This window comes from Nocardia sp. NPDC003999 (assembly GCF_053604885.1).
On the sequence record NZ_JBSGIB010000005.1, the window covers coordinates 226,209 to 341,551 of the forward strand.

Annotated in this window: 102 protein-coding genes and 1 pseudogene (2 of these 103 cut by a window edge); 42 read left to right on the forward strand and 61 right to left on the reverse strand. The window is 68.0% G+C overall.

Going from position 1 to position 115,343, the window contains the following annotated elements; translation table 11 throughout:
* The 3 genes from ACWESM_RS13990 to ACWESM_RS14000 form a co-directional block, all read left to right on the forward strand.
* Window positions 1-289, forward strand: the 3' portion of a protein-coding gene (locus ACWESM_RS13990) for a cytochrome P450 (RefSeq protein WP_452492006.1). The gene continues 935 nt to the left of window position 1, outside the view; only the last 289 of its 1,224 coding nucleotides appear in the window; its start codon lies beyond the left edge, outside the window; its stop codon occupies window positions 287-289.
* Window positions 286-1,686, forward strand: coding sequence for an NAD(P)/FAD-dependent oxidoreductase (locus ACWESM_RS13995; protein WP_452492008.1), 1,401 nt, complete (start codon window positions 286-288; stop codon window positions 1,684-1,686). Before ACWESM_RS13990 ends, ACWESM_RS13995 begins: the two co-directional genes overlap by 4 nt.
* Before the next feature lie 63 nt (window positions 1,687-1,749).
* Window positions 1,750-3,018, forward strand: coding sequence for a cytochrome P450 (locus tag ACWESM_RS14000; protein ID WP_452492010.1), 1,269 nt, complete (start codon window positions 1,750-1,752; stop codon window positions 3,016-3,018).
* A 42-nt stretch (window positions 3,019-3,060) separates the two neighbouring features.
* Here the strand turns inward: ACWESM_RS14000 and ACWESM_RS14005 are convergent, their stop codons facing one another.
* Window positions 3,061-3,582: an OmpA family protein gene (locus tag ACWESM_RS14005; protein WP_355076512.1), complete on the reverse strand. Its 522-nt coding sequence runs from the start codon at window positions 3,580-3,582 to the stop codon at window positions 3,061-3,063.
* A gap of 380 nt (window positions 3,583-3,962) precedes the next feature.
* Between ACWESM_RS14005 and ACWESM_RS14010 the strand changes: the two genes are divergently transcribed.
* Complete coding sequence (locus tag ACWESM_RS14010) at window positions 3,963-4,817, forward strand: hypothetical protein (RefSeq protein WP_452492185.1); 855 nt, start codon at window positions 3,963-3,965, stop codon at window positions 4,815-4,817.
* 57 nt (window positions 4,818-4,874) lie between these two features.
* Here ACWESM_RS14010 and ACWESM_RS14015 read toward each other — a convergent pair whose 3' ends face one another.
* The gene (locus ACWESM_RS14015) at window positions 4,875-5,273 is read right to left on the reverse strand and encodes an NUDIX hydrolase (protein ID WP_364435586.1); all 399 of its coding nucleotides are present in this window, start codon (window positions 5,271-5,273) and stop codon (window positions 4,875-4,877) included.
* A gap of 62 nt (window positions 5,274-5,335) precedes the next feature.
* A complete protein-coding gene (locus ACWESM_RS14020; protein ID WP_364435583.1) occupies window positions 5,336-5,932 on the reverse strand; it encodes a TetR/AcrR family transcriptional regulator in 597 nt (198 codons plus the stop codon).
* 230 nt (window positions 5,933-6,162) lie between these two features.
* On the opposite strand from ACWESM_RS14020, the gene ACWESM_RS14025 reads away from it, so the two are divergent.
* Window positions 6,163-7,155, forward strand: a complete 993-nt coding sequence (locus ACWESM_RS14025; RefSeq protein WP_412806318.1) for an NAD-dependent epimerase/dehydratase family protein — start codon at window positions 6,163-6,165, stop codon at window positions 7,153-7,155.
* 57 nt (window positions 7,156-7,212) lie between these two features.
* Here ACWESM_RS14025 and ACWESM_RS14030 read toward each other — a convergent pair whose 3' ends face one another.
* Entirely contained in the window at window positions 7,213-7,566 is a 354-nt protein-coding gene (locus ACWESM_RS14030; protein ID WP_452492186.1) for a RidA family protein, read from the reverse strand.
* A gap of 176 nt (window positions 7,567-7,742) precedes the next feature.
* Between ACWESM_RS14030 and ACWESM_RS14035 the strand changes: the two genes are divergently transcribed.
* A complete protein-coding gene (locus ACWESM_RS14035; protein ID WP_452492013.1) occupies window positions 7,743-8,717 on the forward strand; it encodes a helix-turn-helix transcriptional regulator in 975 nt (324 codons plus the stop codon).
* Window positions 8,718-8,833: 116 nt separating this feature from the next.
* On the opposite strand, the gene ACWESM_RS14040 is transcribed toward ACWESM_RS14035, so the two are convergent.
* Both ACWESM_RS14040 and ACWESM_RS14045 read right to left on the reverse strand, forming a co-directional pair.
* On the reverse strand, window positions 8,834-8,959 hold the full coding sequence (locus ACWESM_RS14040) for a hypothetical protein (protein WP_364435574.1): 126 nt from the start codon (window positions 8,957-8,959) through the stop codon (window positions 8,834-8,836).
* A 112-nt stretch (window positions 8,960-9,071) separates the two neighbouring features.
* Window positions 9,072-9,545 carry a hypothetical protein gene (locus ACWESM_RS14045; protein ID WP_364435571.1) on the reverse strand — a complete coding sequence of 158 codons (474 nt, stop codon included), beginning with the start codon at window positions 9,543-9,545 and terminating at the stop codon, window positions 9,072-9,074.
* Between the two features lie 891 nt (window positions 9,546-10,436).
* Between ACWESM_RS14045 and ACWESM_RS14050 the strand changes: the two genes are divergently transcribed.
* Window positions 10,437-10,892: a hypothetical protein gene (locus tag ACWESM_RS14050; protein ID WP_452492016.1), complete on the forward strand. Its 456-nt coding sequence runs from the start codon at window positions 10,437-10,439 to the stop codon at window positions 10,890-10,892.
* Complete coding sequence (locus tag ACWESM_RS14055; RefSeq protein WP_280475415.1) at window positions 10,885-11,238, forward strand: hypothetical protein; 354 nt, start codon at window positions 10,885-10,887, stop codon at window positions 11,236-11,238. Before ACWESM_RS14050 ends, ACWESM_RS14055 begins: the two co-directional genes overlap by 8 nt.
* A 503-nt stretch (window positions 11,239-11,741) precedes the next feature.
* On the opposite strand, the gene ACWESM_RS14060 is transcribed toward ACWESM_RS14055, so the two are convergent.
* The 7 genes from ACWESM_RS14060 to ACWESM_RS14090 form a co-directional block, all read right to left on the reverse strand.
* Window positions 11,742-12,977 (reverse strand): cytochrome P450 family protein, encoded by a 1,236-nt coding sequence (locus tag ACWESM_RS14060; RefSeq protein ID WP_364433652.1) that lies wholly within the window; start codon window positions 12,975-12,977, stop codon window positions 11,742-11,744.
* Complete coding sequence (locus tag ACWESM_RS14065) at window positions 12,974-14,245, reverse strand: cytochrome P450 (RefSeq protein ID WP_452492019.1); 1,272 nt, start codon at window positions 14,243-14,245, stop codon at window positions 12,974-12,976. Before ACWESM_RS14065 ends, ACWESM_RS14060 begins: the two co-directional genes overlap by 4 nt.
* Window positions 14,242-14,886: a GTP-binding protein gene (locus ACWESM_RS14070; RefSeq protein WP_412806326.1), complete on the reverse strand. Its 645-nt coding sequence runs from the start codon at window positions 14,884-14,886 to the stop codon at window positions 14,242-14,244. The genes ACWESM_RS14065 and ACWESM_RS14070 overlap by 4 nt, the downstream gene beginning before the upstream one ends.
* Complete coding sequence (locus ACWESM_RS14075; protein WP_355076479.1) at window positions 14,867-15,232, reverse strand: DUF742 domain-containing protein; 366 nt, start codon at window positions 15,230-15,232, stop codon at window positions 14,867-14,869. Before ACWESM_RS14075 ends, ACWESM_RS14070 begins: the two co-directional genes overlap by 20 nt.
* Window positions 15,229-15,645, reverse strand: a complete 417-nt coding sequence (locus ACWESM_RS14080; protein ID WP_355076477.1) for a roadblock/LC7 domain-containing protein — start codon at window positions 15,643-15,645, stop codon at window positions 15,229-15,231. Before ACWESM_RS14080 ends, ACWESM_RS14075 begins: the two co-directional genes overlap by 4 nt.
* Complete coding sequence (locus tag ACWESM_RS14085; protein ID WP_452492021.1) at window positions 15,642-17,024, reverse strand: sensor histidine kinase; 1,383 nt, start codon at window positions 17,022-17,024, stop codon at window positions 15,642-15,644. Before ACWESM_RS14085 ends, ACWESM_RS14080 begins: the two co-directional genes overlap by 4 nt.
* A gap of 469 nt (window positions 17,025-17,493) precedes the next feature.
* On the reverse strand, window positions 17,494-17,910 hold the full coding sequence (locus ACWESM_RS14090) for a hypothetical protein (protein WP_355076474.1): 417 nt from the start codon (window positions 17,908-17,910) through the stop codon (window positions 17,494-17,496).
* A gap of 175 nt (window positions 17,911-18,085) precedes the next feature.
* On the opposite strand from ACWESM_RS14090, the gene ACWESM_RS14095 reads away from it, so the two are divergent.
* Window positions 18,086-18,493 carry a TIGR03668 family PPOX class F420-dependent oxidoreductase gene (locus ACWESM_RS14095; RefSeq protein WP_355076705.1) on the forward strand — a complete coding sequence of 136 codons (408 nt, stop codon included), beginning with the start codon at window positions 18,086-18,088 and terminating at the stop codon, window positions 18,491-18,493.
* Window positions 18,494-18,588: 95 nt separating this feature from the next.
* Complete coding sequence (locus tag ACWESM_RS14100; protein ID WP_452492022.1) at window positions 18,589-19,020, forward strand: nitroreductase/quinone reductase family protein; 432 nt, start codon at window positions 18,589-18,591, stop codon at window positions 19,018-19,020.
* Window positions 19,021-19,045: 25 nt separating this feature from the next.
* Here the strand turns inward: ACWESM_RS14100 and ACWESM_RS14105 are convergent, their stop codons facing one another.
* The 6 genes from ACWESM_RS14105 to pruA form a co-directional block, all read right to left on the reverse strand.
* Complete coding sequence (locus tag ACWESM_RS14105; RefSeq protein WP_452492024.1) at window positions 19,046-20,263, reverse strand: MFS transporter; 1,218 nt, start codon at window positions 20,261-20,263, stop codon at window positions 19,046-19,048.
* Window positions 20,263-20,904, reverse strand: coding sequence for a GntR family transcriptional regulator (locus ACWESM_RS14110; RefSeq protein ID WP_397279912.1), 642 nt, complete (start codon window positions 20,902-20,904; stop codon window positions 20,263-20,265). The genes ACWESM_RS14105 and ACWESM_RS14110 overlap by 1 nt, the downstream gene beginning before the upstream one ends.
* A 281-nt stretch (window positions 20,905-21,185) precedes the next feature.
* On the reverse strand, window positions 21,186-22,595 hold the full coding sequence (locus tag ACWESM_RS14115) for an amidase (RefSeq protein WP_397279910.1): 1,410 nt from the start codon (window positions 22,593-22,595) through the stop codon (window positions 21,186-21,188).
* A 117-nt stretch (window positions 22,596-22,712) separates the two neighbouring features.
* The gene (locus tag ACWESM_RS14120) at window positions 22,713-24,158 is read right to left on the reverse strand and encodes an amino acid permease (RefSeq protein ID WP_355076466.1); all 1,446 of its coding nucleotides are present in this window, start codon (window positions 24,156-24,158) and stop codon (window positions 22,713-22,715) included.
* Window positions 24,159-24,321: 163 nt separating this feature from the next.
* A complete protein-coding gene (locus tag ACWESM_RS14125; protein ID WP_364433635.1) occupies window positions 24,322-25,278 on the reverse strand; it encodes a proline dehydrogenase family protein in 957 nt (318 codons plus the stop codon).
* Complete coding sequence (pruA, locus tag ACWESM_RS14130; RefSeq protein ID WP_364433659.1) at window positions 25,278-26,915, reverse strand: L-glutamate gamma-semialdehyde dehydrogenase; 1,638 nt, start codon at window positions 26,913-26,915, stop codon at window positions 25,278-25,280. Before pruA ends, ACWESM_RS14125 begins: the two co-directional genes overlap by 1 nt.
* Window positions 26,916-27,040: 125 nt before the next feature.
* Between pruA and ACWESM_RS14135 the strand changes: the two genes are divergently transcribed.
* The 13 genes from ACWESM_RS14135 (at window position 27,041) to ACWESM_RS14195 (ending at window position 49,958) form a co-directional block, all read left to right on the forward strand.
* The gene (locus ACWESM_RS14135; RefSeq protein WP_452492028.1) at window positions 27,041-28,288 is read left to right on the forward strand and encodes a PucR family transcriptional regulator; all 1,248 of its coding nucleotides are present in this window, start codon (window positions 27,041-27,043) and stop codon (window positions 28,286-28,288) included.
* Window positions 28,289-28,538: 250 nt separating this feature from the next.
* Window positions 28,539-30,536, forward strand: coding sequence for a serine/threonine-protein kinase (locus ACWESM_RS14140; protein ID WP_452492030.1), 1,998 nt, complete (start codon window positions 28,539-28,541; stop codon window positions 30,534-30,536).
* Window positions 30,537-30,780: 244 nt separating this feature from the next.
* Window positions 30,781-31,713: a LysR family transcriptional regulator gene (locus ACWESM_RS14145; RefSeq protein ID WP_452492032.1), complete on the forward strand. Its 933-nt coding sequence runs from the start codon at window positions 30,781-30,783 to the stop codon at window positions 31,711-31,713.
* A gap of 97 nt (window positions 31,714-31,810) precedes the next feature.
* Complete coding sequence (locus tag ACWESM_RS14150) at window positions 31,811-33,493, forward strand: AMP-dependent synthetase/ligase (protein WP_452492033.1); 1,683 nt, start codon at window positions 31,811-31,813, stop codon at window positions 33,491-33,493.
* Between the two features lie 95 nt (window positions 33,494-33,588).
* A complete protein-coding gene (locus tag ACWESM_RS14155) occupies window positions 33,589-34,848 on the forward strand; it encodes an NAD(P)/FAD-dependent oxidoreductase (RefSeq protein ID WP_452492035.1) in 1,260 nt (419 codons plus the stop codon).
* Window positions 34,845-35,450, forward strand: coding sequence for an SGNH/GDSL hydrolase family protein (locus tag ACWESM_RS14160; protein WP_412806334.1), 606 nt, complete (start codon window positions 34,845-34,847; stop codon window positions 35,448-35,450). Before ACWESM_RS14155 ends, ACWESM_RS14160 begins: the two co-directional genes overlap by 4 nt.
* 28 nt (window positions 35,451-35,478) lie before the next feature.
* Window positions 35,479-42,039: an SDR family NAD(P)-dependent oxidoreductase gene (locus tag ACWESM_RS14165; RefSeq protein ID WP_452492037.1), complete on the forward strand. Its 6,561-nt coding sequence runs from the start codon at window positions 35,479-35,481 to the stop codon at window positions 42,037-42,039.
* Window positions 42,036-44,084: a beta-hydroxydecanoyl-ACP dehydratase gene (locus ACWESM_RS14170; protein WP_452492039.1), complete on the forward strand. Its 2,049-nt coding sequence runs from the start codon at window positions 42,036-42,038 to the stop codon at window positions 44,082-44,084. The genes ACWESM_RS14165 and ACWESM_RS14170 overlap by 4 nt, the downstream gene beginning before the upstream one ends.
* On the forward strand, window positions 44,084-45,652 hold the full coding sequence (locus ACWESM_RS14175; RefSeq protein ID WP_452492041.1) for a PfaD family polyunsaturated fatty acid/polyketide biosynthesis protein: 1,569 nt from the start codon (window positions 44,084-44,086) through the stop codon (window positions 45,650-45,652). The genes ACWESM_RS14170 and ACWESM_RS14175 overlap by 1 nt, the downstream gene beginning before the upstream one ends.
* Window positions 45,649-47,331: an acetyl-CoA carboxylase, carboxyltransferase subunit beta gene (gene accD / locus ACWESM_RS14180; RefSeq protein ID WP_452492043.1), complete on the forward strand. Its 1,683-nt coding sequence runs from the start codon at window positions 45,649-45,651 to the stop codon at window positions 47,329-47,331. The genes ACWESM_RS14175 and accD overlap by 4 nt, the downstream gene beginning before the upstream one ends.
* Window positions 47,331-47,849: an acetyl-CoA carboxylase biotin carboxyl carrier protein gene (locus ACWESM_RS14185; RefSeq protein ID WP_355076446.1), complete on the forward strand. Its 519-nt coding sequence runs from the start codon at window positions 47,331-47,333 to the stop codon at window positions 47,847-47,849. Before accD ends, ACWESM_RS14185 begins: the two co-directional genes overlap by 1 nt.
* Window positions 47,846-49,222 carry an acetyl-CoA carboxylase biotin carboxylase subunit gene (locus tag ACWESM_RS14190; protein WP_452492044.1) on the forward strand — a complete coding sequence of 459 codons (1,377 nt, stop codon included), beginning with the start codon at window positions 47,846-47,848 and terminating at the stop codon, window positions 49,220-49,222. The genes ACWESM_RS14185 and ACWESM_RS14190 overlap by 4 nt, the downstream gene beginning before the upstream one ends.
* 133 nt (window positions 49,223-49,355) lie before the next feature.
* The gene (locus ACWESM_RS14195; RefSeq protein WP_355076442.1) at window positions 49,356-49,958 is read left to right on the forward strand and encodes a hypothetical protein; all 603 of its coding nucleotides are present in this window, start codon (window positions 49,356-49,358) and stop codon (window positions 49,956-49,958) included.
* 112 nt (window positions 49,959-50,070) lie between these two features.
* Here the strand turns inward: ACWESM_RS14195 and ACWESM_RS14200 are convergent, their stop codons facing one another.
* From ACWESM_RS14200 to ACWESM_RS14235, 8 genes are read right to left on the reverse strand one after another with little or no spacing between them, the layout of a single operon-like run.
* On the reverse strand, window positions 50,071-50,883 hold the full coding sequence (locus ACWESM_RS14200; RefSeq protein WP_364433598.1) for a carbohydrate ABC transporter permease: 813 nt from the start codon (window positions 50,881-50,883) through the stop codon (window positions 50,071-50,073).
* Window positions 50,873-51,823 carry a carbohydrate ABC transporter permease gene (locus ACWESM_RS14205; RefSeq protein WP_452492047.1) on the reverse strand — a complete coding sequence of 317 codons (951 nt, stop codon included), beginning with the start codon at window positions 51,821-51,823 and terminating at the stop codon, window positions 50,873-50,875. Before ACWESM_RS14205 ends, ACWESM_RS14200 begins: the two co-directional genes overlap by 11 nt.
* A 4-nt stretch (window positions 51,824-51,827) precedes the next feature.
* Window positions 51,828-52,685 carry a metallophosphoesterase gene (locus ACWESM_RS14210; protein ID WP_364433592.1) on the reverse strand — a complete coding sequence of 286 codons (858 nt, stop codon included), beginning with the start codon at window positions 52,683-52,685 and terminating at the stop codon, window positions 51,828-51,830.
* Window positions 52,682-54,055 (reverse strand): ABC transporter substrate-binding protein, encoded by a 1,374-nt coding sequence (locus ACWESM_RS14215; RefSeq protein WP_397279883.1) that lies wholly within the window; start codon window positions 54,053-54,055, stop codon window positions 52,682-52,684. The genes ACWESM_RS14210 and ACWESM_RS14215 overlap by 4 nt, the downstream gene beginning before the upstream one ends.
* A gap of 34 nt (window positions 54,056-54,089) precedes the next feature.
* On the reverse strand, window positions 54,090-55,223 hold the full coding sequence (locus ACWESM_RS14220) for an ABC transporter ATP-binding protein (protein ID WP_397279881.1): 1,134 nt from the start codon (window positions 55,221-55,223) through the stop codon (window positions 54,090-54,092).
* Window positions 55,224-55,232: 9 nt separating this feature from the next.
* Window positions 55,233-56,126, reverse strand: coding sequence for an alpha/beta hydrolase family protein (locus ACWESM_RS14225; protein ID WP_364433583.1), 894 nt, complete (start codon window positions 56,124-56,126; stop codon window positions 55,233-55,235).
* Window positions 56,123-56,647 carry a YiiD C-terminal domain-containing protein gene (locus tag ACWESM_RS14230; protein ID WP_364433580.1) on the reverse strand — a complete coding sequence of 175 codons (525 nt, stop codon included), beginning with the start codon at window positions 56,645-56,647 and terminating at the stop codon, window positions 56,123-56,125. Before ACWESM_RS14230 ends, ACWESM_RS14225 begins: the two co-directional genes overlap by 4 nt.
* A 10-nt stretch (window positions 56,648-56,657) precedes the next feature.
* Complete coding sequence (locus ACWESM_RS14235; protein WP_355076427.1) at window positions 56,658-57,818, reverse strand: acyl-CoA dehydrogenase family protein; 1,161 nt, start codon at window positions 57,816-57,818, stop codon at window positions 56,658-56,660.
* A gap of 146 nt (window positions 57,819-57,964) precedes the next feature.
* Here ACWESM_RS14235 and ACWESM_RS14240 point away from each other — a divergent pair, with 146 nt between their 5' ends.
* On the forward strand, window positions 57,965-58,897 hold the full coding sequence (locus tag ACWESM_RS14240; protein WP_452492050.1) for a PDR/VanB family oxidoreductase: 933 nt from the start codon (window positions 57,965-57,967) through the stop codon (window positions 58,895-58,897).
* A gap of 82 nt (window positions 58,898-58,979) precedes the next feature.
* Window positions 58,980-59,675, forward strand: a complete 696-nt coding sequence (locus ACWESM_RS14245) for a hypothetical protein (protein ID WP_364433571.1) — start codon at window positions 58,980-58,982, stop codon at window positions 59,673-59,675.
* 154 nt (window positions 59,676-59,829) lie between these two features.
* On the opposite strand, the gene ACWESM_RS14250 is transcribed toward ACWESM_RS14245, so the two are convergent.
* Entirely contained in the window at window positions 59,830-60,138 is a 309-nt protein-coding gene (locus tag ACWESM_RS14250; RefSeq protein WP_397077594.1) for a hypothetical protein, read from the reverse strand.
* Window positions 60,139-60,562: 424 nt separating this feature from the next.
* Here ACWESM_RS14250 and ACWESM_RS14255 point away from each other — a divergent pair, with 424 nt between their 5' ends.
* Window positions 60,563-61,522: an isochorismatase family protein gene (locus tag ACWESM_RS14255; RefSeq protein WP_452492053.1), complete on the forward strand. Its 960-nt coding sequence runs from the start codon at window positions 60,563-60,565 to the stop codon at window positions 61,520-61,522.
* Window positions 61,523-61,664: 142 nt separating this feature from the next.
* Here ACWESM_RS14255 and ACWESM_RS14260 read toward each other — a convergent pair whose 3' ends face one another.
* The 3 genes from ACWESM_RS14260 to ACWESM_RS14270 all read right to left on the reverse strand — a co-directional run bounded on the left by ACWESM_RS14260 (window position 61,665) and on the right by ACWESM_RS14270 (window position 64,279).
* Entirely contained in the window at window positions 61,665-63,053 is a 1,389-nt protein-coding gene (locus ACWESM_RS14260; protein WP_452492055.1) for an MFS transporter, read from the reverse strand.
* An 80-nt stretch (window positions 63,054-63,133) separates the two neighbouring features.
* A complete protein-coding gene (locus ACWESM_RS14265) occupies window positions 63,134-63,805 on the reverse strand; it encodes an SGNH/GDSL hydrolase family protein (protein WP_452492057.1) in 672 nt (223 codons plus the stop codon).
* 159 nt (window positions 63,806-63,964) lie between these two features.
* Entirely contained in the window at window positions 63,965-64,279 is a 315-nt protein-coding gene (locus ACWESM_RS14270; RefSeq protein WP_355076414.1) for a hypothetical protein, read from the reverse strand.
* Between the two features lie 936 nt (window positions 64,280-65,215).
* Here ACWESM_RS14270 and ACWESM_RS14275 point away from each other — a divergent pair.
* From ACWESM_RS14275 to ACWESM_RS14285, 3 genes are all read left to right on the forward strand, one after another.
* A complete protein-coding gene (locus tag ACWESM_RS14275; RefSeq protein ID WP_452492060.1) occupies window positions 65,216-66,244 on the forward strand; it encodes a hypothetical protein in 1,029 nt (342 codons plus the stop codon).
* 10 nt (window positions 66,245-66,254) lie between these two features.
* Window positions 66,255-66,974: a 5-formyltetrahydrofolate cyclo-ligase gene (locus ACWESM_RS14280; RefSeq protein ID WP_452492062.1), complete on the forward strand. Its 720-nt coding sequence runs from the start codon at window positions 66,255-66,257 to the stop codon at window positions 66,972-66,974.
* Window positions 66,975-67,086: 112 nt separating this feature from the next.
* Window positions 67,087-68,217 (forward strand): helix-turn-helix domain-containing protein, encoded by a 1,131-nt coding sequence (locus tag ACWESM_RS14285; RefSeq protein WP_452492064.1) that lies wholly within the window; start codon window positions 67,087-67,089, stop codon window positions 68,215-68,217.
* Between the two features lie 129 nt (window positions 68,218-68,346).
* Here the strand turns inward: ACWESM_RS14285 and ACWESM_RS14290 are convergent, their stop codons facing one another.
* The 5 genes and pseudogenes from ACWESM_RS14290 to ACWESM_RS14310 form a co-directional block, all read right to left on the reverse strand.
* The gene (locus tag ACWESM_RS14290; protein ID WP_039804574.1) at window positions 68,347-68,568 is read right to left on the reverse strand and encodes a hypothetical protein; all 222 of its coding nucleotides are present in this window, start codon (window positions 68,566-68,568) and stop codon (window positions 68,347-68,349) included.
* 204 nt (window positions 68,569-68,772) lie between these two features.
* Entirely contained in the window at window positions 68,773-69,381 is a 609-nt protein-coding gene (locus tag ACWESM_RS14295; RefSeq protein ID WP_355076409.1) for a hypothetical protein, read from the reverse strand.
* A gap of 346 nt (window positions 69,382-69,727) precedes the next feature.
* Window positions 69,728-70,330 (reverse strand): hypothetical protein, encoded by a 603-nt coding sequence (locus tag ACWESM_RS14300; protein WP_355076408.1) that lies wholly within the window; start codon window positions 70,328-70,330, stop codon window positions 69,728-69,730.
* 184 nt (window positions 70,331-70,514) lie between these two features.
* Window positions 70,515-70,949 (reverse strand): VOC family protein, encoded by a 435-nt coding sequence (locus ACWESM_RS14305; protein WP_355076703.1) that lies wholly within the window; start codon window positions 70,947-70,949, stop codon window positions 70,515-70,517.
* Between the two features lie 161 nt (window positions 70,950-71,110).
* A pseudogene (locus ACWESM_RS14310) lies at window positions 71,111-71,551 on the reverse strand (2-phosphosulfolactate phosphatase); the annotation flags it as partial.
* A gap of 114 nt (window positions 71,552-71,665) precedes the next feature.
* Here ACWESM_RS14310 and ACWESM_RS14315 point away from each other — a divergent pair.
* Window positions 71,666-72,493, forward strand: coding sequence for a class I SAM-dependent methyltransferase (locus ACWESM_RS14315; RefSeq protein WP_452492066.1), 828 nt, complete (start codon window positions 71,666-71,668; stop codon window positions 72,491-72,493).
* Window positions 72,494-72,568: 75 nt separating this feature from the next.
* Here the strand turns inward: ACWESM_RS14315 and ACWESM_RS14320 are convergent, their stop codons facing one another.
* Both ACWESM_RS14320 and ACWESM_RS14325 read right to left on the reverse strand, forming a co-directional pair.
* Window positions 72,569-73,213, reverse strand: coding sequence for an alpha/beta fold hydrolase (locus ACWESM_RS14320; RefSeq protein WP_452492188.1), 645 nt, complete (start codon window positions 73,211-73,213; stop codon window positions 72,569-72,571).
* Window positions 73,119-74,381, reverse strand: a complete 1,263-nt coding sequence (locus ACWESM_RS14325) for a YbfB/YjiJ family MFS transporter (protein WP_452492067.1) — start codon at window positions 74,379-74,381, stop codon at window positions 73,119-73,121. The genes ACWESM_RS14320 and ACWESM_RS14325 overlap by 95 nt, the downstream gene beginning before the upstream one ends.
* An 83-nt stretch (window positions 74,382-74,464) precedes the next feature.
* Between ACWESM_RS14325 and ACWESM_RS14330 the strand changes: the two genes are divergently transcribed.
* Entirely contained in the window at window positions 74,465-75,046 is a 582-nt protein-coding gene (locus tag ACWESM_RS14330) for a TetR/AcrR family transcriptional regulator (RefSeq protein ID WP_452492069.1), read from the forward strand.
* A gap of 127 nt (window positions 75,047-75,173) precedes the next feature.
* Here ACWESM_RS14330 and ACWESM_RS14335 read toward each other — a convergent pair whose 3' ends face one another.
* The gene (locus ACWESM_RS14335) at window positions 75,174-76,133 is read right to left on the reverse strand and encodes a zinc-binding alcohol dehydrogenase family protein (protein WP_452492071.1); all 960 of its coding nucleotides are present in this window, start codon (window positions 76,131-76,133) and stop codon (window positions 75,174-75,176) included.
* A 70-nt stretch (window positions 76,134-76,203) separates the two neighbouring features.
* On the opposite strand from ACWESM_RS14335, the gene ACWESM_RS14340 reads away from it, so the two are divergent.
* A complete protein-coding gene (locus tag ACWESM_RS14340) occupies window positions 76,204-76,839 on the forward strand; it encodes a TetR/AcrR family transcriptional regulator C-terminal domain-containing protein (RefSeq protein ID WP_452492073.1) in 636 nt (211 codons plus the stop codon).
* Between the two features lie 79 nt (window positions 76,840-76,918).
* On the forward strand, window positions 76,919-78,478 hold the full coding sequence (locus ACWESM_RS14345; protein ID WP_452492075.1) for a phytoene desaturase family protein: 1,560 nt from the start codon (window positions 76,919-76,921) through the stop codon (window positions 78,476-78,478).
* Here the strand turns inward: ACWESM_RS14345 and ACWESM_RS14350 are convergent.
* From ACWESM_RS14350 to ACWESM_RS14370, 5 genes are all read right to left on the reverse strand, one after another.
* Window positions 78,466-79,452, reverse strand: coding sequence for a zinc-binding dehydrogenase (locus tag ACWESM_RS14350; RefSeq protein ID WP_355076395.1), 987 nt, complete (start codon window positions 79,450-79,452; stop codon window positions 78,466-78,468). The genes ACWESM_RS14345 and ACWESM_RS14350 overlap by 13 nt on opposite strands.
* A gap of 16 nt (window positions 79,453-79,468) precedes the next feature.
* Window positions 79,469-79,891, reverse strand: a complete 423-nt coding sequence (locus ACWESM_RS14355) for an organic hydroperoxide resistance protein (RefSeq protein WP_355076393.1) — start codon at window positions 79,889-79,891, stop codon at window positions 79,469-79,471.
* Window positions 79,892-79,893: 2 nt separating this feature from the next.
* Window positions 79,894-80,340 (reverse strand): MarR family winged helix-turn-helix transcriptional regulator, encoded by a 447-nt coding sequence (locus ACWESM_RS14360; RefSeq protein ID WP_355076391.1) that lies wholly within the window; start codon window positions 80,338-80,340, stop codon window positions 79,894-79,896.
* Between the two features lie 81 nt (window positions 80,341-80,421).
* Complete coding sequence (locus tag ACWESM_RS14365; RefSeq protein ID WP_452492078.1) at window positions 80,422-81,531, reverse strand: PQQ-dependent sugar dehydrogenase; 1,110 nt, start codon at window positions 81,529-81,531, stop codon at window positions 80,422-80,424.
* 113 nt (window positions 81,532-81,644) lie between these two features.
* On the reverse strand, window positions 81,645-82,541 hold the full coding sequence (locus ACWESM_RS14370; RefSeq protein ID WP_452492080.1) for a dienelactone hydrolase family protein: 897 nt from the start codon (window positions 82,539-82,541) through the stop codon (window positions 81,645-81,647).
* A 245-nt stretch (window positions 82,542-82,786) separates the two neighbouring features.
* On the opposite strand from ACWESM_RS14370, the gene ACWESM_RS14375 reads away from it, so the two are divergent.
* Window positions 82,787-84,760, forward strand: coding sequence for a CocE/NonD family hydrolase (locus ACWESM_RS14375; protein WP_397279931.1), 1,974 nt, complete (start codon window positions 82,787-82,789; stop codon window positions 84,758-84,760).
* A 3-nt stretch (window positions 84,761-84,763) separates the two neighbouring features.
* Here ACWESM_RS14375 and ACWESM_RS14380 read toward each other — a convergent pair whose 3' ends face one another.
* On the reverse strand, window positions 84,764-85,687 hold the full coding sequence (locus ACWESM_RS14380; RefSeq protein ID WP_452492082.1) for an LLM class F420-dependent oxidoreductase: 924 nt from the start codon (window positions 85,685-85,687) through the stop codon (window positions 84,764-84,766).
* An 82-nt stretch (window positions 85,688-85,769) separates the two neighbouring features.
* A complete protein-coding gene (locus ACWESM_RS14385; protein ID WP_397279839.1) occupies window positions 85,770-86,933 on the reverse strand; it encodes a PucR family transcriptional regulator in 1,164 nt (387 codons plus the stop codon).
* Between the two features lie 356 nt (window positions 86,934-87,289).
* Between ACWESM_RS14385 and ACWESM_RS14390 the strand changes: the two genes are divergently transcribed.
* The gene (locus tag ACWESM_RS14390) at window positions 87,290-87,763 is read left to right on the forward strand and encodes a gluconokinase (RefSeq protein ID WP_452492084.1); all 474 of its coding nucleotides are present in this window, start codon (window positions 87,290-87,292) and stop codon (window positions 87,761-87,763) included.
* On the opposite strand, the gene ACWESM_RS14395 is transcribed toward ACWESM_RS14390, so the two are convergent.
* The 4 genes from ACWESM_RS14395 to ACWESM_RS14410 all read right to left on the reverse strand — a co-directional run bounded on the left by ACWESM_RS14395 (window position 87,764) and on the right by ACWESM_RS14410 (window position 92,469).
* Complete coding sequence (locus ACWESM_RS14395; RefSeq protein ID WP_397279837.1) at window positions 87,764-88,687, reverse strand: DUF5995 family protein; 924 nt, start codon at window positions 88,685-88,687, stop codon at window positions 87,764-87,766.
* 146 nt (window positions 88,688-88,833) lie between these two features.
* Window positions 88,834-89,628: a M50 family metallopeptidase gene (locus ACWESM_RS14400; protein ID WP_355076378.1), complete on the reverse strand. Its 795-nt coding sequence runs from the start codon at window positions 89,626-89,628 to the stop codon at window positions 88,834-88,836.
* Between the two features lie 152 nt (window positions 89,629-89,780).
* Window positions 89,781-91,493, reverse strand: coding sequence for a protein kinase domain-containing protein (locus ACWESM_RS14405; RefSeq protein WP_452492086.1), 1,713 nt, complete (start codon window positions 91,491-91,493; stop codon window positions 89,781-89,783).
* An 85-nt stretch (window positions 91,494-91,578) separates the two neighbouring features.
* Window positions 91,579-92,469 carry a bile acid:sodium symporter family protein gene (locus tag ACWESM_RS14410; RefSeq protein ID WP_364433495.1) on the reverse strand — a complete coding sequence of 297 codons (891 nt, stop codon included), beginning with the start codon at window positions 92,467-92,469 and terminating at the stop codon, window positions 91,579-91,581.
* 688 nt (window positions 92,470-93,157) lie between these two features.
* On the opposite strand from ACWESM_RS14410, the gene ACWESM_RS14415 reads away from it, so the two are divergent.
* Complete coding sequence (locus ACWESM_RS14415; RefSeq protein WP_452492088.1) at window positions 93,158-93,622, forward strand: hypothetical protein; 465 nt, start codon at window positions 93,158-93,160, stop codon at window positions 93,620-93,622.
* 89 nt (window positions 93,623-93,711) lie between these two features.
* Window positions 93,712-96,015: an FxSxx-COOH system tetratricopeptide repeat protein gene (gene fxsT / locus ACWESM_RS14420; RefSeq protein ID WP_452492090.1), complete on the forward strand. Its 2,304-nt coding sequence runs from the start codon at window positions 93,712-93,714 to the stop codon at window positions 96,013-96,015.
* Between the two features lie 288 nt (window positions 96,016-96,303).
* Here fxsT and ACWESM_RS14425 read toward each other — a convergent pair whose 3' ends face one another.
* The 8 genes from ACWESM_RS14425 to ACWESM_RS14460 all read right to left on the reverse strand — a co-directional run bounded on the left by ACWESM_RS14425 (window position 96,304) and on the right by ACWESM_RS14460 (window position 105,820).
* Window positions 96,304-97,473, reverse strand: a complete 1,170-nt coding sequence (locus tag ACWESM_RS14425) for a glycosyltransferase family 4 protein (RefSeq protein ID WP_452492092.1) — start codon at window positions 97,471-97,473, stop codon at window positions 96,304-96,306.
* Window positions 97,474-98,127: 654 nt separating this feature from the next.
* Window positions 98,128-98,919 carry a phytanoyl-CoA dioxygenase family protein gene (locus ACWESM_RS14430; protein ID WP_452492093.1) on the reverse strand — a complete coding sequence of 264 codons (792 nt, stop codon included), beginning with the start codon at window positions 98,917-98,919 and terminating at the stop codon, window positions 98,128-98,130.
* A gap of 98 nt (window positions 98,920-99,017) precedes the next feature.
* Window positions 99,018-99,245, reverse strand: coding sequence for a hypothetical protein (locus ACWESM_RS14435; RefSeq protein WP_452492095.1), 228 nt, complete (start codon window positions 99,243-99,245; stop codon window positions 99,018-99,020).
* Window positions 99,242-100,762, reverse strand: coding sequence for an acyl-CoA synthetase (locus tag ACWESM_RS14440; RefSeq protein ID WP_452492097.1), 1,521 nt, complete (start codon window positions 100,760-100,762; stop codon window positions 99,242-99,244). The genes ACWESM_RS14435 and ACWESM_RS14440 overlap by 4 nt, the downstream gene beginning before the upstream one ends.
* Window positions 100,763-100,858: 96 nt before the next feature.
* Window positions 100,859-101,974, reverse strand: coding sequence for a cytochrome P450 family protein (locus tag ACWESM_RS14445; protein WP_452492099.1), 1,116 nt, complete (start codon window positions 101,972-101,974; stop codon window positions 100,859-100,861).
* Window positions 101,971-103,173: a cytochrome P450 family protein gene (locus ACWESM_RS14450; RefSeq protein ID WP_452492101.1), complete on the reverse strand. Its 1,203-nt coding sequence runs from the start codon at window positions 103,171-103,173 to the stop codon at window positions 101,971-101,973. The genes ACWESM_RS14445 and ACWESM_RS14450 overlap by 4 nt, the downstream gene beginning before the upstream one ends.
* Before the next feature lie 12 nt (window positions 103,174-103,185).
* On the reverse strand, window positions 103,186-104,160 hold the full coding sequence (locus ACWESM_RS14455; RefSeq protein ID WP_452492103.1) for an aldo/keto reductase: 975 nt from the start codon (window positions 104,158-104,160) through the stop codon (window positions 103,186-103,188).
* 82 nt (window positions 104,161-104,242) lie between these two features.
* Window positions 104,243-105,820 carry an HAL/PAL/TAL family ammonia-lyase gene (locus tag ACWESM_RS14460; protein ID WP_452492105.1) on the reverse strand — a complete coding sequence of 526 codons (1,578 nt, stop codon included), beginning with the start codon at window positions 105,818-105,820 and terminating at the stop codon, window positions 104,243-104,245.
* Between the two features lie 565 nt (window positions 105,821-106,385).
* Between ACWESM_RS14460 and ACWESM_RS14465 the strand changes: the two genes are divergently transcribed.
* Window positions 106,386-107,720, forward strand: a complete 1,335-nt coding sequence (locus ACWESM_RS14465; RefSeq protein WP_452492107.1) for a UDP-glucose dehydrogenase family protein — start codon at window positions 106,386-106,388, stop codon at window positions 107,718-107,720.
* A 363-nt stretch (window positions 107,721-108,083) separates the two neighbouring features.
* Here the strand turns inward: ACWESM_RS14465 and ACWESM_RS14470 are convergent, their stop codons facing one another.
* The 3 genes from ACWESM_RS14470 to ACWESM_RS14480 form a co-directional block, all read right to left on the reverse strand.
* Window positions 108,084-109,136: a Gfo/Idh/MocA family protein gene (locus ACWESM_RS14470; protein ID WP_452492108.1), complete on the reverse strand. Its 1,053-nt coding sequence runs from the start codon at window positions 109,134-109,136 to the stop codon at window positions 108,084-108,086.
* 365 nt (window positions 109,137-109,501) lie between these two features.
* A complete protein-coding gene (locus ACWESM_RS14475) occupies window positions 109,502-110,173 on the reverse strand; it encodes a response regulator transcription factor (RefSeq protein ID WP_452492110.1) in 672 nt (223 codons plus the stop codon).
* Window positions 110,155-111,837, reverse strand: a complete 1,683-nt coding sequence (locus ACWESM_RS14480; RefSeq protein WP_452492111.1) for an ATP-binding protein — start codon at window positions 111,835-111,837, stop codon at window positions 110,155-110,157. Before ACWESM_RS14480 ends, ACWESM_RS14475 begins: the two co-directional genes overlap by 19 nt.
* A 155-nt stretch (window positions 111,838-111,992) precedes the next feature.
* On the opposite strand from ACWESM_RS14480, the gene ACWESM_RS14485 reads away from it, so the two are divergent.
* From ACWESM_RS14485 to ACWESM_RS14500, 4 genes are all read left to right on the forward strand, one after another.
* Window positions 111,993-112,799 carry an ABC transporter ATP-binding protein gene (locus ACWESM_RS14485; protein WP_355076366.1) on the forward strand — a complete coding sequence of 269 codons (807 nt, stop codon included), beginning with the start codon at window positions 111,993-111,995 and terminating at the stop codon, window positions 112,797-112,799.
* Complete coding sequence (locus ACWESM_RS14490) at window positions 112,789-113,676, forward strand: ABC transporter permease (protein WP_356965336.1); 888 nt, start codon at window positions 112,789-112,791, stop codon at window positions 113,674-113,676. The genes ACWESM_RS14485 and ACWESM_RS14490 overlap by 11 nt, the downstream gene beginning before the upstream one ends.
* A gap of 2 nt (window positions 113,677-113,678) precedes the next feature.
* On the forward strand, window positions 113,679-114,728 hold the full coding sequence (locus ACWESM_RS14495) for an ABC transporter substrate-binding protein (RefSeq protein ID WP_356965335.1): 1,050 nt from the start codon (window positions 113,679-113,681) through the stop codon (window positions 114,726-114,728).
* A 166-nt stretch (window positions 114,729-114,894) separates the two neighbouring features.
* A protein-coding gene (locus tag ACWESM_RS14500; protein WP_364433478.1) for a NupC/NupG family nucleoside CNT transporter crosses the window boundary here: on the forward strand, window positions 114,895-115,343 show its start. 763 nt of this gene lie beyond the right edge of the window; only the first 449 of its 1,212 coding nucleotides appear in the window; its start codon is at window positions 114,895-114,897; the stop codon falls past the right edge of the window.

Sequence of the window (115,343 nt, forward strand, 5' to 3'; positions counted from 1 at the left end):
CGGAGTCGTGGTGCTCACGGCGTCGGCCAGCCGGGACGACCGGGTCTATCCGGACGCCGACCGCTTCGATGTCACCCGCTACGCCGGAAACCATCCCGCGCGCAAGCATCTCGGCTTCAGTCTCGGCATCCACTACTGCGTGGGCGCGCCGCTGGCGCGGATCGAGGCCGAAGCCGCGGTCGGCGCGCTGCTCGCGCGGGCTCCGAAACTGGCGCCCGCGACCGACGCGATCGAGTACCGGCCGAGCTTGATCCACCGCGGCATCGTGTCGCTGCCGGTGACGTTGTGAACGGGGCACGGCACGCCGTCGTGCTCGGCGCTGGCGTCGCCGGGCTGCTGGCGGCGCGGGTTCTGGCCGACCACTTCGCGCGGGTCACGGTGTTCGAGCGCGACGGCTTCGACGTCGAGGGCATGCGCAAAGGCGTTCCGCAGGCACGGCACCTGCACGGCCTGCTGGATGGCGGCCGCACCGTCATCGAGGAACTGCTGCCCGGATTCACCGACGAGATGACCGCGCGCGGCGCGACCCGCGCCGAGGCCCTGGTCGCGACCAGGTGGTACGTGGGCGGGCTGCGGGCCGCGCCGGCCGCCACCGGGCTCACCTCGCTGATCGCGACCCGGCCTCTGCTGGAATCGCTATTGCGGGAACGGATATCGCGGCTTTCTCAGGTGCGGCTCGTGGCGGGAACCGCGCGCGGCCTGATCGGTGACCGGCACGGCGTGCGCGCCGTGTCGGTGTCGGGTGATTCCGGCGTCGAGACGCATGCCACCGACCTCGTGGTCGACGCGACCGGACGCGGCACGCGAGCGCCGGTGTGGCTCACCGCGCTCGGCGCCGAGCCGCCCGCAGAGCAGCGGCTGGAGGTGGATCTGGGCTACTCCTCGCGGTTCTACCGCCGCCTCGAAGGCCAGCTCGACGGGCACGCCTCGGTGATCATCTCGACCGGGGCCAACGGCCGCGGCGGCGGCGCGGTGCGGGTGGAAGACGACCGCTGGCACGTCACGCTGGCCGGGATACTCGGTGACCACCCGCCCACCGACCCCGACGGCTTCACCCGGTTCGCCGCCTCCCTCGCCGCGCCGGACATCCTCGATCTGATCACCCGCTCCGAACCGGTCGGCGACGCGGTGCCGCACCGCTTCCGCGCTCCGGTGCGCAGGGCCTACCGGCGCCGTGCCGCGGTGCCCCATGGCTTCCTACTGCTCGGCGACGCGCTGTGCAGCTTCAACCCGCTCTACGCCCAGGGCATGGCGGTCGCCGCCCAGCAGGCCGCGGCACTGCGCGCGTGCCTGCGCTCCGGCGGACCCACGCCCGATCTCCCCGCGAGGTTCTACGCGGCGGCGGACAAGGCGCTCGACGTCGCCTGGCAACTGTCGGCCGGCGCGGATCTGGCGCATCCGGGGGTGGTGGGGCCGCGCACGGTGCGCACGCGGCTCACCAACGCCTATGTGGCCCGCGTGCATCGCGCAGCCCACGTCGACCCGCATGTGTCCAGGACCTTTCTGCGAGTGGCGAACCTGGTCGAACCGCCGACGGCACTGCTGCACCCCGCGATGGCGGGACGAGTACTGCTGCGCGGCGGCACCCGCGCGGCCGCACCGAACATCCGTCCCACCGGTCCCGGACCCCTTCGCGCATCGGGTCCGTCGCCGGACACGCGGCCGTCCATCCCTTCCGATCGCTGACCCATTTCGACTACCGGCAGCATCGACCGGCGTCGGTGCTCCGCACAGGAGGAACCACTCGACATGGACTCGTCAACCGCTGGTACGGCTGTCGCGGAACAGGATTCCGCCGTCCAGACCGCCCTGATCCAGCTCTTCGGCCCCGAAGGCAGACCGGATCCCTACCGCCCGGCCCGGGTGCTGCGCGAGGCGGGCCGCCTGCACCGGACCCCCGTGGGCCACTACGTGCTCACCCGCTACGAGGACTGCGCCGCCGTCCTGTCGACCACCGCGTGGAGCCACGCGGAGGAGGCGGCGATGATGCATCCGACGGTGTCGCCGGAGGACGCGCCCGAGGAGTTGCCCACCTCGTTCCTGTGGATGGAGCCGCCGGACCACACCCGGTTGCGCAACCTCGTGACCAAGGGCTTCACCCCGCGCATGGTGACCAGGCTGCGTCCGCGAATCCAGGAACTCACCGAGCAACTGGTCGACAAGGCCGTGGAGGCAGGCGAATTCGACCTCGTCGAGATGATCGCCTACCCGCTGCCGCTGATCATCGCGTGCGAGCTGATCGGGGTGCCGCCGGAGGCCTACGACCAGGTCCACCAGTGGTCGCAGGATTTGGCGCGTGGCTTCGACCACGATCACACGCTGCCGGAGGAGGCGCTGAAGGCCCGCAGCGCGGCCTCGCGCGGATTCATGGGCTACTTCCGCGAGTTGCTGAACCAGCGCCGCCGCGACCCGAAGGACGACCTGCTCAGCGCGCTGTCCCAGGTCGAGGATCGCGGGGACGTGCTCACCGAACAGGAGCTGCTCGCCACCTGCATCACCACGTTCGTGGCCGGGCACGAGACCACGGCCAACCTGATCGGCGCCGGTTCGTTGCAGCTGATGCGCAACCCAGAGGCGATCGATACGCTGCGCAAGCGACCGGAACTGGTCGCCTCGGCGCCCGACGAACTCTTGCGCCTGGAACCGTCGGTCCAGATCACGACGCGTGCCGCGACCCGCCCGATCACGCTGGCCGGGCACGACTTCGAGCCGGGCGAAGGCGTGGTGGTGCTGATCAATTCGGCCAATCGCGACGACGCGGCCTACGCCGACGCCGATCGCATCGACGTCGCCCGGTACGCGGACCCGATGAACCCGGCCAAGAAGCATCTCGGCTTCAGCCTGGGGATCCACTACTGCCTCGGCGCGCCACTGGCGCTGCTGGAGATGGAAGTGCTGCTGGAGGTGCTGTTGCGGAAGGTTCGCGACATCGAGGTGCTGTCGGACACGCCGCCGTACAAGCCGAATGTCGTGATACGCGGGTTGGCGGCGCTGCCGACTCGTTTCACCGCCGTGTGAGTCCGGCGCCATCGGGCCGGACCCGGCCCGATGGCAACACGGTCAGCTGCCGACCACCTCGATCTTCGCTTCGTCGACCTTGATGTTCTGGTCGGTCGGGTTGCCCTGGGGTTTCACGGTGATGCGCGACTTCTCGACGCCCGCGGACTCGAGTTCTGCCGCGATGTTGTCGCCCCTGGCCTTGGCGACGGATTTGGCGGTGGCGGGGTTCTCGTCCTCGGCGTAGGTCGTGATCTCCACCTTGGCGTCGTTGCCTTTCAACGGGACCGCCACCACTTTGATGGTGGCGACGTCCGTCCCGCTGAGGTCGGAGCTGCCGCTGTCGAAGGTGATCGGCGCGGCGGCCAGCGCCGCGTTGATCGCGTCCTGGATCACCTGCTGCGCGGTGTTCAGGCCCGAACGCACTGCCGAGGACGCGGTCGCGGCCAGGCTGCTGCGCAGGGGGTGGGTCTGCTCGGTCGTCGTCGCCGAAGAATTCGAGCCGTCGTCGGACCCGCACGCCGCGGTCACGAGCAGCGCGACGGCCACAGCGGCGATTCCACTGACGCTTTTCTTGGAAATCATCTGCCTACTCCTGTTTCGGTGGAGAAATCCCGTATGCGCCATTCGGTGCGATGCGTGGAATTGCCCGGGAACAGGCCCGCACGCATACGTCTGTCCGATGCTGTCGGTGCACTCGATCCTTGCACAGGCACGCGGCCACGGAGTGCCGTTTCGCGGGTCGCCGCATTTCCCGGTCACGAGCGGCGCAATTGTTGCCGGAATGTGCGCGAGTCGCCATGAGCACGGCGTAGCGTCGATTCGGCGAAATGCGGAAGTTCTCCTGGCCGGGCGACGACCGGTTCGGGAGGGACGTCGAGACGGAGCGGACCAGTCGCGCGAATCCGCCCTTCGCGGCCGGATGAGCAGAGGAAGTGAATCGCGGTGCGGTGGTGAAGTTGTCCGTGGCATTGGCCCGGGAAGTCTCGCTGGCACGGAGCCGGGCAGCGACCGGATGGCTGCGCGGAACGCCCCAGGGCCGCACCGTGCGCCGGGTGATCGATGGCTTGGCGGAGGTCCAGATCGTCGATCGGTCGATGGTGCTCGCCGCGCAGATCTTCACCTCGGTGCTGCCGGTGATCATCGCCGCGTCCGTCTTCAGCGGGTGGCATGCGGCGGCGGAGACGATCAACGACCAGTTCGGGTTCGATTCCGGCTCGCTGGGCGCCGAAACCGGCGCTAGTTCGGACGATCCGACGCTGGCGGCGTTCGGCGTGGTCGGACTGCTCATGGTCGTGCTCGGCGGGACCTCGTTCGCGCGCGCGCTCGCTCGCGTCTACGCGGCGGTATGGAAGGTGCCGACCCTTGGCCCCCGCGATGCGTGGCGCTGGCTCGCCGCGCTGCTCGCCGTCGCGATCGCGGTGGCGCTGGTGGGGCAGACCAGGGAGCTCACGCGAATCCGGTACGCGGGTGGACCGCTCGCCCTGGCTGGTGAGCTGGTCGTCTGGGCTTGCGTCTGGACGGTCGCGCCTTTCCTGCTCACGAAGGGAGCGCTGACCGGGCGGCCGTTGTGGGTGTCCGGAGTGCTCACTGCGGCCGGTCTGACCGCGATGCACGCGGTGGGGCGGGTGGTGCTGCCGCGAACCACGGCGAACGCCGAAGCGCACTTCGGTCCGCTCGGCCTGGCCTTCACCACGGTCAGTTGGCTTTTCGTCCTGTCGATGGTGATCGTGGGCGCGGCGGCGGTCGTCAAGGCGCTCGCTCTGGACGAGACCGCTGTCGGTCGTTTTCTGCGCGGTCCGCAGCAGAACGGCGCGTGATGCGGCAGGGAGCTCGCTCTTCTCGAAAACCTCTGTGTATCAGGCCTTCTCGGTGAGCTACCAGTCGACCTCGCCGAGTTCGTGCAGCCTGCGGAAGACCAGCATCGAGCCGGGCGCGACGTGGTCCATGGCGGCGTACTCGCGCACGGTGAAGTAGCGCAGCTCGGCGATCTCGCTGGTGGGTCGCGGCTCCCCGTCGAGTTCCGCGGTGAAACACGTCATGTGCAGCTGGGTGCCAGGGGAGTGCCCGTACGCCTCGGCCCGGAACACGCCGAGTTCGTCGTAGGCGACGACGCCGACGCCGAGTTCTTCGCGCACCTCGCGGTGCAATGCCGCCTCGGGCGTCTCGCCCGGGTCGATCTTGCCGCCGGCCATGTAGAAGACGTCCTTGCCGGCCGAGCGAGCCTGCAGCAGGCGGCGATCCCGGACATGGGCCAGCGCGGCGGTGCGAATCACCGGCCCACTGTACTGAGCGGACCGAACGCGACGTCAACCGGATTTCCGGCGGTTCGGGCCGCTCAGTGCTCGAGCACGGCGCGGTGCAGGAGCTCGCCGATGCGCCGGTGGATCAGCGCGGTGTCGTCACCGTCGGCGACGAACTCCAGGAACAGCGCCGCACCGGCCGCCAGCGCGATGACGGCCCTGGCATCCAGTTCGGATCGCGCACGCGATTCGGTGTCGCCCGCGGCGAACAGCGCGGCCGCGGGGGTGCTGAATCCGGCCCACAGCCGGTCGCGCAATTGCCGATCGCGATCGAGCGCGGTCAGCAGGCCGGGCACGGCCGCGCGAACATCGTCCCGCGCGAACAGTTCCCGGCTGCCGCGCAGCACCCACTCGATCCATCCCTTCCGATCGGTTCCCTCGAACGGGCCCAGATCCGGCGTCTCACCGAGGACGGCGTGCAGCACCAGTTCGGCCTTCGATTGCCAGCGGCGACCGATGGACGCCCGGCCGACCCCCGCGCGTGCCGCCACCGCCCGCACGCTCAACTCGTCCCAACCCACCTCGACCAGCATCTCCCGCACGGTCGCCAGCACGCGCTGCTCGACCGACTCGTCCCGGGGCCGGCCCGCGCTCCGGGTCGCCGACTGCGGGTCCTGCGCCGTTTCGCCCATGCCGCTCCCTGACCTCCATTACGATGCCGCTGGCATCGAATTTGTACCGATACTTCCGATGTGCGGCCATTGTCGCGTGCGCCGTGGGCGCGGCGGCGGTGGACCGGACGGCGGAACCCGTGGTGACGAAGGAATGAGATGGGCGGACCGAAAGACATACCGGCTGATACCGGCTCGGCGGCCCGAGCGGCGAGCGCGTGTACGACCGGAAGTGACGAGGGGTAGCCGGTATGCGAATCGCGGTCACCGGCGGCACCGGCTATCTCGGTGCGCACACCGTTTCCGCACTATTGCGGGACGGGCATCAGGTCGTTCTGCTGGTCCATCCGAGTGAGTCCCTCGCCGCGGTGGTCGGCATGTTCGACGCCAGGCCGGACATGCTCTCCGTGCTGCCCGGTGACATCAGGGACCCGCAGACCGTGGAGAAGTTGCTCGTCGGATGCGACGCCGTTCTGCACGCGGCAGGCGTGGTCGGCACCGACAACCGGCGCGAGCAGTTGATGTGGGAAGTCAACGCGGACGCCACTGCGATGGTGCTCGCCCGAGCGACGGCGCTCGGGCTGGACCCGATCGTGCACGTGGCCAGCTACAGCGCACTGTTTCCCAGCCCCGATCCGGTCATCACGCCGGACAGCCCCACCGCGCCGGGTCGCAGCGCCTACGGCCGTACCAAGTCGGCCGCCGATCGGATCGCGCGGGCGTTGCAGGCCACCGGCGCTCCGGTGGTGATCACCTATCCGTCCAGCGTCGTCGGCCCCGGTCTCGGGGCGCAGGCCGGGATCACCTCCGACGGTTGGGGCGCCATCCTGCGAGCCCGCGTCGCTCCGCGAATCCGGGGCGGGATGCAGATGATCGACGTCCGGGACGTAGCCGCCGTGCACGCCGCCGTCATGCGCCCCGGTCTCGGACCGAGGCGCTATCTGTGCGGCGGTCACCTGGTGGCCTTCGACGAGATCGTCGATATTTTGGAAAGCGCAGCCGGGCAACGGATCCGCCGGATACCGGTGCCGAAGGCCGCCCTGCTGGGAATCGGACGGCTCACCGACGCCGCCGCCCGATTCCTCCCGATCAGCGCGGGCCTCAGCTACGAGGCGGCGTGGTTGCTGACCACCGCCACGCCGACCGACGACTCCCGCACGCTGGCCGATCTCGACCTGCGCTGGCGGCCCATCCGGGACGCCATCATCGAATCCGTGCGCCGCGAAACCGATTCCCACACCTGATGCGGCACGGGCCGGTCGGACCAGTTCCCGGCGGTCAAGTGCACGCCGGAGGCGGCATCACGCGACGGCGGTTCCCTCGAACTCGACCAACTGGCCCGGTATCGCCAGCCGTGTGACCCCGAGCATCGTGGTGGTCGGTGCCACCCCGGAAGCACCCAATCTCGACGCCAGTACACCGTAGTGCTGGAAAAGCAGATCGACGTCGGTGGTGTAGACGTTGAGCCGGACGAGGTTCGCGAGAGACATGTCGGCCTCGCCCAGCACGACCTCCAGGTTGTCCAGGCTCAGCGCCAACTGCCCCGCCATGTCACCGTCATGCTGGGGCTTGCCGTCGCCGCTCATCGCGGTCTGCCCGGAGCAGTACAGGGTCCGGGTGTGGCCGCAGACGAGCTCGCCCTGGTTGAATCCCATCTCCACCGACCACGTCACCGGGTTGACTGCCGTTCGTTCGACTACCACATCAGCTCCCATTCGATTTCGAAGTACGTACGTCCTGTCGGCCCGGTAGCCGCTGTCCATGACGCCGTGGTGCTGAGCCTCCCAGCGAATCACGACATCCTGTGTCGTGTATTCGTTAGAGTTTTCGTATGCGCGCCGACCGGTTGGTCTCGCTGGTGCTACTGCTGCGCCAGCGCGGTCGGCTGACTGCGACCGAGCTGGCCGACGAGCTGGAGGTGTCGACCCGCACCGTGTTGCGCGACATCGAGGCGCTGTCCGCGGCCGGTGTCCCGGTCTACGCCGAACGCGGCCGACACGGCGGTTACGCTTTGTTACCCGGGTTTCGGACAGAGCTCACCGGGCTGAACCATGACGAGGCGCTTGCCCTGCTGATCGCCGGATCACGGCGCGGCGCGCAGGCATTCGGCCTCGGCTCGGCGCTTGCTTCGGCGATGCTCAAGGTGATCGACGCGCTACCCGAAAGCTATCGGGACACCGCGGCTGACGTGGCCGAGCGATTGCTCGTCGACCCGCAGACCGATCTGCTGTCGCGTCGGCTGATCGCTGAGGAAGTGCCCGACACCATATCGGCGGAGATCCGGCGCGCGGTGTTCGCCGGACACAAGCTGCGCATCCAGTACGCGGCCGTGGACCAAACCCCGAAGTGGCGCACGGTGGACCCGATCGGCCTGGTCATCGTTCGCGACCAGGGTTACCTGCTGGCCACGAGATCCGGCGCGGACCGCACCTACCGGCTGTCACGGGTGCTGGCTGCGAAGGAACTCTCCGAACCGGCACAGCGACCGGGCCGGGTCGATCTGGACCGGGCGTGGCAGGAACGCAGCACGCGGTTCCGGACCGGCGGCGACCGAATCGCCGTGCTGGTACGGGTGAACCCAGCCCGGCGAGAGGAACTCGTGAGCACCGCACTGGCCGTCCGCACCGAGGAAACCGACACCGACGGCTGGCTGCGGCTGGAGCTGATATTCCAAGACTCGCGACACGCCGAATGGGCGCTGTGGCAGCTCACCACAGACGTGGAAGCACTGGCCCCGCAGTCGTTGCGCACTTCCCTTCGCTACCGCGCCGCCGCGATCGCCACCTACTACGGGGAGTCATCCTGAGAGTCGTCGCCTGCTGACGTCACCCCGGTGAGTATCGCGACCTCCGCTCCCCGCAGGCCGGGCGACCGCCGCAGGCCCACTGTCGGCAGACCGGCGTCCTTCGGCGTGATCCGGCCCTACGGGTGCGGAGTCGCACAGCTGGGCGCGCCGGGACAGATGTGCGGGCCGTAGCTGAAAGCCAAGTGCCGGTTGGCCGTCGGGCGGGAGACGTCGAAGTCGTCGGCGTCCTCTTCCTTGGTCATCGGCGATGCCCAACCGCCGCTCGCCACTTCGGCGAGCGCGGCGGCGGCGCGTCGGGGCTGACGCTGTCGTGGTACATCAGGGTCTCGATGTACCCGGGACTCACCAACCGCTTCAGTATGGGACCTGCACGAAGTCCGCCAGTTCGCGGACCTCTGCCGTCAGCGTCCTCCGCTTCTCGATCATTCCTGCGAGGATGTCACGCGCAAACCGTTGTTTCACAAGCCATTCCGGCAGCTCCCGCCGGATCTGCTGAAGCACCGCGAGCGCTTCCGGGTACTGCCGCATAGCCGCGTGTGCTGCTGCAATGTCGAGCCGATGACGCTGCCACGGCCACGGCAGGGGGTACTTCGTCCCCGCCAGTTGCGCACCGATCGCCAGCGCCACTTGCGGTTTGTCGACGACCATCGCGTTCTCTGCCGCCAACATCTGCACGGTGACCGGGCCGAATGCGTGCAGCAGGCCGTCTTTGGAGTCGTGTTCACCGTGACGGATCGCCATCCCGGCTACGCGGGCGAACGCGAGCGCGTCTTCTGCCTCGCCAGGCCGGTTGTCACGTATCGCCGCTGTGGAGACACGTTGCAACATCAGTCCCCAACCGGCGAGGTCTTCCCGTGATGCCTTCGAGATCCGGCGCGGGTGTCAGTGCGACATTCGCTGAGGTCAAGCCGCTATTCCGTGGTGGTCGGTTCACAGAACTCGATTTCTATCGGCGAGTGTGCGACCTGCCTGCCGAAGTCCATCCGCCGCACCTGGGGCGCATCACGCTGCGAACGCGGATGCGTCATCACCGGCATGGGCCCGTGCGAACGGGTGTGTCAACCCCGTAGCGCCCCAGTCCACGTCGGGCGAAATCTCAAGCGCTGTCAATGCCGTTAGGGGCTGCTGTAGGGAGAGGTCACATCGTCGTCTCCCTCCCCATATGCGGGCATTTGAGGAGTGTGTAACCGACATGTCCCCCCCGCCGCCCACGCCAACTCCTCGCGCCGCAACCCCGGCACCCGTCGATGGGGCAGGCCGGGCCGCAACCCCGCCGCCTCCGGAGTGATGCGTTCGCGCCTGCTGTAGCGGGGATTCGGTGCTGGCAATGGAGAAACTCCCGATGGGTCGAGCCGCTGAAGACCGATCTGGATGAGATCACATCACTTGGGGCGCAGTTGAATACGAGGGCCGGTGAAATCGCGCAAATCAATAGCCTGCCCATATCTCACCGGCCCACTCGGACAACATTGACCTCTTCGGTGCGATCGAGGTCGATATCGACGCCGAACCAGCCCAGTGTGGACCCACCGGCTACGACCGTTGCTGGCCGCGACACCCTCTTCTGGCGACGCCACGGCCGATGGCATGTGATGTATATCCCATAATGGAACGGCGTCTGGAACGGCCACGTCCAAGTAGATGAATGAGAGGGCTTATCCCAGAAGGCAACTCAACAGTTGCTGATGTGCATGCATCGCAACACCCAAGGGGGAGACCATGAACCACACGAAACTCACCATCGTTGCCTTGATCGCAGCGACGATTCCCGCCGTCATCAGTTCCGCGCCAACAGCTTCCGCACAGCAAGTGTGGGGAGCGTGCGGTATCAAAACTCCCGAAGACAAAGTTGTCGCGAAGTACAGCAAAGCGCGGTTGACCTGCGGTAACACCGGCTATGGATTCCGGCACATCCAAACCAAGCACGGCGAGGAGTGGCAAGGGCTTGCAGCGATAGAAAACCGCAACTGGCGCGACATCGCCGACATGGCGATCAGTAAATCGTTGGATACCCCCGACCTCGCTGTCCCGCAGGGCGCCAGAACCTGTTACTCAGGGCAGATATACTTGGTCAACCACGTCAACGGGCAGATCGCGAAAACCGTCGAACCCACAGTCATCGTCGATAACGGCGTCATCGTCACTGCGTTCCCTGGAGGTAAATGTCGTGCCTAGCTCGCACCCCACCACAGCCGAACTGACGCAATCGGTGATCGCGGCAGGCCGCGAGTGGCAGGTGGAGATCTCGTCGTCGGATCAGGGCTTGCAGATCACCGGCCGTGGCGGTGAACGACTGGATGTGCCCATCGAGTTCGCGGTCACGGACGATGAACTGCGCGCCTACTACGTCGAGGTGAGCAAGTCCTCGCTCTATCCCGAAGACCAGAAATGGCAACAGTGGCAATCGCTGATGTCCACCCATTTGTTGGAAGCGCTGCACGAGCTCGACCGGCATGACGCGCACTGCGTCATCACCGTCGGCGAGACGGGGTTCACGGCGGTACCGCAACAGCTCAACTAACGCAACTACCCCGGTGCTCAACTAACGCGTCTGTCGGAAGTGGAAAACTCTTGTGGATAGGGCAGGCGAGGCACCCGCAAGCGGCGGTGATGACGCCGCCTGGTCGGGCACCCGGCGTTGTCCGTGGCGGCCCCGGACACGGACCGGAACGCACGCACGGAATAGCCGGCGACCGATAACCTTCCGTGTTCGACCGGGTCACAGCGTTGCCGGATCATCCTGGTTGAGGGTTGGCGATCGGGGTCGCACGCTGGGTTGCGCGGGCAGCAGTGCCCGCCCTTCACCTCCGCTCGTCCCAGTGTTGGGAGTGACTGCCCAAGGCGAGCATTAAGGAGTGCGTAGCAGAGATGTCACCCCGGTGAGTATTGCGACCTCTGCTCGCCGTAGGCCGGGCGACCGCCGCCGGCCCACTGTCGGCAGACCGACGTCCTTCGGCGTGATCCGGCCCTACGGGTGCGGAGTCGCACAGCTGGGCGCGCCGGTGCGAATTCGCCGGTCACGGATCAGTTCCCGAGATAGACCGGAAATGCTTCGAGGTCGTTCTGGGTGAGCACCGGCAGGTTGCGGATCTGTTCGACCGGCACGGCGAAGCGCAGGCCGGGGAAGCGGGCGAACAGGGCGGGCAGCGCGATGCCCGCTTCCATGCGGGCGAGCGCGGCGCCGGGGCAGATATGCGGGCCGTAGCCGAAAGCCAAGTGCCGGTTGGCCGTCGGGCGGGAGACGTCGAAGTCGTCGGCGTCGTCGCCGTGCACGGCGAAGTCCCGGCCGATCGCACGGTAGGACATGACCACACCCTCGCCCTTTTCGATGACGGTGTCGCCGACGGCGATGTCCTCGGTGGCGAAACGCATGAGCAGATGGGTCACCGGGCTGTCCCAGCGCAGGGTCTCCTCCACCGTGGCGTCCCAGGTGTGGTCACCGGCGTGGACGGCGCTCAACTGCTCCGGCCGCGCCAGCAGGGCGCGCACGGTGTTGAGGATGAGGCCGATCGTGGTCTCGTGCCCGGCGGCCACCAGCGCCTTCAGGTTGCCGACCACTTCCTCTTCGGTCAACGGCTCGGTGTCGTCGCCGCCGACGATGAAGGCGCTGGTCAGGTCGTCGGTCGGGTCGGCGGTCTTCTTGCGCACCAATTCGGTGAAATACAGGTCCAATTCGTCGATCACCCGCAGCCGCTCGTCCTGCGGCGTCAGCAGCGAGAAGAACGCTTTGTACCAGTCGAGCAGCATCGGATGGTCGGCGCGGTCCACGCCCATCAGCTCACTGATGACCCGCATCGGCAGCGGGTAGGCGAACACCGTCTTGAGGTCGACCGCCGCGCCGTCGCGTCCGGCCTCGGCCAGGTCGTCGAGCAGTTCGGCGGTCATCCGCTCGACCGCGGGACGCAGCGCGTCGAGCCTGCGCTTGGTCAGCGCCTGGGTGGTCTTGATCCGCAGCCTGCGGTGCTCGGGACCGTCGACGGTGAACATGGAACGGCCCGCGTCGACCATACCGATCAGCGGCCACTGCCTGGTCACCGCGCCGGACTGCCACAGCGACCAGGCGTTGATGTCCTTGACCAGCCTGGTGTCGACGAGCAGCTGCCTGGCCAGCGCGTGCCGGGTGACGGTCCAAGCGGGCACGCCGAGCAACTCGATCCGGGTGAGCGGACCCGCGGCGCGCAGCCTGCTGGTCTCTCCGCCCAGGTCGCCGACCATCGGATCGATGACAAGGGCTGCTGCGTGTGGGCATTCTCTGCTCACGGGGTACCTCCGACGGCGCGAACGGGTGTGAAGCGGACGGGCAGGGATGTCATGCCGCGCAGGAAGGCCGACGGTCGCCGGACCAGGTTCTGGGCGGGCACCGCGAGATCGAGGTCGGGCAGCCGGTCGAGCAGCACCTCGATGCCGGTGCGCGCGACGACCTCGGCGATCTCCTGCGCGGGAAACGGGCAGCGGTATTCGCCGTAGCTGAACGCGAAGTGCGCGCTGTTGCCCGAGTGCGCCGGCTCGGCGCCGTCGGAAACATGCTGGCGCACATGGGGATCGGCGTTGGCCGCGGCCAGGCCGAGCAGCAGCATGTCACCGGCCCGGATGACCTTGTCGCCGAGCCGCGTGTCGCGGGCTGCCCACCGTCCGGCGAGGATCTGGGTCGGCGTGTCCTCCCACAGCACTTCGTTCATCGCCTGTCCCACGCTGTGTCGCCCGCCGCCGAGCGCCGCGGCGAACCGGTCGTCGGTGAGCATCAGCCGCACCGAGTTCCCGATCCAGTCGGCCGTGGGCAGGTATCCGGCGGCGGTGACCGCCATCAGGTCCAGGACGTATTCCTCGTCGGAGAACGGACCGGGATGCGCCAGCATCCAGGACACCAAATCGGCGCCTCGCGCGACTTTCTTGGTCGCGAGCAACCGCCCCATGTGCTCGGCGAACTGCTGATGCGCGGCTTGGGCGTCGGCCCCGCCGTCGGCGAGCGTCTTCATCGTCCACGCCAGCCGCGGTCCGTCCGCGTCGGGGAAGCCGAGGATCCACGCCAGGGCCAGCACCGGCAGCGGTTCGGCGAAATCGGCGACCAGCTCCGCTTCGCCCCTGCCGCAGAACGCGTCGATCAGGCGGTCGGCCAGGTCCTCGCAGGTGCGGCGCAATTCGAAGGTGTCGACCGTCTCCAACGCCGGTTCCACCATCGCCACGTGCCTGCGGTGCTCCGCGCCCGCGGTGAAATAGATCGACGGCATCGGCTGCCCGACCATCGGCAGCAAGGGCCAGTCCGGCGGGATGTTCGGCCACTGGTTCCACCGCCCGACATCGCGGGGGAACAACTCGGGATCGTTGGTCACCTGATGCAATTCGCGGTAGCCGATGACCAGCCACGCGGGGACGCCGCCGGGCAGCTCCACGGCGACCACCGGTCCGTGCTCCCGGCGCATCTCGTGATAGAGCTGATGCGGGTCGGTATGGAAACGCGGTCCGCTCAACGTGACCGGTGCGGTGCGGACGGGGCAGCTGTCGGTGGAACTCGGCGCGGGCGTGGTCATGACGCGGCCTCCGGAGTCGGGAACAAGGGGCGCCGGGCCGCCGGGGACGGCGCGCGGGAATAGAGGTGCTCGACGAGGGTGATGAGGACGCCCTTGCCGGACTCGCGGGAGCGGGCGTCGCAGTCGATCACCGGCACGTACCGATCCAGGTCGAGCGCGTCGCGGACCTCGTCGGGGCGGTGGCCCTCGCCGAAGTCGTTGCAGGCGACGACGAACGGCGTCTTCTGGTGTTCCAGCCGGTCGACCGCGTACCAGGAATCCGCGATCCGGTGCGGGTCGACCAGCACGATCGCGCCGAGCGCGCCGGTGAACAGCCGATCCCAGAGGAACCGGAACCGCTGTTGTCCCGGTGCGCCGAACAGGTACAGCACGTGCTCGTCGTCGATGGTGATGCGCCCGAAGTCGAAGGCGACGGTCGTCGTCGATTTGCCCGGCGCGCCACTGGGATCGTCGATCTCCAGCCCCTCGTCGGTCATGATCGCCTCGGTATCGAGCGGCCGGATCTCGCTGACCGCGCGGACCATCGTCGTCTTGCCGACGCCGAAACCGCCGACGATGACGACCTTCAGTCCCCGCGTGGTCGCACGGTGCAGGGGCGCGTCCGCGCGGGCGGGACGCGGATCAGAGCTTGCGGAGTCCAACGAGCACCTTCTCGAGCGTCGTGGTGTCGGGCAGGCAGTGCCATGGCGAGTCGGACGGACCGGCCTGCGGAGGACGCACGGTGATCTTGCCCGCGTGCAGCAGGTCCGACAGCAGGATGGTCGCGATGCCGACCGGAATCCGCAGCTCGGCCGCGATTTCGACGACGGCGGTCGGAGCTCGGCACAGGTCGAGGATCGCCACGTGCTCGGACTGCATGCCCGGCGTCGGCGCGCACTCGCTGACCACCAGGGTGACCAGATCGAAGGTGTCGGAGTCCGGTTTGCTGCGCCCGCCGGTCAGCGTGTAGAGCCGATCGGGGTCGTCGTCGCGGCCTGGTCTGCTCACGACACGCCCGCTCCCGGGAAGCGCGGCGTGGCCGCCAAGTGTTCGCCGAGCTGTTCCACCAGCTCCCGCATATTGTGGCCGACCAGCCCGGCGTCCGCGTCCTCTGCGGCGACGACCGCGATGTGCGCGCCGAGCCCGGCTTCGACGATGAACAGGATGCCGCCGTAGAACTCCGTCATCGACTGGCGCACCCCGGGCCGGCCGTCGCCGAATTCCACCGACGCGCCGTGCGAGAGGCTCTGAATGCCCGCCGAGATGGCGGCGAGCTGGTCGGCTCCGTCCACGGTGAGTTCGGGCGTGTGGCAGATCTTCAACCCGTCGCTGGACAGCAGCAGAGCGTGCCTGGTGCGCGGTGTGCGGGTGAGCAGCTGTTCCAATAGCCAGCTCAGCTGGGCGGTCTCGGAGGTCGTCATCGTTCGTTCTCCATGGAGACGGAAGGGGCAGGGGGAGTGGTGGCGGCGCTGCCGGTCGTGGGCCCGGACACCGCGCGCTGGAACGCGCCGAGCGCGTCCGGTCGTGCCGGAGGAGGAGTCGGTGCGGCGGCCTCCGGCGCGCCGATGCCCTCGGGATGGACAGCGGCCAGGGTGCTGCCGCGACGCCGCTTGGGCAGCGCTCGGGGCGCGACGGCGGGAGCGTCCAGCGCGGGCGACGGACGCACGGCCTCCCGATCGGCGGATTCGTGGTCGAGCGGCGCGGCCGCGCGAGACCGCTCCCGCGCGACGGGCAGCGTGCCCGTGGTGGTGGACGGCTGCGGCCGTTCCGCGCGGGTGGTGAGGTCTCGCGGGATCACCACGACCACGGCGGTGCCGCCGATGGCGGAAGGCCGATAGGAGACGGTGAGCCCGTGCTTGCGCGCCAGATTGCCCACCACGGCGAGGCCGAGCCTGGTCCCGGTCAGCGAGGACAGGTCGGCTCCGGCCCCACGGGCGTCCGGCGTGCCTGCCGAGACCGCCGCCTCGGCCCGGCGCAGCGCCGACTCGCTCATGACCAATCCGCTGTCCTCGATGGTGATGATCACGCCCGCCGGAACCTCGGCGGCGTAGACGTGCACCTCGGTGGTTGGCGGGGAGAAGTTGCAGGCGTTGTCGAGCAGTTCCGCGAGCGCGTGCATGACGCCTTCCGCGGCGTGACCGGAGACCGCGATGTCGGCGATCGCGCGCAACCGGACTCGCTGATAGCCCGCCACACGTCCCATCGCGCCACGCAGAATCGATTCCATCGCAATGGGTTTGGCCCAGCGGCGGCCGGATCGCGCGCCGCTGAGCACGGCGATGCTGTCGGCGAGCCTGCCCGCCTGGGCGGTGCGGTGATCGAGCTGCAGCAGATCGGCGAGCACGGTGGGGTCGCCGTGGCGGTGCTCCATCTCGCGCAGCTCCGCGAGCATGCTGGTGGTCATCGCCTGCATGCGGCCCGCCGCGCCCGCGAAGGCCGCCATGGCCGCGGCGCGACGGCTGTCACTGCTCTTCGCGCGCGCTTCGTATTCGGCGACCGCCGCGCTCGCGGCGGTGACCTCGGCCTCCGCGCCGCTGGCGACGAGCGCTCGGTCGTCCCTGGCCCGGCCTGCGTCCCGCCGGGCGTGCCGGGCCTGCCGACGGAAGTGGACGGCCGCCGTGGTGGCGGCGCACAGGGCGACGGCGGCGGCGGTGGCGCCTGCCGCGAGTGGGATCCGGAATTCGGCGGGCGCGTAGTACACCGCCGCCGTGACGACGGCAGCGGTCGCGACAACGCAGGCCCACAATGTCGCGTACGGCGGTTTCGGATGCCGGACGGCGTCTTCGCCGGGCTCACTCACCGCCGGATTCAACAACTCTGACAAGTTCCGTACTTCCGCACTCGCGCTTGCCGCCGGGAAACGGCACAGCTGCCCCCTTCTGCGTGCCTCGGCACCCCAAATATGCAGACCGACAAGCAGTTTCGAAATATCGCGGCCCGAGCATAGCGGGGTGGGCGGTGCGGCGCCACTCGGGCGTATTTCACGGGAAAGCGGCGCGGGCGGATATTCCGCTGCCGTGTCGATGCTCGGATTACGCTGACGACGCGCCGAAAAGTGCTACACGGCGACGCGCTCGGTGCGAAATGGGGAAATTAACGTTTGCCTAGAATTCACTATCGGTATGCCGGGGCGTCCTGTGTGCGGCCGTATTACCGATGCGATATTGCAAGCTTGGATTATCGACGCGTCATGCGATCGTGTCCGCGAGTGGCGGTGTGGCCGGCCCGCCGGGCTTCCCGGGGGCCGTAGCCGAGCCGCTGTCGTTCGATCAGAGTTGTGCGGTTTGCTCGCACGGGGGCAGTCCGTCGGCCTGGCGGAGCACTTCGGCGACGGACTCCAGGTACAGCAGGGTGCGCAGCGATACGCCGTTCACGGCCTGTCCGAGGCGGCGCAGGGCCGAATTGTCCAGGTGTGCGATCACTTCGGCGTCGCAGGCCCGGTCGGGACCGGGATCGAACACGAAATAGTTGGGGTCGAGCCCGAACACGTGGGCCAGCCCGGCGCGGGTCTGCTCCGGGAGCGTGGCGACCTGACCGCGTCGAACTTTCGTCAGGTGACCTGGTTCCAGGTCGTACCCGGCTGCGGTCACCCATGTCTCGACCGTATCGTCGGCGAGCGGGCGCCCGTGCGCACGCTCCCACATCTCGAACGCTAGGTTCAGCCGGGCAGTGATATCGATTTCCACAACCGCCTCCACCTTCTGACGACATAGCCTCTTGACGGGTCACACATTGACTCGACCGTAGCGTGGTAGTAGTCGATCGCCGTGATTTCACGGCAAATGTCCGGTTGCATAGGGGGCGGAACATACTCGATCCCCGATTTCCGGGGACGGCGAGCTCGAGGAGGCGGGTGTGCGGCTGAGTTCCGAGGAGGCGCGCAAACGATTCGCGACCAGTCCGGTCGCACGGTTGGCAACGGTTTCGCCGCAACTGCGCCCGCATTTGGTGCCCATAGTCTTCGCAGTGGCGGGGGAGGTCGTCTACACCAGCGTCGACGCGAAACCGAAGACGACCACGGCGCTGCGCCGCCTGGACAATATCGCGGCCAACCCCGCGGTCGCCGTGCTCGTCGACCGGTACGGCGACGACTGGACCCAGCTGTGGTGGGCTCGCGCCGACGGTGCGGCCCGCATCGCGGACGGCGCCGAGGCGCAGGCGGCGATCGGTCACTTGACCGCGCGTTACTCCCAGTACGAACAGCAGCCGCCACCGGGCCCGGTGATAGCCATCGATGTGGCGCGGTGGTCGGGGTGGTCCGCCCGCTGAGCGAGCCGCGCCGATTCGGGTACAGTCCGATTCGTGATCTCCCGTTGCGGGGGTCGTCGAGCCGAACCACCCGTCGAGCCGATCGTGAGGATCGTATGCCCTCGAATTTCGCGCTGAAGGCCATGAATACGGCGCATCGCGTCCTACTGAAGATCAGCTTCGGGAAACTGGGCAACGACTTCTCCGGCATGCCGTCGCTCGAGCTCACCACCACCGGCCGCAAATCGGGCCGGCCGCACGCGGTGATGCTCACGGCGCCGATCGTCGACGGCGACACCTATGTCGTGGTCGCTTCGCGGGGCGGCGACCCCATCCACCCGGCGTGGTTCCTGAACCTGCGCGACAACCCGGACGTCGTCGTGTCGGTGCGCAACGGGCCGAAGGTGCCGATGACGGCACGGGTGGCCACCGGCGAGGAGCGGGCGGCGTTGTGGCCCCGGGTCACCTCCGCGCAGTCGGTCTACGCCGGTTATCAGACGAAGACCACGCGCGAGATTCCGCTCGTCCTGTTGACGCCGAAGGGTTGAGAGCGGCGCGGCGGATCGGTGACCGTCAGGCGCGATAGTCGCGCAGCACCGGGCCGAGGCATCCGGCCGCCGCGAGCGCGCCCGCACCGAACATCGCCGGATAGCCGAGACCGAACGTGTCGTGCAGGAACGAAAGCAGGGCCGGGGTGCCGAATCCCAGGTAGCTCGCGGAGTAGAACACGGCTGTCAGCCCGGCCAGATCGTCCGGGCGGGCGATGCGTTCGATCTCCTGCAGCCCGGCCACCAGACCGATGCCGTAACCGGCTCCCAGCACCACGGCGGCGGCCACCGTCGCCCACAGGGTCAACAGACCGGAAGCCGTCGCGGCGAGCGCCATCCCGATCGTGACCGCGATCAGTGCCACCGCCGCCGCCCGCGCGGTGCCGGGCCGGTCGATCCGGCGCGCGACGGACTGGACGGCGAACCCGCAGCCGAGGGCGATGACACAGATCATGGCGGAGAACGCGATCGGCGCCGCGCCGACCCGAGGCGCCATCAGCGCGGGCAGCACCGCGTAGGCCGCCGCGGCGGAGGTGAACAGCCACAACGCGGCAGGCAATGCCACCGTGCGGAAGCGCCGGTGCCCCGCCGCGGGAATGCGCAGGTCGTCGCGGAGGCTCCCCGGATTTCGCCGCCCGGAGACGGTTTCCGGGGTACGCCGGACCCACGCGGCGGCGATCAGGCACAGGCCTACGTTGATCAGATACGCCAAGGTGTTCGGCCACGGTGCCCATTGCGCGAGTACACCGGCGCAGCAAGCGCCGATGGCGAAGCCCGCGGTGAGGCTCATCGCGGAGCGGCGCGCGCCCGTGCCCGCGGGTAGCTGCGGACTATAGGGCGGTTGTGCCAGCTCTTTGAGCCAGCTGCCGCCGACCGCCATCGCCAGCCCGAGCGCGATGCCGCACAGCACCCGTCCCGCCGACAGGAGCGGCACCGAAGCGGACCCGAACGCGATCAGCAGTGAACCTGCCGCGGCGATCAGCGGCGCCGGCCGCAGCAGGGCCCGGCGGCCGTGGCGATCCGACAGCGGGCCGCCGATCAGCAACGCGGGCACGATGCCGAGCACGTAATAGAAAAGCAGCAGGTCGACGGTCGTGGCCGCCAGCCCGTCGCTCTTGTACATCACCAGCAGCGGTGTGAATTCATTTCCGCCCCAAGCGATCGCGAACATCGCGGCGGCGACGCCCGGCCATCGGCTCGAGACGACCCGGTCGCGGGGCGCGGTGACGGTGAGTGTCGCCATCACCGGCCTCGTAGTTCCAGTTGGTGCACGCCGGACAGGTGCTCGACCAGCGCGTCGGCGAACCCGTCGACGTCCGAGGACGCGACGAGGTCGGCCAGCCGCGCGTGCTGCTCGATGATCCGGGTGATGTCGACCGGGCCGCGGTGCAGGGCGACGCTGTTCATCCGGCGCTGGCGTTCCCGCAGCGAGTCGTAGAAACCCGACAGCAGCGGATTGCCACCGGCCAGGACGTAGGTGCGGTGGAAGTCGGTGTCGGCGACCGCGAATCCGTCGAGATCGCCCGCGGCGGCCAGCTCGCGCTGCCGCCGGATCGAGGAACGCAACGCCTCGACCAGCATGCCGGGGTCGTTCGCGGTGGCGCCGCGGACCGCGGCGGTCTCCACCACGTACCTGGCGTGCGCGACGTGCTCGGCCTCGTCGGGCGGGATCGGCGCCACCAGCGCGCCGCGCTTCGGGTACAGCTTCATCCACCCCTCGGTCTCCAGCCGCAGGAACGCCTCGCGCACCGGCGTGCGGGAGGTGCCCAGGTCGGCGGCGATCTCACCCTCGCTGATCAGCTCCCCGCCCGCGAGCGCGCCGGACAGGATGCGCTCCTTCACGGCGCGATAGGCCTGCTCAGCGGATGAATACGTCTTAGACACAAGTTGTATCTTATCCTCGCGTTCGCCAGGAGTTCGCGAGGGGTGGACCGACCGGCCGCGTCCTACCAAGCAGCGATCGCGGAAGGTCCGTGGCGAGCATTGGCATGGCGTACCCGGGCACTGACCGCCCGGCAGGACGCGGCGGCCCCCGCGACAGGTGGCTCCGCTCACCGACCGGGGTGGTGCGGCGGATGTCACGTTCGGACAGGACCGCGCATTCGGGCGCGCCGACGCCGCTGCCGGGAACGGTGGGCCTTCCGGCTCTGGCGACGCCGTGCAGGCTAGCGGTGCGAAAGGGCGACCGGGCGGGGATGCGGGCGTGCCTGCTCGAGTTGCGCGGCGACCGGAAGAATCGTCGTCTCGCCGTTCGTGGGGCCCACCAGCTGCACCGACAGCGGAAGCCCGTCGTCGCCTACGCCCGCGGGCAGCGAGGCGGCGGGGTGACCGGTGACGTTCCACAGCTCGGTGTAGGCGACCATCGGAATCGAGGCGAGCTGGGCTCGTACCGTGTTCGCCCCGTCGAGCACGCCGAGCCGCGGCGGGCGGATCGCGATGGTGGGAGTCAGCAGCAGATCACATTCGGTGAAGACGCGGTCCATCTTGCGCGTCAACGCCTCACCGCGCCGGATCGCCCATTCGACGACCGGCCTGCGTGCCCAGGCGCCGACTGCCATCGTCTGCTTGGTGCGGCGTTCGAGCAGTTCCGGATGATCGATCTCGGCCAGTTCCGCGCGCACGCCGCCGAAGAACTGCGGGAAGAACGCGTGCATGGATTCGGGATAGTGCGGGTCGACCTCGGCCACCGTGTGGCCCAGTTCGGTGAGCAATTTCGCGGTGTCGCGGACGGCGCGCACATACTGCGGATCGAGTTTCACCATCAGGGCGTGCGGTTTGGTGCTGTAGCCGATGCGCAACGGACGGGCCGGTTCGCGCGCCGCCGCCTCGAACGAGGTCGGCGGTTCCGGAGCCCGGAATCGGTCGGTGGGGGTGCTGCCGCGGATGACGTCGTAGACGACGGCGGAGTCCAGCACGCCGCGGGTCAGCGGCCCGGCGGCACCCAACGCCCACCACAGGTGCTTGTTCGGGGACATCGGCACACGCCCGCGTTGCGGCTTGAGACCGAATAATCCGCAGCATGCCGCCGGGATCCGGATCGACCCGCCGCCATCGCCTGCGAGTGCGACGGGCACCAGCCCGGCCGCCACCGCGGCGGCCGACCCGCCGCTCGATCCGCCTGGAGAGCGGCTCGGGTCCCACGGATTGCGGGTGACGCCGAACGTGCTGGACTCGGTGAACGGCCACTGCCCGAATTCCGGCATCGCGGTCTTGCCGACGATGATCGCCCCGGCCGCGCGCAGCCTGCGCACGGCTTCGGCGTCCGCCACGGCGGGCGTGGCATTCGCCCTGGTGCCGAAGGTGGTCACCACACCGGCGACATCGAACTCGTCTTTCACCGCGACCGGCACCCCGTGCAACGGGCCGACCGGCTCGCCCGCCGCGCGCTCGCGATCCCGCTCGACGGCCGCCGCCTTGGCCTCATCCCGCAGGACATGGGTGAACGCGCCGAGATCCGCCGCGGCATCGATTTCGTCGAGCGTCGCCTCGACCAGTTGCTCCGCCGAAAGAGCGCCCTGGGCCAGTAACTCGCGCTGTTCGAGCACACCCGCCGACACGGCCTCGCGCAGGTCCATCCGCCACCGCTCCTTCCGAGCCGCGCGACGTCGCGGCTGTCGCCGATGCCGACGTTTTCGACCGTAAGCAGTCGAGCGACCTTTCCGCAATGGTGTACCCGCCGACGGCCCGCGTGGTCAGGAAGTCGCCGGGCCTTCCGCCGCGGCGGGCCGGGGCCGCTCGAGCCTGGAATGGGTGCGCGAGTAGGTGAAGTAGACGATCAGGCCGACGACCAGCCAGATCACGAAACGCGCCCAGGTCTCCCACGGCAGCGACCAGATCAGATACACCGAGAACCCGATGCCGATCAGCGGCACGACCGGCATGAACGGCAGGCGGAACTCGCGCGGCTCGTCGGGGCGGGTGCGCCGCAGCACGATCACGGCTACGGACACCACGATGAACGCCATCAGGATGCCGATATTGGTCAGTTCGGCCACCACGGTGATGTCCAGCAGACCGGCCATCAGCGCGGCTCCGATGCCGACGATCCAGGTCACTCTGGTGGGCACCTTCCGGACCGGATGGGTCTTGGCGAACCATTCCGGCAGCAGGCCGTCGCGGCTCATGGCGAACCACACGCGGGTGACGCCGAGCATGAAGGTGAGCACCACGGTGACGATGCCGATGATGGCGCCGATCGCGATGATGTTCGCGACGCCCGGCTGCCCGACCGATTCGAACGCGGTGGAGAACCCGCTGGTCGGGCTGATCTCGGTGTACTTCTGCATGCCGGTGAGCACCAGGGTTGCCAGGACGTAGAGGACCATGGCGATGGCCAGTGAATAGATGATCGCCTTCGGCAGATGCTTCTTGCCCTCGGTGGACTCCTCGGCGGCGGTGCTCATCGCGTCGTAGCCGAACACGGCGAAGAAGACGGTGGCCGCGCCCGTCCACACCGCGCCCGTGCCGAACGGGAAGTAGGGGGTGTAGTTCGAGCTGTCGATGTGGAACACGCCGAGCGCGATGATCAGCACGACGAGGGCCACCTTGATGCCGACGGCGACGGTCTCGAACCGGCCGACGCTGCGGATGCCGCGCGAGAGCAGCCAGGCCGTACCGAGGCAGAACAGCATGGCGAACACGTCGACGACGTGGCCGTCACCCGTTCCCGCCGCGCCCAGCATCCAATCCGGCACTGCGATGTCGACCTGTTCCAGCAGGAATTTGAAGTAGCCGGAGACGCCGATGGCCACCACCGCCGCGACCGCGACGTACTCCAGCAGCAGATCCCAGCCGATGAACCAGCCCGCGATCTCGCCGAGCGACACGTATCCGTAGGTGTAGGCGGACCCGGCCTTGGGCACCATCCCGGCGAACTCGGCGTAACACAGCGCGGCGGCGGCGCTGGCCACACCCGCGATGAGGAACGAGATCAACACCGAAGGCCCGGTGACCGAGTGCGCCACCGCGCCCGCCAAGGTGAAGATGCCCGCGCCGATGATGCCGCCGACACCGATCGCGGTGAGCTGCCACAGGCCGAGCGACCGCGACAACTGCTCGTCGGCCGCGGCGGCTTCGTCGTCGACCTCGCCGAGCGGCTTTCGGCGCGTCATCTGGGCGCGTAGGTGAGCGAGGACCATGCTGTTCCTTAAAGCTGTGTTCGTTTTCTCCAGCGCCGACGGCACGTACTCGGTCGAAACCGTGTGGTCCGCCAGTATGGTCGCGTGGCGCCGCAAGTGGCGGCGAAAAGCGTGCCAGTGCTGGTGACTCGGTTCAGTGGGCTTCGTCCGTCCGTGCTCCCGCTCAGCGGTCGCGGAAGGAGCGCAAAAAGAACGCGATGTTGGCGGGGCGCTCGGCCAGCCTGCGCATGAAGTAGCCGTACCACTGGTCTCCGTAGGGCACGTAGACGCGCAGTGTGTGGCCCACTCCGGCCAGGCGCCGCTGTTCGGTGTCGCGGATGCCGTGCAACATCTGGAACTCGAAATCGCCTGATTTCCGGCCGCTTTCCCGCACGTGGCGCAGCGCGGCATCGATCAGCGCCGGGTCGTGCGTGGCGATCATCGGATAGCCCTTGCCTTCCATCAGAACCCGCAGGCACCGGAGATAGGACTCGTCCACGGCGGAACGGCTCTGATAGGCCACCGACGCGGGTTCGCGATAGGCGCCCTTGCACAAGCGGATCCGCGATCCCGGGCCCGCGAAGGTGCGGCAGTCCTCCTCGGTGCGTTTGAGATAGGCCTGCAAGACCGTGCCGAGCCATGGGAAGTCCAAACGCAGCTCGCGCACGATCGCCAGCGTCGCGTCGGTAGTGGTGTGGTCTTCGGCGTCGACGGTCACCCAGACCCCGGCGGACTTCGCCGCCGTGCAGATCTCGTAGGCGTGCTCCCGGGCGATCGCGTATCCGTTCTGCGGGAGCGACTGGCCCAGCGCGGAAAGCTTGAGCGATACCTCCAGCTGCGGCACCGGAGCATCGTTCACGGCCCGCAGTTCCGCCAGCGCCGACAGCAGCCGCAGGTAGTGCACGACGGTGCCGCGGGCGCTGTCGAGATCGGTGGTGTCCTCGCCGAGGTAGTCGATGGTGACCGAGCGGCCGGAGCCGAGCAGCGCCGAGGTCGCGGCGACCGCGTCGCCCTCGGTCTCGCCCGCGATGAAACGGTCGACCACCTTCTTGGTGGCCGGGATGCGGGTGATCGCGCGCTCCACGCGCGGGGAGCGGGAGGCCGCCAGCACGGCGGGCCGCAGCAGTCCGGAGAAGGCCATCACAACTCCTGGTGCGGGTAGCGGTGGTCGGTCGCGGGGACGAAGGTTTCCTTGATCGTGCGAGCGGAGGTCCAGCGCAGCAGGTTCTGTGCCGAGCCTGCCTTGTCGTTGGTGCCCGACGCGCGCGACCCGCCGAACGGCTGCTGGCCGACGACCGCGCCGGTGGGTTTGTCGTTGATGTAGAAGTTGCCTGCCGCGAAGCGCAACCGGTCGGCGGCCGTGGCGATCGCCGTGCGATCCCGGGCGATGACCGAGCCGGTCAGGCCGTAGGGCGAACCACGGTCGATCAGGTCGAGCACGGACTCGAACGAGCCACCGACCGAATCGTCGTACACGTGCACGGCCAGGATCGGGCCGAAGTACTCGGTGCGGAACGCCTCGTCGGCCGGGTCGTCGCCGAGCAGGACGGTCGGCTCGACGAAATAGCCGATGCTGTCGTCGGCGTGGCCGCCCGCGGCGATGGTCAGGCTCGGGGTCGCCTTGGCGCGCGCGAGGGCTTCGGTGTTCTTGTCGAAAGCCCGCCGATCGATGAGGGCGCCGCCGAAGTGACCGAAATCGGTGACGTCGCCGTAGCTGAGCCCGGCCACCCGGTCGATGAACTCGCGGCCCATCCGGTCCCACACCGATCGTGGCAGGAAAGCGCGCGAGGCGGCCGAGCACTTCTGGCCCTGGTAGTCGAACGCGCCGCGGATCAGGGCCGTACTCAGTACGTCCGGATCGGCGGAGCTGTGCGCGACGACGAAGTCTTTGCCGCCGGTCTCGCCGACCAGGCGCGGGTAGGAGTCGTAGCGGTCGAGATGCGCCGCGACGGTGCGCCAGAGGTGGCGGAAGGTCGCGGTGGATCCGGTGAAGTGGATGCCGGCGAGCCGGTGGTCGGCCAGTGCCACCTCCGACACTTCGGGGCCCGCGCCGTGCACCATGTTGATCACGCCTGGCGGCAGCCCCGCCGCCTCGAGCAGCTTCATCGTCCAGTACGCCGCCACCGATTGGGTGAGAGCCGGTTTCCACACCACGGTGTTGCCCATCAGCGCGGGTGCGGTGGGCAGGTTGCCCGCGATGGCGGAGAAGTTGAACGGCGTGATCGCGTAGACGAATCCCTCGAGCGGCCGGTAGTCCATCCGATTCCACACTCCGGGCGCCGAGATCGGCTGATCCGCCAGGATCCGTTGAGCGAAGTGCACATTGAAACGCCAGAAGTCCACCAGCTCGCAGGGGGTGTCGATCTCGGCCTGGTAGGCCGTCTTCGACTGGCCCAGCATCGTTGCGGCGGCGATGGTTTCGCGCCACGGCCCGGCCAGCAGGTCCGCGGCGCGCAGGAAGATCGCGGCGCGCTCGGCGAACGGCAGCGCACGCCACCCCGGTGCCGCGGCGGCGGCCGCCGCGATGGCGTCGCGAACCTCGCCGGGCCCGGCCGTGGTGAGCGTGCCGAGCACGGCGGCGTGCCGGTGCGGCTGCGTCACCGTGACGCGTTCGCCCGAGCCGTGCCGATGCACACCGCCGATGACGTGGGTGACCTCCGTCGGGGTCGCGGCCAGATCGGCCAGCTTCGTCCGCAGGCGCTCGCGTTCCGCCGTGCCCGGCGCGAAGCTGCCCACCGGCTCGTTGACCGGCGGGGGCGGGGACACGACGGCGTCCATGGAACCTCCAGTTGTCAGATGAATTTTTGGTACTGGGAAGTCAACACCGGAAAACTGTCCGGACAATGAGCCTATTGGACAAAGATGAGGCAAATGCGTTGTCGAGTTGGCCGAAGGACGGGAACGTGGGCGGGGATGGTGAGGAAGTCGCCGCGGACATCGACCTGTTCGCGCTGGCGCAGATGATCGCGGACCACGCGGGCGGGATGGTGTCGATCGAGGACCCGCGGTCGCATGTGCTCGCGTACTCGGCGTCCGACGAGACCGCCGACGAGTTGCGTGTGCGATCGATCCTCGGCCGGGAAGGACCGCCGGAGTACCTGAGCCTGCTGCGGCAGTGGGGCGTGCTCGATCGGCTGCGCGACACAGACGAGATCGTCGACGTGCCCGCCCACGACGAGTTGAACATCAAGCGCAGGCTGGCGATCGGGATACGCCGACCCGCCGACGCGCGGGCACGCGCTCCGCGCGTGCTCGGCGCGATCTGGCTGCAGCAGGGGGATCGGCCGTTCCACCCGGACGCGGCGGAGATCCTGCGCGGCGCGGCGGCCGTCGCGGGACGCCTGATCTCCCGGAGCCTGGACGCGCCCACCACCGAGGCGCTGCTGATCCGCCGGCTGTTCGGCGCGGGTGCGGCGGTCGACGCCGCGGCAGTGGCGAACGCGCTGCATCTGCCGTCGACCGGTCCGGCCGCGGTGATCGGCTTCGCGCTCGCGTCGGGCGAGCACGCGTCCGGCGCCGACCGGGCCGCGCTGGGTGGCGTACTCCGGTTGCGTGCCAGTTCCTTTCGCGGTGACTCGGTGACCACCGCGATCGGTGACCGCGTCTACGTGCTGCTGCCGGGCTACCGATCCGAGCAGGCGGTGACGGCCTGGACACGTCAGTTGATCGAGCACTTCGACGCGAAGGGGTCGCTGTCGCTGCGGGCCGCGATCGCTTGCCCGGTGCCCGATCTCGGCCGGGTGGCCGACGCGCGCGCCGAGGTCGATCGGGTCCTCGACCGCACCGCCGCGTCGCCCGCGAGCCGGGTGACCACCCTCGCCGAGGCGCGCACCGCGGTGCTGCTCGGCGAGGTGCTCGATCTGGTGGCAGCGCGGGCGGAACTGCGCGATCCGCGGCTCGGCGCACTGTTCGACTACGACCGCAAGCATTCCGCGAACCTGCGCGACAGCGTCGAGACCTATCTGCGCGAACACGGCGACGTGCGCGACGCCGCCGCGGCACTGTGCGTGCATCCGAACACGCTGCGCTACCGGCTGCGCCGGGTCGAGGACATCCTCGGCATGAATCTCGACGACCCCGCCGACCGCCTGCTGCTGGAGATCCAGCTCGCCCTGCACCGCCGCCCGCGTAAGCCAGAGGCATCCGGTTGACGACGGCTGCCGGTGGCGACCACCGCGACGGGTTCGCGTCGTCGCGATGATCGCCACGACCGTGGCGGCAACCGGCATCGGTTCGCGGCATTGGAGGCCCCACCGCGCTGGGACCTGCGCTGATGGCTTCCGGCCGCTGACCGGCCCGCTGTGCGATACGTCCGCCGAAGGGGTTCGCCGGGCTCTACAGTTGAGCGCGGGAAGCCGGGGCACGACCCCGGAAGTCCGGGTCCCCGTCACGGAGGACGAGATGACGACGCGACGTCAGACGCTCGAGGTGGGGTCGCGATTCGGGCCGTATCGCCTGGATCGCCTGATCGGTCGTGGCGGCATGGGGGAAGTGTTCGAGGCCTATGACACTGTCAAGGATCGCGTCATCGCGCTGAAGGTGTTGCCGGAGCGGTTGCACGACGACCCGGTGTTCCGGGAACGATTCCGGCGCGAATCGCACGTCGCGGCGCGGCTGCAGGAACCGCACATCATCCCGATCCACGACTACGGCGAGATCGACGGCCGGCTCTACATCGACATGCGCTTGGTCGGCGGCGACAGCTTGCGCGCGCTGTTGAAAGCGCAGGGGCCGCTGGAGCCGGAGCGGGCGGTCGCGATCATCCGGCAGATCGCCGCCGCGCTGGACGCCGCGCACGCCGACGGCCTGGTGCACCGCGACGTCAAACCGGACAACATCCTGCTCACCCCCGACGGCTTCGCCTATCTCGTGGACTTCGGGATCGCGCAGTCGGCGACCGGGGAAAGTCTCACCGGCACCGGCTCGGCGATCGGGTCGTTCCACTACATGGCGCCCGAGCGGTTCCACTCTCGCACGGTCACCCCCGCCGCCGATATCTATGCCCTGACCTGCGTGCTGTACGAGTGCCTGACCGGTTCGCGGCCGTACCCCCGCGACACCGAAGCGCAGATCATCTCCGCGCACCTGTTCGAGCCGCCGCCGCAGCCGCACTCGCACCGTCCCGGCCTGCCCCTCCGGCTGGACGACGTCGTCGCGCGCGGCATGGCCAAAGATCCGCAGGCGCGGTACGGCACCGCGGGTGATCTGGGGGCGGCGGCGCAGGCGGCGGTCGTGGTGGGCCCGGCTACGGGCCCGTCGGAGTCGCTGGAGACCGCGGACGCGCCTGCCGGTGCGGGTAGTCCGGAGGACCGGTCGGGGGCGGCGGGCCGCGGTCACCGCCCGAGGCGGCCACACCGCCGTCGGTTGTTGCGTGTGCTCGCCCTGCTGGGCGTCGTGCTGCTCGCCGCCACGCTCGGCTTCCTGGGCTGGGAGCTGGTCCGGCCTACCTCCGGCACCGCCGTGCCCGACGCGAGCGCGCCGAACGGCGCGGACGTCGAACTGCTCTCGCTGGTCGGCCCCTCCGGCTACAAACGCGCGAATTGTGTGCACGAGACTCCCGACGCTCCCACGGTCGCCGTCGTGTTCTGCGCCGCGAATCCGGCGGCGAGCGACCCCGTGGCGCGATTCCTGCGGTTTCGCACCGTCGACCAACTGCGCGGCTACACGTCGTCGTTGCTGACCGCGCTGCACGGACACAACTGCCCGGGAGATCCGCCGGGGCCGGACGGGCCGATGCTGCGCGACGGCGTGGAAGTCGGCCGCAAGTCGTGTTTCGAGAGCAAGATGGACGATCCCGCCGCGCCGCGGCCCGCGCTGCTGCTCACGGACGAGCGGGCTTCGGCGGCCGCGGTGTACATCTGGAACCCCGACGAGCAGCCGTACCGCGACTATGCCGCCGTGCGTAACCGCCTCGGGTTCCGCACCTCCGACGTCGCCCGCGATCCCGACTATTTCACGCAGGCCGATCATGCGGTGCTGAACCATCTGGCCGGTGATTTCGGGCCGGCCAACTGCCGCCACGCCGACCCGCCGCCCGGTCCGGTGGCCGCGGCGCTGGCCTGCGGGACGAAGGCCGGATTTCCGGCCGCGGAGTTCTTCGGCCTCTCGAACCCGGAGTCCGCGACGGCACTGTACGAGGCCGACCGCGCGCAGCTCTCCGGCCATGTCTGCGGTCGCGGCGACCAAGGTGACGATGTCTGGCGACAGGACGGCAAAGTCCTCGGCCGTTATTTCTGCTATCCGAACACCGACGCGGCGCTCGGCCCGAGCTGTCTGCTGGTGATCCATCAGAAGTACGCGGTCATCGGGAATTTCTGCACGCTGCGCGCCGATCACCCGGAACCGGGGCCGAAGAGCGAAGCCGACCTGACGGCGTGGTTCCACCAGTATTTCGGCTAGTGCCCCGGCCCGCGCCGCGGTGGCAGCGCGGTTGCCCCACACCGGGTTTCCGTCTTTCGAGTTGCCCCCCGGCGGGGTTTCGGGGAAGCTGGATGGTCACGGGCGCGAGTAGCACACCCTCTCCTCCCTTCGGCGGCAGTTCACCGATCGGCTACGGTTTCGGTGTCGTTCGTCCGATCTCGGTTCATCCTCGGTTACTTGGTGGCGCTACCGTTTCCGGTACGCGGAAAAAGGAGCCGGCGGCATGGAGTTCCGACATCTGGTTTCGTTCATCACGATTGCCGAAGAGCTGCATTTCGGCCGCGCAGCGCAGCGCTTGCATCTCACGCAGCCCAGTCTCAGTGCCCAGCTACAGAAGCTGGAGAAATCGCTCGGCGTGCAACTGGTCGCACGCAACTCGCACGAGGTCAAACTGACCCCGGCGGGCCGGGAGTTCGAGAGTCAGGCCCGGCTCATCGTGGCGCAGATGGACCGCGCGGCCCAGGCCGCGAAGGCGACCGCCGAAGGGCGGGCGGGCACCCTCAACATCGGGTACAACCTTCCGGCCAGCAGACACGTGCTGCCGGAGGCGCTCACCAGGATGACGGAGCGACATCCCGACATCGTGGTGTCGCTGTGGGAGAAGCGCACGGGCCCGCAGTTGGTGGCGCTCTCCGACGGGTCGCTGGACCTCGCCCTCGTGTACGGCCATCCCAGTACGACCGACTTCCGGTACCGGCGGCTGCTGCACCGGGTGCCACTGGTCGCCGTGGTCGGGCGCAGGCATCGGTGGGCCGACCGGCCCGGCGTTCCCTTCGCCGAACTGGAGGGCCAGGAATGTGTGCTCTTCGCCAGGGAACAGTGTCCGGCCATGTACGACTCGATCTTCCGGGCGGCGGCGGATTCCAGGATCTCCCTCGCCGTGGCGCAGACCGCCGACGACCCGGGTGCGACGGCGCACATGGTCTCGGTGCGCCCGCTGGTGGGGTTCGCCTCGCTGCCGCGGGCGATTTCGATGGGCATGGGCGGCCCTGGAACGGCTTCGGTCGCGGTGAAACTGTTCGATCCGGTGCCGACGCTCGATTTGTACGCGGTGTGGCGTGCGGACGAGCCGAATCCGGCGGTCGGCTTTTTCCTGGATTGCATCGATTCTCCGGAACCGGCGCAAATCGATATTGCCCGTGCGGTATCGGCCTGACCACGTCGATAGGTGATGACATTCGCGCGGTAGGAACCGCGATGTCGGCGGCGCGGTAATTCCGTGCCGCCGACCAGAATTCGACATTGTGAACACAGTGTCTGTCATCGCAGTGTCGGTCGGTGAGAATGGTTTCGATCTGCCGGACTCGGCGAGTTTGTACTCGGTGATTTCCGGCGCGGCTGCCGAGCACCCGGACCGGCTTTCGCTGTGCGACGCCGACGGAACGCGGCTCACCAGCGCCGAGGTGGACCGCAGGGCCCGTGCCCTGGCCTCGGCTCTGGCCGAGCGCGGCGTCGCGGCGGGTGATCGGGTCGCGGTGCTCGGCCGCACGAATCTGTCCTGGGTGCTGCTGGATTGCGCGCTGCTGGCCCTGGGCGCGGTGGTGGTGCCGGTCTACCCCACCTCGTCACCGAGCCAGATCGAGCACATCCTGAGCGACAGCGGAAGCGCGTATTTCGCCGCCGAGAGCGCCGAGGACGCCGAGCGGCTGCGCGCGGCCGGCGCGGGTGAGGTCTGGGCCTTCGAGCAGATCGCGGACTGGGCCACCGGCGCGGTCGATCCGGGGCTGGCCGCGCGCATCGCCGCGGTCCGGCCGGACGACCTGGCGATGATCGTCTACACCAGCGGCACCACCGGCGTGTCGAAGGGCTGCCTGATCACCCATCGCAACATGTTCGTGTCCTCGTCGAACACCGTGCGCCGCACCGGTGCCATGTTCGACGGGACCACCGTGCTGGCCCTGCCGCTGTCGCACGTCTTCGGCCAGACCATCCTGTTCGCCTGCCTGTTCGGCGGCAGCCGCACGCATCTGCTGCCCGGCATTCCGGAGCTGGTGCCCACGTTGCCCGCCGTGCGGCCGACCTTCCTCGCGATGATTCCCTACGGCTTGGAGAAGATTCGGAAGTATTGCCGCAGCCTGCTCACCGAAACCGAGGAGCGGGAGGCGGTGGAGCGCGGGCTCGACCTGATGCGGGCGCGAGCCACGCCGGAGCCGTCCACGCACCCGGTGGCGGCAGCGCTCGGCGGTGGGCTGCGCTACGTCATCTCCGGCGGCGCCTCGCTGGACGATTCGACGGTCGGGTTCTACGCGGCCTTCGGCGTGGAGCTGCTCAACTGCTACGGCCTCACCGAAGCCGCCACCGCCGTGACGGTGAGCGCCCCCGGGACCAACCGGCTCGGCACGGTCGGCAGGCCGATTCCGGGGACCTCGGTGGCCATCGCCGCGGACGACGGCGAGGTGCTGGTCGGCGGACCGCACGTGTCGCCGGGGTACTGGGGCGCGGCGGCGAGCCAGTCGCCGGTGGACCCGGAGGGCTGGCTGCACACCGGCGACCTCGGCGAAATCGACGACGACGGATTCCTGCGGATCACCGGGCGTAAGAAGGAGATCCTGGTGACCTCCGGCGGCAAGAACGTGGCGCCCACGCCGCTGGAAGACCGGATCCGGCTGCATCCGCTGGTGTCCAACTGCATGGTGCTCGGCGACGGCCGCGATTTCGTGACCGCCCTGGTGACTCTGGATCAGGCGCAGGTGCGGCGCTGGCGCGCCACCGAGCCGGACGGCGATCTCACCGCCTCCGTGCAATCGGCGGTCGACGACGCGAATTCGCTCGTCTCGCGCGCGGAATCGATTCGGGCATTTCGAATCGTGGACGGAGATTTCACCGTCGAGGACGGATTGTCGACTTCGTCACGAAAACTGCGCCGCGCCGCGATCGCCGAAGTCTACGCGGCGGATATCGAACTGCTGTATTCCGCGCCGCGGCCCGCACGATAGCCGCGGCCGATCGGCCGATGAATCAGGGCCCGGCGCGGTGGTCGAGCGCCAGGCACGGCCACAGACTCGAATCGGAATTCGACTACCGGAAAGTGATGCGAAACATGTACGACGTCATCGTTGTCGGAACCCGGGTCGCGGGCGCCCCGCTGGCCATGTTGCTGGCCAGGAAGGGCTACCGGGTGCTCGCCGTCGACCGCGCGAGTTTCCCCAGCGACACCCCCTCGACCCACTACATCCACCAGGCCGGGCTCGGCTTCCTGAAGTCGTGGGGCCTGCTGGACGAGGTCGTCGCCACCGGCGTTCCGGCGATCCGCCACCTGAACTTCTCCTACACCGACATCGTGATCAAGGGCTTCGCCGATACCGCCGCCGACGGCATCGACGCCGTCTACTGCCCGCGCCGCACGGTGCTGGACAAGATCCTGGTCGAGGCCGCGGGCAACTCCGGCGTCGAGGTGATCCAGGGCTTCACCGTCTCCGAACTGGTCTTCGACGGTGACCGCGTGGCCGGCATCCGCGGGGCGATCGGCGACGGCGCCGAGCAAGAGTTCCGCGCCACACTGGTGGTCGGCGCCGACGGCTCGAACTCGCTGGTGGCCAAGGCCGTCGGCGCACAGGAGTACGAGGGCTCGCCCGCGGCGTGCTTCGTCTACTACTCCTACTACGAGGGCGTCGACTGGGGCATGCAGCACCGCACCGGATTCGGCGAGCAGCAGTTCGCGTCCTGGCCGACCAACGACGATCTGGCCTTGGTCGCGGTCATGCGCAAGCGGGACCGGTTCCGCGAGTTCCGCGCCGACCCGGACGCCGCCGTGCAGGAGATCGTCGACCAGGTCGACCCGGAGATCGGCGCTCGCCTGCGCGACACCGGCAAGCGGGTGGAGCAGTTCCGCCCGATGCTGTACCCGGACAACTACCGCCGCGCGTCGCACGGCCCCGGCTGGGCGTTGGTCGGCGACGCCGCCTACCACAAGGATCCGTTCACCGGCTGGGGCATCACCGACGCGTTCAAGTACGCGCAGTTGCTCGCCGACCACGTGGACGAAGGCCTGTCCGGTGCGCGTCCGATGGACGAGGCGCTGGCGGAGTATCAGCGCGAGCGCGACGCGCAGAGCGCCAGCACCTACGAACTGACGCTGAGCATCTCGGAGCTGTCGCTGACCCCGTACTACGACTCGGTGTTCCGCGCGACGTCGCTGGACGCGGACTACACCAAGCACTTCTTCGGGCTGATCGCGGGAATCTACTCGCCGGACAGGTACTTCGGCGAGCAGGAGCTGGCCGCACTGTACGAGAAGGTGGACTTCCCGGCGGCGGCCAGGCACGTCAGCAAGGACGGAGTGACCGCATGAGCGCGCCCGTGCTGACCGCGCTGGGTGACAGCTTCGTCGAAGGGCGCGGCGACGCCGCGCCCGGGGGCGGCTACCGTGGCTGGGTTCCGCGTCTCGGCGGCCAGCTCGGGCTGCGGCCCGCGGCGGTGCGCAATCTCGGCGAGCACGGCGCGACGACCGCTGTCGTGCTGGAACGTCAACTGCGCGTGGCGCTTTCGGGCCGTTCCGGCCTGTTCGGCGTCGTGGTCGGCGTGAACGACCTGGTGAGCGATTTCGCCGAAGACCGCTTCGCCCGCAACCTCGCCGAGCTGTTCGGCGGCCTGCGGGCAGGCGGCGCGACCGTGTTCACGGCCAGCTACCCGGACATCCCGGCCCGGCTGCCCGTGCCCGACGGCTTCCGCGCGCTGCTGCGCGAGCGGTTCGCCTTCGCCAACGCGGTGCTCGCGGACGTCACCGCCGACACCGGCACGCTGCTGCTGGACATCGCCACCCAACCCGAATGGGAGCGGCCGGAGATGTGGACCGCCGACGGTCTGCACCCCAGTTCGCTGGGCCACCACCGGTTCGCCGCGAGCGTCGCCGAACTCGTCGCGTCGCGCACCGCGACGACCGTGGCCGCCTGACCATCCACCCGGTTCGAGAGGAATTTCCGTGACAGACGACAGACGCCTGGCGCGCAACCCGATCGCCATCGTCGGGATGTCCGGGCTGCTGCCCAACGCCCACAATCATCGAGAGTACTGGCAGAACATCGTCGACGGCGTCGACTGCACCACCGAGGTCCCCGGGTCGCGCTGGAGCCTCGACGACTACTTCGATCCCGACCCCGCGACGCCGGACAAGACCTACTCGCGCCGGGGCGCGTTCCTGCCCGACATCGAGTTCGACCCCTTGGAATTCGGGCTGCCGCCCAACCAGCTCGAAGTGACCAGCACGATGCAGACGCTCAGCCTCGGCGTCGCGCGTGACCTGCTGCGCGACGCGGGCGCGGTGGACTCCGCCTGGTACGACGCCGGCCGCACCGGCGTGGTCCTCGGCACCACCGGCCCGGTGCCGCTGATGCACCCGCTGGCCGCGCGGCTGTCCACGCCGGTGCTGAAGGAGGCGGCGCGCTCGGTCGGTCTGTCCGACGCGGACGCCGACGCCATCGCCGATCGGTTCGTCGCGGCTTTCGCGCCGTGGGAGGCGAATTCGTTCCCCGGCCTGCTGGCCAACATCACCGCGGGCCGGGTGGCCAACCGGCTCGGTCTCGGCGGCATCAACTGCACCGTGGACGCGGCGTGCGCGGCCTCGCTGGCCGCCTTGCGCACCGCCATCGCCGAACTGCAGGACGGCCGCGCGGACATGATGATCACCGGCGGCGTGGACACCGAGAACACCATCTTCATCTACCTGTGCTTCAGCAAGGTCGGGGCGCTGTCGTCCAGCGGGCAGATCAGTCCCTTCTCCGCCGACGCCAACGGCACGCTGCTCGGCGAGGGCATCACCATGCTCGCGCTGCGCAGACTGGAGGACGCGCGCCGCGACGGCAACCGGATCTACGCCGTCATCCGCGGACTCGGCTCCTCCAGCGACGGCCGCGCCAAGAGCATCTACGCCCCGCGCGCGGGCGGCCAGCGCGTCGCGCTGGACCGGGCCTACGCCGACGCCGAGATCTCGCCCGCCGATGTCGCGCTCATCGAAGCGCACGCCACCGGCACGCCCGTCGGCGACAAGACCGAGCTCACCGCGCTGAAGGAGCTGCTGACCGACGCGACGCCGGAGCGGGCCTTCGCCGCCCTCGGCAGCGTGAAGTCGCAGATCGGGCACACCAAGGGCGCCGCGGGCACCGCCAGCGTGATGAAACTGGCTCTGGCGCTGCACCAGAAGGTGCTGCCCGGCACCATCAACGTCTCGGCGCCCAACGCCGAGATCGCCGCCGTCGACGCGCCGTACTACGTGAACACCCGCACGCGTCCGTGGATCCGTGACCCGCAGCGCCCGGTGCGCCGCGCGGCTGCTTCGGCATTCGGCTTCGGCGGCACCAACTTCCACGTCGTGCTCGAGGAGGCGGACGCCGACCGCGCCGCGCACCCGGTGCTGCACCGCACCGCCCGCGCGCACCTGTGGCACGCGCCCGACGTGTCCGGACTGATCGATGCGGTGCGCAGCGTCGCGCCGTCCGACGGGGGCGAGATCCCGGAGGATCACGCGCGCATCGGGTTCGTCTCGGTGGACGAGGAGAACGCCGCGCATCTGCGTTCGCTCGCGGTGGACGAACTGGTCCGCAACCCCGACGCCGCCGACTGGGAGCACCCCGAGGGCGTGTACTTCCGCGCCGCCGCAGTGCCGGATCGCAAGGCGGGCGCGCTGTTCGCCGGGCAGGGCAGCCAGTACGTCGACATGGGGCTGGACGCGGCGGTGAACAATCCCGCGGTCGGCGCGGCGTTCGACGCGGCCAACGAGGCGTTCGCGGGCGCGCCGGTGCGGTTGTCGTCGGTGGTCTTCCCGCCGCCCGCGTTCGATGACGACGTGGCGGCGGAGCAGGAAAGCGTCTTGCGCCGAACGGAATTCGCGCAGCCAGCGATCGGCGCGCTGTCCGCAGGACAGTTCACGGCGCTGTCGGACTACGGCTTCCACGCCGACGGGTACCTCGGGCACAGCTTCGGTGAGCTGACCGCGCTGTGGGCCTCGGGTGCGCTCAGCACGGCCGATTTCTTCGCGCTGGCTCGCGCTCGCGGCGTGGCCATGACGCCCGAGCCGGGTGTCGAGGCGGGCACCATGGTGGCGCTCGGTGCGTCCCGGCAGACCGCCGAGGAACTGCTCGACGGTGTCGAGGACGTCTGGATCTGCAATCACAACGCGCCCGACCAGGTCGTGGTCGGCGGCGGTGCGGAGGGGATCGCGGCCGTCGTCGCGCGCTGCGGTGAGCGTGGCGTGGCGACCCGTTCGCTGCCGGTGTCCGGTGCGTTCCACACGCCCTATGTCGCTCACGCCACCGCGGCGTTCGCCGCCGCGATCACCGAGGTGCACATCGGCGCGCCGGACGCTCCGGTCTTCGCGAACACGCCGGACGCCCGCTACGGCGACGATGTGGCGGCCAACCGGGCCGTGCTGACCGAACAGCTCGGCAAGCCGGTCGAATTCGTGGCCGCGCTCACCGCGATGCGCGACGCGGGCTGCACCGTGTTCGTGGAGTTCGGGCCGAAGCAGGTGCTGACCTCGCTGGTGCGGCGCACCCTCGGCGACGACGTGGTCGTCATCGCGACCGACTCCGGCCCGATCGGCAACAGCGATCTCGCGCTGACCCGCGCGGCGGTGCGCCTGGCCGTGCTCGGGTTCGGCCTGCACGGCATCAACCGCCACACCGCGCCGGAGCCGGAGGCGGCGGTCACCGGGCGCGCCATGACGGTGACGATGTCGGCGCCGGAATACGTGCCCGACACCCGGCGCAAGTCCTACGCCGCCGCGCTCGACGCCGAATACCGGCTCAGCGTGCTCGCGGCGGCTCCCGCTCCGGTCGACAGCGTGGTCGATCACCCGCCCGCCGAGCAGCGGGCCGTGCCCACCGCTTCCACCGCAGCAACGGAGACACCCGTGTACCCCACACCGCAGCCCGCCGACACCGGTTCGGACGCGCTGGAGAGCGCGCTCGTCCAGCACCTGCACACGCACCGCCAGTTCCTGGACGGCCAGCTGGACATGGCCCGCGATCTGGCCGGCGCGCTCGGTGACGGCAGGCTCGACGCCGCCACCGTCCGGGCCATCGAAGCGGTCAAGGAACACGGTGTCGCGATCAGCCACAGCCACGCGCGGGCCAGCGAGGTGCTCGCCCAGCTGGTCGAGCTGGAGAGCGGCTTCGCGCCGGTGTCACGGTCATCGACGCAGGTCACGCGCCCCGCGCCCGCCCCGCGCGCGGCGATCGAGCCCGCGCCGGTACGACGGCCGCTGGCCACCGCCATGGTCGTGGACGAACACCGCGCTCCCGCCCCGGAACCCGTCGCGGCGCCGGCTCCGGCGACGAACGGGCACGCTGCTCCCGCCGACCAGGTGACCGGCGACACGTTGCGCAGCGCGCTGCGCGAGGTGGTCGCGGAGAAGACCGGTTATCCGGTGGAGATGGTGGATCCGTCGATGGATCTGGAAGCCGATCTGGGTGTGGACTCGATCAAGCGGGTGCAGGTGATCGGCGCTCTGCAGGAACGTTTCCCGCAACTGCCGAACCTCGGCCCCGAGCAGTTGGGCACGGTGCGAACGCTGGACCAGATCGTCGAGCTGCTCGGCGCCACCGGCGCGCCGACCCCGGCCGCGCCGTCAGCGACGTCGAACGGCACCGCTCACGTGGTCACCGACGACCAGGTCTCGGGTGCGGCGTTGCGGCGCGCGCTGCGCGAGGTGGTCGCGGAGAAGACCGGTTATCCGGTGGAGATGGTGGATCCGTCGATGGATCTGGAAGCCGATCTGGGTGTGGACTCGATCAAGCGGGTGCAGGTGATCGGCGCTCTGCAGGAACGCTTTCCGCAGTTGCCGAGTCTGGGCCCGGAGCAGTTGGGCACGCTTCGCACGCTGGATCAGATCGCCGAGCTGCTCGGCGCGCAGGACGCCGGAACGTCGGCGAACGGCGCGGTCGCCCCGGCCGACGCTGAAGTGACGGACGAGGCGTTGCGGCGCGCGCTGCGCGAGGTGGTCGCGGAGAAGACCGGTTATCCGGTGGAGATGGTGGATCCGTCGATGGATCTGGAAGCCGACCTCGGCGTGGACTCGATCAAACGAGTGCAGGTGATCGGCGCGTTGCAAGAACGGTTTCCGAAGCTACCGAGTCTGGGCCCGGAGCAGTTGGGCACGCTTCGCACGCTGGATCAGATCGTGGTGGAACTCGCCGGGACGGCGGGAGGTGATGTCCACCCAAAAGCTGAGGCCGCGGCGGGAACGTCGCGGCACGCCGTCGAACTGGTCGCGCTGCCCGCTCCGGATCGGGCGGTAGCGCCCTACCGGGACGGGGCGCGGGCGGTGCTCGTCGACCTGACCGGCGAAGCGGACTCCGGATCGGACGCGCTCGCGGCAGCGTTGAGCGGGCTCGGTTGGACTGTGCGACAGATGGATTCGGCAGACGGGTTGGACGGCGAGCCGCTCGACCTCTGCCTCGTCCTGCTGGGCGGCACCGCCGACTGGGCGTCGGCGCAACACCGCCTGACCGACGGCATCCTCCTGGCCGGCCGTACTGTGCCGCTGCTGCGCGGCGGATCGGACCGAGCGGCCTTCGTGACGGTGACGCGGCTGGACGGCGCACTCGGTTTCCACGGCACCGAGCAGCCCGAACACGCGCTGCTCGGCGGGATCGGCGGTGTGGTGAAAACCCTGGCCGCCGAACAGCCGCAGCTGTTCTGCCGGGCGCTCGACGTCGACCCGGCCTGCTCCGCACGGCAACTGGCCGAGTTCGTCACCGCCGAGCTGTTCGATCCGGCTCGCGACACGCTCGAGGTCGGCATCGACGCGGCGGCGCGGCGATGGACTCCGGTGCCGAGCGGGCACGCGCCCGCGCGCACCGTTCTCCCGGTGCGAGCGGGCACGGAGCAGGATGCCACCGTGCTCACCGCCGAGGACGTCCTGTTGGTCACCGGCGGCGCGCGCGGCGTCACGGCGACCTGCGTGCTGGCGCTGGCCGCGCGCAGCGAGGCGCGCTTCGTGCTGCTCGGGCGCTCCGAACCGGCCGCCGAACCGGATTGGGCGGCAGGGGTTTCCGATGCCGATCTGAAGGCCGCCGCGGTACGCGCGCTGGCCGGTTCCGGCGCGAAGCCGCGCGATATCGAGCGTGCCGTGTCCGGAATCCGCGCAACACGCGAGATCCGGGAGACGCTGACCGCGCTCGGCCCCCGCGCCGAGTACCTCGCGGTCGACGCCACGGACGAGCAGGCGGTCGCCGCCGCGCTCGCACCGTGGCGGGACTCGATCACCGGCGTCGTGCACGGAGCGGGAGTGCTGGCCGACTCCGTGATCACGGACAAGACCGCCGAATCGGTCGCGCGCGTGCTCGATCCCAAGATCGCCGGACTGGCGTCGGTGCTCGGCGCGCTCGGCGAACTGCGTCATCTGGTGCTGTTCACCTCCGTGGCCGGGCTGTTCGGCAATGCCGGTCAGGCCGATTACGCGGCAGCGAACGAGGCGCTCTCCCGATTCGCGGTGAGCCTGCGGGCGCAACGGCCGAATTGCCATGTCACCGCGATCGACTGGGGCGCGTGGGACGGCGGCATGGTGACTCCCGCCTTGCGGGAACACTTCCGGACGCGCGGTGTCGAATTGCTCGACCCGCAGGGGGGCGCGGCGGCGTTCACCGAGCAGTTCACCGAGGCGCGCTCCGCGGACACGGTCGTGCTCATCGGACCCGCGAAGTCGTTGTCGGACACCACGTCCGCCACCGGCACAGTCCGGGCGCGGCGGACGATCACCGGGATCACCGCGGACCCGATCATCGCGGCGCACCGGATCGGTGAGCACATCGTGCTGCCCGCGACCTTCGGGCTCGGCGCGATGATCAACTTCGCCGAACGCGGCCTGCCGGGCCGCACGGTGGTCGGCGTCCGGGACTTCGAAGTGCTCAAAGGCATCGTCTTCGAACGGCCGCTCCACGAATTGGAACTGGAAATCGCGCCGGAAGAGGGCGCGTCCACTGTGCGGGCGACGGTGCGCGGCGAGAATGCCGTCCACTTCCGCGCAACCCTCGTGCTCGCCGAAACGCCGGATCGGCCACCGTGCAAACCGGTGCCGGGTGGTTCTGTCGGCGAGGCGACCATCTACCGCGACGCCGTCCAGTTCCACGCGCCCGCGTTGCAGGGACTGCGCCGGGTCCGGGCGGTCTCGGACGACGCGATCGTCTTCGACTGCGAACTGCCCCCCGCCACCGTGGCGGGCGGCGCCTACGCCGGGCGGCTGCACGACCCGGTCCTGGCCGACCTGATCCTGCAGGGGCCGCCCGTGCTGGGCCACCGGCTGCTCGGCAGCGCCTGTCTGCCGCTCGGCGCCAAGCGGATCGACTACTTCCGGCCACTGCCCGCGGGCGAGCCGTTCGTGCTCACCGTGGACAACCCGCGCCCCGGTCGTGTCGACGCCCGGATCGACGCCACCGCCACAACGGCGGACGGCACTGTACTGCAACGTTTCTCGGACGTCACCGTGGTGACGACACCCGATCTGACGGAGAAGTTCCAGACCTCGGTGAGGCGGTGGATGGCATGACAACCCTGGAATTCGACGGGATTCCGTTCGATCCGGTGACGGCGCTCGCGGAAACGGGGGAGGGCGTCGACGAGGCGCCGACGCTTCGGCCGGGCTCCGACGACACGGTCACGCCGGCGAGCCCGTTCGCCGGGTACGCGGAGACGGCCCCGGCCGCCGGTCTCGCGGTCACCGGAACACAACCCGAGGCGCGGGCGGCGCATGCCGACGGCTCCGCCTCGCGTGCGGCCGGTCCGCTCGCCGAAATCCGCACCGGCGTCGTCGCCGCGCATCGGGCGGCGTTGAGCGCGCAGCTGGCCATGCAGCGGGCGGTGTGGCAGCGAGCGCTGCGCCGTTCGTCGGTCACGGCCGAGGCGGCCGGTCACGTCCACGAAGGACTTGAGGCGTCCGGCGTCCGGCGCGAATTCACCGCCGCCGAGTCCGCCTTCAAGCCGCCTGCTCGGACCGACCGCACGCGCCTGGATCGAGCGGACCTGCTCCGTCTCGCCGAAGGTGAGCTGAGCGTCTTCGGCTCCGCGTACCGGCGCCCCGGCACTGTGGCGGCGGTCCGGCTGGGCGGTTCGACCCGGCTCGCGCTCACCGAGGTGACCCGCATCGAGTTGTACGGCGGCTCCGGCAAGGGCAGCGTCGAAGCACGATTCGAGGGCGACCCGCACGCGGCGGCGACGCAGGTCGCGGAGGTGTTCGCGCTGTATCTCGGCCTGCCGCTGGTGCTGTCGGGCAGCTCCCTGGTCGCCGAACGCGCGGGTACGGTCGCGGGTGCCGCGTCCGGCACGATCACGCTGACGGTGACCGCGCTCGACTTGGTGCCCCGGCCGTACGTCACCGGCACCGTCCGCGTCGCGGGCGCGGAAGGCGCGCTCGACGTCACGGTCACGGTGGTGGAGCGTCCGGGCAGCGGGGTCGGCCCCGGCCAGGTCTCGGAAAGCCTGCTGCTCAACGAGTTCCACATGGCCCACCTCGCCCGGGGTGACCAAGGGATCGCCATGGGACCGGAATTCGCGGAGTACACCGGGGTGCGGGCGACCCGTCTGCCGACCGGCGGCCTGCTGCTGGTCGACCGGGTGCTCGACTTCGACGGCAAGCGCGGGAACCTGGACGGCGCGTCCTACACCACCGAATACGACTCACCCGCCGACTCCTGGTACTACGGCGACACCGCGAACGACTCCATGCCGCACTTCGTCTACATGGAGACCTCGTTGCAGGCGGCGCTGCTGATGGGCTATTACGCGGGTCCCACGCTCACCCAGCCCGGCACCACCCTGAGCCTGCGCAACCTGGGCGGCACCGCCACCGTGCTGCGGCAAATCGACCTGCGGGACAAGACGATCAGCCAGTCCTCTCGGCTGCTGTCCACCACCATCCTGCCCGGTTCGTCGCTGCAAACCTTCGACTACACGCTCAGCGTGGACGGCGAGCCGGTCTACACCGGCGAGACCATGTTCGGCTACTTCAGCGACGAGGCCTTGGCCAACCAGACCGGACTCGACGCGGGACGCCCCGCGCCGAGCTGGCTGGCGGAGCACCCGGGCGCACGGGTGCGCACCATCGATGTCGCCGCCCGCCGCGCGAACCCGGCCGCCCGCCTGTGCTCGAGGCGCACCCTGGCGCTGATCGACCGGGTCGAGGTGGTCGACGGCGGCGGCAGCTACGACTCCGGATATCTGCATTCGCTGCGCGAGATCGATCCGTCCGACTGGTATTTCGCCCGGCACTTCCACCTCGACCCGGTGATCCCGGGCTCGCTCGGTGTGGAATCGGTGATCCACGCGATCCAAGAGTGGATGATCGACGCCGGATTCGCCGACACGATCGGCGATCCGGTCTTCCGCATCCCCGCAGGCCGGACGTTCAGCTGGCGCTACCGCGGGCAGTTCCTGCCCACCGACGGCACCGTAGAACTCGAGGCCCACATCAAGGAGATCCACCGCGGCCCGCGCGGCGTCACCGTCGTCGCCGACGGTTCGCTGTGGAAGCCGGGGCTGCGCATCTACGAGCTGACCGATCTCGCGGTCGAACTCGTCGAGCGGGAGGAGCGCTGATGACCACGTCCCGGGCCGGTATTCTCGCCGACACCGCCGACGGCATCACCGCCGTCCTGTCCGACCTGACGCGCCCGTGCTGGATCGTGCGCCACGACGGCCGGGTGGGCGCGACGTCCGACGAGCGCACCGCGGCACACGCGGAGGTGCTCGCGGCGGTGGCTCCGCTGCCGCCCGAGCAGCTCGGTGATCGGCGATTCGCCGCCGCCCACGGCGTGCGAGCGGCCTACGCGGCAGGCGCGATGGCGAACGGCATCGCCTCGCCCGCTCTGGTTTCGGCGATGGCGCGGGCGGGATACCTCGCCTCCTACGGCGCGGCGGGCGTTCCACCCGCCGCGGTGGACGCGGCACTGGCCGAGCTGAGCCGCACGCTGGTCGGAAAACCGTTCGCGTGCAATCTTATCCACAGCCCCTCCGAGCCCGCCTTGGAGCGCGCGATCGTCGACGCCTGCCTGCGGCACCAGGTTCGCTGCGTGGAGGCGTCGGCGTTCATGGGCCTCACCGGTGAGGTCGTGCGCTACCGGGCGGCGGGGCTGGCCGTCGACCGGCGAGGACGCGTCGAGGTGCGCCACCGCCTGATCGCGAAGGTCTCCCGGGTGGAGGTGGCCGAGCCGTTCCTGCGTCCGGCTCCCGCACGGCTGCTGCGCGCGCTGGTCGAAGCCGGTGACCTGACGCCCGAGCAGGCGCGGCTCGCCGAACAGGTGCCGATGGCCGACGACATCACGGCCGAAGCCGACTCCGGCGGTCACACCGACCGCAGACCACTGCTGGTACTGCTGCCCGAGCTCATCGCGGCACGGGATCGACTGGCCCGCACCGTGCCCGCCGCCGCGGCCGTCCGGGTCGGCGCGGCGGGCGGCATCGGCACCCCCGCAGCCGCGGCCGCCGCCTTCGCGCTGGGCGCCGCTTACGTGGTGACCGGTTCGGTGAATCAGGCCACCGTGGAAGCCGCCCAGTGCGACACCGCCAAACAGCTGCTCACTCAGGCGGATTTCGCCGACTGCGCCATGGCGCCGTCCTCGGACATGTTCGAGCTCGGCGTCCAGGTGCAGGTGCTGCGCCGCGGCACCATGTTCGCCACCCGCGCGCAGCGGCTCTACGACACCTACCGCGCCTATGACGGCATCGACGCGTTCCCGGCCGAACTGCGCCGCGAGCTCGAGGCCACGCTGTTCCAGCGGCCCCTCGACGCCGTGTGGGAGGACTGCGTCAGCTACTTCACCGAACGCGATCCTGCCCAGCTGGCCGGCGCGGACGCGGACCCGAAACGCAAGATGGCGCTGGTGTTCCGGTGGTATCTGGGGCTTTCTTCGGGGTGGAGCATTCGCGGCGAGGCCGGTCGCGTCGCCGATTACCAGATCTGGTGCGGGCCCGCGATGGGCGGGTTCAACAACTGGGCGGCCGGAAGTTATCTGGCGGCGCTGCGCAACCGGCACGTCGCCGACATCGCCGACCAGATGATGCTGGGCGCGGCCTACCTCACCCGCGTCGCCCAGCTGCGCACCGCGGGCGTGCGGCTACCCGCCGACTGCGCCCGCTTCGTACCCCGACCGAGGGAGGAACGATGACCACACTGGAGACGGGTCCGGACACCCGGACCTCCTGGATGGTGTGCCCGTCCTGCGCCGCCATGCTCTACGCCAAACGCTACGAGCGCGCGGGCCGGGTCTGCCCGGATTGCGACGGGCACGGCATGCTGACCGCGGACCAGCGCATCGAGGCGCTGCTCGACCCGGGATCGGCGCGGCACATCCAGCCGTCCGCCACCGCGGTCGATCCGCTCGGCTTCACCGACTCCCGGCCCTATCCCGAGCGGCACGCCGAGGCGAGCCGTCGCACCGGGCTGCCCGACGCCATCCGTTGCGTGCGCGGCACGATCGGCGGCGCACCGCTGGTGCTGGCGGTCATGGACTTCCGCTTCCTCGGCGGCAGTCTCGGCGCGGCCGTCGGCGAAGCGGTCACCGGCGCTGCCGAGACCGCGCTCGCGGCGCGGGTGCCGCTGGTGCTGGTCACCGCGTCCGGTGGCGCCCGCATGCAGGAGGGCATCCTCGCGTTGATGCAGATGGCCAAGACCAGCCAGGCGCTGCGCGAACTCGACGACGAGGGCGTGCTGACCATCTCGGTGATCACCGATCCCACCTACGGCGGCGTGGCGGCCTCCTACGCCACGTCCACCGACATCATCATCGCCGAACCCGGCGCGCGTCTCGGCTTCGCCGGACCGCGGGTGATCCAGCAGACCATCGGCGAGACGCTGCCCGCGGGCTTCCAGACCGCGGAATTCCTGCTCGAACACGGTGTGGTGGACATGATCTGCCACCGCTCGGCCCTGCGGGACCGGCTGGCGCGCCTGCTCGCGCTGGCCGCCGACAGCAAGCGTCCCGTCGAGTTCGCCGACGACGAGAATCCGGTCCGCGCCGACGCGACCCAACTCGCCCCGCGCGACGCCTGGCAGAGTGTGCGCGCCGCGCGCGAACTCGCCAGGCCGACCACGCTGGACTACTTGGCCGCGTCGTTCGACGAATTCGTGGAGCTACACGGCGACCGTTTGTCGGCCGACTGCCCGGCCATGATCACCGCACTGGCCCGCCTCGACGGCGCGCCGGTCGTAGTGATCGGCACCCAAAAGGGTCACACCGCAACCGAATTGGCGCAGCGCAACTACGGCATGCCCACCCCGGCCGGATACCGGAAGTCGGCCCGCGTGCTGCGCCTGGCCGCCAAGCTGGGCATTCCGGTGATCAGCCTGGTCGACACCGCAGGCGCCTACCCCGGTGTGACCGCCGAGGAACAGGGGCAGGCCGTCGCCATCGCGGAATCACTCAAACTGCTCGCCGGGCTACCCGTGCCGGTGGTCACCGTGGTCACCGGCGAGGGCGGCAGCGGGGGAGCGCTCGCGCTGGCGGTGGCCGATCGAGTGATCGTCTGCGAGAACGCGGTCTATTCGGTGATCAGCCCGGAAGGGTGCGCCTCCATCCTGTGGAAGGACGCTACCGCCGCACCCCGCGCCGCAGCCGCCTTGCGGGTGGACTCGACCTCCTTGCTCGAACTCGGCGTCGCGGACGGCGTACTGCCCGAGCCGCCGGGCGGCGCGCATCGCGATCCCGCCGCGGCCGCCGTCGCCCTGCGTCAGGCGCTGCGCCACGCCGTGTCCGATCTGGCGCGACTCCAAGCGGCGCAACTGCTCGACCGGCGCCACCACCGTTTCCGTGTCTTCGGACTGTCCACGAACGATCAGGAGAAGTGATGACCGAGTCCGTGACCACCGAGCCCGCGGGCCGCGCGCTGAATCCGGTCGACGCCGACCAGGCGCTGACCGTGCTGTCGCGGCACGCGCTGTCCGTGCGGGCCGAGACCGCGCCGACCTCGGTGACCGTCGCCAACGGCCCGCTGGTGCTGCGGATCAGCTGGGATGGGCACAACGGCACCAGTGGGCCGGTCGCCGTCGCACCCACGGCGGCCGCCCCGGTCCCCGCGGCGCCCGCAGAGTCCGCACCGCAGGACACTCGTTCGGACGCGGATACTTTCACGCTGACGGCGGAAACCGTCGGCGTGTTCTATCGCGCGCCCGAACCCGGCGCGGCGCCGTTCGTCGCCGAGGGCGACCCGGTGCGGGCCGGTCAGCAGGTCGGCATCGTCGAGGCGATGAAGCTGATGATCCCGGTGACCGCGACCAGGGAGGGCCGGGTGGCGGAATTCCTGGTGGAGAACGGGGAAGCGGTCGAGCACGGCGCGCCGCTGCTGGTGCTCGAGGTGGTGCGATGACCGTGCGACCGATCCGCAAGGTGCTCGTCGCCAATCGCGGCGAGATCGCCGTGCGGGTCATCCGCACCTGCGCCGAACTCGGGATCGCCACCGTCGCGGCGTATTCCGCGGCCGACGCCGACTCGGCCGCCGTCCGGCTCGCCGACCAGGCGTTCCGGATCGGTCCCGGGCCCGCGAAGCGCAGCTACTCCTACATTCCCGCGATCATCGAGGCCGCCAGGGCCACCGGCGCCGACGCCATCCACCCCGGATACGGATTCCTCTCCGAGGACCCGGATTTCGCCGAGGTGTGCGAGGCGGAGGGGTTCGTGTTCGTCGGCACCCCCGCCGCGATCATGGCCGATCTCGGCGACAAGTCGACGGCACGGTCACTGATGGCCGCGGCGGGGCTGCCGCTGCTGCCGGGCAGCCGTGAGCCGCTCGACACGGTGGACGAGGCGCACGCCCTCGCCGACGACATCGGCTACCCGGTGATCATCAAAGCGGTCGCGGGGGGCGGCGGCCGCGGGATGCGGGTCGTGCGTGACTCGGCGGACTTCGCCGCGGCCTGGCAGGAGACCCGCGCCAACGCCACCGCCGTGTTCGGCGACGGCCGCCTGTACGTGGAGCGCTACCTCGACTCGGCGCGGCACATCGAAGTCCAGATCCTGGCCGATCGGCACGGCACGGTGCGGCATCTCGGCGCGCGCGACTGCTCCTTGCAGCGGCGGCACCAGAAACTCGTCGAGGAGTCGCCCGCGCCGGGGTTGTCCGAGGAACTCGTCGCCCGGATCGGGGCAGCGGCCGTGCGCGGCGCCGAAGCCGTCGGCTACGTCGGGGCGGGAACCTTCGAATTCCTGTTGGATCAGCGGGGCGATTTCTACTTCATGGAGGTCAACTGCCGGCTACAGGTCGAGCATCCGGTCACCGAGATGGTCACCGGCATCGACCTCGTCGCCGAGCAGTTGCGCATCGCCTCCGGGCTGCCGCTGGCGTTGTCCGCCGACGTCGCCACGCCGCGCGGTGTGTCCATCGAATGCCGGATCAACGCCGAGGATCCGCAGCGCGAATTCGCGCCCGCCCCAGGCGCGCTCACCGAATGCACGCTACCCGGCGGACCGTTCGTCCGGATCGACACCCATGTCGGCCCCGGCTATGCCATTCCGCCGCACTACGATTCGCTGCTCGCCAAGATCATCGTGTGGGCTCCCGACCGTCCCGCGGCCATCGCGCGGATGCGCCGGGCTCTGGCCGAGACCAGAATCCATGGCAGGGGCGTGGCCACCACGACCGAATTCCTGCACGACATCCTCGATCACCCCCGATTCCGCGCCGCGGATCACGACACCGCCCTCATCGGGACCCTCACCACGGTGTCGCGCGTCGCCTCATGAAGCCGCCGCCATCGGACGCGGTGACGGCCCGCGTCCGATGGCGGCGCCCTTGCCTCCGTCGCGTGAGAAACAGACACGGCCGCTCGTTCGATGAGACCATTGTGCTGCTCGGTGGGCGCAGGAGGAGGCGAGCATGATCGACGGAATGGCGATTGCCGCTTATTTGGCCGCAGCGGTAGGGGGAGCGAGCGGAAGGTGGCTGAACACCCAACTGGACGAGGCGTTCAGTGCCCTGACCGCGACAGTGACGCGGAGGCTCGGACGTCAGCCCGTCGAGATCCTTTCCCAGAACCCGGACAGCATCCAGGCGCGCCGCCGCGTCGCCACTGCGATCGAGCGCGAAGCCCTGATCGACGAGCAATTCGCCCGGGAACTGTCCGAAATACGCGCTCGGCTGGATCAGCTGGACGCGCCGAGTGTGGTGGCGCAGCTCGAACAGGGCGGTCAGGTCGTGGTGAACAACCGGGGCCAGGTGGTCGGGCGCGACTACATCAGCACCAACACCAACATCGACGTTCCCCGCCCTGATGACCTCTCGAGAGCCCCTGCTTGGGCGAAAGCGTGCATCTGGATCGGCGGCGCGATCGCGGCCGTCGGTTTCGCGCTCTTCATGTCGGCGCTCTTCCAGCACAACGCGGAACCCGGGACAGAGTTCGCGATCTTCGCGATCGGAGGCGGTGTCATGGCCGTCGGCCAGCTCGGCGCGAACACATCGACTCCCCGGCCGCGGCGTTGATCGGCGACCACCACCAGCAGTGCCCGTCCGGATGATGGGAATACCCGGTCGACGGCGGCATCGCCGACCGGGGTTCTCGAAGTTATCCGACCTCGAAAACCCCGTCGACGATCTATTTCAACCCCGACCGCACGAACGCGTTGACGATGTGCCGTTGCAGCAGTAGGTACATCAGCAGCACCGGCAGGCAGGCGAGGCTGGCCACCGCCATCATCGGACCCCACTGATCGCCCTCGGTGCCCATGAAACTGCGCAGACCGAGCTGCAACACGCTGTTGGACTGGCGCAGCACCACCGCGGGCCAGAAGTACTCGTTCCACGCGTTGATGAAAAGCAGGATTCCCAAGGCCGCCAGCGCGGGGCGCAGATTCGGCACGACCACCGTCCACAGGATCGACCAGGAGGAGCGTCCGTCGATCTTCGCCGCCGCCACCAGCTCCTTCGGGAAGCTCGCCATGTGCTGGCGCAGCAGCAGCACCGCGAGCGCCGAGCACAACGTCGGCAGCACCACGCCGACCAGGGAGTTGATCAGCCCGAGTTTGGTCAGCAGGACGTAGTTGGGCAGCATCGTCACCTGGAACGGCACCAGCCAGGTGCCGACGAACGCCAGGTACAGCACCTTCTGGAACGGGAAGGTGTACATCGCGAACGCGTAGGAGGCCAGCAGCGCGATGAGCAGTTGCCCCGCCGCCGAGAGCGCCGCGACGAAGAAGGTATTGCCGATCAGGGCCACCACGTCGACTTTGTCGGCCGCGTCGGCATAGTTGGCGAACGAGATCGGCCAGGGGATCGGCGACAGCGAGGTGACGTCCTCCGGCCGCCGCAGCGACGTCGCGAACAGCCAGTAGATCGGGAACGCGCACAGCACCGCGGTGACGGCCAGCAGCAGATGGCTGCCCGCGGTGCGCAATCGGTCAATCATCATGGAAAGAAACCTTTTCCGAGACCCACACCAGCACACCCGCGATCACGCCGAACCCGGCGAACAGCAGCACACCGGCGGCGGCGCTGAGTCCGGCGTCGAAGCTGTGGAAGGCGTAGTCCCACAGCAGGTAGTAGATATTGGTGGTCGCTTGCGCCGGACCGCCCTGCGTCATCGAGTCGATGAGCGGGAAAGTCAATGTGGGACTGAGCAATACCGTGGTCAGCACCAGGAACAGCAGTGTGGGCGACAGCAGGGGCAGGGTGATCCACCGTCGGATCTGCCGGGCGCTCGCCCCGTCCACCCGGGCGGCCTCGTCGTAGTCACCGCTGATACCCGCCAGCCCGGCCCAGATCACCAGGACGGCGAAGCCGAGCAACTGCCATCCGGTGATCAGGATGATCACCCCGTGCGCGGTGTCCACGTCGTAGACCCAGTTGCGATGCGAGCGCAGAACCTGATCGACGAAGCCGCTGCCGGGATGCAGCAGCCAGCGCCACACCGCCGCCGCCGCGACCGGCGCGACGAGGAACGGCGCGAAGACGAACGCGTGGTAGACCGTCCGCGCCCGGCCGTGCACCCGTCGGCTGGCCAGCGCGATGAGCAGCGGGAGCAGCACCGTGAACGGCAGCATGCCCACGATCAGCACCCCGGTGCGGCCCACCGAATCCCAGAAGGCCGGGAGATCCAGCAACCGTTCGTAATTGCCGGTGCCGACCGGCTTCATCGGTGAGGTCGGCAGCAGGTTCCACGAATACGTGGACAGCTCGACCGCCTGGACCAGCGGCCGGTAGATCCACACGACCAGCAACGCCAGCGCGGGCGCCAGATACAGGTACGGCACGGCGAACCGCCCCGCCCGGCGGAACCGGGCGGGGCGATGCGACGGGGTGACCGTTTCGGCCGCTTCCGTGGCAGGCAGCGGCGATTCGACGACGAACATCGAGTTACCCGGCCTCCGCGGCCAGCGCGGCGAGTTGATCGAGCACGTCCTGCTCGGGCCGGTCGTAGAGGGTCTCGGCGGGCGTCGCCTCGATCGCCGTGGCGACCATCGTCGAACCGAGCAGATCGATGCGGCTGTAGCCGAAGCCGATCAGTCCCCGATGACGTCCCGCCGGTGCGATCGTATCGATCCGGTAAGCCAGCGCCGGACCGATCCAGACCGGAATGCCCGCCAGCGCCGCCGCTCCGGTGAGATGGTTGTGCCCGCAGACGATCAACCGCACATCCGAACCGGCCAGCACCTCGGCCAGCAGCTGCGGCCGTTCCAGCCGCAGGTACTCGGTGGCCGCGACGGGCGAGGGGATCGGCGGGTGGTGCAGCACCAGCAGCGTGCCGCGCGCCGCCGGTTCGCGCAGTTGCTCGGCCAGCCAGTCCAGCTGGTGCTCCTCGAGCCGTCCGTCGTGCCGTCGCGGCGTCGTGCTGTCCAGCGCGATCACCCGCAGACCCGCCACGTCGGCCACCTGGTCGTGGGTGGTGTCCGGGTCCAGCGCGGCGGGGTCGGCCCCGAGCAATTCGCTGGCGAAGGCGGTGCGCTCGTCGTGATTGCCCATGACGTACACCGTCTGCGCGCCGAGTTCCTCGGCCACCGGCTCGACCGCGCCGCGCAGCCGCCGGTAGGCCTCGGGCGACCCGGTGTCGGTCAGATCGCCCGAGAGCACCAGCGCGTCGATGCGCTGCCGTGAGGCACGCAACTGCTGCAGCACGTGGGTGAGATTGGCGTAGGTGTCCACCATCCCGTGCACCCGTTCCCCGGCGGGCCGGATGTGGGTGTCGGTCAGCTGGACGATCGTCACCTCGCTCATGACGTCGGCAGGAGTTTGGCGCCCTGATCGCGGGCGGCGGTGAGAGTGGACTGCGGGTCCTTGCCCTGGAACACGATCGCCTCGACGGCGTCCATCATGCCGTCGCGGATCTGCAGGTAGTTGGTGCCGGGCATGGAGATCCACGGTTCCATGTTCGCCAGCTGGGCGACGTTCGGCCCCAGCAGCGGATTCTCCTTCGACCAGGTCTGCAACCCCTGTGGGTCGTCCATGAGGCCGGTGCGCAGCGGCAGGTAGCCGATGCCCTGCGAGATCTTGGTGTAGGCGGATTCGCTGGTGAGGAACTTGATCAGCTCCCACGCGGCGCGCTGCTTGGCCGGGTCGTTGGACAGGATGTGCAGCGAAGCGCCGGAATTCGTCGGCACGGTCGGCTTGCCCGCGAAGCTGGGCATCGGCGCCGAGCGCAGGTCCCATTTGTCCTTCGCGCCGGTCACGAAGGTGCCCTGGATCGCGCTGGTCTCCAGGATCATGCCGATCTCACCGCGGGCGAAGGCCTCGTAGCCCTGTTTCTGGTTGAGCTTCGGCATGCCGCCGGAGTTGACCAGTTGCCGGCTCATCGCGGCGACCTCGACCGCGGGAGCGTCGGCGAAGGTGAGCTTGGTGCGGTCCTCGGAGATCACCCGGCCGCCGTTGGAACGCACCATCGACTGGAAGCACCAGTCCTTGGCGGTCTTGGTCAGGCAGTCGACGTAGATGCCGCCCTTGCCGGTCTTCCCGGTGATCGCCGTCGCGGCCTCGGCGACCTGCTGCCAGGTGGCGGGCGGCTTCGCGGGATCCAGGCCGGCGTCGGCGAACAGCGAAGCGTTGTAATACAGCACGGGCGTGGAGAACACGAACGGCACGCCGTAGGTGTGACCGTCCCAGTCGGCGAGTGTGCGGGCCTTCGGCGCGAAGGGGTGCCGGGCCCCGTCGAAGTTGTGCTGCACTTCCTGCTTGCCGACCAACGTGTCCAGCGGCTTGGCGCCGAGCTGGTGGATGGTGAAGTCCAGGTCGCTGAAACCGAGCTGGGCGACGTCCGGCGGCGAGCCCGCGACCATCTGATTCTGGATGCTGGAGATGGTGTCCGTGGCCGGGTTCGGGCTGTTGCCCTGCGGCTTCTGCGCGGTCACCGTGATGTTCGGGAACTTCTTGCGGAAATCGGCGATCAAGGAGTTGAAGGTGTCGGTCCAGGCGCCGGCGAGTCCGTAGTTGTAGGACTCGAACACGATCGACACCTGCTGGTCCGGCTTCAGTTCCGGGATCCGCGCGCTGTCGGCGTTCGAGTCGGTGGTGGTGCTCCCGAGTCCGCCGCAAGCGCTGAGCGCGACGGTGGTTGCGAACACCAGGCCCAGAACGGGCGCGGTGCGTTTCACGGTGTTTCTCCTCATCGAGTAGGGGTGTTCGGGTTCAGGCGACGGCGACGGGTTCGCCCGCGCTGTCGACGTGGGCGTCCTGCCGCGTCTCCTGCCAGGTCAGGCGCAGCCCGGAGGTGGCATGGAACAGGTGGATGTGCTCCGCGGCGGCTCGCAGCGCGATGTTGTCGTCGACCGCGACGCCCGCGGGCCGCGGCGCTCGGGCGCACAGGACGCGATCACCGGTGGTGAAGTGGATCAGTTCCTCGCTGCCTAGGTTCTCCACCATCGTCACCCGGCCGCGGATGTCGGCGCCGGTCGGATCCAAGCGCAGCTGTTCCGGGCGGATGCCCGCGACCACTTCCAGGTCGTCGTCGAAACCCTCGACGCCGATGGCCAATTCGGTATCGATCCCATCGGCCACCACGCGCAGCGAGCCGTCGCGCTCGGTGACGACGGCGGGGAACAGGTTCATCGGCGGCGCGCCGAGGAATCCGGCGACGAAAGTCGAACGCGGACGGTCGTAGAGCTCGGTCGGTGTGCCGACCTGCTCCACCCGACCCTCGTTGAGCAGCGCGATCCGATCGGCCATGGTCATCGCCTCGACCTGGTCATGGGTCACGTACAGGAACGTCGCGCCCAGCCGCTGATGCAGCCCGATCAATTCGGCGCGCGTCGCGCTGCGCAGCTTCGCGTCCAGGTTCGACAGCGGCTCATCCATCAGGAACGCGCCGGGATCGCGCACCATGGCGCGCGCCAGGGCCACGCGTTGCCGCTGCCCGCCCGACAGCGCGGACGGCCTGCGGCGCAGCAGCTCGGTCAGCCCGAGCACCCCGGCGACCTCCGACACCCGCTCGGCGATCCTCGCGCGCGGTGTGCGCCGGGCGCGCAACGGGAATCCGATGTTCTTGGCGACGGTCAGGTGCGGGTAGAGCGCGTAACTCTGGAACACCATGGCCAAGTCCCGCTGTTGCGGCGCGTGATGGGTGATGTCCTTGTCGTCCAGCAGGATTCGCCCGTCGGACGGATCCTCCAGACCGGCGATCATGCGCAGCAGCGTGGATTTGCCGCAGCCGCTCGGGCCGAGCAGCACCATGAACTCGCCGTCGGCGATGTCGAGGCTCACCTCGCGCACCGCGTTGGCGGCGCCGAATCGCTTCGACACCGCTTCGATTCGCAGTCGTGCCACCGTCGCCCCTCAGCCCGGCAGCTCGCCCGCGACGATCCAGGTCGCCACCCGGGCCGCGATCGCGGGGGAGTCCTTGATCCACAGGAAGTGGTCGCGATTGGCCACCGGGGCGTTCTCGTCGATGTGCCAGTGGGTCACGCGGGCGTTCGGCATCCGGGAGACCAGGAAGTCGACGTTGGACTTCGGGCCGAGCACGTCGTCGGACAGCGAGATCGCCAGCACCGGCGCGGTCAGGTTCCGCAGCAGGGTGTTGTACCGGCGCTTGCTGCCCTTGGGGCGGTAGTAGCTGGTCAGCGAGTGCATCGACCAGTCACGCATGACGCCGCCCGGCATCGGGGCCGGGATGAGCACACCGCCGGGCCAGTGACCCTTCCACCGCGAGACCAGGCCGATCCACTGGATCTGGCTCAGCGCCTCCCACCAGCGGCGCGCGCCGAAGGCCCACCAGAAGACCGTGCCGGTGCCGATGACGGTGACGCCCGCGATCCGCTCCGGCTCGGCCGCGGTGAACAGCAACGCGAGCTGCCCGCCCAGGCTGTGCCCGAACAGGTGGATCGGCGCCTCGGGGAACCGCGCCCGCACCGCCGCGACGAGGGCGGGCAGGTCGGTCTCGATCATCTCGCGGTAGCCGAAATCGCGGTGCAGCCCGAGTCCGGGCTCGGCCTCGCCGTGCGCCCGCAGGTCGGTCAACGCCACCGAAAGACCTTGCGAATGCAGCTCTTTCGCGAGAAACAGATAGTTCTTCGCCTTCATCGCCATGGCGGGCAGGATCAGCACGACCGGTGCACCCGGCTTCTTCGACTCCAGGAAGCGGACGGTGAAGGTGACCCCGTCTCCGGTCGGCACCGTGGCCGATTCCAGGGTGGTGAACTCCGAACGGTTCTGCGGCGCCGCGGTGGTCATCGCTCGTCCTCCGCGAGGGTGATGTCGCAGACGTAGTCGAAGGTGAACTTCGCGACGACGACGTCGCCGTCATCGAGCAGGGCCGCCTTGCCGGACAGCTCGAAGCGCTGCGCGGCCGTCGCCGCGAGCACGTCGGCGAGTTCGCGCTGGTCGACGGTCGCGATGGCGCGGATGCGGCCGACGGCGGGTTTGCGGTAGGACGCGCTGCCGCCGCGCAGCACCAGCCGCTCGACGGTGCGCAGGCGGGTGGCCGCCGCGCCGACGAACGCGGCCGCTCCGCCGATGTCGGCGGCGGTGAACAGCGCCCCGGCGTGCACGGTGCCCATGTGGTTGCGGACCGAGCCGACGGCGGGGATTTCGACGACGGCGCGTTCCGGGCCGATCTCGGTGATCAGCGTGCCGACGTGGCGGCCGAACGGAACCATCTCCTGCGACACCGCCCGCAGGTACTCGTAATCGACGGCGTCGCAGTCGAGTTCGGGATAGGCCGCCGCGAAACCGGCGATCTCACGCGTGGTCATGACGTCTCCTTCAGCGTTTGGTGCGCAGGGCGCGGCGAGCGATGGACCAGCGCAGGACCTCCGAGGGTCCTTCGTAGATGCGGAAAGCCCTGGCCTCGACCAGGAATCGAGCGACGAGGTGGTCTTCGCAGACACCGAGCCCGCCGTGCAACTGGACCGCCCGGTCGAGCACCCGCCAGACCGCCTCGGAGACGAACGTCTTGGCGATCGACGCCTCGTGCCGCGCCTGCGAGGAGGTCGGCCCCTGCGCGTCGATGGTCTCGGCGGCGGTGCGGATCACGCCGCGCGCGGCGGCGATGTCGATCTCGTTGTCCGCGACGAGGCCTTGGGCCATGCCGTGCTCGGCGATCGGGACCCCGAACGACGTGCGCGTGCCGATGTGCTCGATGGTCAGCTGGTGCGCCCGCACCGCGAGCCCGAGCCAGTTCATACAGAACACCAGCCGCGAGGGCGCGAGCCGGACCTGCGCGAGCGCCAGCCCCTGGCCGACCTGGCCCAGCACGGCGGAATCGGGCACCTCGCAGTCGTCGAAGGTCACCTCGCAGTGGCCGCCGGGCGCGCTGGTGTGGTCGAGCGTCGGCATCCGGCGACCCACCCGCAATCCGGGGTTGTCCTGGTCGACCAGGAACATGGTCGGGCCGTCACCCGTGCGCGCCACGCAGATGGTGAACGCCGCCCCCTGCGCGCCCGTGGTGAAATGCTTGGCGCCGTTGATGACCCAGCCGGACTCGGTCTCCTCGGCGACGGTCCGCAGCATCCCGGGGTCGGATCCGGCGCCGGGGGCGGGTTCGGTCATCGCGATCGCGGAACGGACGTCGCCCGCGGCCAGCGGCGCGAGGTAGCGCTGCTGCTGCTCCTCGTTCGCGACGTGCGCGAGCAGGTGGATGTTGCCGTCGTCGGGCGCCCACGCGTTCACCGCGATCGGGCCGAGCAGGCTCGCCCCCGCGGCTTCGAGCACCTGCGCCTGGGCTCGGGTGTCCAGGCCGAGGCCGCCGTATCGCGGATCCGACAGCGGTCCGAAGACGCCGGCCTCCTTGGCCTTCTTCTGCAGCTCGAGCCGCAGCGCGTCGTCCATCACCCGCCCGTCCACGACGACCTCGCGTTCCACCGGAACGACCTGGTCCCGAATGAACTGGGTGGTCTTGTCCACCAATTGCGCCACAGTGGTCATGGCGTCAGTCTCGGCGCGCCGCGTGTGCGGGCGAGGGGGCGATAGTCAACGTCGATTGCGCGAATCGACTGCCCATTCGTCCGGTGCGTGGGCGGCACATCTCGGCGACGGTGATCGCGGAGACGTTGCCGGGCTAGGGGACGGATATGACTGACACAGCGGTGCGAGTATGGCGCCGCCGCGACGAGGCCGCGGGCGTGTTCGCGCTCGACCTGGCCCCGGTCGACGGCGGCGAACTGCCGTCGTGGACACCGGGCGCCCACATCGATGTCGCGGTCGGCGCGGCGGGCGTGCGGCAGTACTCACTGTGCGGCGACCCGGCCGACCGGGCGCGCTGGCGCATCGCGGTGCTGCACGAACCGGACGGGCGCGGCGGCTCGGCCTATCTGCACCGCGCCGCGCAACCCGGCTCGGTGCTGCGAGTGTCCGCGCCGCGCAACAACTTCGAACTCGTGAGCGGCGACAGCTATGTCTTCCTCGCCGGAGGCATCGGGATCACGCCGATCCTGCCCATGGTCGCCGCCGCGGAAGCCTCGGGTGCTCGCTGGTCGCTGTACTACGGCGGCCGCACCCGAGGACACATGGCGTTCGCCGACGCCATCGCCGAGCGTTATCCGCTGGCGAACTTGCTGCCGCAGGACGAGCACGGCCTGCTGCCGCTGCGCGAGATCTTCGCCGATCTCTCCGACACCCCCGTGTACTGCTGCGGACCCGAGCCGCTGCTGGCGGCGGCGGAGGCCGAAGGCGCGCGCGCCGGGGTGCCGGTGCACGTGGAGCGCTTCGTGCCGCGGCAGTTGGAGTTCGCCCCGAACGAGCCGTTCGAGGTGCGCCTGGCGGCCAGCGGCAAGACCTTCCGGATCGGGGCGAACCAATCCATCGCCGACGTCTTGGAATCCGCCGGAATCGGCATCGTCACCTCGTGCCGCGAAGGCACCTGCGGCAGCTGCGAGACCGCGGTGTTGTCCGGCGACATCGAGCATCGGGACGAGCTGCTCACCGACGAGGAACGGGCGCGCGGCGACACCATGATGCTGTGCGTCTCGCGAGCCAAATCGGGCCCGCTCGTCCTCGACCTCTGACCTGCCCGCCGCGTCCGCGGTCGGCATGCGGCGCGCTCGTCGCGACCGCTTCCTGTGAGAAACCGAGAGGAAAGAACCAAGGATGAGGAAAATCGTTGCGGTGGCCGCTGGTCTGGTCGCCGCAGTCGGGATCGCCGCCGGCTCGGCCGGTGCGCAGCCCGGCAGCGAGGACGCCGTCGACTTCACCGCCTACGCCACCGACACCCAGTCCATCGTCACGACCGATGCCGGTTCCATGGTCGTCGAGGACGGGCTGTTCAAGATCAAGGCCGCCAACGGCGCCGTGCTCACCGGCATGCCGCTGAAGTTCCGGGTCGATGACTTCGAGTTCCCGATCGTGGCCGACATCGCCGATCGCACCGCGACGCTGACCCCGCAGTTCGACATGGCGCACGCGGCCTACAAGCCGGTCGCCCTGCCGTTCGAGGACAAGGCCCCGTGGAAGAACGAATACGACCGTGAGCAGGCCGCCTGGTCCCGCATGACCAGCACCATCACCATGGGCGCCACCCTCGGCACCCTGATCGGCGGCATCGGCGGCGGCGCCGTGGGCTGCGTGCTCGGCGGCATCGCCGGCGCGACCGTCGCCTCGGCGGCGATCGTCGGCCTGTTCGGCGCGTTCATCCCGGCCGCGGCCATCGGCTGCCTCGGCGGCATCATCGCGATCGGCGCCCTGGGCACCATCGCGGGCCAGATCCTGGTCACCGCCCCGGTGGCGATCGGCGCCGCCATCCAGTACTTCTCCACTATCAACCAGCCTCCCGTCCAGGCGAAGTAGATAGCGGCGAAGAACCCGACGTCTCGTTCGTTGGGGGACACCCGACCCCGTCCGGCTGCACCGCCGGGCGGGGTCTTTTCCGTTCGGTGGGGATCCGATCAGGGTGCGTCCCGAATCCGCCGCGGCGCACCGGCGCGGAGACGCCACCGGGGGTTCACCTCGGTGTGGCGCACGGACTCGGAAGCGCCGACCCGGTGGCCAGATCGCAGACGCCACTGGTGAATATCTGCAAGGGCGCGGTGACCAAGAGCACGAGAATCCCGATGACGTCGCCACGCTGGAGGAAGTACACGGCCGATTGGGCCGCCGCCGCCCCGGAATCCACCGCCGACGAGCCGGTTCCGGCCGCGACAGCGGTCGCCGGGGCGGAGCTGATCGGTTCGGCCGTCGCACCGGCCGCGGTGACGACGAGGGTCGCCGCCGCGACCGAGGCGGCGGCGAGGCGAAGGGGGGTACGCATCATTGCGCTCCTATGTTGAAGAATATTGGTTCACATAGTAGCTAGGGTGTGCACTGTTGTACGCGAGATCGCGGAGCAAGTTACGCTGCCTGCGGGCGATATCTTGCTGTGGACTCGCCGCTTTGGCTTCGGGATAGGTACTTTCACCTGCGTATTTCATGCGCGGAAGTCCATAAGGTGACAGGGGGAAGTCCTCCGGCCGCATCGCATCCGTTGAGTGGCGGTGGGCTCATGGTGTATGAATGCTGCATCACTTATTGTGGCGGTTCCGCGTGCTCGTCGGGCTCGTCAGAGTGAGCGCGAACCAGCGGAACCCGCGCCGAGCTACTGAGCGGCTGGGGCGGGGCGCGAGTGTCCCCATGAAGTTCGTCGAGCTCGGCGAGGAGTTTCAGTTGAGACGGCCGGGTCGTTCGTCGAGGATGGCGTGATGTCGGGTGTGAAGTTCGTGCGGCGGGTGGACGGGTTGACCTATGAGTTCGCCCGCGAGGGGGAGATGCATGGATTCCCGTCGTACAAGCGTGTCGACCTCGACATCTGGTGCCGGCGATTGCCCGGCTTCGGATGGGTGGTGTGCTCGGAGTCGGGTGAGGTGTCCAGCCGCCCGTTCGACGACGCGGGGCGAGGCGACCTGCCGCCCGAGGGCGTGTGGGTGAGCCGGAAGGGCGACCGTTCGTATGTGTACGACCTGATTCGCGACGACGGCGACGCCACACCGACGCTCCCGACGCACGACTGGCATATCGAGGCCCGTGAGTACGCTCGCCACGAATCCCGCCGCGGACGCCGGTTCGCGTATCCGGACCTCGATCCCGAGCGCACCGCCTTGGCCGTGATCGACATGGTGCCGCTCCACGTCTCCGGCAATGCCTACTGCCGCGCGATCGTGCCCAACATCAACCGCCTGGCCGACGCGTTGCGGACAGCGGGCGGAACCGTCGCGTGGGTGGTGCCCGCGAGTGGGGAACCGGCCGAGCGAGCGAGCGAGTTCTTCGGCCCGAAGATCGCCGAAACCTACAGCGACGCGGGGACTTCCGGACTGCTACCCACTCGACTGTGGCCCGATCTGGCCACCCACGACGATGACCTGTTCGTCGACAAATCCGGGTTCAGCGCCTTCTTCCCTGGTCGTTGCGTCCTGCCGCAACTACTCGAACAGCGACACATAGATACCGTCCTGATCACGGGAACCGTCACCAACGTGTGCTGCGAGTCCTCGGCGCGCGACGCCGCCACCCTCGACTTCCGAGTGATCATGGTCGCCGACGCCAACGCCGCCCGCCGCGACCGCGACCACAACGCCACACTCCACACCATCTACAGATCATTCGGCGACGTTCGTCCGGCCTCGGATGTGCTCACCATGCTCGACATCGCGACCCAGATCTGATGGATTGTCATGGCCCGCCGACATACGCTCGACAGTGGCGCGGCGCCAATGTTTTCGCTGGTGGAGGTACGGGCCATCGATCTGCCCGGACGTCGCTATAGCTGGACCACTTCGTCCGCAGCCCCCGACCGTGTCCTCGCATTCACACCTGGACCGTCGGCCGCTTCGGAAGAAGGAAGACGACAACGCCCGCTACGACAGCGATGACGAACGTCCCGAAGGACGCGACCGCGAAGGCGTGGCCTGCGGCGGCGACCCTGCCGACTTCGGCCGGGTGGAACGAGCTGAAGTAGACCGCTCCGATGACGGCGACGCCGAGCGCTCCGCCACACTGCTGGGCCGTGGACAAGGCCCCTGACGCGACACCGGCCGACTCGGGCCGGACACGGCTCAGCACCGTGTTGAGCGCCTGCGTAATAACCAGTCCGCCACCGACACTCTGCAGAATCAGGGTGGGGATCACGAGCAGCGGAGTGATCCTAGGGCCGGACACCAGCAAGAGACCGGTCGCCAGGTAACCGGTCGCCAGTATGATCGCCCCGACCTCGAGGACGCGTCGTCCATACTTCGGAACCATCCGGCTCGCTACCATGCTGAACACGAAAAACGTTATGGCGGCGGGCGTGTAGACCAGACCCGCGCCGAGCGCCGACATGTCGAGGCCTTGCTGCATCGTTACCGACAAGGCCAGATAATACGAGTAGATCAGCGCATACAGGGCGAGCACGAGAACGATCCCGAGCGAGAACGAGCGCTGTCCGAACAATTTCAGCAGTACCAGCGGATCCCCGCCGCGCCGTTCCAGGCGCCGCTCGATCGCGACGAACAGGCCGAACGCGACCGCGCTGCCCGCGAAACAAGCCCAGACCCACCCCGGCCAACCCGCCTCCTGCCCCTGGATGAGCGGCAGCACCAAGAGGAACAATGCCGTGCTGAGCACCAGGACGCCGGACATGTCCAGCTTGCGGTCGGCGGCCGAGCCTGTCTCCGGCACGAATCGTACGGAGAGCAGGAGCATGACGACTCCGATCGGCGCGTTCACCCAGAACACCAGGCGCCAGCCGGAGTCGAACAGGTTTGCGCCGATCAGCAGTCCGCCGATGACCTGTCCGCCGATGGTGGCCATGCCCATGACGATGCCGAGCGCGCCGTAGACGCTGTGCCGCCTCGCCGCGGGCACCAGCACCGTGACGTACGCGAACACCTGGGGAACCATGAGGGCGGCTCCCAGACCCTGGACGACACGCGCGGCGATCAGGCTGCCCGCGTTCGGTGACAGCGCGCAAGCGACCGACGACAGCGTGAACAGGACCACCCCGAGAAGGAAGATCCGCTTGCGGCCGTACATGTCGGCCAGGCGCGTAGCGGTGATGATGAAGACCGCGTAACTCAGCTGATAGCCCGCCAGCACCCACTGGACATCGCCGTCGGACGCGTGCAGGTCCGCCGCGATCGAGGGGTCGGCGACCACGACGATGAACGAGTCGAGAACCGCCATGAACAGGGCGGTCAGAAGAATCGATACCGTCATCCACGGAATCGCGTCCGCTTCCGCGACTGCTACCGGCCGGCTGGCTGCTTGTTGACTACTTGCCACGATGAGAGACCTCTTCATTTGTCGGTGCCAAAGGATTCGGCCAGCTTCTTGACCATCTCGGCCGCCATGACGGCCTGACCCGAGGTCGAGAAGTGGATTCCGTCCGCGCTGAGCAGGTTGTCGCGGTCGTTGATCGGGTGGTCCCACATGTCCACCACGAGGGCGCCGTATTCCGCAGCCAGCCCCCGCACGATCTCGTTGACCGTGGCGATCCGCTCCGGCCAGTCCGGGAAGGCCGGGACGACATACGCCCTGCCGAGCGTGAAAGTGGTCAGCAGGGCCCCGGTTCCCTTCGCCAGGTCGTACATCTGCCGCAGCGTTCGCTCTATCTCACCGAAATTTGGCCTGCGCCGCACGATGTCGTTGGCCCCGCAGGGCAGGTGGAGCAGGTCCGGGGAGAACTCGAGCATGCGGGCCGCCTGCTTCTCGAGCGTCTGGGCGGTTGTCGCCCCGTTCTCGGAGACGTTGAGGTAATCCAGATCCGGCCGGACGGACCGCAAGACACCCGCAACTCGGTCCGACCAGCCCTGATCTCGGTAGCCCAGGGTGGGCTCGCCGGTTCCCGCCGAAAGACTGTCGCCGACAACGGCATACCTGCCCCACGGGGCTCCGGCCAGCAAGGCCACGGCGTCCGCCTGGTCCAGGCAGAACGGGTCGGTCTCCTCGGTGAAGACATTGTGCTCCATGCAGGAGAATATACGGTCGACCGTATGTTTTCATCAAGTCGTCGTCGTACCGGCGCGCGGTCACGGTTGCAGATACAAGCGCTCGTTCGGCAGGCGCGGATAGGACGCTTGTGCTCCTTCCGGAGAGGAGCGCAGCGTACGAGAGGCGGTCAGTTCCGTTCAGATACCGCCGACGTGCTGGCCGATGAGCGCGGGTATCAGCAGATCCAGCAAGGTGATCTCGTCAGCGGCTGAGGTGTTCTCGATGATCGGATCGAGCACCGCGGCGGCATACAGCCTCCCGGTGTGGGGCGCTGCGGCGGTGCGGGCGCTGGTGATCAGGACATAGATCACCTTCGCCATCACATGGGCGCGGGCGGCCTCGGTCATCCCGTCGCGTACCGCATCCGCGGTGGTGGTCACCAGCGTGCCGATCACCTCGGTGAGTACATCGAGTTCGGCGGCGGAGCGCTCGGCCTCCTGATCGCCGCTCACCGGGAGAGCCGCGGTGGTCGATCCGGCACGAGAACCCCACTTGCGGCGCTGATGTCGTCAGGCATGTGCCACCCCACCCGCTGACGCCGCCGCGTGTGCTCAGCAGCGCATCCCCGTATCGCTTCGACCACGATCCGGCCGGTGGGCCGGTAGGCGTCGCACGGCGAGTGCACCCATGCTCGGAACAGGCCGGGACGCTGACCGGGACCGGGCAACGCGATGGTTCCACCGCTCACAATGGACACACTGAACCGCGACATCTCCGCGAACAACCGAATGTCCTCGGGCAGGTCGGGCCCGGTCAAAAATGTCCAGCGCTGGGACCGAGGATGCGTCAACACCGGCCCAGCCCGGTGACCAGCGCGGTGCATCCAAGCTTTGACTTCCGAACCGATGAACGCGGGCATCATCAACCCGCGCACCCGACCTACCCGCAAGATGATCCGCCCTAGATGGGGCGGGTCCACCTCGGCGGGCAAGTCACACACCTGGCGGTAGAAATGGCACACCGCCAACGGTGTGTCCCCGGCTCGATTCGGTACGGGCACAAGCGTCTCCCCTCGCTCGAACGATTGGTGTGCACCCGACGCCGAGGTCGAACCGCCGCTGCCTATCGGCAGTCGGCGGGCCGGGATCAAACCGGCGGCACCCGGCGTCGGGGCTGTCCCCAAGCGTTGTTGACCGCGAACGTGTTTGGAACCGGGCGACTGCTACGGAGCCGCTACGCTCATGTCCACAAGGACCGGTGTGTGCACGATTGGACGGATGCGATGATCGTGACCAGGTGGACGGGTGTCGAGGTGCGCCTTCTGCGTACCGAAGCGCTCCGTCGCACACAAAAGGAGTTCGCGGCAATCTCCGGCTTCTCTGGCTGCCGTTTGCAAGTGGGAACGTCGCGGACCGACTATCACCCTTGCCAGTGAGTTCGCTGCGGGTATGGATACGTTATTGCAACGGCTCGATGACCGGCAGCGTGCACGCTTTCAGTCCGCACTCGCCAACGTGAGAGATGGATCTCGTCCTGGGACGCCTGGGGGCGATGACGGCGGTCGAGTCCAGCGCAGTGTCCAACGAGTCGATGCGGCGACGATCGACCGAATTCGGAGTCACGTATGCGATCTCAATGCATCCTATGAGATGGAACCGTCGACATCTCTTCTCGGGCAGGCTGGACAGTATCTTGGCCAAGTGCGCTTTTTGCAGAAGCATGCGGAGAATGAGCTGATCAGGAGCAAGTTGCTTGCCGTCGAGGCAAAGGCTGCAACACTGATGAGTCGACTGGTTTGGGATGCTTCGCAGCGGCGAGACAACTCGACGGCGAACTACTATATCGATCAATCGATCTCGGCCGCACGGGCGTTGGGTGATCCGGTAGCTGAAGGGCATGCACTCCTACGAAAGATATACGTTTCGCTCTACGGAGAAAAGAATCCAGATTCCGCTTTGAGTTCGACTGTTCGTCTACTGGCCACAGTGCAGAGCGTCAGTCGAGAGTTGGTGTTCGTAGCGCTGCTCCATCAAGCCGAAGCATTCGCGATGATGGGTAGACAGTTCGAGTGCGAGAAGGCGTTGCGTGACGCTGACAGTCTGCGTGGAAGACTTACTGATGGCGAGATTGTCATGGGAGTAGATGCCGAGTTGGAATACAATCGGCTCGCTGGGTCATGCTATCTCTTTCTTGGGCAGGATAAGCGTGCTCAGGCAATCTTGGCGGAGGTGTCGGGGAGAACTGGCGGAAAGACTGATGCGATCGTCATGGGTAATCTGAGCCTGGCTCAAATCCGGCAGCACAGATTCGAAGAAGGCGCGCTCGTTCTGAACAAAGCGATTGATACAGTGGAGCAAACACGTGGCGGCGCAGGGCTGAACATTGTATTCAATGTGTGTCGCGAGGCACGGTCTTACCGCAACGTTGCGGCTTTGCGGGACGTATACGACCGCGTTCTCGAGTTGATGGCGCGATAGGAGACGCGAAGTGAGTATTGACCGTCAGAAGCAGGAGATTCGCGAAGGCATATGGGACACACTGGAGAATGAGAAGGTCACGCGCCCGGGTGCGCCGCGTCGTATCCCGGCATTCGCGGGTGCTGAGGTCGCAGCTGAGCGGTTGGCCGGGCTGAGCCAGTGGAAGCGCGCTCGGGTTGTCAAGACAGTTCCGGACACCGCGCAATTGCCGGTCAGGGTCCGCGCCCTCGCGGAAGGAAAGATCGTCTATATGGCGGTTCCGCGCTTGGCCGCGCCGAAGCCCTTCTATCTTCTGGATCCTGCTGCGTTGGCCGAGCCACCCGAACGCGCTGCCCGAAAGGACGTTGCGGCCGCGATCGGACGAAACGTCGAAGTGAACGAGATAGCTCCGGTCGACATGGTTGTCATTGGAAGCGTTGCAGTCAACCGCAATGGTGCTCGATTGGGCAAGGGCGCAGGGTATTCGGACATTGAGCTCGCGCTCCTCCAAGAGGGCGGAAGAATCGGTCCGGACACGGTGATCGCGACAACCGTCCACCGACTCCAGGTGGTCGACGAGCCGCTACCAGAGGGGAGGCACGACTTTCGCGTTGACTTGATCGTCACGCCGGAGGATGTGATCTGGTGCGATGAGCGCCGTCGACCGGCAGGGATTGTCTGGGATTCGTTGACGTCGGAGAAGATCGCGGCGATACCGGCTCTCGCTGCTCGCCAGTTGACTACCGACTGAGCACGGGAGGAAGCACGCGCAGCGGGGAGTCCTGAACAAAGAACCGTCAGCTTGACTCGCGCCTTCGCGCGTGGTGCTACTCCTCTACGTCGAACCACGAGATGATCGGCCTATGGGTGTAGGCGAGTTGATCCGTGAACTTCGGAAGGCACGGGGATGGTCGCGGGGCCGGCTGTCCGACGAATTGGCGGCTCACTCGGGGTCGAGTATTTCCCGGCAGTACATCTCGAGGCGTTGGGAGAACGCTGACACGGTACCCAGCCGGTTCTGGCTGCGCCATCTGTCGGCGGTGCTGGACGTGCCTTTAGCTGTGTTCGAGGACGAAGGCCTGAACAGACGGCATCTTCTGGCTCAGGTGGCGGCGACCAGCGTCGCGCCGATAGTGGCGTCCGATCTGCTGGCTGCCGGTTTCTCGGCGCGGCTGGACCATGCCGGGCCGAGCATCGAGGCGTGGCAGGAGAAGCTCAGCGTTTACAGCACCGACTACATGTCACTCGGTGCGTCGGATATTCAGCGGCGTTTGGCCGTTGACTTGGCGATCCTGCAACAGCAGTTGGACAGTCCGCAGATGTGGGGAGCTGCAGCCCGGCTCATGACGCTGTACGCGAAAACTTTTCCAGGGTCGGACGGCACGAAGGCGGTCACCTGGTATCGAATGGCCGCCCAAGCCGCAGACCGCTCCGAGGATGAGCAGACCCGCGTGTGGGTGCGGGGGCGTGCGGCCATCGCCCTCGGCTACGAGGGTGCGGCGTTGGGAGTCGCCGATCTTTTCGCCGACCAGGCGCTGGCGTTGTCGGACAAGCCGAGCTTGGGTCGGCTCAATGCGATCATGGGCAAGGCACATGCGGCAGTGTTGCGAGGCGATGGCGAGACGGGGCGCGCTCTCGTCGAAGAGGGACGCCGGGTGTTCGACAAATCGGGGTCCTACGAGCAGACCTCCGACTACGCCGTTCCGTGGTGGCGCATGAACGTGTTCCTGTCCCTGCTCGCCGCGCGCCTCGGCGATGAGAAATTCGCGGTCGCCGCACAAGAGCAGGCCCGAAGGGAACTTCCGGCCGAGTTGCCGCGCTTCGCAACGCATCTGGAGATGCATCGCGGTCTGATGCTGGTCAGAGCGGGTGATCGAGCCGAAGGAATTCGGGCCGCACGCAGCGCGATGGATGCCCTTCCGCCCGAGAAACACTCCCTGACCCTGCGGATGCTGATGGACGAGATCGCCGGGTCGAGCAATGATCCAGTCTGAACCTACGCACAGGGAGCGCTCCGCGTGCTCTCGACGTGTCGCCTCCCGTTCGTAGATTGCATTGATGAAGCGGCACTTTCGGGAGAATCCGAAAGTGCCGCCTCAACTGACAACCGTGGTCGTGAGTGCCTACGAGCAGTCGACCTGGTTTGTCCGACCGTACTTATCGCTCAGGATGTATCCTGCGCCGTTGCCTCGTTCGCCTTCGATCTTCCACTGCTGGCCGTGGATATCGACTTTCTGGCCGTAGTGATACCCGTGGCCGCATACCGCATCACGCCATACGTCGGCCTGGGCTGGTCCGGCGATCACGACGGAGCCGATGCCTACCGCGACGGCGACGATGCCCATGCGAAATACTGATTTCATTACCCCCACCTCGAATGCGTTGTCGGAACTTGATCTTCGACGGCCGCGAGTCCCAACATAGCACAGCCGAACGCAATGCCGCATCAGCGTTGGTCGTGGCCTCCGCGTGTATCCGCTCTATCGTCCGTGGCCCGCGGTGAGGGGGTGGCCGCGTCCATCATTCGGAGGTGGGGCGATGGGCTGGCGTCACCGCCGCCGTCGAGGTGTCGACGTGCTTGCGCCGTATTGACCCACCAGCGCGATACCGACTCCGATCATGAAGACCACGAATCCGTTTGTGGCATCGTTCATGTGCCCCGGTGTGTGCTGGGCAATCGCGATTCCGGCGATCGCCCAGCCGATCACTCCGATTGTCGTGCCGATCCAGATCAGGACCCTGCTCCACAGAGGTGCCCCCGACAGATCCCCGGGGGCCGGAGAATCGTAGGTGGTGTTATGGATGTCGTCTCCAGCGGTCATGCCGTCCCCGCCGGTGACGATCCGGCTGCCGTGAGTGGCGGTGTTGATGATGGTCGGGCCGTTCATCCGGTCGAGTCTGTCTCGGAGTTCGGCGAGCTCGCGGGCGAATTCCGCGTCGGCGGCTGCCGCGCGTTCGATCTCATCGGCGAGTTGGCGGCGTGCCGCCATGCTGGCCGGGTTTCGGTCCAGGTCGTCGAGCGCGCGCCGTCCCAGCCTGCGTGTGACCGCGCCGGTGAGCGCGGTCAGTCCTTGATCCAGCGATCGGTCGACCAACCGTCCACCGGCTGCCCCCAGCGCCGCGGCCACATATGCGGCGACGACCATTCCATCGATCATGTCAGTCTCCTCCACAGCCGCCCCGGCAGCATAACCATCTTATCGAACGAGCCACCGGCGTTGTTTCACACATTCCGACTGAAAATTCATCTCACTGATTTCTGGTACGACCCTCGAGGTAGCGGTCTGCGTGCCAGGAGTTGGCACGATCGCGCGACGTGGATATTGAAAGCCCATAACCGCAGCATGTTTTCATTCGACGAGCGGAAGAGGCCTTGATCCAGCTGTTTTCCAGTAAACCGCCGCACATCCGACAAGCTCTGAATTCTCCTGCGGATCTCACTAGTCGGGGTGACGACCTGGCTGTACCACCGCAAGGCGACCGAGCGGGCGAACTGCTTCCGACCTACCGGCGGCGTCGAGGTGTCGACGTTCTCGCGCCGAGCTCGGCGAAGGTCATGAGGACACCGCCGATGAGGAAGAACGGCAGCAAGTTGAACTGCCCCGACACCGACGCGCCTCGAGACATGCCGATCAGGCCACCGACGAAGCCGATACCGACGAACACCAAGCCGATCCACAACAGTGCCTTCGTCCAGACCGGAGCTCGGGACAGATCCTCATCCGACGCGATGTCGTATGTGGTGTTGTGAATGCTGCCACCAGCCGTGATGCCTTTGCTGCCGGTGACGATCCGGCTGCCGTGGGTCGCGGTGTTGATCACGGTTCCGCCGTTCAGCCTGCCGAGCGTGGCTTGCAGGGCGGCGAGTTCGCGGGCGAATTCCGTGTCGGCGGCTGCCGCGCGTTCGATCTCGGCGGCGAGTTGGCGGCGTGCTGCCATGCTGTGCGGGTTCTGGTCGAGGTCATCTAGTGCGCGTCGTCCGAGCCCGCGTGTGACCACACCGGTGAGCGCGGTCAATCCTTGATCCACCGATCGGTCCACGGGCCGTCCGCCCGTTGCCCCCAGTGCCACAGCCAGGTGAGTGGCAACGGCCATTCCGTCGATCATGTCAGCTTCCTCCGCGGCCGCCCCGGCAACATAATCGTCTCATCGAACGAACCACCTGTGGTGTTTCAAAATTCCGCGCCCAAAGTCGTTCGTAAGCAAAGCTGATGCGCTTGGGTGCCTTGCCAAAGCGTGGAGAATGCAACAGCGGCGAAGCTGGAGGCGGGTAGTACCGGGATCGCGTCTCTCAGTCGAGACAGAACTCGTTGCCCTCGATGTCTTGCATCACGATGCACGACTCGTTGTGGTCATCGGCGGAAAGTAGCCGCACGCGTATCGCGCCGAGGGCGATAAGTCGTGCGCACTCGGCTTCGAGTGTGGCGAGGCGCTGTTCACCCACGAGGCCGGTGCCGACCCGCACATCGAGATGCACTCGATTCTTGACGACCTTCCCTTCGGGAACGCGCTGGAAGTACAGCCGAGGGCCCACTCCCGAGGGATCGACGCAGGCGAACGACGAACCCTGAAGCTGAGGCGGCCGCGAGCGATCGAAATCCTCCCACGTAGCGAACCCCTCTGGCGGCGGCGGTACAACGTAGCCCAACACCTCGCACCAGAAGCGAGCGACGCGCTCGGGTTCTGCGCAGTCGAAGGTGACTTGGACCTGCTTGACCGATGCCATCGGTCCACCATAAGGGCGTATCCCTTGTCCACGCCTTCCATCAGCTGCCTCGCGGCGGTCGAGTGCAGGGCTCGTTTTGTGAACGGACGCGGATCGACGTCGTCGGCCGTGAGCAACGCGGCGATGTATTGCGCGCACGCCGAATCTTCCTCGGCGCTTCCGTTGTCTCCGGTGATCACGAAGACGACGTGCTCGGGTGCCAGCTTCCGCAGGTGTCTCGCGGTCGCCTGCGCGACAACGAAACTCGCGCACAGAACCACGTCGGCGTCGGCGACGCCCAGCGCGCCCGCGGTACCCGCGGTGGTCTTCATCACCAGGGTGCGGCGTCGCAGATCCTGTGTGCTGAGCTGTCGGGGCGAGTTCGACAGATCGAACCCCGGCGCCGGTGCGCCGTCACGCACAGCGAGCCAATCCGGGTGGCGCGCCTTCAGTTCCAATGCCGCGTCGTCGGTGTCGGCGAAGACGATCCGGTCGGCGGAACCCGCAAGGGCGTACGCCGCTGTGGTGAACGCGCGCATCACATCGATGACGACAGCTACTCGGGGCACGGCACTCAACTGCGCCACGCCGGTGAAAGTGAAACGCACGCACACATCGTGCATGAGAAGGATCGGTCACCGACGTGAGCGCGCGTTGGCCAGGAACGACGTAACGCGTCATCGGCTGCCGGTAAACCGGTGGCGACGGGGTGGGCGAGCCTCGTAGCTTGTCCGTTCGTGACCGACGATCGGAAGACGGACCCGAATCGACACGACCTCGGCCGAGTGTTCAACGAGGTGCCGCAGCTCTATGACCGAGTCCGGCCGGGATACCCTGACGAGCTGTTCGCGGATTTCTGCGACATCACCGGCGTGACCGAAAGGTCGGCGGTGCTGGAGGTGGGCTGCGGTACCGGTCAGGCGACGCGCTCGCTGGCAGCGCTCGGCTGCTCGGTGACCGCGATCGAGCCGGGCCAGGACATGGCCGCGTTCGCTCGGCGGCGGATCGCTGGTTTGCACAACATCGAAGTCGAGACGTCGACGTTCGAGGAGTGGGACGACCGTGGCCGACGCTTCGACGTCCTCGTGGCCGCGTCGTCGTGGCATTGGGTGGACCCGTCGATCGGCTGGCGGCGAGCCCACGACGTGCTCTGTCCCGGAGGCTGGATGGCGCTGCTCGGCAACGTCGTCGTCCGCAGGCCGGGCGAGCCGGAGGTCTACGCCGAGACCGCCGATCTGCACGAGCGGTTCTGCCCCGGCAACCCCGGCTGGGGTCATCCGCCACTGGAGGATGACGTGCGCGCCACCGGCGAGGGTTGGGGCCTGGTGGAGGATCCGGGAGCATTGTTCGGCCCGACGATCGTGCGTTGGTACCCAACCGTTCAGTGGTTCGACGGGGACGGCTTCGCCGATCTCCTTCGCTCGACGTCGCTGTATCGCAGGCTTGCCCGCGACGTCCGTGAGCCCCTGCTCGATGCCGTCGCCGAGCGCGTCCGTACACGGATGGGCGACCGGGCGTCACGCCGTTATCTGAGTGTCCTGCGTGTCGGACAGCGCCTCGAGTGAGGTCGAGGACCGATCGGGGGCGGTCCGGCCGGGGATGGCGCAATGCCGAGGCCGACTTATTGGATCGCTTGGACGTCAGTGCGATTCGGCGACGTCGAGCAGTATGCGCAGCAGATCTTCGGGAGCGTCGCGCATCAGGTTGTGTCCGCCGTCGAGCGCGTGAGTCGTCCACCCGGCGTCGTCCCGCAATCGCTGGTAGGTGGCGGTGAACGGTGAGGGTGTTTCCCATCCCGCCGCGTAGACGTAATCCCTGCGCCGGATATGGCCGAGATCCCCGGTGAGCGTCAGTGGTTGGAGAACCGACGCGAGCGGGTGCGCTGTGGCTCGCGGATCGAAGAAGGGCAGCGGGCGGACCGCGTCGCCGGTGTCGACCACATCGAGGTACCACCGCCGTTCTTCGTCGGAAACCAGTGTGAAGCAAGAGTCCCCGTGCCCGGGAACCACGGCGTCGAGGTACACCAGTGCGCCCACCCGGGCCTTCGCGCGATCGGCGGCGCCGGTGATCACCATGCCGCCGTAGCTGTGTCCCACCAGGACGGCGTCGGTGATGTTCTCGGCCGCCAGCGCGGCGGTGACGTCCTGGATGTGAGTGTCCAGATTCACGCCGTGGCGCAGATGAACGCGCTCACCGACTCCGGTGAGGGTCAGCGGCAGCACGCGATGGCCGCGCGTACGCAGCTGCTCGGTGAGCTGCTCGAAGCACCAGCCGCCGTGGCACATGCCGGGAATCAGGACGAAATTCGTCATTGTCGTTCTCCTTCTGGTCGGGGGAGTGAGGGGGTGGGATGGCGGCGCTACCTGACGCGGCGATGCATGCGATCGCTGTGCAGGCGAGTGCGGCGTCGGTGGACGTGTGATCCGCGACGATCCCGGCGATCCAAGGTCCTGCGGTCTGCCCGACGGCGAACACCGTCGTGAAGGCTGCCAGCGTCGCGGTCCAATCCACCGGTACGGTGTTGTTCTTGACCAAGGCCGTGACCGCGGCGGGGACACTCATGAAGGTTGCCCCGTAGACGACTGTGGAGGCGAGCAGGACAGGTGGTGCGGGAGTCGCCAAAGCCAGTGCCGCGCCTGCGCCCAAGACCGCGAGCAGGACGCACAATGCCCTGCTTCCCGGCCAGCGGCTGATCGGGCGGCTCCACAGAACAGGTGCCGCGACGACGGCGAGTCCCATCGCGGTCCAGGCCGACATCACCTCGAGCGTCGAGGCGTGCCGATCGACCAGGTACGCCGACAGGAAGGTGATGTAGGTGATGTATCCACCCGCGAACAGCAGATACGCGAGCGCTGTCGGCCACAGTGGCCGCAAGTGCGCGTGTCCGGCGACTTTCGGAGCCGGTGAGTCGACGCGGGTGGCGGTCCAACTCGCCAGGGCCGCAAGGCCTGCGGCGATACCCAGGCCGACCCACGCCATCCGCCAGTGATCCCCCGCCAGCGGCACGGTTGTGCCGCTGAGCACGATGCCGACCCCGGTGCCCGCGAAGTAGACGGCGATGGGCGTGCCGGATGACGCGTGCGTGGCGATATGCGAGGCGATGACGCCGCCGGTGATGAAGACGACCGCACCCGCCGCCCCGGCCACGGCCCTGGTCGCGAGCAGGAAGAGATGGTCGTTGCCGACGGCGGTGGACGTCAACGCCGTTGCGGTCAGCGTCATCCCGGTGCGGAACGCGGCTGCCGTGCCAAGGCGGCGAACCACTGGGGGTGTCGCCACGGCGCCGACGAGATAGCCCAGTCCGTTTGCGGTGCTGAGCATTCCGGCATCGGCCAGGTTCCAGCCGAGGTCGCTTCGCATGGCGGGTAACAGCAAGCCGTATGCGAACCGTGCGAATCCCAGTGCCGACGCGGTGCCGAGGGCGAGGCGCGCGGCTTGCCATATCGGGGTCATGAACGCGGGCCTTTCCAAGGTCGAACCGATCGGTACGACCTTGGATGCTAGCAGGTGATCGAACCAGCCGTTACCATCTATGTATGCCCGTGGCCAAAGGCTCGACGATAGACCCGGCGCGCACCCGCGCCGCCATCCTCGAAGCGGCGGAACCGCTGCTGTACGAGCGCGGCCTCGACGGAATCGGTGTAGCCGAACTGTGCGCGCGGCTCGGGGTGTCCAAGGAGACCTTGTATCGCCACTTCGGCACCAAAGACGGGCTCGTGCGAGCGATGCTGGAGTCGCGCAGTGAAAAGGTGGGTGGGTGGCTGGCGAGTGCGGTGGAGTCGGCCGGCGACGACCCCGCCGAGCAGTTGGCCGCGGTCTTCGACGCGCTCGGCGAGTGGTACGCACAACCGGCCTTTCGCGGCTGCGCCATGGTGAACGCGTCGGCCCAGCACTACGACGACGAGGTGCGGACCATCACCGCGCGGCACCTGCAGCGCTATCTCGACCTCTTCACCGGCATCGCCGCCCGCGCCGGAGCAGAAAGTCCCGCCGTGCTGGGCCGTCAGCTGCTCATGCTGGTGGAGGGCGCGACCGTCGTCGCGGCGATGCATGATCCGGCCGGTGTCGGCGGGCATGCTCGCGCGGCCGCGGTGGCCCTGCTCACCGCGGCTACCTGACCGAGCCCTGTTCTCGGCCTATAGCCGAAGACCGCAAGGCATTCCCGCAGTCGAGCGACATCCCGGCGGCCAACCGCGACATCGAAGCCGTATCTGCCCGTTTCCTCCCTTCTCGCGCCGGGTCCGGTCAGTCCGGGACGACGACGGCGCGGGTGCGCCCTTGATGCGCCCAGGCCTCGGCGACGCGGCTGAGTGGGTAGTCGGTGTACGGCGCGTCGAAGGTGCCGTCGGCGAATCTGGCGAGGACCTCGGGCAGCTCGGCGATCATCGCGGCCTTCGAAACCGAGCCCGCGCCGCTGCCGCTGATCCGGATCCGCCTGCTGCGCAACAGAGCCGCGGGCAACGCCGCCTCGGCTCCGGCGAGCGAGCCGATCTGCACGTAGTCGATCGCCGTGCCGTCGTCGTCCATGCCGCCCTTCGCCAGTGCGGCGAAGGTGGCCTCGGCGACGGGACCCCACACGAAGTCGAGCACCAGCGTGGGCTGCGCCTCGGCGACAACGGCGGCGAAGGTGGCCGCCCCGGCGTCGGGTGTGGCGGCCGCGAGCGGAACGGTGACGGCGCCGAGGCCTCGCAGTCGTTCCAGCGCCTCGTGATCGCGCCCGGCCGCGATGACCTGTTTCGCGCCGAGAGACATCGCCGCTCGCACGGCCAGGCTGCCGGACATGCCGGTGGCCCCGAGTACCAGCACGGTGCCGAGTTCGCCTGTCTCCTTGCGGTGGGTGGTCAGGGGCATCCAGCCCGACAAGGCGGGGTTCACGCCGGCGGCGGTCGCGAGCGGATCGGCCCCGGCGGGCAGCTCCACCTCGAACGGGGTGACCAGCCATTCGGCCATCGTTCCCCACGGCGACCGGGCGAGGCCCGTGTAGACCAGCCGCCCGTCGTCGGTCCTGGCCACGGCGTCGACGCCCGGCACGAGGGGGTAGGCATGGTCGCTGCCGTAATGCCGGCCGGATGCCAGCCCGCGGACGATGTGGTGCAGGCCCGCGCCGACGAGTCTCAGCGGCGCCCGGCCCGGCCGCTGTTCCGGGTCGGGGAAGTCCGCGCAGACCGGTGTCGCTCCTGCGGTGTCGACGACTGCAGCACGCATGACAAGCTCCTTAACTAAGTTAGATCAATCGCATCACCCACCTTTCCTGAACTTTGTTAAGGTGTCAACCGTGGCAAAGGGCATCACCCGGGAACGGATCGTGGCGGCGGCACTCGAACTGCTCGACGAGAAGGGCATGGATGCGCTCACCGTCCGTGCGCTCGCTTCCCGGCTCCAGGTGAAGGCCCCAGCGCTGTATTGGCACGTCCGTGACAAGCAGGAACTGCTCGACGAGATGAGCACGTTCGTGATGCGCCGCGTCACCGACGCCCTCTCGGCGATCGCTTCCGGCGCCGACTGGCGCGACGACGTCGCCGCCTACGGCCGCGTCTTGCGCGCGGAATACCTGCGCCACCGGGACGGCGCGCGCATCTTCAGCGGCACGCGCTTCTCCGACCCCGAAGTGGTGCGGGCGAAGGAATCCTGGCTCGCGCGCTTGACCGCGGCTGGGTTCGCACTGGCGGAGGCGGACGATGCGCTCGACCTGGTCACCGCGTACGTCGTCGGCTTCGTTATCGAGGAACAGGAGCGCAGCCAGTCGGCCGACGTCGACCCGGCGCGGTACTCGCTCGCCGAACGTGATGAGTGGCTGGGTGAAGGCGCCGAACTGGTCAAGGCCGCCGGGCACCTCCGCGACGACGGTGACAGCAGGTTCGAACGGCAACTCGGCGTCGTCCTCGACGGGCTCGCGGCCCGACTGCGCTGACGGCCCCGGCCGGATCGCCACGCCGTGGCGGTAGGCGTGGACGCTGTCGCCGGACGCCGATTCGTGCTATCGAGAATCCATGACGCCGACGCGCTCTTCCTACGATGTCGTGATCGTCGGTGGCGGGCACAACGGGTTGGTGGCCGCCGCGTATCTGGCTCGGGCCGGGCGGTCGGCGCTGGTGCTCGAACGGCAGCCGCATACCGGCGGGGCGGCGGTATCGGAGCGGGTGTTCGCGGGCGTCGACGCGCGGTTGTCGCGGTACTCGTATTTGGTGAGCCTGTTGCCGTGGTCGATCGTGACGGACTTGGGCTTGCGGTTCGAGACGCGGCGGCGGGAGGTCTCGTCCTACACGCCGGTACGGGAGGGCGGTCTGCTGGTCTCGTCGGCGCAGGCCAGGACGGAGGCGAGTTTCACGCGGCTGACCGGCTCGGATACGGAATTCCGCGCATGGCAGCGGTTCTACGCGAATATGGGGGAGTTGGCCCGGCGGGTCTTTCCGACGCTGACCATGCCACTGGTGTCGAAGGAGGCGTTACGGCACATCGTGGACGACGCGGCCACCTGGGAAGCGCTGTTCGAGCGGCCGCTCGGTGAGACGATCGAGTCGACCTTCGCCGACGACACGGTGCGCGGCGTGGTGCTCACCGATGCGCTGATCGGCACGTTCACCCATGCGCACGATCCGTCGCTGCGGCAGAATCGCTGCTTCCTGTACCACGTGATCGGCGGCGGCACCGGCGACTGGGACGTGCCGATCGGCGGCATGGGCGCGCTCACCGACGCACTGGCCACGGCTGCGCGCGAAGCGGGCGCGGAGATCGTCACCGACTGCACGGTGACGAGCATCGAAACCGACGGCGACACAGCGGAAGTCGGATACGAAGAAGGAAAGATCGGAGCGCGCCACGTCCTGGCGAACGTCGCGCCGTATACGCTCGCCGGGCTGCTCGGCGAGCCGCTGCCACCGAAGCCCGAGGGTGCGCAGTTGAAGATCAATATGCTGCTGCGCCGCCTCCCGCGATTGCGCGACGCCGAAGTCGAGCCACGGGAAGCATTCGCCGGTACTTTCCACATCGGCGAGTCGTACGCCCAACTCGACCGCGCCTACGGCGAGGCCGCGATCGGCCGCATTCCGTCCGCGCCGCCCGCCGAAATCTATTGCCACACATTGACCGATCCGACGATTCTGGCACCGGACCTGGCTGAGCAGGGTGCGCATACGCTCACCCTGTTCGGACTGCACGCTCGCGCGAAACTCTTCGCCGCCGACCACGCGTCGGCGAAAGAAGAGTTCGTGAAAGCGACCTTGGCGCAACTCGATTCGGTGCTCGCCGAACCGATCGCGGACTGCTTGGCGAGAGACGAGAACGGCGCGCCCTGCCTGGAGGCGAAGACGCCGATCGAACTCGAGGGTGAGGTCGGCCTGCCCGGTGGACACATCTTCCACCGGGACCTGGCCTTCCCCTACCTCCCCGAGGACGCCGACCCGGCCGACCCCGGCGCCCGGTGGGGCGTGGCGACCGGCCACCGCAACGTGTTCCTGTGCGGTGCGGGCGCCATCCGGGGCGGCGGCGTCAGCGGCATTCCCGGGCACAATGCCGCGATGGCCGTGCTGAACGCCGGTCAGGCGGGCTGACCCCGCAGCGCGATCTTGGCGGCGCGGCCCGGCGTCTCGGTGGCGACGGCGGCGTCCGCCGCGGCCTCGAGCGGGTAGGCGGCTTCGATGTCCAGCCGCAGCTCACCGCGAGCGGCGAGATCGATCAGTTCGCTGATCAGCCGTCCGCGCTGGTCCGCGCCGATCTCCTCGATCCGCTTGGAGCCCCAGAAGCCCTTGACCACGGCCTGGCCGAAGATGAGACTGCCCGGATCGAGCGTCAGCGGCTTGCCCGAGAGCGCGCCGAAGGAGATCAGCTGACCGCCGGGCGCGAGCAATGCCAGTTCGTCGGCCGCGGCGCGACCGCCCACTTGATCGACGGCCCGGACGATCGGCGCACCGGAGGTGGCGGCGTCCACCTGGTCACGCCAGCCCGCGCTCTCGGTGTCGAGCACCGGCTCGTAGCCGAGTTCCCGCAGCGCCGCGACGGAGCCTGGGCCGCGAACGAGATTCAGCACGCGCAGACCGCGCTGCCGGGCGAAGACGTTGACGAGCCTGCCGACCGCGCCGTTGGCGGCGTTGATCGCCAGCCACTCGCCGGACCGCAGCCCGAGGTCCTCGATGAGCATCAGCGCGCTCAACGGCATGGCCAGCAGTTGGGCCGCGGTCTCGTCGGAGACCGTGTCGGGCAACGGGATGACCTGGCGGGCCGGGACCACGAAGTAGTCGGCCCACACATTGATCGCACCGGACACCGTCACGCGCCGTCCGACCGACATGTCGGTGACGCCGGGACCCACCGCGTCTACCCGCGCGACCGCCTCGCTACCCGGGATGGCGGGCAGCTCGGGCCGGTAGCCGTACACGCCACGCACGATGGCCAGATCGTGATTGTGGATCGGTGACAGGATCAGCGCGAGTCGCACCTCGCCCGGGCCGGGCTCGGGGACCGGGCGTTCGGCGGTGGTCAGTACATCCTTCGGTTCACCGAACCGTTCGATGACTACGGCACGCATATCCGCTCCTTCTCGATCAGTCCTCGGCTACGAGGACCTGGACGTCGATGTTGCCGCGGGTCGCGTTGGAATACGGGCAGACCTGGTGTGCTTTGTCAGCGAGCGCTTGCGCGTCCTCCCTGGACAGATGGGGGAGCGATACCTCCAGGGTAACCGCAAGGCCGAAGCCGCCCGCGTCGTTCGGCCCGATCCCGACCTTGGCGCCGACCGCGGAGTCGTCGATGTTCGCCTTCACCTGCTTGCCGACCAGGCGCAGCGCCGAATGGAAGCAGGCCGCGTACCCGGCCGCGAACAGCTGCTCGGGATTGGTGCCCTCGCCGTCGCCGCCCAGTTCCTTGGGAGCCGACAGATTCAGGTCGAGCTTGCCGTCGGTGGTGCGTGCGCGGCCGTTGCGTCCGTCGCCGCTGGCCAGGGCCTCGGCGGTGTAGAGGATCGGCATGTCTATTCTCCTTCGTTCAGCTGAGATTTCAGCGAATCGGTCAGTCGGCGCAGGATGTCGCGCAATGCGGCGATGTCGTCCATGGACAAGCCGCTGGCCTCGCCCATCTGGGCCGGGATGTCGCCCGCCTCGGCGCGCAGGGCGCGTCCTCGGTCGGTGAGCCGGATGTCGACGCGGCGTTCGTCGGACGCCGACCGCCGCCGCTCCACTAGGCCCCCGGCCTCCAGCCGCTTGAGCAGCGGGGAAAGCGTGCCGGAATCCAGGTCGAGCGCATGGCAGACGTCGCCGACGCTGCGTTCGTCGCGCTCCCACAGCGCGAGCATCACCAGGTACTGCGGGTAGGTGAGCCCGAGCCGTTCCAGCTTCGGGCGGTAGACCGCGGTCATCGCCCGGGACGCCGCGTAGAGCGGGAAGCAGAGCTGCTCGTCGAGGGTGAGGTGATCGGTCATGAGCAATAATGTAGTGAGCAATTCGGTTGTGCACAACATAAGTGTCCGTGGTGCTCGTCACACCGCGACCGTCGGCGAGGCTCAGCGGGCCGGGAAGCGAAGGGCGCGGTCGTCACCGCTGACCGGTTCGCCCCGACCGTCGGTGTTGGAGGTGGTGAGCCACAACGCTCCGTCCGGCGCGACCGCCACCGTGCGCAACCGGCCGTACCGGTCGCGCAATTCGGCACGGGGTGCACCGGTGCGGCCGTCCGCGAGCGGCACGGTCCACAGCCGACGGCCGCGCAGCGCGGCGACGTACAGGGTGTCCCCGGCGATGGCGATCCCCGACGGTGAGGCTTCCGCGGTGGTCCAGGTCAGCAGCGGATCGGTGAAGCCGCGGTCGGCGCCACCCGACCCCTCGACCTCGGGCCAGCCGTAGTTGTGGCCGGGCTCGATCAGATTGATCTCGTCGAACCGGTCTTGCCCGAATTCCGCCGCGAACAATCGCCCGTCGCGGTCCCATGCCAGACCCTGCACGTTGCGGTGGCCGAGACTGTAGACCGGCGAGCGCGGATACGGATTGCCCGGAGCCGGGCGGCCTTCGGGCGTCACACGGAGGATCTTCCCGTTGAGATTCGCCGGATCCTGCGATCGTCCGGATTGCCCGGCGTCGCCGGTCCCGGCGTAGAGCATGCCGTCCGGCCCGAACGCGATTCGCCCGCCGTTGTGATTCCCGGCCTTCGCGATCCCGGCCACCAGCACCTCCGGTGGGCCGTCGAGCCGGAACCGGACGATCCGGTTGTCCGTATCGGCGGTGAAATAGGCATAGAAATAACGACTTTCGGCGTAGTCCGGCGCGACGGCGAGCCCCAGCAGTCCGCCTTCGCCCCGGGCGGTCACGCCGGGCACCTGATACACCTGTTGCGGCGCACTGCCGGTACCGATACGCAGGATCCGTCCGGAGTCCCGCTCGGCGACCAGCGCCGCGCCGTCGGGCAGGAAGGCCAGCCCCCACGGCACGTCGAGGTTACCGGCGATTTCCTCGGCGGCGTCGAGGTCGGGTCGTCCGGCGGGATTGCTCGGCGCGGCGGTGCGCGTCGCCGGAGGCGTGCTCCTCGGTGCGGTCGAGCTGTCGTTTCCGCAGGCAGTCAGCGCCGCGCCGAGCAGGAGTGCGGCGATGGTCGTGCGGGTATGGCACCGTCTCGGTGCCACAAGCCTCCTGTCGCAAGCGTGCGCGTGCCGGGCGGACCAGCGGAACCGCCGGTCGGAATCCGGGCCTGTGAAGAGGCTCCGGACGCCGAGAGAACGGCCCGATCCGGTTCGCATCAGCCGAGATACGTTCCGTACCAGTCCAATACGCGCCGCCAAGCCTCGGTGGCGGCCGTCGCGTTGTACCGCTGACCGGTGTCGTTGAAGAAGGCGTGGTCGGCATCGGGGGCGGTGAAGATCTGATGCGGGTTGCCCGAACGGGCCAGTGCCGCTTCCGCGGCGGCCCGGGAGGCGTTCACGCGGGCGTCGGCCGCCGCGTAGATGCCGAGCACCGCGGCTTTCGACGCGGTCAGATCGCCGTTGTCCGGGAACGGCCCGTAGAACGGTGTCGCCGCGGCCAACTGAGACGGGCCCGAGGCCAGCAGCAACCAGGTCAGGCCGCCGCCGAAGCAGAAACCGGTGGCGCCGAGCTTCTTTTCCTCGACCCGCCGCTGCAGTTCGTCCAGTCCGGCGCGCAAGTCGGCGACGAGCTGGTCCTGCGGGATCCGGCTCAGCTCGGCGGTCGCCTCGGCGGGATCGGCGAACGTCGCGGTTCCGCCTCGTGCGGACAGCAGGTCGACCGCGAGCGCGGAATATCCGGCCCCCGCGAAACGCCCTGTCACCGAACGGATGTGGTCGGTGAGACCTTTGTTCTCGTGGACCACCAGCACACCGCCCCGTGGTTGCGGCGCCGCCGCCCACGCGGCTTGCAGCGTCCCGCGGGGACCGGCGAAGGTGACGGCGCTCGTCGGAAGAGCGGTGGCGGATCCCGGTGGCGTCGGGGGCGACGTGGGCGAGGGCGAGTAATCGGTGATACCGGTGTCGGAGTTCGAGCAGGCGGCCAGCAGGGTGGCGGCGGCCGTGGCGCCGAGCCCGAGCAGCCCCAGCCTGCGCACCGCCTCTCGCCGGGTGAGCAGCCCGTCGGCGTGATCGGCCGCGATCTCCTCCGCGATGTAGCGCTGCAGCGGCGTCATGTGTCCCACCCTAAGCCGCATCGTCGGTGGCGACGCGGCATTCACCGTCTGTTCGCTCGCGACAAACCGGCCCGACCGCACCTCCCGCGTTATTCGCCGGAAGATTGCTACGTTGTCGCCCAATCGGGCGATCGATGGTCGGTCCGCACACCGGTCGAGGGAGCGAGATGGCAGCGGGGCGTGGCGTGAGACGAACGACGATCAGGGCGATCCGGACGATGGCCATGGTCGCGGTAACGGCGACCATGGGATTCGTGTCGGTGCCCGCGGCCGCGGAGCCGTCGGTCGATGCCCACAGTGTGCGGTGGACGGCGTTACACGACGGTCCCCAGCCGTATGCCGACGTGCACATCGACTGGGATGTGCCGATCCGGATGAGCGACGGTGTCGTGTTGAAGGCCAACGTCTACCGGCCGGTGAAGGAGGGCGGCGAGGTAGAGCGGCAGCCGCTGCCGACCATCGTCAATCTCACGCCGTACACCAAGCTCATGACCAACCTGATCGACACGGCGCTCGCGGTGCCCGGGTTGCAGCCGTTGACCGTGCGGCTGGTCAATCGCGTGAATCTGTCACGCACGCCGGTCAGTGGTTTCGGCGATCTGCTGCACGCGGTCGACGGCGGCACCGTGCAGACGGTGCTCGGTCTGGATCGCGATCTGATCCGCGCCGGATACACGCAGGTCGTCGCCGACGTGCGAGGTACTGGTTTCTCCCAGGGAGCATGGGACACCCTCGGCGAGCGGGAACAGCTCGACACCCGCGAGGTGATCGAGTGGGCGGCGGCCCAGCCTTGGTCGAACGGCCGGGTCGGGATGAGCGGCGGCTCCTATTCGGGAATCAACCAGCTGCGCGCCGCCGAGAACGCCCCCGCGCCGTTGCGGGCGATCTTCCCGGTGGAGCCGGGCAGCGACCTCATGCGCGACGTCGTCGCGCCGGGCGGCGGCGTGGGGACGACGTTCCTTCCGATGTGGCTCAGCACGGTCAACCAGCTGAAGCTGATTCCCGACGTGCAGTCGATGTTGAAGGGCACCTTCGACTGGGGGTGGCTGCAGGAACGGATGTCCGATCCGGCCAGCAACGTGGACCTGCTGGCCCAGGCGCTGCTAACACCGTCGCTCGATCACGTGCCGCCCGCGCTGGCCGACGCGCTGGACGAGAACAGTTATTTCCGGCGCGGCATCGAGGGTCATCCCGAGCGCATCACGGTGCCCACCTTCGTCTACGGCGGCTGGCACGACATCTTCGCCAACAGCGCGACGAAGCTCTACAACGCGATTCCGCTGCCCGCGGGACAGAAACAATTGGTCGTCGGCGACACCTATCACGCGAATCCCGGTGCGGGAACCGGTATTCCGGGGGCGCCGCCGCGGCTGGACGTGTTGCAGCGCATCTGGTTCGACAAGTGGTTGAAGGACACCGACCACGGCTTAGGCGATTTCGGGCCGATCACCGTGTGGGAACAAGGCGGCGGCTGGATCTCCCTCGGCCAGTTCCCGCAGAAAGATCTGAACCACCGCCGCGTGTATCTGTCGGCCGAGCCGAGCGGCACCGCCGGAAAGGCCGTGTACGACGGATCGTTGACGATGACCGCTCCCGGCGAACGGCAGACGCTGACGGTGGCGCCGGGCGTCGCCTCGGCGTGTTCCCGCGATACCGCGCAGGGCTCGGCCGGGATGGCGGCGGTGCTGGACGTGTGCGCGAAGGACTCACGCATCGCCGAGCGCAACGCGCTGACCTTCACCAGCGCGCCGACGACCGAGCCCACCGTCATCTCGGGGCCGGTGAACGTGCATCTGAACGCGGTGCACGACGCCACCGACGGCTACTGGAGCGTCACCATGAACGACGTCGCGCCCGACGGGAGCTCGAAGGTGCTGTCCACCGGGCAGCTGACCGCATCGCTGCGCGCCGTCGACGAGCAGAAGAGCAGCCGCACACCGACCGGCGACCTGACCGAACCGTTCAATCCGATCACCTTGGACAGCGTGCGGCCGGTCGTGCCCGGTGAGCCGGTGGCGCTGGACATCGCGGTGATTCCCACCCAAGCGGTGCTGCAACCCGGCCACCGGCTGCGGATCGACGTCTTCGCGGGTAACTCGCCGAAGGCGCTCGCCTTCCGGCCGATGCTCAACAACACCGAGCTGAAGCCGCAACACCTGAAGCTCGACCCGTCGGCGCCGAGCTTCGTCGTGGTGCCGACCAACCGTCCGCTGGACTGAGCGCTACGACAACTGCGACTGCACCTGCGCGGAGATCAGCTCGAGGTGCTCGAGATCGCTCAGGTCCAGTACCTGCAAGTAGATGCGGCTGGTGCCGATCTCGGCGTACCGGCCGATCTTGTCCACCACCTCGGCGGGTGAGCCGGCCAAGCCGTTGGTCTTCAGCTCGTCCACCTCGCGGCCGATCGCCTCGGCCCGGCGCGCCACTTCGGCGTCGTTCGCACCCACGCAGGCCACCAGCGCGTTGGAGTAGACCAGGTCGTCGGCGGCGCGGCCGTATGCCTCGGCGGCGGCGCGCACCCGGTCGAACTGCCGCGTGCTGTCCTCGATGGAGGAGAACGGCATGTTGAACTCGGAGGCGTATTGCGCGGCCAGCCGCGGGGTGCGGGTGGCGCCTTGCCCGCCGATCACCACCGGGATCGGGTCCTGCACCGGCTTGGGCAGGGCGGGGGAGTCGGTGAGCTGGAAGTGCTTTCCGTCATAGCTGAAGGTGTCGCCGGGTTTGGTCGCCCAGAGCCCGGTGATGATGGCCAGCTGTTCTTCCAGCCGGGCGAACTTGTCGGCGGGGAACGGGATGCCGTACGCGGCGTGCTCCTCGGCGAACCAGCCGCTGCCCAAACCGAATTCGACTCGGCCGCCGGACATTTGGTCCACCTGCGCCACTTGGATCGCCAGCGGGCCAGGCAGCCGGAAGGTGGCGGCGGTGACCAGTGTGCCCAGCCGGATCCGCTTGGTCTCCCTGGCCAGACCGGCAAGCGTGATCCAGGCGTCGGTGGGGCCGGGCAGCCCGTCGGCGCCGCCCATGCTCAGGTAGTGGTCGGAGCGGAAGAACGCGTCGAAGCCCAGGTCCTCGGTAGCCTTGGCGACGGTGAGCAGGGTGTCGTAGCTCGCACCCTGCTGCGGCTCGGTGAAGATGCGTAGTTCCATGTCGATGACCCTAGTCGGTCGGCCGGAATCCGAATCGGGGCGCTCGCGGCGCGGTCGGCCCGGTGACGCGGTCGCTGAAAGATCATCGCGCGGACTGTTCGGGCCCCGGCGGTTGCGTGTAGGTCCGTGCGATGAGCGCGGCGCGCAATCGGTAGAGCGCGTGCGGAACGGCGGTGTCCAAGCCGGTGAGGCGGCCGATGCGCTTGAGCCGATGGTCGACGGTGTTCGGGTGCAGATACATCGTCCGGGAGGTGCGCCTGCGGTTGAAGTCGTTGCGGATGTGTTCGCGCAGGGTTTCGACCAACTCCGGATGCCCCTCCAGCGGATCGAGCAGGGCGGCCAGCCGGTCGCGTCCCGGGCCCGGCCGGGTGAGCTGGTATTCGAGGGCCAGATCCTCGAAGCGATACAGGCCGGGTGGGCTCTGCAGGCGACGAACCATGTCGAGCAGTTCGTGCGCCTGGTCGGCGGCGCCGGGAATCTGCTCGGCCTCGGCGGCGATGGCGGCGGCGGTGAGCGGCGCGGGCACCACCGCGGCCAGCGCGGCGACCAAGTCGGTGAGGCGGTCCGCGGCGACCGGCGCCGCCGGTACCAGGATCGTTCCGCCGATCGCGCTGAGCAGGCTGGGCACGTGCCTGCCGCAGTGCACCGCGAGGCAGAGTTGCATGCGTTGCCGGATGCTGTGCCCTTCCGCGGGGCGGCCGGGATTCTCCTCGGTGGGCCGGTCGACCGCCACGGCGAGCACGGTGTAACGGTCGGCGACCGGAATGCCGTACTCCCGGTAGACCTTCGCAGGGTGGTGCCCGCGCAGCAGTGCGGCGGCGACGGCGTGCGGAGCGGTCTGCTCGTCGGCGGGGGCGACGGACAGGTAGGCGAGCGAGACGGTCGTGGTGACCGCGTGGAGGGCGTCGAAGAGCCTGCGTATGTCGTTGTGCCGCGGCGTGTTCGAATCACGCAGGTACTCGTCGAGATACAGGCGGAAACCTTCGTGGACCAGATGCTGGACGGTGTCCATGCGCACCCCGACGCCCGCCCACCGGGTGGCGGCCGCGAAGATGCCGACCGTGCGGGCCGGTTGTGCGGGGGCGAGGGAAGTGGCCAGGTCGAGGCAGTGGGCGACGGTGGCGCGGATCTCCTCCCGCAGCAGATTCCCCTGTTCGACGTGCCGGCGGGGAATGATGCCGAGCAGGTGTCGCACGATGTGTTCGGTGGCCGGGACGGGCTCGGCGGTGCCGCGTGTGGGTGGCATGCCGGTCCCTCAGCGACCGCCTCCGCCGCCGACCATCCGTGGGTCGAGCGCGCGGTCGCGGTTCGGATGTCGGACCAGGCCGGTGCCTTGCGTCGTCGCAAACATTCGGTACTTCCCATCCAGTCGTCCGCACGTTTTCACGAAATGGCGTGATACGAAGCAGAATTCGAATTCACGGAAGTTCGTGACATCGCACGGTCTCGGTCCTTGAAATGTATCGGCGGCGGCGCGAATCGTCACTGCACGGGCCGACGAAGCAATCAGCCGCTACGTTGTTGCGGATGACAATGCCGCACGAAGATCCGTCACCATCAGGGAAGAAGGTTCGAGTGCGCGATGTGCCGATGATTGTCGTGATGGGGGTGTCGGGTTCGGGAAAGACGACGGTCGGTACCCGCTTGGCCGACATATTGGGGGTCGAGTACGCCGACGGCGACGATTTCCACCCGCCCGCGAACGTCGCGAAAATGGCGGCGGGGACGCCGCTGGACGATGCCGACCGCGCACCGTGGCTCGATGCCCTGGCCGCCTGGATGGCCGGGCGATCAGGGAAGGGAGCCGTCGTCACGTGTTCCGCGCTGAAACGGATCTATCGCGACCGGCTTCGCGTCTCGGCCCCCCACGCGTTCTTCCTGCATCTGGACGTGCCACGGCAGGAACTCGAGCGCCGTATGGCGGGCCGCGGGGGGCACTTCATGCCGCCGAGCCTGCTGGATTCCCAGCTGGCCACGCTGGAGCGGCTCGCGGCCGACGAGCGCGGCGACACCCTCGACGCGACACGACCGCCCGAGGACCTGATCCGGGACGCCGTGGCGGCGCTGAAGAGGTAGTCAGAGGCCGCCGAGGCCGGACAGGAGATCGAAACCGAGATCGAGCCCGCGCCACAAAGCGTCGATCTCGGCGGTGACGGCGGGTGCCGCCGCCGGGTCCTGCAAGGCGATCCCGTTCGCGAAGATGACGACGTTGGCGCCCGCGTCGGCCAGCCGGAGCAACGGACCGGTCGCCACGCCTCGGCCGAGCACCGCGTCCAAGCCCTCCCCGACGAAGTAGAAGCGCCACAGCGGTCCCAGGTCACCGCCGTAGAACGCCTTGGTCTCGTCGACGATCAGCGCGCCCTGCTGGGCGATCGAGTCGACGATGCGGAAATAGTCGCGCGCGTTGGCGGCGGTGCCGCCGACCGCCGCGACGGAATAGGACAGGTCGACGGTCAGATGCGCGTCGTAACCGGCCATCGCCACTCGGGCCGGGGGCAACTCGCAGCGACGGGTCAGCTCGAAGTAGTGCGCCCAGTGCGGTTCGGCGGGTGCGCCGGTGAATTCCGCGTGCAACGCGCGCAGGAAACGCGACAGCAGCTCGAGACTGATCCGGTGCGCCCATTCGGGGTCGTCGAACGACGCGGGATCGCGCTGGAGCGGCAGGACGGCGGCCTGCTCGACCGCGTCGAGCCCCAAGGCGAACACACCGCGCAGGTCGCGGTGGCGGACCAGGATTTCGGTGATCTGCCGGTGGCGGTCGATGGCCTGCTCCAGCTGCCACAACGAGGAACCAGCCGGTGCCTCGGTATCGGACAGCCGCGCGATCGCGGCTGTCTCCTCTGGTGTCAACGGTGTGCCGCAGGCGGTGTCGGCCGTCGCGGCGAGGCCTGTGGCCGGATGGAGCGCAATCGTGGCGAGCAGCGCGGTGACGGCCATGGCCAGTATCGGAAATCGTTGTCGCGCAGTGCTGATCGGTGTGCGCGCGAGGAGGCTCGCCATGCTGGCTCCGGAGGTCGTGAATCGCGAACTTGCGTCGGACGGCCGAAGCGGGTGCGCTACGGCGATGCGCCATCGCCGTAGGTGAGGCGTTGGCACAGGGCGAGTTCGAAGCCTAACCGAGCCGACCGGACCGCGCAGCGCCGCGATCAATGAGCGGCGAAGCAGGACCCGGAGGGCGCGCCCGGCAGGCAGACTTCGGCGATGGCGGAGACGAGCAGCCACGCGCCGAGCGACAACGCACCCACGGCGATCGCGCCGAACACGAAAACCCACAGCAGGCCGGGCAGCCGGGTGAGCCGGGCGAGTTGATCGGCGTCGGAGTCGACCTCGTGATAGCGGGCACGTTGCTGCCGGGAGCGGCTTCGTTGCAGCTCCAGCACCGGCCGTGCCCCGGCGAACAGCAGGAACCAGGCCCCCAGGTAGGCGAACCCCGCTTGCAGCGTGTCGGTGCCGAACCAGGAGACCACGAAGACCACCGCGCCGAGGCCGAGCACGGTGATGGCGCCGTAGACGTTCCTGATCTTGATCAGCAGCGCGGCGAGCAGAACGATGGCGGTCCAGAGCATCAGCGTGATCCGGCTCGCGCCCAGCAGCGCGGCGAATCCGAGACCGAGCAGCGGCGGTGCGGGGTAACCGGCCATGGTGGTGAGGATCATCCCGAGGCCGTAGGGTTTCCCGCTCGACACGGTGAGCCCCGAAGTGTCGGAATGCAGTCGGATGCTGTTGAGCTTGCGGCCGGTCAGCAGGGCGACCAGGGCGTGCCCGCCTTCGTGCGCGATGGTGACGATATTGCGGGTCAACCGCCAGATCGGGGTGTAACCCACCAGCACGAGCGCCGCCACCGCGGCCGCCACCACCAGCCACCACGGCGGCTGCGCTTGCGTCGTCGTCAGACGATCGGCGATGGAAGCGCCGCGCTCGAAGAATTCCGCTCTTTCCACCGCCGCACCTTAACCGCCCGCGGACGACAGCGCTCGGGGCATGGGTTCGACGCTGGGACATCGGAGCCGAACGCGTGCGGCTCGCCTCGCCGCGTCCTCTCGTGGAGGGCCGGTGCGCCGCTCGCCGCCCCTGAATCAGTCGCCCGCGCCGTTCAGCCGGTGCGATTGAGGGTGCCGGTCATATCCCCTGCCACACCCCGGGTTCGGTACGAGAGCGTCCCGTCAGGTCGCAACTCCAACCGGGACGTCGCGCCGTCATCGTTGCAGCCGCCGGGATCCTTGGTGAGTCTGGCGGTCAGCACCACACCGTTGGCCGTGGCGGACGTGAGCGTTTCGGACCGGCCGCATTGCAGATGCGCGAATCTGCCGGTATTGGTCGATTCTCCGACCTGCTCGCCGACGTTCCCAGGATTGATCCGCACGACGATGTCGTAGCTGCCCAGAATGTCCCGCGCGACACCCTGCCATTCGCCGACAAGTGCGTTCGGAACGCTCGTGCCCGACGGGCCTGCGCTGGTCGGCGTCCCGTCACCGGCTTGCGTGGCGGTAGCCGTCGGAGCGTCGCCGCCGGCTCGGGTGGTGGACGTCGGAGAATCACTGTCGGTCGGCGTCGCGGTCCGCGCGATCGAGTTCGCGGTATCGCGCCGTAGTTGCGCGCCGACCACGAACGCCGCCACGGCGACCGCGATGCCGACGACGAGGGCTCCCGCGACCAGCAGGACGCGGTTCGGACTGTGTGCGCGAGGTGCCGGGGTGGTGACCGGACCACCGGGCGAATCGTATTGCGCGGGTGGTTGAATCCGTTGCCCCATGGACGTGGCGGCCGCCTGCGACGAGCCGGGATAGTGCGTCGGTCTGTGTGCCGACCGTCCGGGATCGCCCTGCGCGTACCGCGGATCGGTAGGTGGCGCGGGGCGGACCACGGTGTCGGCCGTACGCGCCCGATCCGTGGGCGCGGAGAACTGGCTGCGGTCGAATGCGCCGGAGTCCAGGTCCAATAGCTCGACCGCGCGTCGGCCGACCTCCTCGAGCACCGGCGCGGGCAGCCAGCCGCCGCGGTCGGGGATGCCCAGTGCGGTGAGCTGGGCGAACAGCTCGTCCGGAGTCGGGCGAGCCGCGGCGTCCTTGATCAGGCAGGCGGCCACCAGCGGGCGCAGCCGCTCCGGCACGTCATCCAGCTGCGGCTGCTCGTACACCACCCGCCACAGCATCTGCACCGTCTCGCCGACGCCGAACGGTCCGTGGCCGGTCGCCGCGAACACCAGGACGCCGCCCAGCGCGAAGACGTCCGCGGGTGGGCCGACCGGATCGCCGGTCACCTGCTCCGGGCACATGAATCCCGGTGAGCCGATAACTTTTCCGGTCGTGGTGAGCTTGCTGTCGTCGACGGCGCGGGCGATGCCGAAATCGATCACCTTGGGACCGTCGAGGGCCAGCAGAACGTTGGACGGTTTGAGGTCGCGGTGCACCACACCGGCCCGGTGGACGGCGGTCACTGCCTCGATCAGCCCGTGCGCCAGCACGAGCAGCGCGTTCTCGGTGAACGGTCCGTACCGGTCGACCGCGTCGGCCAGCGAGAATCCCGCCACGTAACCGGTGGCCAGCCACGGGGGATCGGCGTCGACGTCCGCGTCGAGCACCGGCGCGGTGAACTGTCCGCCGACCCGGCGCGCGGCAGCCACCTCGCGCCGGAAGCGCTGCCGGAATTCGGCGTCGATCATGTCCGGGCGGATGACTTTGACCGCGACGGTGCGCCCTCCTGGGTTCCGGCCGAGGTAGACCCTGCCCATACCACCCGCACCGAGGACGCCGAGCAGGCGATAGTCCCCGATCCGGGCCGGATCGTTCGTGCCGAGCGGTTGCATCGCGCAGCTGGCTCCCTTCGTGGCGTCGACCCTCCGAGAGGCTACCCACCGGGACCGCCCATGTCCGCGCGGCGAACTGCCCGGGCTAACCCGCCATGCTCGGCGCGGGCGCGGGCTGCTCTCGTCGCGCCCGCCTGGCCAGCAGATACGCGGCGATCGCCGCCGGGATGTTCATCAGAACCCCGTACACCGCGCCCGGAACGGCCATGGTGTCGTTGTCCAATACCGAAGCGGCGACGGCGATCGCGAGCGCCGCGTTGTGCACGCCGATCTCCATGGCCGATGCGATCGCCTGATCGGCTTCCACCCGCAACAGCCGGGGCAGGAAATAGCCCACGGCCAGACTGATCACGGCGAAGGTCAGGCAGATCGCGGACAGCTCTCCGATGTGCTCGGTCAGGATGTCCAGGTTCGAGCCCACTCCGGCCGCGATCACCAGCGCGAGGACCACGACGGACAGGATCTTGACCGCACCGCGCATCCGCCGCGACCACTCCGGGAACCGCCGGTGCACCACCATGCCGATCGCGACCGGCACCAGCACGATGGCGAAGACCTGCGCGAATTTGTCCGGCCGCAGTCCGACCGAACCCTCGCCGTCCAGGAACAAGGCGTAGGACAGCGCCACTACCACGGGCAGGGTGAATACCGCGAGCACCGAATTGATCGCGGTGAGTGTGATGTTCAGCGCCACGTTCCCCCCGGCGACGTGACTGAACAGGTTGGCCGACGCTCCGCCCGGCGACGCCGCGAGCAGCAGCATGCCCGCCGCGAGCGCGCCTTCCAGTCCGAACAGGCGGATCAGGCCGAGGCACACCGCGGGCAGCAGGACCATCTGGCACGCCAGCGCGATCACCGCCGCTTTCGGATACCGCAGCACGCGCGCGAAATCGTCGGTCGTCAAGGTCAATCCGAGCCCGAACATCACCAAGGCCAGCGCCAACGGCAGCAGCACGGCGAAAACCGTTGTACCCATTCGGGTCTCCTCTCACAGGGCGGCCCGGACCGGCCGATCCCGGGGACCGACGTTATCGAGTCGCGGCGAAGGTGGCCAGCCCCGATCCTCGGGATCGTCGAGGTGGATACGCCGCCGTTCGGTCAGGTCGGTGGGTTTGGTGGTGATCCAGAAGGTCAGGCGTCTCGGTGAGCGGTGATCCGGTCACCTGTGTTCGAGGTATTTGTGTAGGAGGTTGAGGCTGCCGGCGTAGCCGACGGTTGATCTCGTGGAACGGCACGACGACCGGTACCCGGGTTCGGCGATGCGGAGTCTCGTGGATGATCGCGGTAGGGATCGGCCGCGCATGCTTGGTATTGCGGGGGCCGGCGGAGATATGCGGGTTCGGCTGTTCGAGCGAAACTTGCGACGGTTCGGCGGTGCTGAAGGGGTTCGGGGTCGGCAGTAGAGGGAATCGATTCGGAATGCGGTCTGCTCGTCTCCGGTCCGAGTCTGGGGAGCGTGGCAGTCGGGGGACTACGCAGACTCGTCCACGCTCCGCAACCACACCGTCTCGTCGCTGGTGCCGGTGGCGAGCAGCGTGCCGGGTGAGGTTGCTGTCGGGGTGGGGTGTCGGTTATTCGAACGACGGTGCGCGACCGGTTTTTCGGCTAGGTTGTGCGGTCGGCGGTCGAGCCGCTCGGGTAGGTGAGCTAGGAGGTCGGTCGGGATGGATCCGGTGACGGCGGCGGTGGTGGCGGCGATCGCTGCGGGTGCGGTGACGGGGGTGTCGGATACCGCGGCGCAGGCGGTGAACGATGCCTATGCTGGGCTGAAGTCCTTGCTGTCGGGCCGGTATGGCGGGGTGGATGTGTCGGGGGTGGAGCGCAAGCCGGAGTCCGAGGCGAAGAAGGCGTCGCTGGCCGAGGATCTCGCCGACGCCGGGGCGGCCGGTGACGCGGAACTCGGGAAGGCCGCGGCCGCGGTGCTGGAGGCGGTGCATGAGCACGCCCCGCAGTCGTTGGTGGGTGTGGATGTGGAGGGATTGCGGGCGGGGGCGTTGACCATCGCCGATGTGGCCTCCGCTGGTGACGGTGCCCGGGTTCGCGACAGTGAGATCGCGGGCACGGTCGACATCCGCGGGATCCGGGCTGGGGTGCAGGAGCCGCCCCGCCCTCGCCCGGCGCGGGACTGAATCCCGGTCCTCTCGCGCTCCCGCACCCGCCCACCGTGCCGGGGTCCGGGACCGGTACTGCCCTGTTCGGGAACAGGATCGGCGGCGGGGTGAGGATCGACCAATCCATCCGCTACTACTACGCGCCGCCGGTGCCGGTGCCGGGGTTGGTGGTGGTGGGCGCGGTTCCGCGGCCGGCGGCGCACTTCGTTGATCGCGCCCAGGTGAGTCAGCTGCGGGATGCGCTGGTTCGGGTTCGGGTGGCAGTGGTGTGCGGGATGCGGGGCGCTGGCAAGACCCAGGTCGCCGCCGCTCATGCCCGGGAGGTGATGGCCGCCGGTGTCCCGGGGATGGTGGGCTGGATCGGTGCGGAGACCCGGGACAGCACTTTGGCCGGGCTTTCCGAGGCCGCTTCCGCGTTGGGGGTGGCCGACCCGGAGGGTGACTCGTTGGTCTCGGCGCGGCGGTTCCGCGATCACCTCAACAGCGAGCAAGGGCTGTCGGGCGTGCTGGTGTTCGACAACGCCACCGACCCGGACTTCCTCGACGAGTTCCTGCCCACTTGTGGCGGGATTCAAGTGGTGATTACGAGCACCGACCGCGCTTTCACCGGATTCGGTGAAACCGTAGATACCGCAGAGGGTTTCGACCGCGCCGAGTCGGTGGAGTATCTGCGGCGGGCGACCGGGCTCGACGACCTTGCCGGTGCCGATGGGTTGGCCGGGGAGGTGGGGGATCTGCCGCTGGCGCTGGCGGCCGCAGCGGCCACGATCGCCGTACGCCGCCTCGATTACAGCGGGTATCGGCAGCTGCTGGCCGTCCAACCTCTACCGGCGGCGATGCCGCAGCAGCGCGGGGGCGGGTACGGGCTGGCAGTAGATCAAGCGTTGGGTCTGGTGGTCGACACCGTCACCGCTCCCACCGGCGACGCGGCCCTCGACGCGAGGGTGGGCTGGTTGCTGGGGGTGATAGCGATGCTATCTCCTGACGGCGTCGAAGCGGCGATGTTCCCGGATCCGGACTATCGGGTGGGAGCAGCGATCGCCCGTTGTGTGGAGGGGTCGCTGGTGTCGTGGTCGGCAACCGGGCCGGTGCTGGTGATGCACCGGCTGACCGGGCGAGTGATACGCGAACGCGCCCACGCCACCGGCACCCTCGACACCCTCGCCGCCACCGCGGCCGCAGTCCTGACCCCGCAGCTGTTCGACCAGGATGAAGCGTTCCGGCGTCGGGGCGAAGGGACCCGGCTGGTCGACCACATCGAATCTCTATCTGGCGCCATCGATCAGCACCCCGCCATCAGTGCCGACACCCACGCCGCCGTACTGTCCGCCCGCCGCTGGGCCACCAGGCAACTGATCGAGGCCCCCGACCTCAACCGGGCCATCCCCTTGGCCGAGCGCACCCACACCGACCACCTACACCATCTCGGCCCCGACCACATCCACACGCTCATCGCCCGCCATAACCTCGCCAACGCCTACCGGGAAGCCGGGCGGGTCGCCGAGGCGATGACCCTGTACGAGCAGCTGCTCGCCGATCGGCAGCAGGTTCTGGGAGACGACCACCCCCACACTCTCACCACCCGCGACAACTTCGCGAAGGCCTGCCGGGAGGCGGGGCGGGTCGGTGAGGCGATCACCTTGTTGGAGCGGTTGCTCGCCGATCGGGAGCGGGTTCTGGGGGAGGACCACCCTGACACCTTCATCACCCGCAATAGCCTCGCCGGTGCTTACCGGGAGGCGGGGCGGGTCGGTGAGGCGATCACCTTGTTGGAGCCGTTGCTCGCCGATCGGGAGCAGGTTCTAGGGGAGGACCACCCCGACACCCTCAGCACCCGCCACAGCCTTGCTTACGCCAACCGGGGGACGGGACGGGTCGACGAGGAGATCATCCTGTTGGAGCGGTTGCTCGCCGATCGGCAGCGGGTCCTGGGCAGTGACCACCCCGACACTCTCCGGACCCGCCACAGCCTTGCTTACGCTTACCGGGAGGCGGGGCGGGTCGGTGAGGCGATGTCGCTGTTGGAGCGGTTGCTCGCCGATCGGGAGCGGGTTCTGGGGGAGGACCACCCTGACACCTTCATCACCCGCAATAGCCTCGCCGGTGCTTACCGGGAGGCGGGGCGGGTCGGTGAGGCGATCACCTTGTTGGAGCGGTTGCTCGCCGATCGGCAGCGGGTTCTGGGGGAGGATCACCCCTACACTCTCATCACCCGCCACAACCTTGCCTACGCCTTCGAGTTAGCGGGGCAGGTCGGCGCCGCGATCACCCTGTACGAGCAGATACTGGCCGATTGCGAGCGGGTGTTGGACCCGGATCACCCACTCACTGTGCGCGTCGGCAACACTCTCGCAGCAGTGCGGAGACGACGGCGCGGGCATGGCCGTGGTGGGGGTATCCATCCGGGGTAGAGCCTAACGCAAGCGAGTTGAGCCTCGATCCGTCGCGTGGACGTGTCGTGATCTTATCGACGCGGAGGGTTGCAACGCGGTGATCGACGCCTGGAAGATCAAGTACGAACAGCGCAGGATCGGCGCACGGCCGGCACTATCGGAGAACTTTCGCGGTCGAGAAGATGCTGTTGGTTCGACCTCCGGACGAGGTCGCGGAGACCTGTCGTCTGGTCGGTTCGCGCGCGTGTCCGGCCTGATTCGGCGTTCGGTGCGTGTCGGCGTTCGGTACGTCGATGGTCAATACCACTAAAGACCCAGGATATCCTGATATATGCCGAAAACTTCCTCTGAATTTCTCGACATAGAGTACCGAGAGAGCGCTTCTGCATTCCCGGCGCGGATCATCCGATTCGCAGTGTCGGGGTTTTCTATCGCCGACCGGATGTACTGCGCGAGCCGCCGAAAATCACCTCTCGGATACAGAAGGCCGTTCTCTCCATGTGAGACGATTTCCGCCGTGCCGCCCGCATCGGCTCCGATAACCAACAGCTGCGACAACATATATTCCACCGTCACGCGGCCAAATGCTTCCATCGCAGAGCACATGAGTCCTATGTCGCAAGTCTCTAGTATGTCCTCTACTTTATCGGTGTACGGAAAGAACGATACCGACTCCGCAAGCTGATGTTCCCTGACGTATGTCACAAGGAACTTTTCGTAGTCAGTCATCTCGTCTGGCCTGTGCCCTACCACAAGAAGCTCGATCGCCTTTTGGGTAGTGCCTATGAGCGCTTCCACCGCTCGAATAGCATCGAACTGGCCTTTATGCTCGATTATTCGACCTACAATCGCTAATCTGACGCACTCGCCGCCGAATCTGAGTTGGGGATCGCAGGAATATTTTGCGATATCGACCCCGTTGTAGATTGTGTCGATTCTCGTATCCGGGTATAAAGCGGAGAGGTGGCGGCCGATGGAATTCGATACCGCAATCAGCGAGGAGGAGCCGCCGATAAGGCGATTTGCCGCCTCCTCATCCCGGAAGGCGAGTCCGAAGTCATCGGCAAGAAACTCGCGAATGTGGAAAATGTACGGAATTTGTAATAGTGCGGCGACTCTCGCGCCGATCAGTCCGCAGAACCTGGTGTTCATATGAACGAGTTCGACGTCGTTGGCCCTGAAGTAGTCTTCCACAGATTTCTCGGAGGCAGGGTTCTGCTCCCTTTGCAGGTCTGCGTTGTGCACCTCTTTATACGCGCCATCGAGCGAGTTGAAGAATTCCCAAATAGGCGTCACGAGATAGCTGATCCCGCGCATCCTCAGTATGTCGGTCAGCTCCCATTCTTCGGAAACGACCACGAAAGGCTCCACACCCCGCTTAGACAGCTCGGACAGAAGGTCTATGAATGAAATTTGTGCGCCAAAAAGACGCTTCTCCATAGTGATGGGAGTTTCTACCAAGTAGCCGACTCGCACTGCTGCTCCACTTCTACCAGTTGTAGTCCAGTTCAACGCTCTTGCCTGGAAACCTCCATCAGAGTCTTACAGACAGGACATTCCCAGTATGTCATCGACAACTTGCGAGCGGTATATTCACTGCCTTTTTCGGGCGCAACCCGCGGTCGTAGATAATACATTTCCCTGGATTCTGCGTCATGGTATTCATAGGGGCAGTAGTTGCCGCCCTCGATCTCCACGATGCGATGAGAACAGTAGCAGCAGTTGTACTTATCCTTGAAGCAGTCATCCATATTGTGGTTGGCTTCGAAAGCCTCGGGAGTAACTTCACTCTTCGAGTAATATGGGCAACTCACTCGCTCGGCGATGTTTTCATCATCGTTACCGACAGAAGTTATATCAAGCCTCTTGATGCTCGAATTCGAGGGGGAACCGCATCGGACGCAGACTCTTTCGGTCATATTATCCCCCAGCCTCCTGGCAATGACGTGCCTCGAAAAGTTGAGACAGTGGCTGTGTCAACCGATACATGTTCTGCCTCCCTGTACCGCTTCGAGTCGGGCGTAATCCATGTTTTCGTGGCCATACCGAACTATTGTATAGGCTGGTGGGCTCCGTCTTCATCGATTGGTAATCGAGTCGCCGGGAGACATCCGATCTCGATGAGCATGTTCAAGGTAGGCCGCCGATGCTCTCGGGAGGCCATGGCGCGCACCTTGTCGACTCCCGCGTCGCGGTGTCGAGGAGCTGCATCGAGTCATCAATGGAGCCGGCATCGGAGTGCAGAGGGGCACCGCGAATATCTTGTGGCGAATCTTCGGCGCCGCCCGAGACCAGCACGCTTGGAGCGCGCACATCCGTGAACCTGAAAGGCCATTCCAGTCGATCGAAATCGAGAATCTCGATCGGCACGTCCGGGGTGGCATACTGGAGAAGTAGTGCGGCCCTGACATTTTCAGTTCTGTTCAACGATGTGTGCCAGATCCCTCCCGCGAAGAATATGGCATCTCCGTCACCTACCTCCGGTTGACCTATAAAGGCCTGGCTCGAGATCTCCTGTGCCCACGCGAGGACCTCACTCTCCGCCAGACCTGCGCGCGGTACCTGACGTTCGAAGGCTATTTGCTGGATCGACTTTCCCAACAAGTGCGACCCCGCGATAAATTTCAGCCCCGACCGCTCGGTCGTATTATGAAGCCCTACCCAGACGCTGACAAAACTACGTGGGGACTGCAGTGTTTCGATGTCCGAATGCCAGGCGTGCTCCTGTCCGGGAACTCGTCGAATGTACTCCGCACCCCAAAGGGTGATACTCGGCCCCAGTATCGCCTTGACCCAGGAAAGGATCTCGTCACAAGTGGCGATGTCAAAGACGAAACGGTCCGATACCGCGTGCCCTTTCCACCACTCCACTGGGGCAGGACGGCCGGTGCTCTCGAAGTGCGAAACGATCGCCCTACACATCGGCCTGTCGAATACCCCGACCCGTTCGAGATAGCCTGCTTTTTCCCAGGTGTCACATTCGGATCGTGAAGGTCCCCGCGGTGGGAGCGAAGATTTCATCATTGACGACCGACCCTGCGGGCCGACGACAACGCCTTCACGCGAAGGCCGTGTTCTCTGACCGCCCCCCTAACACCGATAGCGCTTCCTCGGCCGTGTGCGCGCTGTTGCTCGTGGGACGCGTCGGCGCTGATGTCCACCCGGGTGGGGGTCACCGTCGGCAGGCTGGGGAGACCGACGTCGACCTGCTTCTTCAGTTCTTCCACGTGGTTGACGATGATGCTCATACGGAACTTTCTTTCTTGCCTGTGTATGCCCCGCGCAGCCGCGTCTTCAGCAACTTGCCCGCGGCGCTGCGGGGCAGTTCGGCCACGAAGCGGTACGACTTGGGAAGCTTGTACTTGGCGATCCGGTCGAGAAGGAAGCCGTGCAGGTCCGCCTCATCTGCTCGGGCGCCCGGCTTCAGTACTACCAAGGCCAGACCGACCTCGCCCCATTTCTCCTCGGGCATGCCGATCAGTGCAACATCGGCCACTGCGGGATGATCGCCGAGGACCTTCTCCACCTCGGCCGGGTAGATGTTCTCGCCACCGGAAATGATCATGTCCTTCATCCGGTCGATGACGTACACGTGCCCGTCCTCATCGGTAACCGCTACATCACCGGAGTGGAACCAGCCGCCCTCGGTGAGCGGCTGCGCCGTGGCAGCGGGTTGGCCCCAATAGCCCGCCATGACATTCGGCCCCTGGATGATCACCTCGCCCTTTTCACCCGGCGCACAGTCGGCCAGGTCCGGACGTACCACTCGTACGTCGGTGAAGAAATGCGGTGCCCCGGCCGACCCCGCTTTCGCCAGGACCTCCGAGCGGTCCAGCAGTAGCGCGCCCGCCGCGGTCTCGGTCATCCCGTATCCCTGGATGAAGAACAGCCCGCGCTCCAGGTAGGTGCGAATGACGGTATCCGGCACTGGCGCTCCGCCGCACACCAGCGTGCGGAGGCTGGACAGGTCGGCTGTCGGCCACTGGGCACTACTCGCAATCGCGTGGAACATCGCCGGTACTGCGAACATGAAGGTGACCCGTTGCGCTGCAATCAGGTTTAGCGCCCGTTCCGGGTCGAACGCCGACTCGAGCAGCACCCGACCGCCCTTGAGCAGCGTGGGTAGGCAGGTCATGTTCAAGCTGGCGGTGTGGTACAGCGGCGCCACAACCAAGGCCACTTCATCACTTGCCAGGTCGGCGTCGACCAGAACGTTGATGCTGTTCCACATAATGTTGCCGTGGGTGAGCACGGCCCCCTTGGTTCGTCCGCTGGTACCAGAGGTGTACATGATGACGCAGGGGTCGTTCAACGACACCGGCTCATCGATCGGCTCGGCGGGGCTGCGCGCGAGCATCGGCTCGTAGTCGCTGTCCAGTGCGACGAGGGTTGATATGGTCAGCTGCCCGCGCATCTGCTGCACCACCGCGGCCTGCTCGGGGGAGTAGACGAGTACGCAGGCACCCGAGTCATCGAGGTGGGCGCCGAGTTCCGGGCCGGCGAGGCGCATGTTCACCGGCACGAAGACCGCGCCCAGTGTGCCGGTGGCGAACAGCATCTCCAGGAACGCGGGGTGGTTCGGACCGAGGTAGGCTACCCGGTCCCCGCGCTGTACACCGAGGTCACGCAGCCCGTGTGCCAGGCGCAGCACCCGTTCGTGCAGTTGTCGGTAGGTCCACTCTTTCCCCCTGTACCCGACGGCCACCCGGTGCGGCGACTTCAGTTCCCGACGGGCCGTCCACGACCCGATCCCCTTGTTGTGCACTACGAACTCCTGGTCTTACAGCGGTGGAAAGGCGCGGGCGGCAGCCCGACTCGGTTCAATGAGGGCGAGCCGCGCATACGCTCACCAAGACGGACGTCACCCAGCCCTGAGCCGCACCGGCAGGGCCGTGAGCTTGCGCATGATTCCGGCCTCCACCCAGGGCAGGTCTTTCAGGGAGTTCGTAATCCGTGGCGTCGGGTAACGACGCAGCAGGGCTCCTATGGCAACTTCTGCTTCTACCTTTGCCAGGTTCGCCCCCAGGCAGCGATGGATGCCGAAGCCGAACGACAAGTGCTGATTGTCGACTCGTCGCACATCGAACCGATCCGGCTCGATGAACCGGGACCTGTCGCGGTTGGCGGCCTTCAGCGAGCACAGCACGATCTCGCCAGCTGGGACGCGGGTGTCCCCGATCAGCAGTGGTTCCCGGGTCATCCGGAACACTGAAACCTGCAGCGGCGGCTCATACCGCAGCGCCTCGTCTACGGCACCCCCGAGCAGCGTCTTCTCCGCTCTCAAGGCATCAAGTTGGTCGGGATTCGTCAGGAGCAGATACAGTGTGTTGGCGATGAGCTGTGTGGTTGCGGTCTGTCCCGCGATAAGCAGCACGAACACCATGGAGCTCAGTTCCCCGTGGTTTAGATTTGCCTCGATCAGCTCGGAGATCAGGTCCTGGCCCGGATCGCGACGCTTGTGCCGAATCAGGTTGTCCAAGTAGTCGAGCAACGATGCCGTAGCGTTCAGCAGGCTGTCGCTGACCGGCAGAAGCCCGGAGACGAAAGTGTCCGACCAACGACGCACGTCCGGGCAGTCGGACTCGGGTATCCCTACCATGGCGCCGAGCACGTAGGTGGGCAGCGGCTGCGCGTACTGTCCGACGAGGTCAACCGGCGCCTCGATTTCGAGACCGTCCAGCAGTCGCTCGGCAATATTCTCGACGACCGGCCGCATGGCGCTCGTGCTGCGCATGGTGAAACGGTGTGCTACGAGTTGGCGCAGTCGGGTGTGCTGTGGCGGGTCGGCGTTGAGCATGTCTCGCGCCGCGAGTTCACGCACTGTCCGCGGTAGCGAGGCAAGTGGTGCCTTGTCGCCCATTGTGGCGGTGTCGTTGGACAATCGATGATCATTCATCACCTGCCGGGCGAGCGCGTACTCGGAGACCTTCCACACGCTTCGCCCATCGGGCAGCATGACCTGCTCGACGCCCGTCATCCCAGCACCACCGGCAGCGAGTCGAGGCGGCGCATGAACATGCCGGGCCGCCATCGCGCCTCCTCCGGGGCGACCGCCAGCGCGATTGCCGGGAACCGGGCCAACAATCTCCCGAGCCCGACTACGGTCTCCAATCGGCCGAGTTCAGCGCCCATGCATCGATGGCTGCCGTGGCTGAACCCGAGGTGTCCCCTGGTGTCGCGAGTGATGTCGAAGCGGTCGGGCTCGGCGAAGCGGCTCGGATCACGGTTTGCCGAGCCGGTCGAGATCAGCAGTAACTCCCCTGCCGGGATGGTCACACCGTCCAGGTCTAGCGGATGATCGACGTAGCGTGGGGTGAGCATCCGGAACGGGGTCTCGAAACGCAGAATCTCCTCGATGCACGCGGCCATCAAATCGGAGTCGGCGCGCAGCCGCGCCAGCTGGCTCGGGTGGCGTAGCAGGACGAGGACACCGCTTCCGATCGCGCTGGTAGGCTCCAGCCCGGCAATCAGCAGCAGGGTGATCGTGGAGACCAGTTCAGCGCTGTCCAGCAATCCCGCTGCGGCGGCTCGAACGAGTTCGGTGAACAGATCCCCATGTGGCTGCTCACGTTTGAGCGCGATGATCTCGCCAGCGAACCTTTGCAGCTGCCGACCCGCATCTTCCACCTCGGCCTTACTCGGAGCGGTGAGGATCGCGGTCTCCCACACCGGAAATCCGTTGCGCATGTGATCGGGTACGCCGAGCATTTCGGAAAGGCATATCGCCGACAGCGGCCTGGCGTACTGATCGATGATGTCGACAGCCTCGCCGACCGGGAGACCATCGAGCAGTTCATCAGCGAGCTGTTCGAGCCTGGGCCTCAGCGCGGCGAGCCGGGACGGCGTGAAAAACTTGGCGACGATGCCGCGAATTCTGCGGTGGTCGGCCCCGTCCTGATCGAGCATGCTGCGTCGCAGTTCACGTGGCAGTTTCGGTCGACGCTCGATGTCCACCAGATTGTGTTCGAGGATCGCGTGCCGGCGCTTGACCAAGTCGCGGTGCAACGTGGGGTCGGACAAGAGCGTCCTGGCGTCGTCGTAGCGGGTGATCACCCACATTCGGAAGCCGCCGTTCTCCACCGGGATCGCGGCGTAGCCACGTCGCAGGGACGCGAGCGTCGGGTAGGGGTCATGCATGAACGACTGACTGAGCAGCTTGACTGGTTCGACGTTCACGACGTGATCTCCTCAAATGCCAATCTCGGGATAGCCCCGGTGCGGGGCGGACAGGGCGTCGAGACCGCTACGGATCTCGGGTGGTAGTTCCAGGAGGAGAGTGGCCGCGGTCAGCGACTCCCGCAGTTGGTCAACGGTGCGGGCGCCGACCAGCGGCGCGACGACTCCATTTCGGTCCCGGACCCAGGCGAGCGCCACTGCCAGCGGTGGCACGGCCAGTTTTTCCGCGGCGGCGGCGACCTCGTCTACGATGCGCGCGGACCGGGCGTCGAGGTAGGGCCCGACGTACCACTTGAAGAAGTGGCTGTTCGCCCGCTCAGCCGGTACTCCGCCTCGGTACTTTCCGGTCAGCACACCCCGTCCGAGTGGGGCCCACGGCAGCACCGCCAGGCCTGCGTCCAGCGCCGCGGGCACGACCTCGCGTTCAACGCCCCGCTCCAGCAGCGAGTATTCCGCCTGACAGGAAGCGAGTGGTGCGACGCCATTCAGCTGCTTCCATGTTGCTGCTTTGGCCGTCTGCCAGCCCGCGTAATTGCATACACCGACGTTGCGGACTTTGCCGGCCCGCACGGCGGTGTCGGTCGCGGCCAGGGTTTCCTCCAATGGGACGGCCGGATCCCATGCGTGCAGTTGCCACAGATCGATGTGGTCGGTATGCAACTTGGTCAATGATCTGTCCAACGTCGACAGCAGATGTGCACGGGAGGCGTTCTGCCTGCGGCTCTGGGTGTCGAGGACCGCGACGGCCTTGGTGGCCAGGACGATGTCGTCGCGGCGCACGACCGTCCCGACCAACTGGCCGACGATCTCCTCGGCGCGCCCGCCTCCGTACACGTCGGCGGTGTCGATCAAAGTACCGCCGGCCTCGATGAACACCCGAAGTTGCTTCGAGGCGTCGTCTCGATCGGTGGTGGCGCCCCAGGTTGAAGTGCCCAACCCCAGAACGGAAACGTTCATGCCGGTCGTGCCCAACGGGCGCTGCTTCATGAGGATCTCCTTATTCGATGCGATTCGACGCGTGCCGCCCCGGAAACGGTGTCGTGGACAGGAATTCCGGTCCGCTCTTGCGTCATGGAAGTCCCTTTCGCAGCCTCCCTGAACGAATCAGCGCCAACACAGCGTGGATGTCGTCTTCCATGGCACGGTCTTCCTCGAGCTTCGGCACGTGTTCACGAACCAGCGCGTGGGCAGCTCGGACCGGTTCGGCGGAACTGGCGACACCGCGCAGGTCCAGCGCTTGGCATAAGGCGAGGAGGTGGATCGCGGTCACCTCCTCGACCAGTTCCACGACGTGCAGCCCATCACGGGCCGCCATAGCCGACATACTGACCTTGTCCTGGTTGTGCGCCTCGGTGGACCGGGAAAAGATGCTGGCAGGCGCGCTCTGCTTCAAGGCCTCGGCGGTGATCGCCGAGCATGCGATCTGCATGCCCTTGAAACCGTGGTGCAGACCGGCGCGCCGGTCTTCCGGCTCGAACCACGGCACCAGGTTGGCCGGTAGGCCGTTGTTGAACTTCTCGTCGACCACGTGTTCGAGCTGTCGGTCGAGCAGATCGGCAACATTAGCGACGGTCGTCTTCAGCGAATCCATGGACTGCGCGATGTGCCCGCCGTAGAAGTTGCCACCGCTGTGGACCTCGCCGGCTTCCACGGCGAACAGCGGGTTGTCGTTGGAAGAGTTGATTTCGGTCTCCACCCAAGTTGTCGCCCACTCCAGGGTGTCGCGGAGAACGCCGATCACGTGCGGGGCGCAGCGGATGGAGTATCGGTCCTGAATGGAGCGTCGCAACCTGGCATAGTCCCGTCCTCCGAGGCCACCGGCGCGTTCGACCACTTGCTCATGGTCCAAAGCCAGGTCGGAACCGGCGAGGAGCTTCGCGATCGCCGCGGCGGAGGCGAGCTGGCCTGGATGGGGCTTGGCTTCGTGGATGAACGGAGCGAAGTGGCCGCGGTTGCCGAGGACGGCCTCAGCGGCCATGGCCGAGCACAGTTCAGCGATGGCGACCAGTGCTCGTGCCCGCACTATGGCGACGGCGGCGAACGCCGACGAGAATGACGTCCCGTTGATGAGGGCCAGCCCCTCCTTCGGCTCCAGCGCAATCGGTCTCAACCCGTACTCGGCGAGTACCGTGTCGGCCGCCCTGAGCCGGCCGTGGTGGAACACCTGTCCCTCGCCAAGGAGTACCGATCCGACGTAGCAGAGGGGAACGAGGTCACCGCTGGCGCCCACCGAGCCGCGTTCGGGGACGCGTGGTAGTACATCGTTGTCCAGATGCCACAGCAACCGAGCGACGACCTCCGGACGGATACCGGAGTTGCCTTTGGCAAGACAGTTCGCCCGAATCAGCAATGTCGCCCGGACGACGTCGGTCGGCGCGTCGGGTCCGGTGCCGTTGACGTGGTACCGGATGAGATTGCGTTGCAACTCGGCGGCTTTCACGGCACCGATCTGCCGGATAACGCTGTCGCCAAACCCGGTGCTGACCCCATAGATCGTGCTGCCGTTGTGCAGCAACTTGTTTCTGAGGTCGCAGGATGCGAGCATCGCCTGTTTCGAATCCTCGGCTATCAAGACCGGCATGCGATCTGCGGTGACCTTCGCCACCTCGGCCAGCGTCAATCCGTTGCCATCCAGCAGCAGGGGCATGCGTTTTCTACCTTCGAATAATGGGGTCGACGCGACGAGCGCAGCACTGTGCTCGAGAGGAGCGTTCAGTGAGCCCGAAAATGTCAGGCATGATATTTCCCTGCTCGGTTTCCATCGCAATTAAATGAAAGCTGGACTTCCATTTCGTCACGGCTCCTTTCTTTGTCGCATCCGCGTTGGAACGGGAGGCTGCGGGCAAGGTTATCGCCCTGCCACGTCGAGGGGCCGAATCCTGCGCCCGCACATCGCCCTCGGCTGGTTCTCGTATTCGACGGTTATGACCAAGTCTGCAACCTGGAAGGCGTCGATGCTGTCATCGAATCGAATGACTGTCTGGCAGCTCGAATTCGACTATGATGAGGTGCCGACTGCCTCGACTGCGACGTCGCCCTCGCAATAGATCTCACCGGCCACCAGATCATTCGAGTGCGCTCCGGGCGTGGATGGGTAACGGGAGATCATCGACACCGATGGTCGGCAGATCGGCATGAAGCAACTGGGCCGGAACAAGTTACACCGTTCGCCGGACAGACTCTCGGCTATCGAGGGATTACCGTTGCTCGCTATGTCGATTCGAATGACAGTGTTCGGCACCGGCTATCTCGGCGCAACTCATGCTGCCTGCATGGCAGAACTCGGGCATCACGTTCTCGGTGTCGACATCGATGAGAACCTCATAGCCTCGTTGCAATCCGGAAGAGCGCCTTTCTACGAGCCGGGCTTGAATGCACTGCTGGCCCGTGGAATCGAAACCGGGCGTCTCCGCTTTACCACCTCTTACCGCGAAGGTGCAGATTGGAGTGACGTCTGCTTCCTGTGCGTGGGAACGCCTCAGAAGGATGGAGTTCTCTCGGCCGACCTCAGGCCCCTTGAAACTGCCGTCACGACCTTGAGTGGTTTGATGAATCGCTCCACATTGCTCATCGGACGATCGACTGTGCCGGTGGGAACCGCAAGCCGATTGAAAGCCATCGCGCTCGAGGCCAGCCCGAGTGGCGAAGCTGTCGAAATTGCTTGGAATCCAGAGTTCATCCAAGAAGGCTGCGCCGTCGAGGGCGTGCTGCGCCCTGATCGCGTCGTCATCGGAACAGAGAAGAGGGGGCGCGCGGAAGCTGTCCTACGCAAAGTCTACGACCAGCAGATCAAGCGGAATATTCCGTTTCTTGTCAGTGATCTCGCGACAGCAGAACTGACGAAAACAGCGGCGAACGCCTTCCTTGCCACGAAGATATCGTTCATCAACGCGATGGCTGAGATCTGCGAGTCGAGCGGCGCGGACGTGCGATTCTTGGCTGACGCGGTCGGCCGAGACACACGAATAGGCTCCCGTTTTCTCCAGGCAGGCGTGGGTTTCGGTGGAGGCTGCCTACCGAAGGACATCAGGGCTCTCGTCGCACGCGCCGAGGAACTGGGTTGCAGCGAGACCATGAACTGGCTCCGCGAAGTCGATGCAATCAACAGTCGCTGCCGCACTCGAATGGTCGAACTTACTCTAGAAGCTTGCGACGGAACATTATCCGGACGTCGCATCGCCGTTCTCGGCGCAGCGTTCAAACCGAACTCCGATGATGTGCGCGACTCTCCGGCGTTAGAAGTATCAATGCGACTCTTGCGACTGGATGCGGAAGTCGCGGTATACGACCCCAGGGCCATGGAAACCTCACGGTCCCGATTCCCGGCGCTGCGCTACGGCAATTCAGTCACCGAGGTCTGCTCACAAGCGGATGCGGTTCTCGTACTGACCGACTGGCCGGCATTTGCCATGCTCAGACCGGACGATATTCGCGATCACGTGCGCAGCCGAACGATTCTCGACGGACGCAATTGCTTGGATCCGAAAACATGGTTTTCGGCCGGATGGAGATATCATGCCCTGGGGTATGGCATCGGTCGGGAGTAAGCTCTCGCGAGCTGCCGCGTATCCGAAGGGATTCCACGCCTGCGCGGAAACAGACGTCGTTGAATCGAGGATCCGGACATGCCTCCGACAACCGATCCGATCCAGGCCAGGTGACGAGGGCTCAACTTCTCAGCTCGCCGTGGTCGGGACGCGAAGAGCTTCGAATACGGGCCCGGTGAGGACTTGACGGGTCCCCGGCGATCGGTCCAGGTGACGTGGTCCCGTTGAAGTGCGCTGTCCCACTCGCCTGCGATCGCCAAATAGCGCCGCATTGAGGGGTTGCTCCACCTGCAGGATGACGGCTGGGTACGCGGAGTTCGACCGGTGCTCTCGGTGCGACTGGCCAACGGTGGCCAGCCCCGATCAAGCGGTGACGGTCACACCCAGCGCCGCCGACTCGCGTGCTTTCGTCAGCAGGCGCAGGGTGGTGACGGCGTCGCGCGGGTCGACGGGCACCGGAGCGCCGTCGAGCAGCGCGGCGGCCATGGCGGAGTAGAAATCGGGGTATGCGCCGGGTGCGGTCGGCACAGGGGCGAAGTCCGGTTCCGCGCCCAGCACGCCCCAGCGCTCGGCATCGACTGTGCCCCAAGGGGAATCGTTTCTCGGGCGGCGACCGGATCGGAGTGCTTCCTCCTGCGGGTCCAGCCCGTAGGTCACATACCCGGCTTCCGATCCGAGCACCCGGAAACGCGGGCCGAGTTGCGCGGCGACGGCGCTCATCCAGAGGTGGGAGCGGACACCGCCGGTGTGGGTGAGCGCGACGAACGCGTCGTCGTCGGTGGTGATCCCTTCCCGCCGCCGGTCCAGCTCGCAGTACACCGAAGCCACCGGGCCGAACAGGGTCACGGCTTGGTCCACCAAGTGGCTGCCGAGGTCGACCAGGATGCCCGCGCCCTCCTCGTCCGTGCCGACCTCCCGCCAGCCGCCCTTCGGCACCGGACGCCACCGTTCGAACCGGGACTCGAAACGCCGTACCCGGCCCAGTCTTCCGGTCTCGACGAGTTCACGCACCGTCCGGAAGTCGCCGTCCCAGCGCCGGTTCTGGAAGACCGACAACGCGAGGCCGGACCGCTCCGCGCGCCGGACGAGATCTTCGGCGTCGTCCACCGCGACCGCGAACGGCTTGTCGACCACGACGGGCAGCCCGGCCTCCAGCGCCTGCCCGGCCAGCGGCGCGTGCGTCTGGTTCGGTGTCGCGATCACAGCCAGATCGATGCCGTCCGGCGTGGCGAACAACTCCTCGGCGTGCGGCACCACACGCACACCGGGATGTTCGGCGCGCGCCCGCTCGGCACGCTCCTCCGAGGAGGTCACCACGGCAGCGACCCGCATCCGCGGTTGCGCGGCGATCAGCGGAGCGTGAAAGACCGATCCGGCCAGGCCGTAGCCGACAACAGCGACCTCGATGATGCTCATACCCCGACGCTACCGCCGCTGAAGACCGCATCAGGCTTCACCACGTAGGCGCTGGTCGGCCGAGGAGCGCCACCTCGAGCGGCGCGCCACCGAAGTGGATCGGACCGTTCGCTCTTGTGCTGCCGCAACCGGTGGTCCGGTGACGATCGGATCGTATGTCCGGCAGACGGAGACGCATCGGCCCGGCCGTGTAGGTGCCGCGTCGTGCGCCGGTCGAGCGGATGTCGGCCGCCGATGGTCCGGCTGTCGACCTGCGACGTTCTGGCGCGTGCGGCGATGGTGGCCGGTGGACACTGCGCGAGGTTCGGGACGACCCGCCGGACCGGCCGCGCGCGGGCCGGTTCTTCCCGCCCCGCGCGGTCGGCTCAATGCGGCGGCGCGGCGGAGTACTCCTGTTCGGGCCGCCCGGTGCTGCCGTAGCGCAGGCTCATGCGCACCGCGCCGCCGGCGACGAGTGCGGCGAGATAGCGCTGGGCGGTGGCCCTGGAGATGCCGATGGCGCTCGCTACCTCTCCTGCGGACAGGGGCGTGCCCGCATCGAGAATTGCTTGCAGGACAGCGTCTTTGGTGGGAGAGGCCACGGTCGCCGCCGGGCTCGCGGTGACCGAAGGACGCAGCGCGTGCAGCGCCGCGGCGACCCGGGCGTTGTCGACCTGTGGCACGGCGAGAATGCGCCTGTAGCGGGCGTAGGCGGCGAGCCGGGCGGCGAGTTCGGTATGCGGGAAGGGCTTGACGAGGTAGGACACCGCACCTGCCGCGACGGCGGCGCGCACCGACTCGCTCTCGGTCGACGCGGTGAGCACCATGGCGTCGCAGTGCAGCTCGCGGACGAAATCGATACCGGATCCGTCGGGCAGGTAGACGTCCACCAGCGCCAGGTCGATCGGCCGCGCCGCGACGAGTTCCCGCGCGGCGGCGAGGGTATTGGCGGTGCCCGCCACCGTGAAACCCGGGATTGCCTGCACGATCCCGGCGTGCAGATTCGCCACCCGGAAGTCGTCGTCGACGATCAGGACGGTCAGGGACGGCGGGGCCATGACACCTCGCTCTGCGCGAGCACCCCGGGGATGCGTGCGATGAACTCCGCGCCGGTCAGTGGCGGCTCGCCGCCGCCGGGACTCGACAGGCGCACCTCGCCGCCGTGGGCGCGGACGATCTGGCGGATCAGGGCGAGGCCCACCCCGCGCCCACCGGGGACGCCGAGGTCGTCGCGGGTCGAGATCCCTTCGGTGAACAGCGTGTCCACCAGGTCGGGCGCGACACCGTCGCCGCTGTCGGCGACGGTGATGTGCAGCGTCGAATCCTCTTGCACCAGTTCCACTTCCACCTGCCGCACCAGTCGCTCCCGAGCGCGCACGGCCTCCATGGCGTTGTCCAGCAGATTGCCGAGCACGGTGGTCACGTCCACCGGATCGGCGAGATCGCCCTCGACCCAGGTGTTGGGCCCGAGCACGAGTTCCACCCCGTTCTCCCTGGCGTGCGCGGCCTTGGCGGCCAGGAAGGCCTGTAGATACGTGTCGTGGATGGCATCGATGCCCGGCGTCGCCGGACCGAGCGGACCCGCCCCGATCAGCTCGTCGACCGACCGCGCGGCCTCCTCGACATGCCCGCTGTGCAGCAGCCCGCTGACCAGGTGCATCTTGTTGGAGAACTCGTGGCGCTGCGCGCGCAGCACCGTGCTCATCGACTGCACCGCGTCCAGCTGCCTGGTCAGCGATTCCACGTCGGTGCGGTCGCGCACGGTAAGCACCGCGCCGAGATCACGGCCGTCCCGGCTGACTCGCCGCGCCGAGACGATGACGACGTTCGCACCGACCGTCGCCGAGGCGGGTTGCCGATCGAGGTCGCGGAACACCTCCAGCACTCGCGGGGTGAGCCCGATCTCGTCGACCGGGCGCCCGATGTCCGGCGCGATGCCGAGCAGCCTGGCCGCCTCGTCGCTGACGAAGGTCGTGCGCCACGACGCGTCGACGGCGAGCACGCCGCCGCCGATGCCGTGCAGCACCGCGGCCTGCCCCCGGACCAGTTCGGCCAGCTCGTCGGGTTCCAGCCCGAGCGTCAGCCCGCGCCAGCGGCGGGCGAGCAGGATCGATCCGGCGATGCCGACCGCGAGCGCCACCGCGACCAGGCCGCCCGCTGTGCGCAGGTCGCCGAGCAGTTGCTCGTGCACCGCGTCGGTGGCGATGCCGACGCTGACCGCGCCGACCACACGATCGGAGCCGGGCGCCGTGACGGGGACCTTCGCGCGCACCGAGTCGCCGAGCGTGCCGCGTTCCTCGGTGATCGACTCGCGGCCCGCGAGCGCCTCGGATGGATCGGTGCTGACGTGCTCGGCGAGCCGTGCGGCGTCCGGATGCGCCAGGCGGATGCCCGCGTCATCGGTGATCACCACGAACAGGGCGTTGTTGCGCTGGGTCGCGTCCACCGCGAGCCGCTCCAGCGGGCCGGTGGCCAGCTCCTGGCGCACGCCCGGATCGACCGCGCCCGGCGCGTACCTGGCCACCTCGGCGCGCACCACCGGGTCGGCGGCGACGGTGCGCGCGACGGCAAGCGCGCGCTGACCGTAGGCGTCGCGCAGCCGCTGATCACTGAGATAGCCGAACACCGCGAACGCGACACCGAGCGTCAGCGCGACGACCAGGATCTGCGACAGCAGAACCTGGGTCCGCAACCGCACGGCCCGCGCGCCCTCAGTGGCCATGGCCGCAGCATAGGCGCAGACCACCGCGCACCGCGCATGAGCAGAATGCGCAAAACCCGCATATCCCGCGTTTGTGGCGGTTGTGCGCACAAGCTCCGGCGTGTGACCGGGGCCACGTACGTTCGCCCTACCCGATCTCGCAGAAGTAGGAAGCAATGACGCAATCCCTCATCGAGCTGCGGAACGCGACCAAGCGTTTCCCCGGCACCGGCGGTGGCATCCACACCGCCGTGCGCAATCTGAACCTCACGGTGCGCCCCGGCGAATTCGTCGCCGTTGTCGGCCCCACCGGATGCGGCAAGTCCACCACGTTGTCGCTGGTATCCGGGCTGGAACCGGCCTCGGCCGGGCGAACGCTGGTGCGCGGCAAGGACGTCGACGGCATCCCCGAAGGCATCGGCTACATGTTCCAGCAGGACGCGGTGCTGCCGTGGAAGAGCGTGCTGGACAACGTCGCGCTCGGCCCGCGCCTGCGCGGCGCGTCGAAGGCCGAGGCGCGGGCGAAGGCGTCCGGATGGGTGCGCAAGGTCGGTCTGGCCGGGTTCGAGAGCTACTACCCGCACCAGTTGTCCGGCGGCATGCGCAAGCGCGTGGCGCTGGCACAGACACTGGTCAACGAGCCGGAGATCCTGCTGATGGACGAGCCGTTCAGCGCGCTGGACGTGCAGACCCGGCAGCTCATGCAGGACGAATTGCTGCGCGTCTGGGCGGGCACCAACGCGGCGGTCGTCTTCGTCACCCACGATCTGGAGGAGGCGATCGTGCTCGCCGACCGGGTGGTCGTGATGACCGCGAGCCCGGCCACCGTCTGTGGAGACTTCACGGTGGGCCTGACACGGCCGCGCAGTGTCGAGGACGTGCGGCTGACCGCCGAGTTCCGCGACATCTACAAGGAGATCTGGGAGACCCTGCGCGATCAGGTCGAGGCCGCTCGGGCGAAGGGAGCCTCCCGTGTCGCATGACGTGCTGGTGCAGGACGCCGTCGACGAGCCCGCGGTGGAGAACGAGACCGAGGCACAGATCCTGGCCCGGGTGCGTACCGCCGCGCGGCGCGCCCGGATCCGGACTTGGGGCCTACGCGTCGCGCTGGTAGCGCTGTGGCTGGGTGCGTGGGAGCTCACCGCCACGGTGTGGATCGATCCGTTCTTCTACTCGAAGCCGTCGCTGATCTGGGCACGGTTGGTCGAATGGTTCACCGAGGGGACGCAATTCGGCTCGATCTGGCTGCAGATCTACACCACCGTGCAGGAGGCCGTGCTCGGTTTCGTGATCGGCACGGTGGCCGGCGTCGTGCTGGGCGTGCTGCTCGGCCGCAGCCGGTACTGGGCCGAGGTGCTCGCGCCGTTCATCAAGGCGCTCAACGCGGTTCCGCGCATCGTGCTGGCGTCGCTGTTCATCATCTGGTTCGGTCTCGGCCTGAGTTCGAAGGTCGCGACCGTGGTGGTGCTGGTGTTCTTCGCGGTGTTCTTCAACGCGTTCACCGGTGCGCGGGAAGTGGACGGCAATGTGATCGACAACGCCCGTATCCTGGGCGCGAGCCGCAGGCAAGTGCTGGTGTCGATCGTGCTGCCGAGCGCGACCACTTGGATCCTCTCCAGCCTGCACACCGCCTTCGGTTTCGCGCTGATCGGCGCGGTGGTGGGCGAGTACGCGGGCGCGAGCAAGGGCCTGGGTCTGCTGATCAGCAACGCGCAGGGCACCTTCGACTCGGCGGGCATCTACGCGGGCATGATCATCGTCACCGTGGCCGCGCTGATCGCCGAGTGGGGGATCGGCATGGCGGAGAACCGGTTGCTGAAATGGCGGCCATCGCAGGCGACCTCGAACCACGGGATCTGACCATGAGGCATCGCAAGCAACTCGCGCTCGTCGCCGTCGTGATCGCGGCATTGTTGGCGGCCACCGGATGCCGGGACTCCCGCGCCATTCCGACGGCCGACGGCCGACCGCAGATCACCATCATGGTGGGCGGGCTGGAGAAGGTGATCTACCTGCCCGCCGTGCTGACCCGGCAACTCGGCTTCTTCGAGCGCAACGACATCGACGTGAAACTGCTCGGCGAGCAGTCCGGAGCCACGGCCGAGACGGCGTTGCTCACCGGCGACGTGCAGGGCGTGGTCGGCTTCTACGACCACACCATCGATCTGCAGGCCAAGGACCAATGCATCCGCTCGGTGGTGCAGATGTCCGACGTGCCCGGTGAGGTCGAACTGGTGTCGAAGGCGGACGCGGACATCACCTCGGTCGCCGATCTGCGCGGCAAGAAGCTCGGCGTGACCTCGCTCGGCTCGTCGACCGACTTCCTCACCCAGGCGCTCACCGGCCAGGCCGGGATGAGCACCGCCGATTACACCCGGGTGAAAGTGGGTGCGGGGCAGACGTTCATCGCGGGCATGAACCACGACGGCATCGACGCGGGCATGACCACCGATCCCACGGTGGCGCAGATGGTGAACTCCGGCGATGCGCGCGTCCTCGTCGACCTGCGCACCGAGGCGGGCACCAGGGCCGCGCTCGGCGGGCTGTATCCGGCGACGTCGCTCTACATGAGCTGCGCGACGATCGATGCCCACCCGGACATCGTGCGCAAGCTCGCCGCCGCGTTCGTGCAGACGCTGCAGTGGATCCGGACGCACACGCCCGAGGAGATCGCCGAGAAGATGCCGCCGCAGTACGCGAGCGCGGGCAAGGACCTCTACGTCCAGTCGATCCGCGATTCCATCGGCATGTTCAACGGCGACGGGTTGATGAAACCCGAAGGCGCGCAGAACGTTCTGGAGATCCTCGGCAAGTACTCGAAGAACGTGCGTCCCGTGCGCGATCGGATCGACCTGTCCGAGACCTACACCACGCAGTTCGTGGAGGAGGCGTTGCGCGCGCCGCGACAGTAGCGGCCGGTGAACCATGCCCGGCCGCCCGGAATCGTCCCGGGCGGCCGGTCGGCGGCCGGTGCGCCGACAGCCGCGCCGAGCTTCTCAACTGTGGAGACACCGCACCATAAACCGACATGAGAGGTGCTCCCATAAGCCGAAGTACGTCACGGCAGCCGAGGTGCGCGTGCATCATCTGATCGGATTCGCCGGGCTGATGTGCTTCCTGCTGCTGGCCTGGCTGCCCAGTACCGACCGCCGCGCCGCCGCCGCTCGGCTGCCGCGGATCGCCGTCCTTTTGATCGTGCAACTCGCGCTCGGTTTCCTGTTGCTGAAGACCGGGATCGGAGGCACGGTGATCCGCGCGGTCAGCGACGCCTTCGCCCACATCCTCGGCTACGCCGCCCAGGGCACCGCGTTCGTATTCGGCGACCTGCCCGCCGTCGGCAGCGGCGGGCCCGCGTTCCTGTTCGCGGTGCTGATGCCGATCGTGCTCGTGTCCGCGCTGATCGGCATCCTGCAACACCTGCGGGTCCTGCCGTTGATCATCAAGTACCTCGGCCTGCTGCTGGCCTGGGTGAGCGGCTTCGGCAGGATCGAATCGTTCAACGCGGTCGCCTCCGCCATCCTCGGCCA

Bases quoted from the DNA above. Each gene is read 5' to 3' on its own strand.
- ACWESM_RS14000 (WP_452492010.1), top strand. From the start codon at position 1,750: ATGGACTCGTCAACCGCTGGTACGGCTGTCGCGGAACAGGATTCCGCC.
- ACWESM_RS14005 (WP_355076512.1), bottom strand. From the start codon at position 3,582: ATGATTTCCAAGAAAAGCGTCAGTGGAATCGCCGCTGTGGCCGTCGCG.
- ACWESM_RS14020 (WP_364435583.1), bottom strand. From the start codon at position 5,932: ATGGGCGAAACGGCGCAGGACCCGCAGTCGGCGACCCGGAGCGCGGGC.
- ACWESM_RS14025 (WP_412806318.1), top strand. From the start codon at position 6,163: ATGCGAATCGCGGTCACCGGCGGCACCGGCTATCTCGGTGCGCACACC.
- ACWESM_RS14030 (WP_452492186.1), bottom strand. From the start codon at position 7,566: ATGGGATTCAACCAGGGCGAGCTCGTCTGCGGCCACACCCGGACCCTG.
- ACWESM_RS14035 (WP_452492013.1), top strand. From the start codon at position 7,743: ATGCGCGCCGACCGGTTGGTCTCGCTGGTGCTACTGCTGCGCCAGCGC.
- ACWESM_RS14040 (WP_364435574.1), bottom strand. From the start codon at position 8,959: ATGACCAAGGAAGAGGACGCCGACGACTTCGACGTCTCCCGCCCGACG.
- ACWESM_RS14045 (WP_364435571.1), bottom strand. From the start codon at position 9,545: ATGTTGCAACGTGTCTCCACAGCGGCGATACGTGACAACCGGCCTGGC.
- ACWESM_RS14050 (WP_452492016.1), top strand. From the start codon at position 10,437: ATGAACCACACGAAACTCACCATCGTTGCCTTGATCGCAGCGACGATT.
- ACWESM_RS14065 (WP_452492019.1), bottom strand. From the start codon at position 14,245: ATGACCACGCCCGCGCCGAGTTCCACCGACAGCTGCCCCGTCCGCACC.
- ACWESM_RS14080 (WP_355076477.1), bottom strand. From the start codon at position 15,645: ATGACGACCTCCGAGACCGCCCAGCTGAGCTGGCTATTGGAACAGCTG.
- ACWESM_RS14100 (WP_452492022.1), top strand. From the start codon at position 18,589: ATGCCCTCGAATTTCGCGCTGAAGGCCATGAATACGGCGCATCGCGTC.
- ACWESM_RS14105 (WP_452492024.1), bottom strand. From the start codon at position 20,263: ATGGCGACACTCACCGTCACCGCGCCCCGCGACCGGGTCGTCTCGAGC.
- ACWESM_RS14115 (WP_397279910.1), bottom strand. From the start codon at position 22,595: ATGGACCTGCGCGAGGCCGTGTCGGCGGGTGTGCTCGAACAGCGCGAG.
- ACWESM_RS14120 (WP_355076466.1), bottom strand. From the start codon at position 24,158: ATGGTCCTCGCTCACCTACGCGCCCAGATGACGCGCCGAAAGCCGCTC.
- ACWESM_RS14125 (WP_364433635.1), bottom strand. From the start codon at position 25,278: ATGGCCTTCTCCGGACTGCTGCGGCCCGCCGTGCTGGCGGCCTCCCGC.
- pruA (WP_364433659.1), bottom strand. From the start codon at position 26,915: ATGGACGCCGTCGTGTCCCCGCCCCCGCCGGTCAACGAGCCGGTGGGC.
- ACWESM_RS14140 (WP_452492030.1), top strand. From the start codon at position 28,539: ATGACGACGCGACGTCAGACGCTCGAGGTGGGGTCGCGATTCGGGCCG.
- ACWESM_RS14145 (WP_452492032.1), top strand. From the start codon at position 30,781: ATGGAGTTCCGACATCTGGTTTCGTTCATCACGATTGCCGAAGAGCTG.
- ACWESM_RS14155 (WP_452492035.1), top strand. From the start codon at position 33,589: ATGCGAAACATGTACGACGTCATCGTTGTCGGAACCCGGGTCGCGGGC.
- ACWESM_RS14160 (WP_412806334.1), top strand. From the start codon at position 34,845: ATGAGCGCGCCCGTGCTGACCGCGCTGGGTGACAGCTTCGTCGAAGGG.
- ACWESM_RS14170 (WP_452492039.1), top strand. From the start codon at position 42,036: ATGACAACCCTGGAATTCGACGGGATTCCGTTCGATCCGGTGACGGCG.
- ACWESM_RS14175 (WP_452492041.1), top strand. From the start codon at position 44,084: ATGACCACGTCCCGGGCCGGTATTCTCGCCGACACCGCCGACGGCATC.
- accD (WP_452492043.1), top strand. From the start codon at position 45,649: ATGACCACACTGGAGACGGGTCCGGACACCCGGACCTCCTGGATGGTG.
- ACWESM_RS14185 (WP_355076446.1), top strand. From the start codon at position 47,331: ATGACCGAGTCCGTGACCACCGAGCCCGCGGGCCGCGCGCTGAATCCG.
- ACWESM_RS14190 (WP_452492044.1), top strand. From the start codon at position 47,846: ATGACCGTGCGACCGATCCGCAAGGTGCTCGTCGCCAATCGCGGCGAG.
- ACWESM_RS14195 (WP_355076442.1), top strand. From the start codon at position 49,356: ATGATCGACGGAATGGCGATTGCCGCTTATTTGGCCGCAGCGGTAGGG.
- ACWESM_RS14200 (WP_364433598.1), bottom strand. From the start codon at position 50,883: ATGATGATTGACCGATTGCGCACCGCGGGCAGCCATCTGCTGCTGGCC.
- ACWESM_RS14205 (WP_452492047.1), bottom strand. From the start codon at position 51,823: ATGTTCGTCGTCGAATCGCCGCTGCCTGCCACGGAAGCGGCCGAAACG.
- ACWESM_RS14210 (WP_364433592.1), bottom strand. From the start codon at position 52,685: ATGAGCGAGGTGACGATCGTCCAGCTGACCGACACCCACATCCGGCCC.
- ACWESM_RS14225 (WP_364433583.1), bottom strand. From the start codon at position 56,126: ATGACCACCGCGGCGCCGCAGAACCGTTCGGAGTTCACCACCCTGGAA.
- ACWESM_RS14230 (WP_364433580.1), bottom strand. From the start codon at position 56,647: ATGACCACGCGTGAGATCGCCGGTTTCGCGGCGGCCTATCCCGAACTC.
- ACWESM_RS14235 (WP_355076427.1), bottom strand. From the start codon at position 57,818: ATGACCACTGTGGCGCAATTGGTGGACAAGACCACCCAGTTCATTCGG.
- ACWESM_RS14240 (WP_452492050.1), top strand. From the start codon at position 57,965: ATGACTGACACAGCGGTGCGAGTATGGCGCCGCCGCGACGAGGCCGCG.
- ACWESM_RS14245 (WP_364433571.1), top strand. From the start codon at position 58,980: ATGAGGAAAATCGTTGCGGTGGCCGCTGGTCTGGTCGCCGCAGTCGGG.
- ACWESM_RS14250 (WP_397077594.1), bottom strand. From the start codon at position 60,138: ATGATGCGTACCCCCCTTCGCCTCGCCGCCGCCTCGGTCGCGGCGGCG.
- ACWESM_RS14255 (WP_452492053.1), top strand. From the start codon at position 60,563: ATGTCGGGTGTGAAGTTCGTGCGGCGGGTGGACGGGTTGACCTATGAG.
- ACWESM_RS14260 (WP_452492055.1), bottom strand. From the start codon at position 63,053: ATGACGGTATCGATTCTTCTGACCGCCCTGTTCATGGCGGTTCTCGAC.
- ACWESM_RS14265 (WP_452492057.1), bottom strand. From the start codon at position 63,805: ATGGAGCACAATGTCTTCACCGAGGAGACCGACCCGTTCTGCCTGGAC.
- ACWESM_RS14275 (WP_452492060.1), top strand. From the start codon at position 65,216: ATGGATACGTTATTGCAACGGCTCGATGACCGGCAGCGTGCACGCTTT.
- ACWESM_RS14285 (WP_452492064.1), top strand. From the start codon at position 67,087: ATGGGTGTAGGCGAGTTGATCCGTGAACTTCGGAAGGCACGGGGATGG.
- ACWESM_RS14290 (WP_039804574.1), bottom strand. From the start codon at position 68,568: ATGGGCATCGTCGCCGTCGCGGTAGGCATCGGCTCCGTCGTGATCGCC.
- ACWESM_RS14295 (WP_355076409.1), bottom strand. From the start codon at position 69,381: ATGATCGATGGAATGGTCGTCGCCGCATATGTGGCCGCGGCGCTGGGG.
- ACWESM_RS14300 (WP_355076408.1), bottom strand. From the start codon at position 70,330: ATGATCGACGGAATGGCCGTTGCCACTCACCTGGCTGTGGCACTGGGG.
- ACWESM_RS14305 (WP_355076703.1), bottom strand. From the start codon at position 70,949: ATGGCATCGGTCAAGCAGGTCCAAGTCACCTTCGACTGCGCAGAACCC.
- ACWESM_RS14320 (WP_452492188.1), bottom strand. From the start codon at position 73,213: ATGTGCCACGGCGGCTGGTGCTTCGAGCAGCTCACCGAGCAGCTGCGT.
- ACWESM_RS14325 (WP_452492067.1), bottom strand. From the start codon at position 74,381: ATGACCCCGATATGGCAAGCCGCGCGCCTCGCCCTCGGCACCGCGTCG.
- ACWESM_RS14330 (WP_452492069.1), top strand. From the start codon at position 74,465: ATGCCCGTGGCCAAAGGCTCGACGATAGACCCGGCGCGCACCCGCGCC.
- ACWESM_RS14335 (WP_452492071.1), bottom strand. From the start codon at position 76,133: ATGCGTGCTGCAGTCGTCGACACCGCAGGAGCGACACCGGTCTGCGCG.
- ACWESM_RS14345 (WP_452492075.1), top strand. From the start codon at position 76,919: ATGACGCCGACGCGCTCTTCCTACGATGTCGTGATCGTCGGTGGCGGG.
- ACWESM_RS14350 (WP_355076395.1), bottom strand. From the start codon at position 79,452: ATGCGTGCCGTAGTCATCGAACGGTTCGGTGAACCGAAGGATGTACTG.
- ACWESM_RS14355 (WP_355076393.1), bottom strand. From the start codon at position 79,891: ATGCCGATCCTCTACACCGCCGAGGCCCTGGCCAGCGGCGACGGACGC.
- ACWESM_RS14360 (WP_355076391.1), bottom strand. From the start codon at position 80,340: ATGACCGATCACCTCACCCTCGACGAGCAGCTCTGCTTCCCGCTCTAC.
- ACWESM_RS14370 (WP_452492080.1), bottom strand. From the start codon at position 82,541: ATGACGCCGCTGCAGCGCTACATCGCGGAGGAGATCGCGGCCGATCAC.
- ACWESM_RS14375 (WP_397279931.1), top strand. From the start codon at position 82,787: ATGGGATTCGTGTCGGTGCCCGCGGCCGCGGAGCCGTCGGTCGATGCC.
- ACWESM_RS14380 (WP_452492082.1), bottom strand. From the start codon at position 85,687: ATGGAACTACGCATCTTCACCGAGCCGCAGCAGGGTGCGAGCTACGAC.
- ACWESM_RS14385 (WP_397279839.1), bottom strand. From the start codon at position 86,933: ATGCCACCCACACGCGGCACCGCCGAGCCCGTCCCGGCCACCGAACAC.
- ACWESM_RS14390 (WP_452492084.1), top strand. From the start codon at position 87,290: ATGGGGGTGTCGGGTTCGGGAAAGACGACGGTCGGTACCCGCTTGGCC.
- ACWESM_RS14395 (WP_397279837.1), bottom strand. From the start codon at position 88,687: ATGGCGAGCCTCCTCGCGCGCACACCGATCAGCACTGCGCGACAACGA.
- ACWESM_RS14405 (WP_452492086.1), bottom strand. From the start codon at position 91,493: ATGCAACCGCTCGGCACGAACGATCCGGCCCGGATCGGGGACTATCGC.
- ACWESM_RS14410 (WP_364433495.1), bottom strand. From the start codon at position 92,469: ATGGGTACAACGGTTTTCGCCGTGCTGCTGCCGTTGGCGCTGGCCTTG.
- ACWESM_RS14415 (WP_452492088.1), top strand. From the start codon at position 93,158: ATGGATCCGGTGACGGCGGCGGTGGTGGCGGCGATCGCTGCGGGTGCG.
- ACWESM_RS14430 (WP_452492093.1), bottom strand. From the start codon at position 98,919: ATGTGTAGGGCGATCGTTTCGCACTTCGAGAGCACCGGCCGTCCTGCC.
- ACWESM_RS14435 (WP_452492095.1), bottom strand. From the start codon at position 99,245: ATGAGCATCATCGTCAACCACGTGGAAGAACTGAAGAAGCAGGTCGAC.
- ACWESM_RS14445 (WP_452492099.1), bottom strand. From the start codon at position 101,974: ATGACGGGCGTCGAGCAGGTCATGCTGCCCGATGGGCGAAGCGTGTGG.
- ACWESM_RS14455 (WP_452492103.1), bottom strand. From the start codon at position 104,160: ATGAAGCAGCGCCCGTTGGGCACGACCGGCATGAACGTTTCCGTTCTG.
- ACWESM_RS14460 (WP_452492105.1), bottom strand. From the start codon at position 105,820: ATGCCCCTGCTGCTGGATGGCAACGGATTGACGCTGGCCGAGGTGGCG.
- ACWESM_RS14465 (WP_452492107.1), top strand. From the start codon at position 106,386: ATGTCGATTCGAATGACAGTGTTCGGCACCGGCTATCTCGGCGCAACT.
- ACWESM_RS14470 (WP_452492108.1), bottom strand. From the start codon at position 109,136: ATGAGCATCATCGAGGTCGCTGTTGTCGGCTACGGCCTGGCCGGATCG.
- ACWESM_RS14475 (WP_452492110.1), bottom strand. From the start codon at position 110,173: ATGGCCCCGCCGTCCCTGACCGTCCTGATCGTCGACGACGACTTCCGG.
- ACWESM_RS14480 (WP_452492111.1), bottom strand. From the start codon at position 111,837: ATGGCCACTGAGGGCGCGCGGGCCGTGCGGTTGCGGACCCAGGTTCTG.
- ACWESM_RS14485 (WP_355076366.1), top strand. From the start codon at position 111,993: ATGACGCAATCCCTCATCGAGCTGCGGAACGCGACCAAGCGTTTCCCC.
- ACWESM_RS14495 (WP_356965335.1), top strand. From the start codon at position 113,679: ATGAGGCATCGCAAGCAACTCGCGCTCGTCGCCGTCGTGATCGCGGCA.